This window comes from Microbacterium sp. Be9, from assembly GCF_011754135.1.
Taxonomy (GTDB): domain Bacteria; phylum Actinomycetota; class Actinomycetes; order Actinomycetales; family Microbacteriaceae; genus Microbacterium; species Microbacterium maritypicum_A.
The window spans coordinates 111,832-224,258 of the sequence record NZ_WNWT01000006.1 but is presented as its reverse complement, the minus strand read 5'-3'; the positions used below and the strand labels follow the sequence as shown (position 1 = coordinate 224,258).

At 68.1% G+C, this 112,427-nt stretch carries 110 protein-coding genes and 1 pseudogene (2 of these 111 only partly in view); 47 read left to right on the top strand and 64 right to left on the bottom strand.

The genetic code is table 11. From position 1 onward, the window contains the following. The 3 genes in view from GLO27_RS11955 to GLO27_RS11945 are tightly spaced (at most 30 nt apart) and all read right to left on the bottom strand, a layout consistent with a single transcriptional unit that may run on beyond the window. Window positions 1-712 carry the 5' portion of an amidohydrolase family protein gene (locus tag GLO27_RS11955; protein ID WP_021201493.1) on the bottom strand. The gene continues 152 nt to the left of window position 1, outside the view, so only the first 712 of its 864 coding nucleotides appear in the window; it begins with the start codon at window positions 710-712; its stop codon lies beyond the left edge, outside the window. Continuing rightward, complete coding sequence (locus tag GLO27_RS11950) at window positions 712-1,902, bottom strand: CaiB/BaiF CoA-transferase family protein (protein ID WP_167255059.1); 1,191 nt, start codon at window positions 1,900-1,902, stop codon at window positions 712-714. Before GLO27_RS11950 ends, GLO27_RS11955 begins: the two co-directional genes overlap by 1 nt. A 30-nt stretch (window positions 1,903-1,932) precedes the next feature. Beyond that, complete coding sequence (locus GLO27_RS11945; protein WP_208323779.1) at window positions 1,933-2,937, bottom strand: alcohol dehydrogenase catalytic domain-containing protein; 1,005 nt, start codon at window positions 2,935-2,937, stop codon at window positions 1,933-1,935. Between the two features lie 193 nt (window positions 2,938-3,130). Here GLO27_RS11945 and GLO27_RS11940 point away from each other — a divergent pair, with 193 nt between their 5' ends. Beyond that, window positions 3,131-4,207 carry an ABC transporter substrate-binding protein gene (locus GLO27_RS11940; protein ID WP_021201490.1) on the top strand — a complete coding sequence of 359 codons (1,077 nt, stop codon included), beginning with the start codon at window positions 3,131-3,133 and terminating at the stop codon, window positions 4,205-4,207. Between the two features lie 162 nt (window positions 4,208-4,369). On the opposite strand, the gene GLO27_RS11935 is transcribed toward GLO27_RS11940, so the two are convergent. The 8 genes from GLO27_RS11935 to GLO27_RS11900 form a co-directional block, all read right to left on the bottom strand. Next, window positions 4,370-4,618 (bottom strand): Txe/YoeB family addiction module toxin, encoded by a 249-nt coding sequence (locus GLO27_RS11935; RefSeq protein WP_021201489.1) that lies wholly within the window; start codon window positions 4,616-4,618, stop codon window positions 4,370-4,372. An 8-nt stretch (window positions 4,619-4,626) separates the two neighbouring features. Next, entirely contained in the window at window positions 4,627-4,878 is a 252-nt protein-coding gene (locus GLO27_RS11930) for a type II toxin-antitoxin system prevent-host-death family antitoxin (RefSeq protein WP_021201488.1), read from the bottom strand. Between the two features lie 135 nt (window positions 4,879-5,013). Beyond that, window positions 5,014-5,847, bottom strand: coding sequence for an ABC transporter permease subunit (locus GLO27_RS11925; RefSeq protein WP_167255055.1), 834 nt, complete (start codon window positions 5,845-5,847; stop codon window positions 5,014-5,016). Continuing rightward, window positions 5,844-6,677, bottom strand: coding sequence for an ABC transporter permease (locus GLO27_RS11920; protein WP_021201486.1), 834 nt, complete (start codon window positions 6,675-6,677; stop codon window positions 5,844-5,846). The genes GLO27_RS11925 and GLO27_RS11920 overlap by 4 nt, the downstream gene beginning before the upstream one ends. Further along, the gene (locus tag GLO27_RS11915) at window positions 6,674-7,501 is read right to left on the bottom strand and encodes an ABC transporter ATP-binding protein (RefSeq protein WP_021201485.1); all 828 of its coding nucleotides are present in this window, start codon (window positions 7,499-7,501) and stop codon (window positions 6,674-6,676) included. The genes GLO27_RS11920 and GLO27_RS11915 overlap by 4 nt, the downstream gene beginning before the upstream one ends. Window positions 7,502-7,541: 40 nt before the next feature. Further along, complete coding sequence (locus GLO27_RS11910; RefSeq protein ID WP_021201484.1) at window positions 7,542-8,516, bottom strand: LLM class flavin-dependent oxidoreductase; 975 nt, start codon at window positions 8,514-8,516, stop codon at window positions 7,542-7,544. Further along, window positions 8,513-9,925, bottom strand: coding sequence for a dihydroorotase family protein (locus tag GLO27_RS11905; RefSeq protein ID WP_029268024.1), 1,413 nt, complete (start codon window positions 9,923-9,925; stop codon window positions 8,513-8,515). Before GLO27_RS11905 ends, GLO27_RS11910 begins: the two co-directional genes overlap by 4 nt. Then, window positions 9,922-10,902, bottom strand: coding sequence for a CocE/NonD family hydrolase (locus GLO27_RS11900; RefSeq protein ID WP_167255053.1), 981 nt, complete (start codon window positions 10,900-10,902; stop codon window positions 9,922-9,924). The genes GLO27_RS11905 and GLO27_RS11900 overlap by 4 nt, the downstream gene beginning before the upstream one ends. A 230-nt stretch (window positions 10,903-11,132) precedes the next feature. Here GLO27_RS11900 and GLO27_RS11895 point away from each other — a divergent pair, with 230 nt between their 5' ends. From GLO27_RS11895 to GLO27_RS11885, 3 genes are all read left to right on the top strand, one after another. Further along, window positions 11,133-12,128: a putative F420-0 ABC transporter substrate-binding protein gene (locus GLO27_RS11895; protein WP_167255051.1), complete on the top strand. Its 996-nt coding sequence runs from the start codon at window positions 11,133-11,135 to the stop codon at window positions 12,126-12,128. An 80-nt stretch (window positions 12,129-12,208) separates the two neighbouring features. Continuing rightward, on the top strand, window positions 12,209-13,195 hold the full coding sequence (locus GLO27_RS11890) for a putative F420-0 ABC transporter permease subunit (protein ID WP_167256139.1): 987 nt from the start codon (window positions 12,209-12,211) through the stop codon (window positions 13,193-13,195). After that, on the top strand, window positions 13,192-14,001 hold the full coding sequence (locus tag GLO27_RS11885) for an ABC transporter ATP-binding protein (RefSeq protein WP_036271971.1): 810 nt from the start codon (window positions 13,192-13,194) through the stop codon (window positions 13,999-14,001). The genes GLO27_RS11890 and GLO27_RS11885 overlap by 4 nt, the downstream gene beginning before the upstream one ends. A gap of 20 nt (window positions 14,002-14,021) precedes the next feature. Here GLO27_RS11885 and GLO27_RS11880 read toward each other — a convergent pair whose 3' ends face one another. The 13 genes from GLO27_RS11880 to GLO27_RS11820 form a co-directional block, all read right to left on the bottom strand. Next, window positions 14,022-14,435, bottom strand: coding sequence for a hypothetical protein (locus GLO27_RS11880; protein ID WP_136025495.1), 414 nt, complete (start codon window positions 14,433-14,435; stop codon window positions 14,022-14,024). Between the two features lie 194 nt (window positions 14,436-14,629). Next, complete coding sequence (gene cofD, locus GLO27_RS11875) at window positions 14,630-15,658, bottom strand: 2-phospho-L-lactate transferase (protein ID WP_167255049.1); 1,029 nt, start codon at window positions 15,656-15,658, stop codon at window positions 14,630-14,632. Further along, a complete protein-coding gene (cofC, locus tag GLO27_RS11870; protein WP_136024774.1) occupies window positions 15,655-16,326 on the bottom strand; it encodes a 2-phospho-L-lactate guanylyltransferase in 672 nt (223 codons plus the stop codon). Before cofC ends, cofD begins: the two co-directional genes overlap by 4 nt. A gap of 10 nt (window positions 16,327-16,336) precedes the next feature. Continuing rightward, window positions 16,337-17,407 carry a glucose-6-phosphate dehydrogenase (coenzyme-F420) gene (gene fgd, locus GLO27_RS11865; protein WP_167255047.1) on the bottom strand — a complete coding sequence of 357 codons (1,071 nt, stop codon included), beginning with the start codon at window positions 17,405-17,407 and terminating at the stop codon, window positions 16,337-16,339. Next, window positions 17,404-18,234, bottom strand: coding sequence for a coenzyme F420-0:L-glutamate ligase (gene cofE, locus GLO27_RS11860; protein WP_021201474.1), 831 nt, complete (start codon window positions 18,232-18,234; stop codon window positions 17,404-17,406). The genes fgd and cofE overlap by 4 nt, the downstream gene beginning before the upstream one ends. Beyond that, window positions 18,231-19,223: a TIGR03557 family F420-dependent LLM class oxidoreductase gene (locus tag GLO27_RS11855; protein ID WP_021201473.1), complete on the bottom strand. Its 993-nt coding sequence runs from the start codon at window positions 19,221-19,223 to the stop codon at window positions 18,231-18,233. The genes cofE and GLO27_RS11855 overlap by 4 nt, the downstream gene beginning before the upstream one ends. 256 nt (window positions 19,224-19,479) lie before the next feature. Then, window positions 19,480-20,400 (bottom strand): DUF3800 domain-containing protein, encoded by a 921-nt coding sequence (locus GLO27_RS11850; RefSeq protein ID WP_167255045.1) that lies wholly within the window; start codon window positions 20,398-20,400, stop codon window positions 19,480-19,482. A gap of 349 nt (window positions 20,401-20,749) precedes the next feature. Next, window positions 20,750-22,570: an iron ABC transporter permease gene (locus GLO27_RS11845; protein WP_167255043.1), complete on the bottom strand. Its 1,821-nt coding sequence runs from the start codon at window positions 22,568-22,570 to the stop codon at window positions 20,750-20,752. A gap of 47 nt (window positions 22,571-22,617) precedes the next feature. Next, on the bottom strand, window positions 22,618-23,778 hold the full coding sequence (locus GLO27_RS11840; protein WP_167255041.1) for an ABC transporter substrate-binding protein: 1,161 nt from the start codon (window positions 23,776-23,778) through the stop codon (window positions 22,618-22,620). Window positions 23,779-23,835: 57 nt separating this feature from the next. Continuing rightward, window positions 23,836-24,960, bottom strand: a complete 1,125-nt coding sequence (locus GLO27_RS11835; protein WP_167255039.1) for an ABC transporter ATP-binding protein — start codon at window positions 24,958-24,960, stop codon at window positions 23,836-23,838. 71 nt (window positions 24,961-25,031) lie between these two features. Next, window positions 25,032-26,522, bottom strand: coding sequence for a DHA2 family efflux MFS transporter permease subunit (locus GLO27_RS11830; protein WP_029260762.1), 1,491 nt, complete (start codon window positions 26,520-26,522; stop codon window positions 25,032-25,034). Between the two features lie 97 nt (window positions 26,523-26,619). Then, the gene (locus GLO27_RS11825; RefSeq protein WP_051668226.1) at window positions 26,620-28,233 is read right to left on the bottom strand and encodes a hypothetical protein; all 1,614 of its coding nucleotides are present in this window, start codon (window positions 28,231-28,233) and stop codon (window positions 26,620-26,622) included. A 124-nt stretch (window positions 28,234-28,357) separates the two neighbouring features. Beyond that, on the bottom strand, window positions 28,358-29,326 hold the full coding sequence (locus GLO27_RS11820; RefSeq protein WP_021201466.1) for a LysR substrate-binding domain-containing protein: 969 nt from the start codon (window positions 29,324-29,326) through the stop codon (window positions 28,358-28,360). 83 nt (window positions 29,327-29,409) lie between these two features. Here GLO27_RS11820 and GLO27_RS11815 point away from each other — a divergent pair, with 83 nt between their 5' ends. Genes GLO27_RS11815 through kynU form a run of 9 tightly spaced genes read left to right on the top strand, consistent with a single transcriptional unit; the run spans window position 29,410 to window position 37,843 of the window. After that, window positions 29,410-30,918 (top strand): 2-hydroxymuconic semialdehyde dehydrogenase, encoded by a 1,509-nt coding sequence (locus tag GLO27_RS11815; RefSeq protein WP_243844830.1) that lies wholly within the window; start codon window positions 29,410-29,412, stop codon window positions 30,916-30,918. Then, window positions 30,915-31,751 carry a fumarylacetoacetate hydrolase family protein gene (locus tag GLO27_RS11810; RefSeq protein ID WP_292776987.1) on the top strand — a complete coding sequence of 279 codons (837 nt, stop codon included), beginning with the start codon at window positions 30,915-30,917 and terminating at the stop codon, window positions 31,749-31,751. Before GLO27_RS11815 ends, GLO27_RS11810 begins: the two co-directional genes overlap by 4 nt. After that, window positions 31,748-32,686 carry an acetaldehyde dehydrogenase (acetylating) gene (locus GLO27_RS11805; protein ID WP_167255035.1) on the top strand — a complete coding sequence of 313 codons (939 nt, stop codon included), beginning with the start codon at window positions 31,748-31,750 and terminating at the stop codon, window positions 32,684-32,686. Before GLO27_RS11810 ends, GLO27_RS11805 begins: the two co-directional genes overlap by 4 nt. Continuing rightward, on the top strand, window positions 32,683-33,717 hold the full coding sequence (gene dmpG / locus GLO27_RS11800; protein ID WP_167255033.1) for a 4-hydroxy-2-oxovalerate aldolase: 1,035 nt from the start codon (window positions 32,683-32,685) through the stop codon (window positions 33,715-33,717). Before GLO27_RS11805 ends, dmpG begins: the two co-directional genes overlap by 4 nt. Next, complete coding sequence (locus tag GLO27_RS11795) at window positions 33,714-34,517, top strand: fumarylacetoacetate hydrolase family protein (RefSeq protein ID WP_167255031.1); 804 nt, start codon at window positions 33,714-33,716, stop codon at window positions 34,515-34,517. Before dmpG ends, GLO27_RS11795 begins: the two co-directional genes overlap by 4 nt. Then, on the top strand, window positions 34,514-35,008 hold the full coding sequence (locus tag GLO27_RS11790; RefSeq protein ID WP_167255029.1) for a RidA family protein: 495 nt from the start codon (window positions 34,514-34,516) through the stop codon (window positions 35,006-35,008). The genes GLO27_RS11795 and GLO27_RS11790 overlap by 4 nt, the downstream gene beginning before the upstream one ends. After that, on the top strand, window positions 35,005-35,541 hold the full coding sequence (locus GLO27_RS11785) for a 3-hydroxyanthranilate 3,4-dioxygenase (RefSeq protein ID WP_021201459.1): 537 nt from the start codon (window positions 35,005-35,007) through the stop codon (window positions 35,539-35,541). The genes GLO27_RS11790 and GLO27_RS11785 overlap by 4 nt, the downstream gene beginning before the upstream one ends. A gap of 6 nt (window positions 35,542-35,547) precedes the next feature. Beyond that, on the top strand, window positions 35,548-36,540 hold the full coding sequence (locus GLO27_RS11780; RefSeq protein ID WP_021201458.1) for an amidohydrolase family protein: 993 nt from the start codon (window positions 35,548-35,550) through the stop codon (window positions 36,538-36,540). A gap of 28 nt (window positions 36,541-36,568) precedes the next feature. Next, complete coding sequence (gene kynU / locus GLO27_RS11775; RefSeq protein WP_021201457.1) at window positions 36,569-37,843, top strand: kynureninase; 1,275 nt, start codon at window positions 36,569-36,571, stop codon at window positions 37,841-37,843. Between the two features lie 157 nt (window positions 37,844-38,000). Here kynU and GLO27_RS11770 read toward each other — a convergent pair whose 3' ends face one another. Then, window positions 38,001-38,732, bottom strand: a complete 732-nt coding sequence (locus GLO27_RS11770) for a GntR family transcriptional regulator (RefSeq protein ID WP_167255027.1) — start codon at window positions 38,730-38,732, stop codon at window positions 38,001-38,003. Window positions 38,733-39,103: 371 nt separating this feature from the next. Between GLO27_RS11770 and GLO27_RS11765 the strand changes: the two genes are divergently transcribed. Beyond that, window positions 39,104-42,790: an efflux RND transporter permease subunit gene (locus tag GLO27_RS11765; protein ID WP_167255025.1), complete on the top strand. Its 3,687-nt coding sequence runs from the start codon at window positions 39,104-39,106 to the stop codon at window positions 42,788-42,790. A 141-nt stretch (window positions 42,791-42,931) separates the two neighbouring features. Here GLO27_RS11765 and GLO27_RS11760 read toward each other — a convergent pair whose 3' ends face one another. Beyond that, window positions 42,932-43,672 carry an alpha/beta hydrolase gene (locus tag GLO27_RS11760; RefSeq protein ID WP_167255023.1) on the bottom strand — a complete coding sequence of 247 codons (741 nt, stop codon included), beginning with the start codon at window positions 43,670-43,672 and terminating at the stop codon, window positions 42,932-42,934. A gap of 73 nt (window positions 43,673-43,745) precedes the next feature. Between GLO27_RS11760 and GLO27_RS11755 the strand changes: the two genes are divergently transcribed. Next, complete coding sequence (locus tag GLO27_RS11755; protein WP_021201453.1) at window positions 43,746-44,444, top strand: WYL domain-containing protein; 699 nt, start codon at window positions 43,746-43,748, stop codon at window positions 44,442-44,444. A 71-nt stretch (window positions 44,445-44,515) separates the two neighbouring features. On the opposite strand, the gene rplI is transcribed toward GLO27_RS11755, so the two are convergent. The 4 genes from rplI to rpsF are packed head-to-tail and all read right to left on the bottom strand — an operon-like array spanning window position 44,516 to window position 46,180. Next, window positions 44,516-44,968, bottom strand: coding sequence for a 50S ribosomal protein L9 (gene rplI / locus GLO27_RS11750; RefSeq protein ID WP_021201452.1), 453 nt, complete (start codon window positions 44,966-44,968; stop codon window positions 44,516-44,518). 11 nt (window positions 44,969-44,979) lie between these two features. Then, the gene (rpsR, locus tag GLO27_RS11745; protein ID WP_017829850.1) at window positions 44,980-45,234 is read right to left on the bottom strand and encodes a 30S ribosomal protein S18; all 255 of its coding nucleotides are present in this window, start codon (window positions 45,232-45,234) and stop codon (window positions 44,980-44,982) included. Between the two features lie 56 nt (window positions 45,235-45,290). Next, window positions 45,291-45,806, bottom strand: a complete 516-nt coding sequence (locus tag GLO27_RS11740; protein WP_021201451.1) for a single-stranded DNA-binding protein — start codon at window positions 45,804-45,806, stop codon at window positions 45,291-45,293. A gap of 5 nt (window positions 45,807-45,811) precedes the next feature. Next, entirely contained in the window at window positions 45,812-46,180 is a 369-nt protein-coding gene (rpsF, locus tag GLO27_RS11735) for a 30S ribosomal protein S6 (RefSeq protein WP_021201450.1), read from the bottom strand. Window positions 46,181-46,396: 216 nt separating this feature from the next. Between rpsF and GLO27_RS11730 the strand changes: the two genes are divergently transcribed. Further along, on the top strand, window positions 46,397-47,140 hold the full coding sequence (locus GLO27_RS11730) for a hypothetical protein (protein ID WP_167255021.1): 744 nt from the start codon (window positions 46,397-46,399) through the stop codon (window positions 47,138-47,140). A gap of 113 nt (window positions 47,141-47,253) precedes the next feature. On the opposite strand, the gene GLO27_RS11725 is transcribed toward GLO27_RS11730, so the two are convergent. The 5 genes from GLO27_RS11725 to GLO27_RS11705 are packed head-to-tail and all read right to left on the bottom strand — an operon-like array spanning window position 47,254 to window position 52,480. Next, window positions 47,254-48,093 carry an ABC transporter ATP-binding protein gene (locus GLO27_RS11725; RefSeq protein ID WP_029260778.1) on the bottom strand — a complete coding sequence of 280 codons (840 nt, stop codon included), beginning with the start codon at window positions 48,091-48,093 and terminating at the stop codon, window positions 47,254-47,256. After that, on the bottom strand, window positions 48,086-48,919 hold the full coding sequence (locus tag GLO27_RS11720; RefSeq protein ID WP_021201447.1) for an ABC transporter ATP-binding protein: 834 nt from the start codon (window positions 48,917-48,919) through the stop codon (window positions 48,086-48,088). The genes GLO27_RS11725 and GLO27_RS11720 overlap by 8 nt, the downstream gene beginning before the upstream one ends. Next, window positions 48,916-49,827, bottom strand: a complete 912-nt coding sequence (locus GLO27_RS11715) for an ABC transporter permease (RefSeq protein ID WP_021201446.1) — start codon at window positions 49,825-49,827, stop codon at window positions 48,916-48,918. Before GLO27_RS11715 ends, GLO27_RS11720 begins: the two co-directional genes overlap by 4 nt. After that, on the bottom strand, window positions 49,824-50,885 hold the full coding sequence (locus tag GLO27_RS11710; RefSeq protein ID WP_029260780.1) for an ABC transporter permease: 1,062 nt from the start codon (window positions 50,883-50,885) through the stop codon (window positions 49,824-49,826). Before GLO27_RS11710 ends, GLO27_RS11715 begins: the two co-directional genes overlap by 4 nt. A gap of 11 nt (window positions 50,886-50,896) precedes the next feature. Continuing rightward, complete coding sequence (locus GLO27_RS11705) at window positions 50,897-52,480, bottom strand: ABC transporter substrate-binding protein (protein WP_021201444.1); 1,584 nt, start codon at window positions 52,478-52,480, stop codon at window positions 50,897-50,899. 204 nt (window positions 52,481-52,684) lie between these two features. Between GLO27_RS11705 and GLO27_RS11700 the strand changes: the two genes are divergently transcribed. Beyond that, a complete protein-coding gene (locus GLO27_RS11700) occupies window positions 52,685-53,218 on the top strand; it encodes an Lrp/AsnC family transcriptional regulator (protein WP_021201443.1) in 534 nt (177 codons plus the stop codon). A gap of 24 nt (window positions 53,219-53,242) precedes the next feature. Here GLO27_RS11700 and GLO27_RS11695 read toward each other — a convergent pair whose 3' ends face one another. Next, on the bottom strand, window positions 53,243-53,599 hold the full coding sequence (locus tag GLO27_RS11695) for a hypothetical protein (RefSeq protein WP_231479929.1): 357 nt from the start codon (window positions 53,597-53,599) through the stop codon (window positions 53,243-53,245). A gap of 128 nt (window positions 53,600-53,727) precedes the next feature. Between GLO27_RS11695 and GLO27_RS11690 the strand changes: the two genes are divergently transcribed. Beyond that, window positions 53,728-56,079 carry an arylsulfatase gene (locus GLO27_RS11690; RefSeq protein WP_021201441.1) on the top strand — a complete coding sequence of 784 codons (2,352 nt, stop codon included), beginning with the start codon at window positions 53,728-53,730 and terminating at the stop codon, window positions 56,077-56,079. 49 nt (window positions 56,080-56,128) lie between these two features. Here GLO27_RS11690 and GLO27_RS11685 read toward each other — a convergent pair whose 3' ends face one another. The 3 genes from GLO27_RS11685 to GLO27_RS11675 form a co-directional block, all read right to left on the bottom strand. After that, window positions 56,129-56,782: a GNAT family protein gene (locus GLO27_RS11685; protein WP_292775963.1), complete on the bottom strand. Its 654-nt coding sequence runs from the start codon at window positions 56,780-56,782 to the stop codon at window positions 56,129-56,131. Next, on the bottom strand, window positions 56,779-57,792 hold the full coding sequence (locus tag GLO27_RS11680; RefSeq protein WP_167255019.1) for a hypothetical protein: 1,014 nt from the start codon (window positions 57,790-57,792) through the stop codon (window positions 56,779-56,781). Before GLO27_RS11680 ends, GLO27_RS11685 begins: the two co-directional genes overlap by 4 nt. 86 nt (window positions 57,793-57,878) lie before the next feature. Then, window positions 57,879-58,556, bottom strand: a complete 678-nt coding sequence (locus GLO27_RS11675) for a Pr6Pr family membrane protein (protein WP_167255017.1) — start codon at window positions 58,554-58,556, stop codon at window positions 57,879-57,881. A gap of 80 nt (window positions 58,557-58,636) precedes the next feature. Between GLO27_RS11675 and GLO27_RS11670 the strand changes: the two genes are divergently transcribed. After that, window positions 58,637-59,605, top strand: coding sequence for a hypothetical protein (locus GLO27_RS11670; protein WP_167255015.1), 969 nt, complete (start codon window positions 58,637-58,639; stop codon window positions 59,603-59,605). Further along, a complete protein-coding gene (locus GLO27_RS11665; protein ID WP_029260789.1) occupies window positions 59,602-60,702 on the top strand; it encodes a hypothetical protein in 1,101 nt (366 codons plus the stop codon). The genes GLO27_RS11670 and GLO27_RS11665 overlap by 4 nt, the downstream gene beginning before the upstream one ends. 326 nt (window positions 60,703-61,028) lie before the next feature. Here the strand turns inward: GLO27_RS11665 and GLO27_RS11660 are convergent, their stop codons facing one another. Further along, window positions 61,029-61,658: a TetR/AcrR family transcriptional regulator gene (locus tag GLO27_RS11660; protein WP_167255013.1), complete on the bottom strand. Its 630-nt coding sequence runs from the start codon at window positions 61,656-61,658 to the stop codon at window positions 61,029-61,031. Between the two features lie 76 nt (window positions 61,659-61,734). Here GLO27_RS11660 and GLO27_RS11655 point away from each other — a divergent pair, with 76 nt between their 5' ends. Both GLO27_RS11655 and GLO27_RS11650 read left to right on the top strand, forming a co-directional pair. After that, window positions 61,735-62,115, top strand: coding sequence for a DUF1761 domain-containing protein (locus GLO27_RS11655; protein WP_021201434.1), 381 nt, complete (start codon window positions 61,735-61,737; stop codon window positions 62,113-62,115). A 16-nt stretch (window positions 62,116-62,131) separates the two neighbouring features. Then, window positions 62,132-62,413 carry a DUF1905 domain-containing protein gene (locus GLO27_RS11650; protein ID WP_021201433.1) on the top strand — a complete coding sequence of 94 codons (282 nt, stop codon included), beginning with the start codon at window positions 62,132-62,134 and terminating at the stop codon, window positions 62,411-62,413. Between the two features lie 9 nt (window positions 62,414-62,422). On the opposite strand, the gene GLO27_RS11645 is transcribed toward GLO27_RS11650, so the two are convergent. Both GLO27_RS11645 and GLO27_RS11640 read right to left on the bottom strand, forming a co-directional pair. Then, window positions 62,423-63,169 carry a 3-hydroxybutyrate dehydrogenase gene (locus GLO27_RS11645; protein ID WP_029260791.1) on the bottom strand — a complete coding sequence of 249 codons (747 nt, stop codon included), beginning with the start codon at window positions 63,167-63,169 and terminating at the stop codon, window positions 62,423-62,425. An 18-nt stretch (window positions 63,170-63,187) separates the two neighbouring features. Then, a complete protein-coding gene (locus GLO27_RS11640) occupies window positions 63,188-64,549 on the bottom strand; it encodes an MFS transporter (protein WP_036271975.1) in 1,362 nt (453 codons plus the stop codon). 106 nt (window positions 64,550-64,655) lie between these two features. Here GLO27_RS11640 and GLO27_RS11635 point away from each other — a divergent pair, with 106 nt between their 5' ends. The 7 genes from GLO27_RS11635 to GLO27_RS11605 all read left to right on the top strand — a co-directional run bounded on the left by GLO27_RS11635 (window position 64,656) and on the right by GLO27_RS11605 (window position 71,276). Further along, a complete protein-coding gene (locus GLO27_RS11635) occupies window positions 64,656-65,567 on the top strand; it encodes a LysR family transcriptional regulator (protein ID WP_029260792.1) in 912 nt (303 codons plus the stop codon). A 70-nt stretch (window positions 65,568-65,637) separates the two neighbouring features. Next, entirely contained in the window at window positions 65,638-66,333 is a 696-nt protein-coding gene (locus GLO27_RS11630) for a DUF1684 domain-containing protein (protein ID WP_167255011.1), read from the top strand. A 28-nt stretch (window positions 66,334-66,361) separates the two neighbouring features. Then, a complete protein-coding gene (locus GLO27_RS11625) occupies window positions 66,362-67,858 on the top strand; it encodes an ABC transporter substrate-binding protein (RefSeq protein ID WP_167255009.1) in 1,497 nt (498 codons plus the stop codon). A 52-nt stretch (window positions 67,859-67,910) separates the two neighbouring features. Continuing rightward, window positions 67,911-68,873, top strand: a complete 963-nt coding sequence (locus GLO27_RS11620; RefSeq protein WP_167255007.1) for an ABC transporter permease — start codon at window positions 67,911-67,913, stop codon at window positions 68,871-68,873. After that, window positions 68,870-69,730: an ABC transporter permease gene (locus tag GLO27_RS11615; protein WP_167255005.1), complete on the top strand. Its 861-nt coding sequence runs from the start codon at window positions 68,870-68,872 to the stop codon at window positions 69,728-69,730. Before GLO27_RS11620 ends, GLO27_RS11615 begins: the two co-directional genes overlap by 4 nt. After that, complete coding sequence (locus tag GLO27_RS11610) at window positions 69,727-70,524, top strand: ABC transporter ATP-binding protein (protein ID WP_167255003.1); 798 nt, start codon at window positions 69,727-69,729, stop codon at window positions 70,522-70,524. Before GLO27_RS11615 ends, GLO27_RS11610 begins: the two co-directional genes overlap by 4 nt. Further along, window positions 70,521-71,276 (top strand): ABC transporter ATP-binding protein, encoded by a 756-nt coding sequence (locus GLO27_RS11605; RefSeq protein WP_167255001.1) that lies wholly within the window; start codon window positions 70,521-70,523, stop codon window positions 71,274-71,276. The genes GLO27_RS11610 and GLO27_RS11605 overlap by 4 nt, the downstream gene beginning before the upstream one ends. A 13-nt stretch (window positions 71,277-71,289) precedes the next feature. Here the strand turns inward: GLO27_RS11605 and GLO27_RS11600 are convergent, their stop codons facing one another. The 5 genes from GLO27_RS11600 to GLO27_RS11580 all read right to left on the bottom strand — a co-directional run bounded on the left by GLO27_RS11600 (window position 71,290) and on the right by GLO27_RS11580 (window position 75,890). Then, entirely contained in the window at window positions 71,290-71,754 is a 465-nt protein-coding gene (locus GLO27_RS11600) for an HIT domain-containing protein (protein WP_021201422.1), read from the bottom strand. Window positions 71,755-71,789: 35 nt separating this feature from the next. Then, window positions 71,790-72,191, bottom strand: coding sequence for a DUF779 domain-containing protein (locus GLO27_RS11595; RefSeq protein ID WP_021201421.1), 402 nt, complete (start codon window positions 72,189-72,191; stop codon window positions 71,790-71,792). 67 nt (window positions 72,192-72,258) lie between these two features. Then, window positions 72,259-73,809: an aldehyde dehydrogenase family protein gene (locus GLO27_RS11590; RefSeq protein WP_167254999.1), complete on the bottom strand. Its 1,551-nt coding sequence runs from the start codon at window positions 73,807-73,809 to the stop codon at window positions 72,259-72,261. A 109-nt stretch (window positions 73,810-73,918) separates the two neighbouring features. Beyond that, window positions 73,919-75,247: a GAF domain-containing protein gene (locus GLO27_RS11585; protein ID WP_021201419.1), complete on the bottom strand. Its 1,329-nt coding sequence runs from the start codon at window positions 75,245-75,247 to the stop codon at window positions 73,919-73,921. A 76-nt stretch (window positions 75,248-75,323) separates the two neighbouring features. Then, on the bottom strand, window positions 75,324-75,890 hold the full coding sequence (locus GLO27_RS11580; RefSeq protein WP_167254997.1) for a TetR/AcrR family transcriptional regulator: 567 nt from the start codon (window positions 75,888-75,890) through the stop codon (window positions 75,324-75,326). Window positions 75,891-75,960: 70 nt separating this feature from the next. On the opposite strand from GLO27_RS11580, the gene GLO27_RS11575 reads away from it, so the two are divergent. Genes GLO27_RS11575 through GLO27_RS11565 form a run of 3 tightly spaced genes read left to right on the top strand, consistent with a single transcriptional unit; the run spans window position 75,961 to window position 77,304 of the window. Then, window positions 75,961-76,530, top strand: coding sequence for a dihydrofolate reductase family protein (locus GLO27_RS11575; protein WP_167254995.1), 570 nt, complete (start codon window positions 75,961-75,963; stop codon window positions 76,528-76,530). 47 nt (window positions 76,531-76,577) lie between these two features. Continuing rightward, window positions 76,578-76,925, top strand: a complete 348-nt coding sequence (locus tag GLO27_RS11570; RefSeq protein ID WP_167254993.1) for a hypothetical protein — start codon at window positions 76,578-76,580, stop codon at window positions 76,923-76,925. Further along, window positions 76,912-77,304 carry a PIN domain-containing protein gene (locus tag GLO27_RS11565; RefSeq protein ID WP_167254991.1) on the top strand — a complete coding sequence of 131 codons (393 nt, stop codon included), beginning with the start codon at window positions 76,912-76,914 and terminating at the stop codon, window positions 77,302-77,304. Before GLO27_RS11570 ends, GLO27_RS11565 begins: the two co-directional genes overlap by 14 nt. Window positions 77,305-77,310: 6 nt before the next feature. On the opposite strand, the gene GLO27_RS11560 is transcribed toward GLO27_RS11565, so the two are convergent. Continuing rightward, window positions 77,311-78,738, bottom strand: a complete 1,428-nt coding sequence (locus GLO27_RS11560) for a CCA tRNA nucleotidyltransferase (RefSeq protein WP_167254989.1) — start codon at window positions 78,736-78,738, stop codon at window positions 77,311-77,313. A gap of 283 nt (window positions 78,739-79,021) precedes the next feature. Here GLO27_RS11560 and GLO27_RS11555 point away from each other — a divergent pair, with 283 nt between their 5' ends. From GLO27_RS11555 to GLO27_RS11505, 11 genes are all read left to right on the top strand, one after another. Continuing rightward, entirely contained in the window at window positions 79,022-81,568 is a 2,547-nt protein-coding gene (locus GLO27_RS11555; protein WP_021201413.1) for a metallophosphoesterase family protein, read from the top strand. Between the two features lie 138 nt (window positions 81,569-81,706). Beyond that, a complete protein-coding gene (locus GLO27_RS11550) occupies window positions 81,707-82,348 on the top strand; it encodes a hypothetical protein (RefSeq protein ID WP_167254987.1) in 642 nt (213 codons plus the stop codon). A gap of 98 nt (window positions 82,349-82,446) precedes the next feature. Next, window positions 82,447-83,472, top strand: a complete 1,026-nt coding sequence (locus GLO27_RS20270) for an Lrp/AsnC family transcriptional regulator (RefSeq protein WP_021201411.1) — start codon at window positions 82,447-82,449, stop codon at window positions 83,470-83,472. Window positions 83,473-83,587: 115 nt separating this feature from the next. Continuing rightward, window positions 83,588-85,078, top strand: coding sequence for an aldehyde dehydrogenase family protein (locus tag GLO27_RS11540; RefSeq protein WP_167254985.1), 1,491 nt, complete (start codon window positions 83,588-83,590; stop codon window positions 85,076-85,078). After that, window positions 85,075-85,833, top strand: coding sequence for a gamma-glutamyl-gamma-aminobutyrate hydrolase family protein (locus GLO27_RS11535; RefSeq protein WP_167254983.1), 759 nt, complete (start codon window positions 85,075-85,077; stop codon window positions 85,831-85,833). Before GLO27_RS11540 ends, GLO27_RS11535 begins: the two co-directional genes overlap by 4 nt. Continuing rightward, window positions 85,830-86,300: a DUF3830 family protein gene (locus tag GLO27_RS11530; RefSeq protein WP_017829890.1), complete on the top strand. Its 471-nt coding sequence runs from the start codon at window positions 85,830-85,832 to the stop codon at window positions 86,298-86,300. Before GLO27_RS11535 ends, GLO27_RS11530 begins: the two co-directional genes overlap by 4 nt. A 41-nt stretch (window positions 86,301-86,341) precedes the next feature. Then, window positions 86,342-87,421 carry an extracellular solute-binding protein gene (locus tag GLO27_RS11525; RefSeq protein ID WP_167254981.1) on the top strand — a complete coding sequence of 360 codons (1,080 nt, stop codon included), beginning with the start codon at window positions 86,342-86,344 and terminating at the stop codon, window positions 87,419-87,421. After that, complete coding sequence (locus GLO27_RS11520; RefSeq protein ID WP_021201407.1) at window positions 87,418-88,245, top strand: ABC transporter permease; 828 nt, start codon at window positions 87,418-87,420, stop codon at window positions 88,243-88,245. The genes GLO27_RS11525 and GLO27_RS11520 overlap by 4 nt, the downstream gene beginning before the upstream one ends. 2 nt (window positions 88,246-88,247) lie before the next feature. Next, window positions 88,248-89,048, top strand: a complete 801-nt coding sequence (locus tag GLO27_RS11515) for an ABC transporter permease (protein WP_029268117.1) — start codon at window positions 88,248-88,250, stop codon at window positions 89,046-89,048. Then, on the top strand, window positions 89,048-90,091 hold the full coding sequence (locus tag GLO27_RS11510) for an ABC transporter ATP-binding protein (RefSeq protein ID WP_167254979.1): 1,044 nt from the start codon (window positions 89,048-89,050) through the stop codon (window positions 90,089-90,091). Before GLO27_RS11515 ends, GLO27_RS11510 begins: the two co-directional genes overlap by 1 nt. Window positions 90,092-90,158: 67 nt before the next feature. Next, window positions 90,159-91,925, top strand: a complete 1,767-nt coding sequence (locus tag GLO27_RS11505) for an alkaline phosphatase family protein (RefSeq protein ID WP_167254977.1) — start codon at window positions 90,159-90,161, stop codon at window positions 91,923-91,925. 21 nt (window positions 91,926-91,946) lie between these two features. Here the strand turns inward: GLO27_RS11505 and GLO27_RS11500 are convergent, their stop codons facing one another. The 5 genes from GLO27_RS11500 to GLO27_RS11480 all read right to left on the bottom strand — a co-directional run bounded on the left by GLO27_RS11500 (window position 91,947) and on the right by GLO27_RS11480 (window position 97,733). Then, entirely contained in the window at window positions 91,947-93,890 is a 1,944-nt protein-coding gene (locus GLO27_RS11500; protein ID WP_167254975.1) for a carboxypeptidase regulatory-like domain-containing protein, read from the bottom strand. 50 nt (window positions 93,891-93,940) lie between these two features. Then, a complete protein-coding gene (locus tag GLO27_RS11495; RefSeq protein WP_021201402.1) occupies window positions 93,941-94,363 on the bottom strand; it encodes a GNAT family acetyltransferase in 423 nt (140 codons plus the stop codon). A gap of 36 nt (window positions 94,364-94,399) precedes the next feature. Beyond that, on the bottom strand, window positions 94,400-95,050 hold the full coding sequence (locus GLO27_RS11490; RefSeq protein ID WP_021201401.1) for a dihydrofolate reductase family protein: 651 nt from the start codon (window positions 95,048-95,050) through the stop codon (window positions 94,400-94,402). A gap of 99 nt (window positions 95,051-95,149) precedes the next feature. After that, window positions 95,150-96,205, bottom strand: a complete 1,056-nt coding sequence (locus GLO27_RS11485) for an LLM class flavin-dependent oxidoreductase (RefSeq protein WP_167254973.1) — start codon at window positions 96,203-96,205, stop codon at window positions 95,150-95,152. A 28-nt stretch (window positions 96,206-96,233) separates the two neighbouring features. Beyond that, entirely contained in the window at window positions 96,234-97,733 is a 1,500-nt protein-coding gene (locus GLO27_RS11480) for a methyltransferase (protein WP_167254971.1), read from the bottom strand. Between the two features lie 106 nt (window positions 97,734-97,839). Between GLO27_RS11480 and GLO27_RS11475 the strand changes: the two genes are divergently transcribed. The 4 genes from GLO27_RS11475 (at window position 97,840) to trxA (ending at window position 103,183) form a co-directional block, all read left to right on the top strand. Further along, the gene (locus GLO27_RS11475) at window positions 97,840-100,086 is read left to right on the top strand and encodes a DUF6049 family protein (protein WP_243844828.1); all 2,247 of its coding nucleotides are present in this window, start codon (window positions 97,840-97,842) and stop codon (window positions 100,084-100,086) included. After that, window positions 100,079-101,695: a murein biosynthesis integral membrane protein MurJ gene (murJ, locus tag GLO27_RS11470; protein ID WP_029259459.1), complete on the top strand. Its 1,617-nt coding sequence runs from the start codon at window positions 100,079-100,081 to the stop codon at window positions 101,693-101,695. Before GLO27_RS11475 ends, murJ begins: the two co-directional genes overlap by 8 nt. A 119-nt stretch (window positions 101,696-101,814) precedes the next feature. After that, a complete protein-coding gene (trxB, locus tag GLO27_RS11465) occupies window positions 101,815-102,795 on the top strand; it encodes a thioredoxin-disulfide reductase (protein WP_021201396.1) in 981 nt (326 codons plus the stop codon). Window positions 102,796-102,859: 64 nt separating this feature from the next. Beyond that, window positions 102,860-103,183 carry a thioredoxin gene (gene trxA / locus GLO27_RS11460; protein WP_021201395.1) on the top strand — a complete coding sequence of 108 codons (324 nt, stop codon included), beginning with the start codon at window positions 102,860-102,862 and terminating at the stop codon, window positions 103,181-103,183. An 87-nt stretch (window positions 103,184-103,270) separates the two neighbouring features. On the opposite strand, the gene GLO27_RS11455 is transcribed toward trxA, so the two are convergent. From GLO27_RS11455 to rpmH, 11 genes and pseudogenes are all read right to left on the bottom strand, one after another. Further along, entirely contained in the window at window positions 103,271-103,795 is a 525-nt protein-coding gene (locus GLO27_RS11455; protein WP_157749872.1) for a GrpB family protein, read from the bottom strand. 7 nt (window positions 103,796-103,802) lie between these two features. After that, on the bottom strand, window positions 103,803-104,138 hold the full coding sequence (locus tag GLO27_RS11450) for a hypothetical protein (protein WP_021201393.1): 336 nt from the start codon (window positions 104,136-104,138) through the stop codon (window positions 103,803-103,805). Window positions 104,139-104,147: 9 nt separating this feature from the next. Beyond that, entirely contained in the window at window positions 104,148-105,596 is a 1,449-nt protein-coding gene (locus GLO27_RS11445; RefSeq protein WP_208323776.1) for a sugar porter family MFS transporter, read from the bottom strand. A gap of 60 nt (window positions 105,597-105,656) precedes the next feature. Beyond that, window positions 105,657-106,628 (bottom strand): ParB/RepB/Spo0J family partition protein, encoded by a 972-nt coding sequence (locus tag GLO27_RS11440; RefSeq protein WP_021201391.1) that lies wholly within the window; start codon window positions 106,626-106,628, stop codon window positions 105,657-105,659. Next, window positions 106,628-107,503, bottom strand: coding sequence for a ParA family protein (locus GLO27_RS11435; RefSeq protein WP_231924898.1), 876 nt, complete (start codon window positions 107,501-107,503; stop codon window positions 106,628-106,630). The genes GLO27_RS11440 and GLO27_RS11435 overlap by 1 nt, the downstream gene beginning before the upstream one ends. Before the next feature lie 1,922 nt (window positions 107,504-109,425). Beyond that, a pseudogene (rsmG, locus tag GLO27_RS11430) lies at window positions 109,426-110,117 on the bottom strand (16S rRNA (guanine(527)-N(7))-methyltransferase RsmG). After that, the gene (locus GLO27_RS11425) at window positions 110,083-110,574 is read right to left on the bottom strand and encodes a R3H domain-containing nucleic acid-binding protein (RefSeq protein ID WP_021201388.1); all 492 of its coding nucleotides are present in this window, start codon (window positions 110,572-110,574) and stop codon (window positions 110,083-110,085) included. The pseudogene rsmG and the gene GLO27_RS11425 overlap by 35 nt, the downstream one beginning before the upstream one ends. Next, the gene (yidC, locus tag GLO27_RS11420; protein WP_167254969.1) at window positions 110,571-111,641 is read right to left on the bottom strand and encodes a membrane protein insertase YidC; all 1,071 of its coding nucleotides are present in this window, start codon (window positions 111,639-111,641) and stop codon (window positions 110,571-110,573) included. Before yidC ends, GLO27_RS11425 begins: the two co-directional genes overlap by 4 nt. 3 nt (window positions 111,642-111,644) lie before the next feature. Next, window positions 111,645-111,995 (bottom strand): membrane protein insertion efficiency factor YidD, encoded by a 351-nt coding sequence (gene yidD, locus GLO27_RS11415; RefSeq protein WP_029259463.1) that lies wholly within the window; start codon window positions 111,993-111,995, stop codon window positions 111,645-111,647. Next, the gene (rnpA, locus tag GLO27_RS11410) at window positions 111,992-112,348 is read right to left on the bottom strand and encodes a ribonuclease P protein component (protein WP_021201385.1); all 357 of its coding nucleotides are present in this window, start codon (window positions 112,346-112,348) and stop codon (window positions 111,992-111,994) included. Before rnpA ends, yidD begins: the two co-directional genes overlap by 4 nt. A 6-nt stretch (window positions 112,349-112,354) precedes the next feature. Next, window positions 112,355-112,427, bottom strand: the 3' portion of a protein-coding gene (gene rpmH, locus GLO27_RS11405; RefSeq protein ID WP_013584598.1) for a 50S ribosomal protein L34. The gene runs 65 nt beyond the window's last position; the window shows 73 of its 138 coding nt (coding positions 66-138); its start codon lies beyond the right edge, outside the window — the gene reads right to left on this strand; the stop codon is at window positions 112,355-112,357.

The following is a 112,427-nucleotide window of genomic DNA, read 5'->3' as shown; positions in this document are numbered from 1 at the left end:
CGGCGTAGCGGACCACCTCGGGCGGCAGGTACTTCGGCGCCCACCCCGACAGGTCGAGGTACACGTTCGACTTGTGCCACACCATCGCCAGGTTCTCGAGGTGCCACGGCCATGCCGGGTGCGCGCTGATGATGTTCAGCTCGGGGAACTCTGCGGCCACGTCGTCGATGTACGGCACAGGGCGGGCGTTCTCGAGCCGATATCCGCCGCCACCGGGAGTACCCGCACCGGCGCCGGGGAACCCGGAGTGGAACATCACCACGAGCCCGAGTTCAGCGCAGGTCTCCCAGATCGGGAAGAAGCGACGGTCGTTGGCGAGGAACTTCTGCCGCGACGGGTTGAGTTCGCCGACGCCCTTGATGCCGTACTCGGCGTGCATCCGACGGATCTCGGCGACCGCGGCCTCGCCCTTCCACGGGTCGATGCCGGCGAAGGCGAGGAACACATCGGGGTGATCCTGCTGCGCCTTGCCGAGGAGGTCGTTCGGTGCACCCTTGATTCCGCTCGTGGTCTCCGAGTCGGAGTTCACGATCACGGCCATCATCTTGCGGTCGCGGTACTGATCGGCCTGCTCGGCGAACGACACCACCGGCCGCTCGCGCCCGAAGTGCGCCGACATCTGGGAGTGCCGCTGGCCCATCGCCGCGATGAACTCCTCGGTCTGCGGGTGGGTGTGGACGTCGATCGCGACGAGGTCGTCGATACCGGACATCAGGCTGCCCCTTCCTTCGCTCGTGCGGGTTCGGATTCAGATTCGGTCCGCAGTCCCGTGATCTCCTCGGTGTCGGCGCCGAGCGCCGGCGCGTATCGCAGCTCGGGTCGACCGGACCGCTGGAACCGGATGCTGGGCACCGGGACGCGCAGCGCGCCATCAGGCCCCTCGATCTCCTCGACCAGACCCATGCTCGCGATCTGCGGATCGTCGAACAGGTCGCCCATCGTGTTCAGCGGACCGTGCGGGATGTCGTGCGCGGCGAGCCGGTCGAGCCAGTACTGCCGGGGTCGGGTGGCGGCGATCTCCTTGACCACCACGTCGAGCTCGTCATAGTTGCGCACGCGCGCTTCCCGGGTCGAGAAGCGCGGGTCGTCGGCGAGATCGGGCCGCTCGAGCACGTCGAGCAGTCCGGTCCAGAACTTCTCCGGCACCGACATATGGATCACGAAGGCCTTGTCGTCCGACCCCCGGCAGGCGTAGGCCTGCGCGCGGCGCGGACGCGAGTCGGGCGATGAGACCTGTCCGGTCTCGAGGAACGCCGAAGCGGACTCGGTGAGGAAGTCGAGCAGGGCACCCACCATCGTGACCTCGACATGCTCGCCCACCCCGCTGACGTCACGGGCATGCAGGGCCGCGAGCACGGCCTGTACGGCCGACATCCCCGACAGCAGATCGGAGAACGCAGGCCCCAGCGGACGGATCGTGGAGGCCGGGACCACCTGGCTGTACATTCCCCCGGTCGCCGAGATCACGGTGTCGTAGGCAGGGCGCTTCGCGGCCGGCCCGGTGGGGCCGAAACCGGTGATCGAGCACGTGATCACCCGCGGGTTGCGTTCGTGCAGCGCATCGGGGCCGAACCCGAGCCGCTCGGCGACACCGGGGCGGAAGTTGTCCAGCACGATGTCGGCATCGTCGACGAGGCCGAACAGCGCAGCGAGCCCCTCGGCGCTCTTGAGGTCGAGCACGACCCCGCGCTTGCCCCGGTTGTAGGCGGCGAACTGGGGACTCATGGTCGCCCGCCCCTCCCATCGGCGCATCGGGTCCCCCTCGGGCGACTCGACCTTGACGACGTCGGCGCCGAGGTCGGCGAGCAGCTTGGCCGCGAACGGACCCGAGATGTACTGGCCCAGCTCGACCACGCGGATCCCGGCCAGCGCACCCGCGCCGGGTGATGCGGAATTCGTCACTTCTGGTCTCCTCTTCGATACCGAGGGCGGTCAGCGCACATCGACGACGACCTTCCCGTCGCCCTTGCGGGGGAAATCGCGATACGCCGTGGCGATGTCGTCCAGCGCGTAGCGGCGGCCGACGAGCGAGGGCAGGGCCCCGGCGGCGGCGAGCGCGAGAGCCTCGGCCACATCGTCGTAGCGTGCGCTGGCCACACCCGACAGCCGCTTGCGACACAGGTAGAAGTCGCGGGCGTCGATGCGCAGGTCGCTGTCGACGGATGCCGCGCAGAACACGGCCCGACCTCCCCACCGCAACGCCGAGATCCCGACGCTCAGGGTCGGAGCGTGGCCGGAGACATCGAGCACGACGTCGAACCCCTCTCCCCCGTCGAGGGCCGCCGCCAGCGCGGGAGCTCCCGAAGCCTGGATGAGCTGCTCGTCTCCGAGCGGTGCGAGAGTACGGCGCGACGCGGCGACGACCTGGGCCCCGCGAGCGAGTGCGATGGCCACCGCCGCACGGCCGAGGGTGCCGCCCGCGCCGGTGACGAGCACCCTGTCGCCCGCGGCGAGCGCGACCGTGCGCACGGCGTTGATCACGATGGAGGCGCTGTGCACGACGGCGGTCGCCTGTGCCGCGTCGAGGCCGTGGCGGTCGATCGCGTTGCGGGAGGGGACGACGACGTACTCGGCCGCTCCCCCGTCGCGGTGCACGCCGACGACGGTCTGGTTCGGGCAATCGGCTTCGTCTCCGGCCTGGCAATGGGCGCACTGCCCGCAGGCGATGTTGGGTTTGACCACCACGGTCTGGCCGATCCGCTTCTGGTCGACACCCGCTCCGACGGCGATGATCTCGCCGGCCGGGTCGATCCCGAGGATGCGAGGCAGCTGCGCCCGTGCTCCTGGGCCGACACCGGCGATGACGTTGAGGTCGAGCTGATTCACCCCGACCGTCTCGACGCGCACGAGCACTTCGCCGTCGCCGGGTGCCGGGACATCCGCGACCGCGACGGTCAGCCCGTCCAGGTCATGACGGCTCAGCACGGCGGCACGCATCTTCACCTCTTCATCGCGGGAATCTGTTTGGGATACTGTATCCAATTTTCATCACGGTCGTCTAGACCCTGTTCGAGCACGATATCCCGCAAACCATGGACACCCGATTCCAAATTGGATACCGTATCCCAAAATCCGCGTGAGGCGCCCCACTCCACGGAGGAGTCGCACGCACTTGCCCGAATGGAGAGTCATGCGCACGACACGAAACAGACTCGGCATCGCCGCGGTCGGGGGCGCAGCAGCACTGACGCTGCTCGCCGCCTGCGCCTCGCCGACGCCGACACCGGAAGGACCCGTCGACCTCGGCGACGGCGAACCCGGAGCGGCGGAGGACACCAGCATCACGGTGGCCATCCCCTTCCCCGACATCACGATGTACTCGATGTTCGTCCTGGCGTCCGACCTCGGCTACTACGAAGACGAGGGCCTCACCGTCGAGGTCATCACCGCCGACAACGTCACGGCCGCCGTCGCCAGCGGCAGTGCCGACATCGGCGTCGAGTCGACCGGCACCGTGATCGACGCCATCCGCGGCGGTGTCGAGATCGATCTGGTCTCCGGCCACTACTGCCGGCAGAACTTCGACTTCGCGGTGCAGTCCGACGTGAAGAGCGTCGACGACCTCGACGGCACGTCGATCGTGCTGGCCGGCACTCCCGGCGACCCGGCCGAGTTCCAGCGCGCCCAGGTGTTGAAGGAGGAGGGCTGGGACGTCGCATCCGTCGACACTGAGGTCGTCTACCCGGGCCCCGGATCGGAGTCGTGGACGGAGTTCTTCGTCAACGACAAGATCAGCCTGCAGCCGTTCTACGCCGACGACAGGGCAGCACTCGAAGCTCACGGCGCGAACATCGTGGTCGAGTCGCTGCGCAACTGGGCGAACGACGTGCAGATCGCCGGCACGAAGTGGGCGCAGGAGAATCCGAATACCCTCGTCCGGTTCCTGCGGGCCACGCTCAAGGGCACCGACTTCATGACGGCGCCCGCGCCCGGCGAGTTCCCCGAGAACGCGGAGGAGGCGCTGGACATCTACGAGGCCAACGACTTCGACGTCGCGGAACTGCGTGATTCGGACAGCGTCTGGATCCTCGACGGACACCTCGCCTGCCCGAACCTGTACTTCGACGGCGAGGCGTGGGACACCACCATCGAGACGCAGAAGCTCGAGCCGCTGGAGTTCGACGACGAGCAGCTCGTCTACCTCCGCAAGGCGCAGGAGCTGCTGGGCCTCGACAACGAGGGACCGGCCACGCTGACCTACCCGTGAGTCGCTGACCCGCACGAAAGGCCCCACCGTTGCGCATGGCGGTGGGGCCTCTTTGTATGGCGGCTGGCGTGTTCGCTTAGGCCCCGCAACTCCCGCGGGATACAGAGCGATGCGACTTCACACCCAGCCGGCAGTCGACTAGACGGCCCTTCGGCCCGCGTCCTAGTAGTGGTCGCGAGCCTGGAGAATGACGATCTGCTCGTCGCTCACGTAGTAGACGAGGCGATTGGCCTGGTCGATGCGGCGGGACCACGCCCCGGAGAGCACGTGCTTCAGCGGCTCCGGTTTCCCGATGCCCTCGAAGGGATCACGGAGAACGTCGGCGATGAGCTGGTTGATCCGCCTCAGCGTCTTGCGATCCTGGCCCTGCCAGTACGTGTAGTCCTCCCACCCATGGGGGTCGAAGGCCAATCTCCGAGTCACTCGTCGATCAGGTCGTGCTGCTCGGCCTCACCGCGGCGCGCACGCTCGATCGCCGAGAGAAGTCGCTCTGCACCCACAGGGTTTCGCAGCAGGTACGCCGTCTCCGTGAGGGCGTCGTAGTCGTCCTTCGACATGATGACGGCGTTCCCACGTCGGGAGACGACCTCGACGGGCGCATGGTCATCGTTCACCTGCTGGATAAGGCCGAACAGGCTCTTGCGGGCCTCGGTAGCCGAGATCGCGGACATCCTCCACCTCCCTAGTGGTACAACAAAGCGTACCACTCGATCGCGAGTGAATGCCCGCCGAACGGACCCGACCCCCGTCGCGCATGAGACGGGGGTCGGGAGTCGAGGGGCGTCGGGAGTCTGCGTCGGTGCCGGTCAGCCGACGATCTTGCGCTCGTCGTACCAGGGCGCCAGCCGGCGCCGGAGGATCGAGATGAGCAGCAGCGTGAGGTTGGCGATGATGACCATCACCACGACCATCGCGATGGCCTCGTCCATCCGGAACTGGTACGCCGCGAACTCGAGCAGGTGACCGAGGCCGCCGGTGCCGCCGAGGAACTCGCCGAGCACCTCGCCCGTGAAGCCGAGGGCCGCACCGCGCTGGATGCCGGAGAGGCTGTAGGGCAGCGTGGCAGGGAAGATCACCTTCCAGCCGAGGCCGATCCCCTTCGCGCCGTACACCCTGGCCGCGTTGACGAGCGAAGGGTTCACGGTGACCGCGCCCTCCATCGTGTTCAGCAGAATCGGGAACACCGCCAGCAGGATCACGAGGGCGATCTTCGACTCGCTGCCGAGGCCCAGGCCGAGGATGAACAGCGGGGCGAGCGCGACCTTGGGCGTGGAGTACAGCACCCACAGGAACGGCGCGACCATGAAGCGCAGCACCGGCGACCAGCCGACCGCAAGCCCCACGACGACCCCGACGACGATCGCGATCGCGAGGCCGATCAGCAGGTTGGTGACACTGAACGCGAAAGCGCTCCAGAACTCGGGGTCGACCATGAGCTGGCCGAACGCCGCGGCCACCGCGGTCGGTGCGGGCAGGAAGGCCGCCGGTATCCAGTGAAACCAGCTGACCGCCGCCTCCCACAGGAGCAGCACTGCGGCGATCACCCCGATCAGGAGCAGGGTCCACTTTCCCTCGCCGGAGCGCACCACACGCCGCGGCCGCACGATGCGGACGGTTCCGGTTGCCGAGACGACGCTCATCGCGTGCCCTTCCTCGTCCACGGCGCGACCCCGCGTTCGATGGCCGTGACCACCTGGGTCATGCCCACGCTCCACAGCACGACGACGGCGATCGCGGCGAACGCCTGGTCGGTCTGATACGTGTTCGAGGCGCGGATGATGAGCGCGCCCATGCCGCTCGACGAGCCCGCGAGCTCGGCCACGACCATGCCGATCGTGGCGAGGACGACCGCTTGCCGCAGCCCCGCGAACAGGAACGGGATCGTCGACGGCAGGTACACCGAGCGATACAGCCGCATCCGCCCCGCCCCGTACACGCGGGCGGCGCGGATGATCGACGGGTTCGTGGTGCGCATGCCCGCGGCGACGTTGAGCAGGATCGGGAAGATCGCGCTGATCGTCACGAGGAAGATCACCGGACCGATGCCGAATCCGAACCACGCCTTCGCGAGCGGCTGATAGGCGATCGACGGCGTGGCGTAGATCGTCCACGCGATCGGACCGATCACGCGGTCGACGGGAAGCGATGTTCCCATCAGGAGCCCGACCGGGATGCCGACGACCACCGCGAGCGCGAAACCGGTCAGCCACGCCTGCACCGAGATGCCGGCGTTGGCGGCGAGCGATCCGTTCGCCACGATCTCGCCGAACCCCTGCGCGATGGCCAGAGGCGGCGGCAGGAAGACCGGACTGATCCAGCCGAACACCCCGACGACCAGCTGCCAGAGCACGAGGAGCATGACGACCTCGACCGCGATGACCGCCGCCTTGCCCCGGGCGCTCAGCCCCGCGAGCCAGGCGGCGAGGCCACCCCTGCCGAGGTTCGGCCCGGTGGCGAGCAGCGCGGTCATTTCGACACCGCCGCTGCCGTGGCCTCACCCTCCAGCGCCTCCCAGAGGTGGTCGCGGAGTTCGAGGAAGCGCGGATCGTGCTGCACCGACCGTTCCGAGCGCGGGCGCGGGATGCCGGTCGTGATGATCTCCTTGATCGCACCGGGGTGGCTCTTGAAGACGACGATGCGGTCACCGAGGAGGATGGCCTCCTCGATCGAGTGCGTGATGAAGAGGACGGTCTTGCCCGTCGCCTCGATGAGCTTCTCGATCTCGTCGCGCATCACCTCGCGGGTGAGGGCGTCGACGGCACCGAGCGGCTCGTCCATCAACAGGATGCGCGGTTCCGCGACGAACGCGCGGGCGAGCCCGACGCGCTGCTGCATGCCGCCGGAGAGCTCACGGGGGTACGACGACTCGAATCCCGCGAGCCCCACCATCTCGATGGCCTCCTGCACCTTCGCCCGCCAGTCGGCGGTGCGCAGGCCCTTCTGCATCTCGAGTCCGAACTTCACGTTGTCGAACACGGTGCGCCAGGGCAGCAGGGCGTAGTCCTGGAAGACAACGGCCCGGTCGGGACCAGGGCCGTCGACCTGCTTCCCATCGACGAGGACGGCCCCGGTGCTCGGCGCGACGAGGCCGGCGATGACGTTCATGAACGTCGTCTTTCCGCACCCCGACGGGCCGAGCACCGTGATGAACTCACCTTCGAACACGTCGAGGTCGACGTCTTCGATGGCTATCAGCTTCTTTCCCGTCCGCGCGACGTCATAGCTCACCGAGAGCCCGGTGACCGAGATCAGCGGATCCGCCGAGTCCCGTGCGGTGTCATTCACGTCAGTCATCGTCGACCTCTCGTCTCATCGCCGCGCGTCGGTGCGCGACTTATCGCAGCTTCGGAAGCACCTCGGTGCCGAGGAGTTCGATCTGCTCGAAGAACCGATCGAACTTGAAGCGGAAGTCGAACACCAGGTGCTCGGTGCCGACCTCCTCGAACCGCTTGATCTGCTCGACCGCCTCGTCGGGGCTGCCGACGATGAGCTGTCCTTCGAGGTCTTCGACGGTCTCGAAGCTGCCGGACGGCGGCTTCACCGCGAACTTGGCCTTGTTCGCCCAGGCGAGAAGGCCCGGGATGTTCACGTGCTTGAGCGCCTCTTCGCGGGTGTCCTCGATCGACGTGGGCGGGATGACGGCGATGGTCGGCATCGGGCGGCCGTTCTCGTCCGTCATCTCACGCATGGTCTTGATGCGCTTCTCCATGGTGAGCAGGCCCGTGCGTCCCGGCATCCACCCGTCGGCGAACTCCGCCGCGAGACGGGCCGAACGCGGGGTCGCGCCGCAGTACCAGAACGGGATGCGTCCTCCCACGGGCTTGGGCTCGATCGTGACGTTCTCGAATGTGAAGATGCCGTCGTCGTAGGTGACATCGTTCTCGGTGAAGACGCGGCGCAGGATCTCGGCGTTCGAGCGCACCATCTCGACGCGGTCGAGGTCGCCCCAGCCGATCGCGTCGAACTCGTGATCGAACGTTCCGGCGCCGAAGCCGAGGATCAGGCGCGGGCCGAGCAGCTGGGTCATCGTGCCTGCCATGAGAGCGGTGACGAGCGGGTGCCGGAACGGGATGAGCGATCCGGTGCCGAGCTCGATCTTGTCGGTGACGGCACCGATGGCAGTGAGAGTCGTCAGCGCGTCGTAGAACGTGCGGTTCGGCTTCTCCATCTCGCCGTGCGGCTCGAAGACCAGGTGATCGCGCACCCAGACGGAGTCGAATCCGAAGCTCTCCGCGAGCTTCGATCCCTCCAGGAGCTTCTCCTTGCTCGCCTCCTCGCCGAAGTGCGGCAGCAGCAGTCCGAATTTCATGTCAGTTCCTCTCCAGCGGCGAATGCCGCCCTGTCTTCCGCCGATGCGGCGAGCTTTCCGAAAGTGCGGTCGCCGACGACCTCGTCGCCGACATAGACGTCGACACCGCGCACGAGCGTGCGCTGGATGCGCGCGCTGATGGTGCGCCCGTCGTAGGGGGTCCAGCCGATCTTCGAGAGCACGCCGTCATTCGTGATCGTCCACTCGTCGGCGAGGTCGGCGATGACGATGTCGGCATCCGCCCCGATCGTGAGCGATCCCTTCACACCCTCCAGGCCGAACTTGGCGGCGGGGATGTGGGCGACCATGTCGATCGCGCGCTGCAGGTCGAGCTCGCCCTTGTTGACCGCGTCGAGCATGAGCTCGTAGTAGTACTGGATGCCGGGGGTGCCGGTGTGCGAACTCCACATCTGCGTCCACCCGACCTCCTTCTCCTCGCGCGTGTGCGGGGCGTGGTCGCTGGCGGCGATGTCGATCGTGCCGTCGCGCATGCCCTCCCAGACGGCCGCGCGGTTGTCGTCGGGCACCCAGTAGCTGAGCGCGTACGGGCCGAGGGTCTCGACGTCGTTCCAGGTCGACAGGAACGGCGCCCAGTGGTTGACCTCGCAGGTCACGTCGATGCCGTTCTGCTTGGCGCGCCGAACGGCCTCGATCGAGCGTCGGGTCTGGATGTGCGCGATGTGCACGGGACAGCCGGAGGCCTCGGCGAGACGCAGCACGACGTCGATGGCCGTGTCCCAGATCACACCCTCGCGCGCGGCGTAGGCGGAGGCGTAGCCCTCGGGGGTGTTCTCGCCGCGGGCGAGGTAGGCGCCCTCGATGTAATCCATGAGCGCCTGGTCGTGCGGGTGCACGATGAAGCGCTTGCCGGTCTGGGCGATGTGATCCATGATCTCGAGCAGGTGGCCGTGGTTGTGGATGCCGGTGCCGGAGGGGTGCGGGTAGTCGCGGCCCGTGTCGACGACCATGTAGATCTTGTACGCCCGGATGCCCATCTCGCTCATGCCGGCGATCTCATCGAACTTCGTCGGCGCGGGGTTGTGGTTCCAGTCGACGATCGACGACTCCTCGTACCGGTGGAACACGTCGGTCAACGTGGCGACGTCGGTGGTCGGCGGCTTGAGGTTGGGCATCCCGAACATCGTGGTGACGCCACCGGCCGCGGCCTGCAGGCTCGTCGTGTAGATGTCGTCCTTGTGCTCGTAGCCAGGCTCGCGGGTGTGCACGTGCACGTCGACCATGCCGGGAAGCACGAGCTTGCCCGCGGCGTCGATCGTGCGCGCGGCCGCGACGTCGGTACCGGCCGCGACCATGCCGGCGACCTTGCCGTCGGCGACGAGCAGGTCGGCCAGGACCGGCCCTGCGGGGGTGACGACGGTGCCGCCGGTGATCTTCAGATCCACGCTCATCGCGCGACCTCCTCTTTGCTGTCGGACTGTGTCTGCACGGTTTCGGTGGTGATGGATTCGCCGATCGCGGGCGACGGCGAAGACCGGTGGATGAGGTGCGCCGGGCGCACGTACCGGTCGAACCAGCCCACGATCACCGGGGTGGTCTGCTCCCAGTACGCGTCGTAGGCGGCGTAGTGGGTGGTGTGCCGCTGCATGATGAGCTGCTTCGGTCCGCGTGCCGCCTCGTAAAGCGCCTCGGCGTGGTCGGTCGGGGTGGTGGCGTCGCCTTCGACGCCGATCACGAGCAGCGGTGTGGTCAGGCGGCCGGCCGCGTCGATCGGCCGGTACGCGATGATGCCCTCGGCGCACGCGAGCGGCACGGCTGTCGGGATGCGGTCGTCGACGTCGGCCTTGATCTTCGTCGCCCGACGCTCGGCCGTGGGGATCATGATCTCCTCACGGGGGTGCACGATCCGCCCCTCCCCCGTGGCGACGCGCTGGCGGCGGTCCTCTTCGAGGGACTTCTGGAAGTCGAGCCACTCGTACTCGCTGCGCATGCGGTGCAGCCAGTCCTCGCCGTCGGCGACCGGCACCTGGCTGACCGCGGCCTTGATGCGCGGGTCGGCGTCGGCGAGGAGCACGGCGTTGCCGCCCCCGGTGCCGCCGGTGCCGAAGACCCCGATCGCGTCGGCGATCACGTCGTCGCGGGTGGTGAGGTAGGTCACGGCGTTCACCAGGTCCTGCAGCTGCCAGGCCGGCGAGAGGTATCCGCGGTCGCCTTCGGAGTCGCCGAAGCCGCGGTAGTCGATCACGAGCACGGCGAAGCCGGCATCGACCAGCGCCTCGTGGTAGCGCACGTAGAGCTTGGCGTCCTTCAGTCCGAGCCAACCGGGCCCCTGCACGATCGCGCGGTACGGTCCCTGATGATCGGGGGTGCGCCACACGGCGGAGATGCGCTGACCCTCGCTGAAGTACGAGACGGGTGTGGTCTGCATGGGTTCCTCTCGGCTGAACGCGGCGTCGCGATCGGCGATGTGCGCCGCTGCGGTGGGGCGTTTCCCATCCTTATCCCTTTTGGATCCAGAATCCAGTATTGATTTGGATCCAGTATCCGCGCTACCATGACCGCATCGCGTCGACCCGATTGGCCGATGCCGGTGGTCCCGACCTGGACTGCGAACGTGCTCTGTCTTGCGCCCTTCCCGTCCTCGTCTTCCGGAGAACCATGCCTGCCACCGCCCGCGCCCTCGGCGCCCTCCCCGCCCTCGCCCTGCTCGTCGCCGCCGGACTCAGCGGCTGCGCCGGCGCGCCGGCGTCATCGGCCGAAGCGCCCGACGCCGAAACCCCCAGCACCGAGCCGATCGTGCTCGACAACTGCGGCACCGAGGTCTCGCTCGGCGCCACGCCGCAGCGCATCCTCACCGTGAAGTCGTCGACTCTCGAACTCGCGCTGGCCCTCGGCGCCGGGGATCGGATCATCGGCTCCGCCTTCTCCGACGGCCCGCTGCCTGACGATCTCGCGGCGGATGCCGAGGACATCCCCGTCGTCTCCGACAAGGTGCCGTCGAAGGAGGCCGTGCTCGACCTCGAGCCCGACCTGGTGTTCGCCGGATGGGAGTCGAACTTCTCGGTCGACGGCGCCGGTGAGCGAGCCGACCTGCAGAATCTCGGCATCACCACCTACGTCGCCCCAGCGGCCTGTAAGGCTCCGGCCTACATGCCCGACCCGCTCACGTTCGACACGGTCTTCGATGGCTTCGCGGAGGCCGGCCAACTGCTCGGCGAGACGGAGGCGGCGAGCGCGCTGATCGCCGAGCAGCGCGCAGAGCTCGACGCGATCACCCCCGACGACCGTGGCCTCACGGCGCTCTGGTACTCGTCCGGCACCGACCAGCCCTTCGTGGGCGCCGGCATCGGCGCGCCGGAGATGATCATGTCGGCCGCCGGGCTCGAGAACGTCTTCGCCGACGTGCACGACACCTGGACGTCGAGCTCGTGGGAGCTGATCGCCGAGGCCGACCCCGACGTGATCGTGCTGGTGGACGCCGCCTGGAACACCGCCGCGTCGAAGATCGCGCTGCTCACCTCGAACCCGGTCACCGCACAGCTCGACGCGGTGCGGAACGAGCGGTACGTGCTGGTCGACTTCCCGGCGACCGAGGCGGGCATCCGCAACGTGAAGGCCGTGGAATCGATCGTGACGCAGCTCGGAGAGCAGTGAGCGTCACGGTTCCGCTGCGCACGGCGCTCCCTGTCACGGCGGCATCCGCCCCCCACCCCCGGGGACGTACCGTCTCGGCGATCACGGTGCTGCTGCTCGCCCTGGCGGGATCGGTGGTCGCCGCGGTCGCGATCGGGCCGGCCGACGTCGCCCCGGCCGAGCTCGCGGCGAGCGTGTGGTCGCACCTGACCGGCGCGGCCACAGGCCTCACCCCGCTCCGCGACGCGATCATCTGGGAGGGGCGAGTACCCCGCGTTCTCACGGCCGCGGCGGTCGGAGGCGGCCTGGCCCTGTGCGGTGCCGTGATGCAGGCCCTCACCCGCAACCCGCTCGCCGATCCCTACCTGCTCGGTCTGTCCTCCGGCGCCTCGACCGGCGCGGTGATCGTCATCGTGCTCGGTGCGGCGGTGGTACTGCCGTTCGCCGCGTTCGCGGGTGCGCTGCTCGCCCTGACACTCACGTTGGGCCTCGCGCGCGCGGCCGGTTCCGCAGGAGCCACCGCCGTGGTCCTCGCCGGTCTCGCCGTGTCGGCCGTGCTCGCGGCACTGACCAGCCTCGTGATCTTCTGGAGCGCGACGAACGACAGCTACCGTGAGATCCTCAGCTGGCTGCTCGGCTCGCTCGGAGGCGCCGACTGGGCGGATGCCACCCTCGCCGGGGTCGCCGTGGCGGTCTGCGCCGTCCCCCTGCTGGCTGCAGCCCGGCCACTGGACACCCTCGTACTGGGAGACACCGCGGCCGAGGCACTCGGCATCCCGGTGACGCGGCTGCGCGTGCTGCTCTTCGTGTGCACGGCGCTGCTGACCGGAGCGCTCGTGGCGGTGAGCGGGTCGATCGGCTTCGTCGGACTGATCCTGCCGCACGCGGTTCGGGCGGTCGTCGGCGCCCGGCATCGCGCGCTGCTGCCGGTCTCGTTCCTCGCGGGCGCCGTGTTCCTCATCTGGGCCGACACCATCGCCCGCACCGTGTTCGAGCCACGCGAGCTCCCGGTCGGGATCGTCACCGCTTTGATCGGCGGCCCCGTGTTCGCGCTGCTGATGCTGCGTATGCGGAAGAGCCGCGCATGACCGGAGTGCGTGAGGACGGCCTCGATGCCCGACGCATCCGATTCGCGCACGGGGGTCGGATCCTCTGCGACGACATGCACATCACCGCCCCCGGAGGTTCGGTGACCGCTCTCCTCGGACCCAACGGCTCGGGCAAGAGCACGCTGCTGCGGCTGATCGCCGGAACCCTGCGGGGCGAGGTCGAGACCCTCGCGCTCGACGGCGCATCGCTGCCGTCGATGCGGCGGCGGGAGCGCGCACAGCGCGTCGCCCTGGTCGAGCAGGAGTGGTCGACCGCCGAGGGGATGACCGGGCGCGACATCGTCGGGCTCGGACTGCTTCCCCACCGCGGGTGGCTGTCGTTCGAGGGGGCGCAGACGGATGCCGTCGCCACCGATGCGGCTCTCGTCCGCGCGGGGGCGCTCGAGTTCGCGGAGCGCGATGCCGCGACCCTGTCCGGCGGCGAACGCCAACGGGTGAACCTCGCGAGGGCCCTCGCTCAGCGACCGGCGCTGCTGTTGTGCGACGAGCCGACGAACCACCTCGACATCCGCGCGCAGCTGGACGCACTCGCCCTCCTCGCGTCCCTCGCGCGCGACGGCATGACCGTGCTGGCTGCTCTGCACGATCTCAATCACGCGGCGGCATTCGCCGATCGCGTCGTCGTGATCGCCGACGGTCACGTGCAGGCGGCGGGTTCCCCACAGGAGGTGCTGACGCGGGAGCTCATCGCGCGCGTCTGGCAGGTCGACGCCGAGGTGCTCCTCCGGCCGGGCAGCGATCGTCCGCTGATCGTGTTCGATGCGGCTCCCGCCCTCACGCGCTGACCGGTTCGGACGATCGGGATTCAGACGAGCTCGGCGGATGCGAACTGCGGAGCGAGGACGAACGAGCCCAAGCGGTGCGCGAGCGCTTCCGCCTCGGCCTCCAGCGCCACCTGCTCCTGGCAGTCGTCGAGCGCCACGGAGCCGGCACCCCCTCCCACCCCGACGAGCGCGCATACCTGCGCGGGCTTCCGCAGCTGGTCGAAGGTCATGGGCAGACTCTCGCATCGCGTGTGCCCGCACAGCAGGTGCGAGAGCTCGTGGATCACCACGTGCAGTCGGTACCACTGCGGATCGGAGCGGCGGACCGGAATCCTCGCACGGTCACCGTCGACGAGCAGGAACCGCGGAACGGCCCGCCACTCCTCCTCGTTCAACACGTCGACCTCGATGTCCAGCCCCAGCAGGGCGGACGCCCGTTCCGTGATGCACTGCATGCTCGCGCCGCACTCGACCTCCAACTCTTCGAAGAGCCGGTCCACTCGACTTCGACCACTCACGATTCCCTCACCCCTCGCACAGCCCGACCCCCTTTCGGCCGGACAACCCTCACAGTGGAGAGACGGCGGTGGGGGCCCGGTCATTACGCCGAAAGACTGGGAACTTTCGGCCAGTCTTTCGAGACCTGTGACTATGACGTTTGGTGCGCGTCGAGCTCAGCTGAGTGGAGAGCCTCGGCGGCGAGAGCCGTCGCAGTGTCGAGATCGCGCATCCACAGCGGATGCACCGGCGCGCGCAGTCCGGCCGCCTCGAGCCCGCCTGCGAGAGAAGCATCCTCCTCGGCGATGAGCCACGCATCCAACAGTCCGCCGGCTGCGCGTGCCCCGTAGTGGTGTCCGACCGCGTCGGCGGTGGCGGCGAGACCGATGGCGGCGAGACAGGCGTCGGCCATACCGCGCACGGGCTCACCGGCGATGATCGGCGACACCCCGACCACGGCTCCGGGGGCGGCACGTACGGCGTCGGAGATGCCGGGGACCGAGAGGATCGGCCCGAGCGAGACCACGGGATTCGACGGGGCGAACAGGATGACGTCCGCCGCAGCCAGCGCGTCGACCACTCCGGGTGCGGGCGCGGACTGCGCGATCCCCGGCGCATCGAACCGCTGCGCCGGGAGGGTCGCACGATGCCGGGTCCACCACTCCTGGAAGTGCATCCGACCCCGGGCGGTGAACACGTGGGTGTCGACTTCGGTATCGGTCATGGGCAGCAGTCGGATGCCGAGCGGCCATCGGGAGGCGAGGCGATCGACGACCTCGGTCACGGAGGCGCCGTCGCGGAGCCAGCCCGTGCGGGCGATGTGCGCACCGAGGTCGAGGTCACCCAACGTGAACCACGGCCAGCCGGCTCCCCATGCCTGCAACTCGGTGGCGACGCGCTCGCTCTCTCCCGCCCTCCCCCATCCGCGTGCGGTGTCGTTGACACCGGCGAGCGCGTAGATCATCGAGTCGACATCGGGCTGCAGCCGCAGGCCGCTGAGCCACAGGTCGTCGCCGGTGTTGACGATCACCGTGATCTCGGCTCGGGTTCCTCCCGCGGCATCCGGCCACCGTCGCCGTGCGGCCTCCCGCACACCGACCACGAACTTCGATCCGCCGACGCCACCGGCGAGGACGACGATGCGCGGGCCATCGGAGGTGTCGGCGACGCCGCCGGTCATGAGGCGAGCACCAGCGGTCGGTCGACCAGCGCCGCGGTGCGCGGGCCCAGTCCGGCACGGCGGGCGGCCCGCAGGTGCTCGGCATGATCGAGGTCACGTCGCAGACCGCTCAAGACGGGAAACCCGACCTCGACGAAGCCGGCCGCGCGATGTGCGGAGGCCGAGTCCACCCCGAAACACGGAGTGAGGTCGAAACCCGCCCGCGCCGTGGCGAGCACGGTGCCGGTGCCCTCGGCGTCCGGCACGAACGCCCGGGAGTGCGAAGAGGCGAACGCGAGCGCCCTGGCCAGCTCGTCGGGGCGCAGCGCCGGCAGGTCGCCGAGCATCACGGCACGAGGGCGCAGGTCGGGGGCCGCGCTCACGCCGAGCCCGATCGCCGCGGTCAGCCCTTCGCTGCGGTCGCGCACCAGTCGCACCCGCGGCAGCACACGCAGAGCGGTCGCCGTGACCTCGTCGCTCGTGACGACGATGACTTCGGCGACGCGCTCGCATGCGGTGGCCGCCTCGACCGTGTCGAGGGCGATCGCGCGGGCGAGGGGCTCGCGATCGACGCCGGGGATGCGCAACCGCGACTTGCCGATCTCGGCGCGCTTCACCGGGATCACCACGATCCACTCACGAGCGGGCACTCCCGGCAGCGGCACCCCGACTCCCGAACCGCGGATCATCTCCGTCGCCTCACCCGCGCAGTTCGGCAGCGGTCTCGCGCAGTACGGCGGTGTCGCGCAGTACGGCGGTGTCGCGCAGCCGGGGCGCGATGTCGCGCTCGAACAGTTGCAGGAACCGGCGCTGGTCGTGACCCGGCGCGTGGAAGACGAGGTGGTTGAAGCCCCAGTCGATGTACTGCTGGATCTCGGCGGCCACGGCATCCGGGTCGTTCCCGACGATCCAGCGCTTGGCGATGGTCTCGAGCGGCAGCGCATCGGCGGCCTTCTCCATCTCGACGGGGTCGGTGATGTCGTGCTTCTGCTCCTTCGAGAGCGACAGCGGCGACCAGAAGCGGGTGTTCTCCAACGCCGCCTCCCGGGTCTCCTCGTACGACAGCTTGATCTCGATCATCCGGTCGTAGTCGTCGAACGAGCGCTCGGACTGCTCGAGCCCCTCTCTCACGGCCGGGAGCAGCTGGTCGACGTAGAGCTCCTGGCCCTTGCCCGAGGTGCAGATGAAGCCGTCGCCCGCGCGCCCGGCGTAGCGCGCGACCATCGGTCCGCCCGCGGCGATGTAGATCGGGATGCCGCCCTCGGGACGGTCGTAGATCGAGGCGTCGTGCGTGGAGTAGTACTCGCCGTCGAAGTTCACCCGGTCGCCCGACCACAACGCCCGCATCAGACGCACGGATTCGCGCAGCCGCGCATAGCGCTCCTTGAACTCGGGCCACTCCTGCTCCCCGGCGCCGCGGAATCCGGTCGCGATCTCGTTCAGCGCCTCGCCAGAGCCGACGCCGAGGATGATGCGGTCCTGGTACAGGCAGCCCAGGCTCGCGAACGCCTGCGCGAGCACGGCAGGGTTGTAACGGAAGGTCGGGGTCAGCACCGAGGTGCCGATGCGGATGCTCGACGTGCGCTCGCCCACCGCCGCCATCCAGGTGAGCGAGAACGGAGCATGGCCGCCGGTGTGGCGCCAGGGCTGGAAGTGGTCGCTCGCGAACACGGACTGCATGCCGTGCGCCTCGGCCGCGACCGAGATCTCGACCAGCTCCCGGGGGTCGAACTGCTCCGCGCTGGCCTTGTATCCGAGAGTCAGTGTCATGTCGCATCCTTCGTGTCGGGTTCCTGCTGTGCGTGTAGGTGCTGTTCCTGGGTGCCGAGGTCTGCGAGCGCAGCGGCGTAACCGTCGCGGTATCCCTGGTCGAGTGCTTCGGCGGTGCCCAACCAGAAGAGGTCGCGCTCCGCGCCGCGCACGATGCTGGCGGCCCCGGGCAGGGTGAGGGGTCCGACAAGGTCGCCCCGCCCTCGCACCACGGCGACCGGGTTGCCGCTCGCCTTGCCCTTGACCAGATCTGCGGCCGCGGCGAGCTCGTCCGCGACACACGGGGTCGTGACGCTCAGGACCTTTCCCGCCTGGTCGGTCGTGCCACGGAGGTCGGCGATCATGTGCACGCCCCCGCCGCCGATCGCGACGTCGGTCTGCCCTTCGCGCCAGGGACGGCCGAGGGTGTCACTGAGGATCACGCCCACCTCCGCGCCCGTGGCCGCCCGCAGTCCCGCGGCGAGCGCACGCGCCGAACGGTCGGGGTCTTCGGGGAGCAGCAGCACCCAGCCGTCCGGGGTGTTGCTGGCATCGACGCCGGCGGCCGCGGCCACCATGCCGAGCCGGTTCTCGACGATGCGCATGGTGTGCCCGTCGAAGGTGCGAGAGGCGACGAGCCGCACGGTCTCGGCGGTGATGGCCTCTTCGCGGTCGGCGGCCTGTACGTAGCGGCCTTCGGCCTTGGAGACGATCTTCGAGGTGACGACGAGGATGTCGCCGTGGGCGAGTTCGACGCCGGTCGCGAGGATCAGGGCCACGAGGTCATCACCGGGGTGCACCTCGCCGATGCCGGCGAGGGCGAAGACGGTGATCGCGGGGGCGCTCATGCGTGCACCTTCGGCAGCACGTCGCGGCCGAAGACCTCGACGAACTCCCGCTGGTCGGGCCCGACGTTGTGCAGGTAGATGCGCGTGAAGCCGAGGTCGACGTAGCGCTGGATCTGCGCGCGGTGCACCTCGGGGTCAGCGGAGATGAGCATCGACGCCCGCATGTCGTCGGCCGTCACCCCGCGCACGAGTTGCTCGAAGTCGTACGGCGAGCGCACGTCGCCCCGGCGCATCCGGAGTCCGCCGATCGGCCACTCGGTCAGTGCGTTCGCGAGGGCCTGCTCGTCGGTCGGCGCCCACGAGAGCCGCAGCTGGAGCACCTTCGGGAGGGCCTCGGGGTCGTGCCCCGCCTCCCGTGCCCCGTCGGCGAATCGGGCGAGCAGCGGGGCGAGGCGCTCGACTTCGGCCGAGGTCGTGATCAGGCCGTCGGCGTTCCGGCCGGCGCGGCGAGCGGTGGCCGGGCCCGCCGTGGCCACGTAGACCGGTGGCGCAGTGGGCGGCATCGTCCAGAGCCGGGTCGATTCCATGCGGAAGTGCTCGCCACGGTGGCGGGTGTCGCGACCGGCGATCGAGGCGGTGAAGAGCTTGCGGATCAGGTCGACGGCCTCGAACATGCGGTCGATGCGCTCGGCGGGTTCGGGCCAGTATTCGCCGACGATGTGCTCGTTCAGCGCCTCCCCCGATCCGACGCCGAGCCAGGCCCGGTCGGGGTAGAGGGTCGCCAGCGTCGCTGCGGCCTGCGCGACCACGGCGGGATGCGTGCGGAAGCCGGGGGTCGTGACGCCGGGGCCGAGGTCGCCGGTGGTGTGCGCGCCGATCGCGCCGAGCATGGTCCACACATGGGCGGCGTTGCGGTGGCGGGGAAGCCAGGGCTGGAAGTGATCGGTGGCCATGATCCCGCGGAACCCGTGCGCCTCGGCGAGGACGCAGTTCTCGATCACGGCGGTCGGCTCGATCTGCTCGAGCATCGCGGCGTACCCGATGTGCATGCGGCCTCCTCACCCTTTCTTCTCCTGCTGTTCCTATTGAATGGATACTGGATCCAAAAGTCAAGAGATGGATGAGTCAGTTCCTGCCAGCATTGACTCAACGTGTAGCCGCATCAAGAAGCGAGCGAGCTCGTCCGCAGAGGTCACGGCCCGACGCTGAAGTTCCAGCTGATCACGGACCCCGGTCGTTTTTCCAGGCAGGAGGACACCTTGCGTGACCGCTGAACTCAGGCGGTCATGCCGACCCACGCCAGCGTCACGAGTCCTTCTTGGTTCCGCGTGCGCGTTCTGCAGCAGCTTTAAGGCGAGGCGCGATCGCAGGATCGAGCGTCGCACCGATTCTGTGGCCGTCGGTTACCGGGTACAGCGGACGGTTCGCTCGAACGATGTCGCTGTGGTTGAAGTCGCTGACACCTCGGTGCCACAGATGCAGCTTCGACTCGGTGGTAAATGCCCCGTGGACTGCCGGCAGCAGCTGTCCTTTAGATGTCACCCATCCGTATGGGGAGTCCTCAATCAGGTGGTAGTTGATGGCGCGGGAGACGCATGCTGCGACCCAGTCGGCAAACTGGATGTTCGAACTGAGAACACTGTCGACATGCATGGGAGGTTCGATGATGCGTCGCATCTCTTCGAACTCTGCTGCACGACCAAGGATGTGCCCGTACATATTGGGCAGACGTTCGGCACGAGTCTTCTCGTTGATCTGATCGATGACGACCATCACGTGCGTGTCGTTCCCATGCGCGTATCGGGCGATTCGATTCAGGGACTCTCGCATCGCCGCAGTCTCACGCTCTTGCGGGTCGAGGCGCGTTTGCCCGGGCGTGCCCAGAGGCTTCTCATCCGCGTAGTAGAACAGCCTGCCGCCCAGGTTGCGGAGCTGGTTCACGAGACCGTTGAATGCACGAATTTGGTAGGTGTATGCCACCGAGGAGTCCGGGCGAAAGATGTCCGCGCCCTTGCGCTCCCAACGCCCCGGGTGCTCTGCTTGCGAGATTTCAGCCTTGAAGAGGCTCCGCTTGACTTCGTTGAAGCGTTGGCCGAAAATCCGAGCCTTCTCGGCGGGGATGACCATGCCGGCGTACCCGAAGGCTGGGTTGGTGTTGAACCGAGGGTGGTCCCGCCCGACGAACGCACCGGTGTCGCCGATCTCATCAATGTAGGCCAGGAGCACATGGCCAGTATCCCAGCCCAACGCAGAAACCCACGCCTAGGCGTGGGTTTCTCGGATTGGCGCCCGGGGAACTATTTCATCCCTAGCTACCGAGATCCATAGTACTACTAGTGAACCTGACATTTACAGCACAGCTTCACGAAACACTACGTGGAGCACTTCGCGCGCTAGTACTTACGTTGCGCGCCGAGCGATCGCTCCTCCACCTGCGTGCCAAGGCGCGTTCGAAGGTCAGCCCCAACCACAGAACTCAGAAACTGTGGGAACTTTCGCGATCATCCGTGTTCGGCAACTCGTCTCCGTCGCGGCTCCCATCATCTGCAAGATCGATCTTCGCATCCGTCCGCCCTCACCGCCCCTTGTGACGCTGCACGGCCAGGGTCACCGTCGCGGAATCGGCCGGAGCGGGAGAGGCGGCGGCGAGGTCGGGGAGACCCGCGGAGACCGCCTTGCGTGTGCGACCGATCGCTCGGCGAGAGAGCGCCCACTGCAGGCCGTAGCCGATCGCGAACACCATCAGCGTGAAGATCAGCGCCATCGCGGCCCCCTGGTCCGGCGCATACAGCTGTGCGGACCGCGGGTTGATCATGGCGTAGATGTACATCGACAGCGGCCGCGACGACGGGGTCGCCAGGAACGCCGGGAGCGTGAACTCATTGGTGCCGAGGATGAACATCTGGATCCACACCGCCATCACGGTCGGCATCAGCAGCGGCGCGATGATGCGTCGGAATCCCTCGAACCGACTCGCTCCGCTGGTGAGCGCCGCCTCCTCCAGCTCCGGCCTGATCTGCAGCGTCGCGCTGTACGACGAGCGGTAGGCGATCGACACCCGGTAGGAGTACGCGATCACGAGCGCGAGCAGCGTGCCCGCGATCGGGATGTACGGGTTGATCACCATGAAGGTGAGGAACATCGCGAAGCCGGCGATGGTCGCGGGGATCGCGACCGATGAGGAGGCGAACAGGTCCATGGCCTTCACCCACCCGGTCTTCTTGCTGCGGGCGATGCCGTAGGCGAGCACCGTTGCGAAGACCACCGCGATCGTGGCGCTGCCGCCCGCGATGATGACCGTGCGTCCGAGCGACACCCAGAACTCGGGGTCGGCGAGCACCGTGCCGAAGGCGCCGAAGTCGGTGCTGCCGAGCATCGCGTCGATCGAGAACGCCACCGGATAGGGCGTGATCGCCGCCCACAGCAGAGCGAGCAGAGGGAGGATGCCGGTGAGCAGGATGAACACGGCGACCAGCAGCATGACCGGGATCTTCCACGGCCCCATCCGCATGGTCGACGGCCGGAAGCCCTTGCCCGACACCGAGGCTCTGCGCTCGGCGTTGCGTGTCGCCCGCAGATAGATCGCGAACGCGACGGTCGTGATCACGAGGAACACCAGCCCCCATGCGGCGGCCAGACCGTACTGCGGCAGTTCGCCCGCGTTGGAGCTGATGAGCGTCCAGAGCTTGAGGGCGAAGATGTCGCGTCCCGACTCCTGGCCGAACAGCAGCGGCACCTCGAGACTGCCGAGGCCGAGGATGAAGGTCAGCACCGTCACCCCGAGGAGCCCCGGCCACAGCATCGGCAGCGTCACTCGACGAAGCGTCTGCGGCCAGGAGGCCCCCGAGACCCGCGCCGACTCCTCCAGCGAGCCGTCCATGTTCGTCAGGATCGGCACGATCATCAGGTACGGGAACGTGACGTTCGTGAGCGCCTGGATGAAGATCATCGTCGGGAACGCATAGGGATCGATCGGCACGTCGCTCGCGAACGGCAGCAGCCGCAGCAGCTGGTTGAGCACACCCGACTCGGGCGACAGCATCAGCAGGTAGGCCTGGGCCTTCACGATCGGCGGAATGATGTACGGCACGATCACTAGCACCGAGATCAGACGGCGCCACGGGGCATCCGTGCGCACCGTGACCCAGGCGAGGCCGAACGCCATCAGGAGCGTGAGCAGCGTGGACCCGCCGACGAAGGCGCCGGTCGCGCCGAGCACGCCCCAGAAGTCTTCGCGCAGCTGCCACAGGGTGACGAAGTTCTCGACACCCCACTGGGCCGACGAGACGCCGAAGGGCAGGAACGGACCACGGAACGCGGTGATCACCTGGACGATCAGCGGCACCGCGAGAAGGATGAAGATAACCGCGCCCGAGACGATCATCGCGATCGTCATCGTGGTGGGACGCTTTCGCCCCGTGGTCCGTCCTGCCTTGAACATCGTTATCCGTTCAGCGCCTTGTCGGCGGCGTTGATCATGGCCTGCCAGTCGTCACGAGTGGCCTGCGTCTCGGTCTCGGCGCCGTTCTCGAGGCCGAGCAGCAGCGCGTCGGAGTTCGTCTTCATGAGCCCGGTGGACTCGGCGAAGGTCGCGGCGGGGAGACCGGCGAACGGCACCTGCGTGCTGGCGAAGCGCTCGTCCGTCATTCGGAGGCTGATCCAGTCGGGGTCGAATGCGTTCCACAGGGTCCACAGCGCGGCCCCCGGCTTGTTCTTGGCGTCGGAGTTGACGCCGGAGAACTGCGCCCAGACTCCCGCGTGCTCGAACGGTGAGACCTGCAGCGCCGGGTTCGGGTTGAACAGCGTCTGGTTGAGCGCGATCGGCACGTCACCGCTCGACAGCGGAGCGCCCTGGTCCTCCAGCAGCTTCAGGTTGCCCGACGACAGGAGCTCGTCGATCAGCGAGACCATCTTGTCCTCGCCCTCCGCCATGCCGTATCCGGCGAAGACCACCGCGTTGTATCCGGCGACCGACACCTTGTCCTTGTATTCGGGGGCGAGCAGCCCGTCGAGCGTCTCGGGCACCGCGGTCACCTTGTCGGTGTTGTACTGGATGAGCGTGCCGTTGATGCTGTCGGGCATGAGCTCGGGGGCGCCGATGGTCAGGAACTCCTTCGGAACGCCGAAGCTCTCCCAGTCGACCTTCTCCCAGAAGCCCTCGTCGTACATCGCGGCCATCGAGGTGATCGAGCCGGACACCACATCGGTGTTGCGCGAACCGGTCGCCTTCGCCGAGATGATCGCCGACGACAGGTTGTACGTCAGCCCCCTGGTCTCGACCTTGATGTCGGGGAAGCGCTTGTTGAACTGCTCGATCACGTCAGGCGACAGCTCGTACCAGTCCCAGATGACCAGGGTGCCGCCGTCAGCCTTCTTCGCCTCTTCGTAGAGGGCGTCGAGCTGCTTGTCGATCTCGGGCCAGTACTCGTCGTAGAAGTTCTCGCAGCGGGTGATCGCTCCGACTTCCACGGCGTCGCAGGTGGCCGACGCGGCGTCGCCCTCGAGCGCGCTGTCACCGCCGCCGGCATCGGTCGATGTGTTGCATCCGGTCAAGGCGAGCGCGAAGACCGCCGTGATGGCGACAGCTCCCAGTGTTCTCTTCATGATCTGAATGTCCTCTCTGACATCAGGTGTGTGATTGCGGGTGTGGTGCGGGGTGGATCAGGCGCCCAGCACGCGGCAGGCGTGCGAGACCAGTTCGAGGAAGACCCTGCCGCCCTCGGGGGGTGTCGCGAGTGGCGCTCCGCGTCCGACGATCGTGGCGACGGGCTCGCCATCGGTGAGCACCTCGGCCTCGTACTCGACGATCTCGCCGAGGAACTCCACCCGCACGATGCGCACGGGAAGGACGTTCGGGCGATCGATGTCGGTCTCATGCCAGCGCACGGTCTCGGGACGGAACGTCAGCGTGACCTCGTCGCCGATCGAGACCCCGTCGGGCACCGGCGTCTGCAGCCGGGTGCCGAGCGCCTCGACCACCGCCTCGCCGGTGCCGTCACGATCGATCACCACGGCGGGGATCATGTTCGCGCGACCGACGAAGTTCGCCACGAATCGGTCGGCCGGCTGGTCGTAGAGCTCGCGGGGTGACGCCTCCTGCACGATGCGTCCGCCGTTCATCACGGCCACCCGATCCGACATCGACAGCGCCTCGGATTGATCGTGCGTGACGTAGAGGGCACTGATGCCGAGGGTGCGCTGCAGGCTCCGCAGCTCGTTGCGCATGGTGTCGCGCAGCTTGGCGTCGAGGTTCGACAGCGGCTCGTCGAGCAGCAGCAGACGCGGTCGGTGGGCCAACGCACGAGCGAGGGCCAGACGCTGCTGCTGACCGCCTGAGAGCGCGGTGGCCGGGCGCTGCGCGAGATGATCGAGCTGCACGAGCTCCAGCGCCTCCATCGCCCGCTTGCGCGCCTCCTGCTTCGGAAGCTTCGAACCCGCGACCTGCAGCGGGAAGATCGCGTTGGCGAACACCGTCATGTGCGGCCAGATCGCGTAGTTCTGGAACACCATGCCGATGTCGCGCTTGTCGGGCGACACGTGCGCGGTGCCGGTCGACAGCACGTTGCCGTCGAGCGAGATGACGCCGCCGTTGCTCCGTTCGAGGCCGGCGACACAGCGCAGGGTGGTGGTCTTGCCGCATCCCGACGGGCCGAGGAGCGAGTAGAACGTCCCGGGCTCGATCGTGAACGTGACGTCCTTGACCACGGGGACGGCGGCGCCGTCGAGCTCATAGTCCTTCTTCAGGGCGTCGACGACCAGTCGACCGCCTCCGGAGCTGACCGTCATCGGAGTCCTCTCGTCCTTCGTGCTCGTGGTCGGATTCGTTCTGGATGTTGGATCCACTGCGATCGCCGCCATCATCGTCCCTCTCTCACGACAGAACCCGCCGTCTGCGGGGTGGCCGGGGCTCCCCAGGCTCGCGGCTTCTCGAAGAACACCACGACGACCGCGCACACCGCGAAGGCGATGGCCGAGAGCAGCAGCGACTGCGACATGGCCGCGGCCAGTCCGCTCCCGTCCTTCGCCGACAGCTCGCTCCCCGGGTGGATCGCCCCTGGCACGAAACCGGTGATGTGCGCGGCGAGCGTCACGTTCATCAGCACCGCCAGCAGCGCCGATCCGATCACGGACCCCATCTGCCTGGTGGTGGAGTAGACGCCGGATCCCGCTCCTGCTTGCGTGTGCGGGAGATTGCGGGTGGCCGTCGACGCGAGCGGACCGAACATCCCCGATACGCCGACGCCCAGCAGCGCCGAGGGCAGAAGCAGGAGCCAGAACGGGGCGTCGATCGTCATCGTCGCCGCATACCAGGCCATGGCCACCGCCGAGATGACGAAGGCGGCGAAGGTGACCCACCGCGGACCGATCCGGTCGCTCAGCTTGCCGACGAACGGCCCGAGCACCCCCGAGACGACCGCCATCGGTGCGAGCATGAGCGCTGCGAGCGTCGGGTCGAGCCCGCGGGCGACCTGGAAGTAGAAGGCGAGGGGGACGGGCATGGCCGTGATGCCGACACCGACGAGGAAGATCGTGGCGTTCGCGACCGAGAAGTTGCGGTCGCGGAAGAGGCTGAGGGGCATGAGGGGCTCTGCACGATTGACGCGCTGCCACACGACGAAGAGCACCAGGAGCACGACGCCTGTGACGATGACGCCCCACACGGTGACCGGACCGAACATCACCCCCCAGTCGTAGACCTCGCCCTCCTGGATGCCGAAGACCAGCAGGAACAGTCCGAGTCCGGACAGCGCGACCCCCACCACGTCGAAGCGGTGCGGGTGTCCTTCGAGATCGGGGACCAGACGCCAGGCGACGACGAAGGCGACGATCCCGACAGGCACGTTGACGAAGAAGATCCACTCCCAGCCGACGGTGTCGGTGAGCACGCCGCCGAGGATCGGGCCGACGAGCGTCGCGAGCCCTCCGACAGCGCCCCACGCCCCCATCGCCTGACCCCGACCGCGCGGCGGGAACACCCGCGCGATGATCGCCATGGTCTGCGGCGTCATCAGCGCGGCACCGAAGCCCTGCACGGCGCGAGCCGCGATGAGCATCTCGATGCTGCCCGCCAGACCGCACGCGAGCGAGGCGAGGGTGAACAGCACGAGCCCCACGAGATAGACCCGTTTGGGACCGAAGCGATCCCCGAGGCGACCGGTCACCAGCAGGGGGACGGCGTAGGCGAGCAGGTAGGCACTGGTGACCCAGATGACCGTGGTCAGGTCGGCGTCGAACGCCGCGAGGATGACCGGGTTGGCGATCGCCACGATCGTCGTGTCGACGAGGATCATGAAGAAGCCGATGCACAGCGCCCACAGGGCCGGCCACGGCCTAACTGTCTGAGTCATGGATCACTTTCGGGAGGGATCGTCAGGGGGCGGGAGCCGGTGTCCGTCCACTCAGCCCCTTATGTGGAGGACGGACACCGGAGTTTCCGGGAAGAGTTCAGCCTTCGGTGGCGGGGAGACCGACCACGGGTTCACCCAGCAGCGGGGTCGACACCGCGTAGATGCCGTGGTTGGCGAAGAGCCAGATCACGTTGCGATCCCACTCCACGAAGATGCCGTGCACGGGTGCGGCGAGGTCATCGTCGTCCTTGAGGCCGATCGGAGGGACGAAGTACGCGCCGACCTGGGGGTTCTCCGGGTCGCGCACGTCGAAGATCTGCAACCCCGCGGCGTAGAACGCGTAGGGGATGACGCCGCCGTGCGGCGTGCCCGTGTTGGTGAAGTACCCCGAGCGCTTGGGCCCGAACGACCCGCGGCGCTGCGCCCAGTCGGTGAACGCGGCGTCTGCCGGCGGCGTCGGGCGGGGCAGCGTGCGCACGACCCGCGGGTTCGTCGGGTCGCTCACGTCGATCTGATAGATCTCCTTGGCCGGCTCGTAGCAGTCGGTGTTCATCGGGTAGCCCGAGACGTAGACGTAGCCCGTCTCCTCCACCTGGGTGGTGTCGACGTTGTCGCCCTCGGTGCCGGCGACGCTGACCGGCAGGTGGCACCAGCCGACGTGGTGGATGTTCGCGGGATCGGACACGTCGAGCACGAAGAAGCCCTGACCACCCTGGGCGGCGTAGCCGTACTTCCATCCGGACTCGACCGAGCGCGGCAGGAAGATGCCCATGCGCGAGCCGAACCACGAGGTCTTGTTGTTCCAGCGCTCGTTGTCCGCGAGGTACTCGGAATCCGCCTCCTCCCCGGCACGCGACCCGGGCACCCACCAGTTCGAGAGCAGTTCGGGCTTCGCCGGGTCCGACACGTCGTAGGCCGCGTGTCCGGCGGTCCACAGCGTGGTCTTGTACGGCTGGTTGGTGAAGGTGTTGTCGGGCGCGGTCGCCACGAACAGGTACTTGTCGCCGTAGTAGACCGGAAGGTCGAGCACGCCGTTGCCCTCCTGGATCTCGTCCGGCCCGTGGTTCGGATCGGTCGAGACCTCGGTGAGGAGGGTCCAGTCGCGGGGGCTCGGGCCGTTCATCTCCCACGTGCGGAAGCCGCGCAGGCCCTCCCACTCCTTCAGCTGGCCCTCGACGGTGTCGTCGATCCACTTGTTGGCGACGCGCCCCTTGAGGAAGTACCGCGGAGTCTCGCTCGCCTGGATCGCGATGTGCTTTCCGAGCTTCTGGTTCCACTGCACCGTGGTGGCGCCGAACTGCGGGCGGGGGTCGTCCCAGCCCCACTGCTCCTCGTCGACGATCGTCAGGTCGCGAGGGTCGGTGATGTCGTAGAGCTTCCAGTGGTTGCCGCCGCCGTAGTGGAGCATGAGGCGACGGCCGTCCCAGTCGTAGATGCACTGCCACGAGTGACTGGTGTTCACCACGATCGGGTAGAACGCCTCGGCCTTGGCGTTGAGCGCATACGTCTCGGGGTCGCGGTAGTCGAGCTGGCCCGGCCAGTCGATGAAGACGTCGCGCGGGACGGACGGCGTGTGCGCCGGCGGCAGGAAGGTACCGTCGGGCTGCATGCCCCAGCTGGAGGGATCGGGATCGGCCGGTTCACCCTCGACGCGCTGGAAATCCTCCGGGCGGTACTTCTTCGCATCGGGCACGTAGGGAGAGCCGGCCATGTCGCCTCCATTGGCTGAATCGGGTGAGATCGTCACGACGTGGTGTCGTTCTCATCAGGTTCGTCCCGGTGAAGCGATGCTGTCCAATATCCATACGGGTCAGAGCTATGACCGTTCGGGCATATCAGCCGGCGAAGCGCGGCTCCGTCTCCGCGTAGTCCCGCTCGAGCTCCGCCAGGCGGGCGCCCTCTTCGCGCAGATGGGTCAGCAGCGCGGTGGCCGCCGGCGACGGCGCCCGATCCTTCGGCACCGTCACGCCGACCGAGCGGCGGATGGAGCTCAACGGCGTGGGCAGGATCCGCAGTTCACGGTCGTCGACGGCGATGAACATCGGCAGCGCCGCGATCACGTCGGTCGAGATCAGCAGGGTGCGCAGTGTCAGCATGGAGGTGCACTCGACGCGGTCGGGCGGCAACGGCAGCCCCTCGTGGAAGAAGACCGCTTCGAGCTCGGCCCGGAGCGCCGTCTGGGCCACGGGGAAGATCCAGGGATACGCGATCAGCTCGGCGAGGGAGTTCGCCTTGACACCGCCGAGCACCGGATGCCCGGCCCGTGCGACCAGACGGATCGGCTCCAGGTGCAGTCGCTCCTGCTCGAGCCGCACCGGCACCGTCGGCGAGAGCCGCCCGACGGTCAGGTCGAGGTCGCCCGCGAGCAGCAGCTGCTGCAGGGTGTCCGGGGTGCCCTCGCGCACCACCACGGTCAGCCGTGGATGCTCGGCCTTCAGCGCCGCGATGGCCCGCGGCAGCAGCAGGTTGGAACCTGCGAGGTGCGTGCCGACGGTCACCGTGCCGAGCTGCCCCGACTGCAGCAGCCGCACCTCCTCCCCCGCGGCGCGCAGCTCGGCGAGCACCGAGCGGGCGCGCTCGATGAACGAGTGCCCGTATTGCGTCGGCCGCACGCCGCGCGGCAACCGTTCGAACAGCGGCACACCCAGCACCTCTTCGACCTCGCGGAGACCGCGGGTGACGACCGGCTGGGTGATGTGCAGCGACTCGGCGGCGCGCACCAGGGTGCCTTCGTCGGCGATGGCGGTGACGAGGACGAGGTGGCGGATCTTGACCCGCCCGTCGAGCAGTCGATCGGTGACCATGATCCGGACTATAGCCGTACGGGCATGGCAGTGCATCAAGAGAGTATTTGTCGGCATCCCTCGAACGTTCCTAGCCTGAGCCCATGCCTTCCGAGACGATGACGCCTCCCCTCCGTGCCTCCGAGCAGGAGCGAGCGCCCCGTGCCATCCACAACATGATCGCCGGCGAGCGCGTGGAGGGCATCGCCACCTTCGCGAAGGTCAGCCCGGTCGACGGCTCGGTCATCGCCGAGGTGCACGAAGCCGGCACCGAGCAGGTCGACCGCGCCGTGGCCGCCGCGCGCGCCGCGTTCGACGGGCCCTGGGGACGGATGACGGTCGCGGAGCGCGCCCGTCTGCTGCGCGGTGTGGCCGACGCGATCGACCGCCGCGCCGATGAGCTCGTCGCGGCCGAGGTCGGCGACACCGGCAAGCCCGAGGCACTCGCTCGCGACCTCGACGTGGCCCGTGCCGCCGCGAACTTCCGCTCCTTCGCCGACACGGTCTCGACGGCAGGCCTCGACTCGTTCCTCACCGAGCTGCCCGACGGCCGGCGCGCCCTGAACTACGCCGTGCGCAAGCCGCTCGGGGTCGTCGCCGTGATCGTGCCGTGGAACCTGCCGCTGCTGCTGCTCACGTGGAAGCTCGCTCCCGCCCTCGCCACCGGCAACACCGTGGTGATCAAGCCCTCGGAGGAGACGCCGTCGTCGGCGACGCTGCTGGCCGAGATCCTCGCCGAGGCGGGGGTGCCCGCCGGGGTCGTGAACGTCGTGCACGGTTTCGGCGCCGATTCCGCGGGCGAGGCCCTCACCACGCATCCGGGCATCGACGGGGTCACGTTCACCGGCGAATCGTCCACCGGATCCGCGATCATGCGGGCGGTCGCGCCGCGGGTGCGCCCGGTCTCGTTCGAGCTCGGCGGCAAGAACGCCGCGCTCGTGTTCGCCGACGCCGACCTCGATGCCGCCGTCGCCGGGCTCGCCCGCTCCACGTACCTCAACACCGGCCAGGTGTGCCTGTGCACCGAGCGCATCTACGTGCAGCGCGCGGTCTTCGATGAGGTGGCCGCCGGCCTCGCCGAGCACGCCGCCCGTCTGCGTCTGGGCCGCCCGGAGGACCCGGCCACCACCACCGGTCCTCTCATCTCGCAGGCGCATCGCGAGAAGGTGCGCTCGTACTTCGACCTCGCCGTCGCGGAGGGGGCGACCGTGCTCGCGGGCGGTGGCATCCCCACCCTCGGCGACGAACTCGACGGCGGATCGTGGATCGAGCCGACCCTGTGGACGGGCCTCGACAACAGCCACCGCACCGTGCGCGAAGAGGTGTTCGGTCCCGTCGCCGCCCTCATCCCCTTCGACACCGAAGAGGAGGCGATCCGATTGGCGAACGACACCGACTACGGCCTCGCCGCGGTCACCTGGACCACCGACCTGACCCGCGGACACCGTGTGGCGCAGCAGATGCGCACGGGCATGTCGTGGGTCAACACCTGGTATCTGCGCGACCTGCGCAGCCCCTTCGGCGGCGTCGGGCTCTCGGGCATCGGCCGCGAGGGCGGGCACCACTCGCTCGAGTTCTACACCGAGCCGACGAACGTGTGCGTGCAGCTGTGACCGGCCTCTCCGATTCCGTGCGCCTGGCGGACGAACGGCTGCGACGCGCGGCCGAATCGGGGCACCCGTGCGCCCCGGTGCGCGACCTGCTCGGCGAGACGGATCAGGATGCCGCGTACGCCGTGCAGTCTCTCGGCATCGCCCGCCGCCTCGACGACGGTCGACGGGTCGTCGGCCGCAAGATCGGCCTCACCTCCCCCGCCGTGCAGACGCAGCTCGGCGTCGACAGCCCCGACTACGGGGTGCTGCTCGACGACATGATGTTCGCCGACCGCGAGCCGATCGACCTCACCCGCTTCCTGCAGCCGCGCGCCGAAGCCGAGGTCGCCTTCGTGCTCGGCAGCGACCTCGACTCCCCCACCACCCACGTCGCCGACGTGATCCGTGCCACGGAGTTCGTGCTGCCCGCGATCGAGGTCGTCGACTCCCGCGTGGCCGAGTGGGACATCCGCATCACCGACACCATCGCCGACAACGCCTCGAGCGGGGCGGTCGTGCTCGGCACCACGCCTCGGCGCCTCGACGGGTTCGATCTGACCGCGCTCAGCATGACGCTCGACCGTGAGGGCCGTCCGGTCTCGACCGGTTCGGGGGCCGCGTGCCTCGGCAGCCCGGTGATCGCGGTGGCCTGGCTCGCCCGCGAGGTCGCCCGCCGCGGGCAGCCGCTGCGCGCCGGCGAGGTCATCCTCTCCGGCGCCCTCGGCCCCATGGTCGACGCGACCGCCGGGGTGTATCGCGCCCGACTCGACGGTCTCGGCGAGGTCCGTGCCGACTTCTTCGGCACGGCATCCGAACGAGCGTCGGGCACATCAGCGGAAGGGGCTGCGGCATGACCGTCGGCATCGCCATCATCGGCTCGGGCAACATCGGCACCGACCTGCTCATCAAGGTGAAGCGGCTCTCGACCACGTTGCACGTGGTCGCGATGGCCGGCATCGACGAGCACTCCGACGGCCTCGCCCGTGCGCGACGGCTCGGTGTCGCCACGACCCACGCGGGCGTGGACGGACTGATCGCGATGCCCGAGTTCGCCGACGTCGAGCTCGTGTTCGACGCCACCTCGGCCGGCGCCCACGCCCGCAACGATGCCCTCGTGCGCAACGCCGGGCGCCTCATGGTCGATCTGACCCCCGCCGCGATCGGGCCGTACGTCGTGCCCGTCGTCAACCTCGACGCGCACCTCGGTGCGACCAACGTCAACATGGTCACGTGCGGCGGCCAGGCCACGGTACCGATGGTGGCCGCCGTGTCGCGCGTCGCCCCGGTGGCCTACGCCGAGATCGTCGCCTCGATCGCCTCGAAGTCGGCCGGTCCCGGCACCAGAGCGAACATCGACGAGTTCACCGAGACCACGGCCCGTGCGCTGGAGGTGATCGGCGGCGCCGACCACGGCAAGGCCATCATCGTGCTCAACCCCGCCGACCCGCCGCTCATCATGAGGGACACGGTGTTCTGCCTGGTCGAGGGCGACCCTGAAGCCTTGGATCGGGATGCCGTCAGCGCCTCGGTCGCCGACATGGTCGCCGCCGTGCAGGCCTACGTCGGGGGTTACCGTCTCAAGCAGCAGGTGCAGTTCGACGCGGTCGACGAGGCCTACGTGCCCGCGCTCGATCGACCGTTCCGCGGGACGCGCGTGACCGTCCTGCTGGAAGTCGCCGGCGCCGGCCACTATCTTCCGGAGTACGCGGGCAATCTCGACATCATGACCTCGGCCGCCCTGCGCACGGCCGAACGACTCGTCGCCGAACGGACAGGGGTTCCCGCATGACCACCTCATCTCCCCGCGTCTACGTGCAGGACGTCACCCTCCGCGACGGCATGCACGCGATCGGCCACGGCTACACGACCGACCAGGTGCGCGGCATCGCCCGTGCTCTCGAAGCGGCGGGCGTTGATGCCATCGAGGTCGCGCACGGCGACGGCCTCGGCGGTTCGAGCGTGGCTTACGGACAGGGAGCGCACACCGACTGGCAGTGGATCGAGGCGGCGGCCGAGGTGCTCGACCGCGCCGTCCTGACCACCCTGATCCTTCCCGGCATCGGCACGATCGACGACCTCGCCCGGGCCCGCGACCTCGGCGTCGCGAGCGTGCGGGTCGCGACGCACTGCACCGAGGCCGACGTCGCCATCCAGCACATCACCTGGGCGCGCGAGCACGACATGGACGTCTCAGGCTTCCTGATGATGAGCCACCTCAACGACCCGCGCGGTCTCGCGGAGCAGGCGAAGATCATGGAAGCGGCTGGCGCGCACTGCGTGTACGTCACCGACTCGGGCGGGCGCCTCACGATGCGCGACGTCGCCGACCGCGTCGACGCCTACCGCGAGGTGCTCGACCCCGGCACGCAGATCGGCATCCACGCACACGAGAACCTCTCGCTGAGCGTGGCCAACAGCGTCACGGCCGTCGAGCACGGCGTGTACCGGGTCGACGCCTCGCTCGCAGGGCAGGGTGCCGGAGCGGGCAACTGTCCGATCGAGGCGTTCATCGCGGTGGCCGACCTGCTCGGCTGGGAGCACGGCTGCGACCTGTTCGCCTTGCAGGATGCGGCGGAGGAGCTGGTGCGTCCGCTGCAGCGCCGCCCCGTCCGCGTCGACCGCGAAACCCTCACGCTCGGCTACGCCGGGGTGTACTCGAGCTTCCTGCTGCACGCCGAGCGCGCGGCCGAGAAGCACGGCCTCGACGCCCGCGACATCCTCGTGGAGCTGGGCCGCCGCCGCATGGTGGGCGGCCAGGAGGACATGATCGTCGACGTCGCGCTCGACCTTGTCGCCACCCGTTCGGGGGTGACCGCATGACCGCGGACGCGGTGTTCGCCGCCGCGCTCGACACCGCGCAGCGCACCGCGACCGCGATCAGCCAGCTCTCCGCATCCGCAGAGGTCGATCTCGACACCGCGTACGCCACGCAGCATGCACTGATCGCCCGTCGGATCGCCCGCGGCGAGCGCCTCACGGGCCTCAAGCTCGGGTTCACGAGCCAGGCGAAGGCGCAGCAGATGGGCGTGCATGACGTCATCGTCGGCAGCCTCACCGATGCGATGCGCCTCGACGACGGAGCGGCGTTCGACCGGCGATCCGCCATCCACCCGCGCATCGAGCCCGAGGTCGCGTATCTGCTGGGCGCCGACATCGACGGCTCCGACACCGACCGCCCGTTGAGCGAGGTCGTCGCGGCGGTGGCTCCCGCACTGGAGATCATCGACTCCCGGTACCGGGACTTCCGTTTCAGCCTCGCCGATGTCGTCGCCGACAACACGTCGGCCGCCGCGTACGTGATCGGCCCCTGGACCCCGTTCGTCCAAGCCGGTGCCCTCGACAACAGGGCCGTGCGGCTCGAGGTCGACGGCAGGATCAGCGCCACAGGCTCCACCGCGGCCATCCTCGGCGACCCCGGCCGTGCCGTCGCCGCGGCCGCGCGCCTCGCCTCCCGCCACGGCTTCACGCTGCGCGCCGGCATGGTCCTCCTCGCCGGTGCCGCGACCGCCGCCGTCCCGCTGCCCGACCAGGGCACGGTCGAGGCGACGATCACCGGCCTCGGACGCGTCTCCATCCACACCCGCGACGGATCCGACAGCCTCGAGAAGGGATCACGATGACAACATCACGCGGCATCCTCGTCGAGGGCAAGGCGACGCCCCGAGGTCGCTTCCCGCATGCCAAGGTCTCCGGCGACCTGGTCTTCGTCTCGGGCACGTCCAGCCGACGCCCCGACAACTCCATCGCCGGAGCGGAGGTCGACGAGTTCGGCGCGACCCGGCTCGATGTCGCGGTGCAGACCCGCGCGGTCATCGAGAACATCCGCGAGGTGCTGGCCGCCGCCGGCTGCACCCTCGACGACCTGGTGCAGGCGACGAGCTTCCTGGTCGACATGAACGACTTCGCTCCCTACAACGCGGTCTGGGCCGAGTACTTCGACGAGCAGGGACCCGCCCGCACGACGGTCGCCGTGCATGCCCTGCCGCATCCGCACCTGCGCATCGAGATCCAGGCGATCGCGCGCCGCCCCGACACAACGATCGAACACAACACCGCTGACCACAACACCGCTGACCACACCACCGCTGCCACTCTCGAGGAGGAGAAATGAGCACCACCACACCCGTCATCCCACCCGTGATCGATTTCCCGGCCTGGATCAAGGAGAACGAGCATCTCCTGAAGCCGCCGGTCAACAACAAGGCCGCCTGGACGCCCCTGGGCGACTTCATCGTGCAGGTCGTCGGCGGCCCGAACCAGCGCACCGACTTCCACTTCGACCCGTACGAGGAGTGGTTCTACCAGTACCGCGGCAACATGCACGTGAACATCCAGACCCCCGACGGCCTGCAGCGCATCGACATCCGCGAGGGCGAGATGTGGCTGCTCCCCGGTAACGTCTTCCACTCCCCGCAGCGCCCCGAAGAGGGCTCCATCGGGATCGTGATCGAGCGCATCCGCGAAGAGGGCACGCTCGAGAAGTTCGCCTGGTTCTGCCCGAACTGCAATGCCAAGGTGCACGAGGTCGAGCTGCAGGTGCGCGACATCGTCGAGGACCTGCCGCCGGTGTTCCGCGACTTCTACGAGAGCGAAGAGGGGCGCACCTGCCCCGAGTGCGGCGCCGTCCACCCCGGCAAGGGCTGAAGCCCCTTGGGCACGATCGACGTCCACACGCACTTCGTGCCGAGTTCCTGGCCCGACCTGTCGACACAGGTCGGGCCGGGTGTCTGGCCGACCCTGCGGGTGGATTCCGAGCGCGAGGCGATGATCATGCTCGGCGAGACCGAGTTCCGCCGCGTCGGCGACGACTGCTGGGATGCGTCGGTGCGCGTGGCCGACATGGACGCCGATGGCGTCGAGATGCAGGTCGTCTCTCCCACGCCGCTGTTCTTCTCGTACGACAAGTCGGGTGACGAGGCCGTCAAGGTCGCGCGCATCTTCAACGACCTCGCTCTGGAGATCTGCGCTCCGGCCCCCGGCCGGCTGATCCCGTTCGCACAGGTACCCCTGCAGGATCCGGATGCCGCGTGCGCGGAGGCCGACCGCGCGATCGCCTCGGGCCACGCCGGTGTCGAGATCGGCAACCACGTGGGCGACCGCGACCTCGACGACGAGGGCACGGTGACCTTCCTGCAGCACTGCGCCGACAGCGGCATCCCGGTCTTCGTGCATCCGTGGGACATGCCGGGCTCCCCTCGTCTCGACCGCTGGATGGCCCGGTGGCTCACCGGCATGCCCGCAGAGACGCACCTGTCGATCATCGCGATGATCCTGGGCGGGGTCTTCGATCGCGTCCCGCCCACCCTCCGCCTGGCGTTCGCGCACGGCGGTGGTTCGTTCGCCTTCTGGCTGGGCCGGTTCGAGAACGCCTGGCGGCAACGCCCCGACCTCATCGGCGTCAGCGAGCGGCCGCCCTCGGCCTACCTGGACCGTTTCAGCGTCGACAGCGTCGTGTTCGACCCCGTGGCCCTGCGCGTGCTGGTCGAGACCCTCGGCGCCTCCCAGGTGATGGTGGGCAGCGACTACCCCTACCCCCTGGGCGAGCGACCCGTCGGCGGCGTCATCGACCGGGCCGACTTCCTCGACGAGGCGCAGAAGAGCGCCATCCGCCGCGACAACGCCCTGCGATTCCTCGGGCGCTGACCCGCATGATCTCGAACGGACCCGCCGCATGAGCACCACCTCCACCCGCCCCGCCATCGACCGCGCGACCTGCACGGCCCTCGACGATGCCGATCCGCTCGCCTCGATGCGCGAGCGCTTCGTGCTGCCCGACGGTGTGATCTACCTCGACGGCAACTCGCTCGGAGCGCTGCCCCGCCACACCGCGGCGCACCTGCAGCGCGTGATCACCGAGGAGTGGGGCACCGGCCTCATCCGCAGCTGGAACGATGCCGGGTGGTTCGCCAAGCCGCGCACGATCGGGGACCGCATCGCGCCGCTCGTCGGAGCGGATGCCGGAGAGGTCGTGCTCGGCGACTCCACGTCGGCGAGCCTGTTCCAAGCCGTGGTCGCTGCGGTCAGACTCCGACCGGGACGACGCGTGATCGTCGCAGAGCGGGGCAACTTCCCCACCGACCTCTACATGCTCGAAGCGGTGCAGGAGCTGCTCGGCAGCGGAACGCCCCTGGAGCGCCGACTGATCTCCGACGACGGCCCCACGTTCGACGACGTGCTCGACGATCACGTCGCCGTCGTCGTGCTCACCCAGGTCGACTACCGCACGGGACGCATGCACGACATCGCCGAGGTCACGCGCAAGGTCCACGCCGCCGGCGCCCTCGTGGTCTGGGATCTGTGCCACAGCGTCGGTGCCGTGCCGATCGACCTGAACGCCGCCGACGCCGACTTCGCGGTCGGCTGCACCTACAAGTACCTCAACGGCGGCCCCGGTTCGCCCTCGTTCATCTGGGCGGCCGCTCGGCATCACGATGCTGCCCGCCCCGCCCTCACCGGCTGGCACGGCCACGCGCGGCCGTTCGACTTCACCGTGGACTACACCCCGGCCCCGGGCATCGAGCGGTTCCGCGTCGGCACCCCGCAGCTGCTCTCGGTGGCCGGACTCGAGGCGAGCCTCGACATCTGGGACGACGTCGACCTGGAGCTCCTCCGCGAGAAGAGTCTGCGGCTGACCGAGCTCTTCATGTCGCTCGTCGACACCCGCCTCACACCGCGCTGGGGCATCGAGCCGGTGACCCCCCGTGAGTCCGCCCGCCGTGGCAGCCAGGTCTCCCTCCGACACGAAGACGGCTATGCGGTGATGCAGGCGCTGATCGAGCGCGGAGTGATCGGCGACTTCCGCGCCCCCGACCTCATCCGCTTCGGGTTCACACCGCTCTACACCTCCTACACCGACGTGTGGGATGCGATCGACGCGCTGGAAGACGTGCTGCACAGCGAGATCTGGCGTGAACCTCGCTTCGCACGTCGCGGCACCGTCACCTGAGAGCACCGTCACCTGAGAGCACCGTCACCTGAGGACACGGTCACCTCAGGTGACGGTCACCTAGGTCACACACCTGCATGACTCCTGCCCGGATGGATGAACGGACTGGTGTGCCGCGTCATGCATCCGTGTAGGAGTCATGCATTCGCCCCAGGCGTCAGGCTCCGTCGCCGGCAGCCTCGGTCGCCGCCGCGTCGAGCAGTGCGATGACGCCGTCGCGCACGTGGTCCAGGTGCGATTCGAGCACCCGGAGCGCCGCGTCCGCATCTCCAGCTGCCACGACGTCGATCAGCTCACCGTGGGAGTGGTCATGTGCGCCGGGAGAGACCAGACGCCAGCCGAGCACGTAGCGTCCGAGCTTGAGCCGCAGCTGCTCGATCATCTCCCACATCACCGGCCGGGCCTCGGCGTCGTAGAGCGTCGCGTAGAACTCGGTGCGGGCCTCGACGAACTCGCCGCCCTCCGAGATGTCGTCCGCCGTCTTCGCGAGCTCCCGCAGCCGGCTGACCCGCTCCGGGGTGATCTCCTCCATCGCCAGGCGCAGTGCGTCCTTCTCGAGCAGCGTGCGCAGGTGGTAGACCTCGGTCGCCTCCTGCACCGAGAGTGCCCGCACCATCGCGCCGCGGCGGGCATGGAAGACCACGAGGCCGTCGGCCTCCAACTGGATCAGGGCGGAGCGGATCGGCAGTCGCGAGATGCCGATGGACTCGGCCAGGGTCTCCTGCCGCAGCTTCATCCCCGGAGGCAGGGTGCCGTCGAGGATCGCATCGCGGATGATGTCGTAGGCCATCGCTCCGACGGACCGGTATCCGGCTCCATGTCGCTGCGCGAGCTTCTGCAGAGCCTCGGCCCGTTCCTTGGGCGACGCGGCGTTCCCTGATTGCACCATGGGAGCGAGAGTATCGGATCATCCCGGCCAACTCTGCATTCTGGATCCAAAATCACCTCGCGTCGCGGGACCACTGCCGCGCCTCGGCGTGCGCACGCCGGGGCGCCCGGGACGCATGTCGGGCCGGGCACGCCGAGTCCACCCGCGGGGGGACGAGGATCACCCCGCGGGAGGATGCCCCGGCACCCTCGACCCGGCAGGCTCGAACTGTCGATCGTGTCGCCGAAGCTCAGTCGCCTCTCGTCGCGCTGAGCCGGAGCCACAGGATCCCGCTCAAGTGACGAGGGTCGGGTGACCACAGGCGGCTTCCGCGTCGCGCGCGTGCTTCTCGGCCTGCCGCAGCGACCCAGCCGAAAGCACCTCATCGCTCCATGTCGTTCCTCACACGCAGCAGTCTCAAGAACCGCCTGATCCTCTCTCTCGCGACGCTCGCCGTCGTCGTCCTCGGCCTGATATCGATGGGTTCCCTCAAGCAGGAGCTGATGCCCTCGCTGCAGGCTCCGATGGCGTTCATCTCCGCACAGTCGCAGGGCCTGGCACCCGAGGAGATGGCGAGCAGCGTGACCGAGCCGCTCGAACAGGCGGTGCGAGCGGTTCCCGGCGTGACGAGCGTGACCTCGACGACATCGAGCGGCAACGCGCAGGTGCTCGTCGAGTGGACCTTCGGCGAAGACGACGAGGAGACGCTGCGCACCATCCGCAGCGCGGCCGAGTCGCTGAAGCCGAGCTTCCCTTCGGACACGGAGGTCAGCGTCGCGTCCGGCGGTGCGGGCGACCTGCCGGCCATGGCACTGAGCGCCGGCACCAGCGGCGACCAGGAGGCGTTCGGCGATGCGCTCCAGCAGACCGTCGTCCCGGCGCTGAAGGGCGTGCCGGGTGTGCGCGACGTCACACTCGCCGGCCAGGAGACGCAGCGCATCACGATCGACCTCCGCCCTGCCGACGTCACCCGCCTGAAGGTCGAGCCCTCGACGCTCGGACCGATCCTCGAAGCGCATGGCGCCGCCCTCCCGGCTGGACAGGCGGATTCCGCCGAAGGCCCCCTCTCGATCACGGTGGGGTCGCGTCTCGCGACGCCGGAAGACATCCAGGCGCTCCCGGTGCCCACGAGCGAGGGGGCCGTCACGGTCGCGGAGTTCGCCGACGTCACGGTCGAGACCGTGCCGGCGGAGACCATCTCGCGCGTCAACGGCAAGCCGTCGCTCACGCTGCAGGTGATGCCGGCACAGGGTGCCAACGTCGTCGACATCTCCCACGGCGTGAACGCCGAGCTCGACCGGCTCGCGCCGATCCTCGACGCCGAGTTCGTCACGATCTTCGACCAGGCCCCCTACATCGAGCAGTCGATCCACGACCTCTCCGTCGAGGGCGGGCTCGGTCTGCTCTTCGCGGTGCTCGTGATCCTCGCGTTCCTGCGCTCGTGGCGCTCGACGGTCATCGCGGCCGTGTCGATCCCGCTGTCGCTGCTGATCACCCTGGTGGGCCTGTGGTGGAGCGGCAACACCCTCAACATCCTCACCCTCGGCGCCCTCACCATCGCCATCGGACGTGTCGTCGACGACTCCATCGTGGTGATCGAGAACATCTCCAGACGCCGTGGTGACGGCCCGCTCACGATCGACGGCATCGTCGCCTCTGTGCGTCAGGTCGCCGGGGCCATCACCGCCTCGACACTCACCACGGTGGCGGTCTTCCTGCCGATCGCATTCGTCTCGGGCATCGCCGGCCAGCTGTTCCGACCGTTCGCGGTGACCGTCTCGATCGCGCTTCTCGCCTCGCTCGTCGTCTCGCTCACGATCGTGCCGGTGCTCGCATCCTGGTTCCTCAACAAGGCTCCGAAGCAGCGCGCCGCCGACGCAGACACGGCTCAGCCTGCGGCCGAGGGCATGACGACCGACGCAGCTCCTGCCGCCGCAGCCACCGCGGTGGCGGCAGAGGTCGCGGCTCCTGCCGCGGCGACCGTCTCGCCGTCGCCGTCTGCGGAGAGCGACGTCCCGTCCGAGCTCGACGAGATCCACACCGCCCCCGACCGGCTGCAGCGCACGTTCATGCCGGCGTTGAACGCGACCCGTCGTCACCCCGTGATCACCCTCGTCGCCTCCGCGCTGCTGCTCGTCGCCACGCTGGGGATGACACCGTTCATCCAGACCGACTTCCTCGGTTCCTCCGGCCAGGCCACCCTGCAGGTCGTCCAGACGCCCCCGAAGGAAGCCACCGCCGACCTGGTCGCCGCGGCCGAGCCGGTGGAGAAGACTCTCGGGAAGGTTCCGGGCATCGCCGACATCACCACCTCGATCCCGGTCCCCACTCCCGGCACCCCGGCGTCGATCACGTACGACCTCCGTCTGAAGGACGGCTCCGACGTCGCCGAGGTCGAATCGGAGGTGCAGAAGGCGCTCGACGGGCTTCCCGACAGCGGTGAGATCGACCTCGCGTCGCAGGACGCCTCGCTGGCAGGTGCCGGTGACGGCATCGACCTGCAGATCCAGGGCAACGATCCGGCAGCATTGCGCGCGGCGAGCGACCTGCTCGAGAAGCAGCTCGCCGACGCCGACGGCGTGCGCTCCGTGAAGAGCGAGCTCGCAGGCGAGCAGCCGGTGCTGCGGGTGAAGGTCGACGAACCGTTGGCCGCGCGCCTCGGCTTCGACCGCGCCACGATCGCGAAGGCCGTGCAGGAGGCACTCTCCGGCACCACGGTCGGCACGCTCATGTACGAGGGCCGTGAGCGCGACATCGTCGTGCGCACCCCTGGTGCGGCGCGCACCGCCGACAAGATCGGTGAGATCATGCTCCCGGTCACGCCCCAGCAGACCGCCGAGGCGCAGAAGGCGGCAGCGGATGCGCTCCAGGCCAAGGCGGAGGCGAAGGCCGCAGAGGCGAAGACCAAGGCCGAGAACGAACTGAACTCGCAGATCAACACCGCCACGAAGCAGCGCGCCGAGCTCGCCGGCCAGATCGGGGCCCTGAATAGGCAGCTCGCCGAGCTTTCGGCGGCACCGATCGTGCCCGAAGACCCGCTGAGCCCGGATGAGGAGGCCGTGCTCAAAGCGCAGGCCGAACGCGCCGAGCAGCTCGCGGCGCTGCAGGGTGCGATCGAGGGGGCCCAGTCCGGCGTCGCGGCGGCGGACGAGCAGATCAAGGCCCTGCGCCAGAGCCGCAGCGACGCCGCGGCCCAGCAGGCCGAGGCCGATGCCGCCGAGGCCGAGCAGAAGGCGGCCGCCGAGGTCACCGGCACGGCGATCCCGCTCGCCGCGATCGCGACCGTCGAGGAAGAGCTCACGGCGCCGACCATCACGCGCGCCGAGGGCGAGCGTCAGGTCACGCTGACCGTGACCCCGGAGAAGGGCGGGCTCGCGGCTGCCGGTCGGGCGATCGACAAGGCGATCGCCGACACCGATCTGCCGGCGGGAGTCACCTTCCTGCAGGGCGGCGCGTCCGCACAACAGGATGAGGCCTTCAGCCAGCTCGGACTGGCGATGCTGGCCGCCATCGTTCTCGTGCTGCTGGTGATGGTGGCGACCTTCCGCAACTTCCGCGGACCCCTCGTGCTGCTCATCTCGATCCCGTTCGCAGCGACCGGCGCGATCCTCGGCCTGCTCCTCACCGGAACCCCGATGGGTCTTCCCGCCCTGATCGGACTCCTGATGCTCATCGGCATCGTGGTGACGAACGCCATCGTGCTCATGGATCTCGTGAACCGCCTTCGTGGGGCGGGAGCGAGTCTCGACGAGGCGGTGGAGCATGGAACCCGCCTGCGCCTGCGACCGATCCTGATGACGGCGGCCGCGACCGTGTTCGCGCTCGTCCCGATGTCTCTCGGGCTGACCGGCGGCGGAGTGTTCATCTCGAAGCCGCTGGCGATCGTCGTGATCGGCGGCCTGGTGTCGTCGACGCTGCTGACTCTGGTTCTGGTCCCGGTTCTCTACACGCTCGTGGAGCGCAGTCGGGAACGCCGGATCGCCAAGCGCGCCGCGCGACGAGCCCGGCGCGAGGAGCGTCGTGCCGCTTCGGCCGAGACGTCGACGGACATCTTCGAGGTCACGTCCGAGAAGCCGTAGCCCCGAGGCACGGCGACGTGCGGCACATGTCGGGAGAATCGGGCGGATCCCCTGCGGACCCACCCGATTCTCCCGACTTCCGCGCTTTCTCCAGGCATCCGTGCCGGGGTACGGGATCGGGGCGCTGGCTCAGGGGTGGGTTCAGCGGCCGCGCGACGCGGCCGCCTGGATCAGCTCGGCGAGGTCACCGGGACGGCTCCACATCGGCCAGTGCCCCGTGGGCAGGTCGACGACGTCGAGGTTGTCGAGCATCGCGACCTCGGCGAACATGGGATGACCGGTGCGCGCGAGTTCGAGCAGCTGTGCACTCGGAATCGAGCAGCAGATCAGGGTGGTCGGGATCGCGCGTCGCTCGTCGTTCGTGAGCTCGACGGGCTGACGCAGCACGGGCCCGGGCTCGGGAACGGCCCGCTCGCGAAAACGCTCGAGCACCTCTGCACTCAGGCCTTCGAGGCTCGCCTGCTGTCCCAGCACCTCGAAGGGCGGAAGCGGAAGTTCCTCCACGTCGTCCGGAAGGTCGGGCGCGAACACGCTCCCGGCGGCCACCGGGCCGGAGTCGACCCACACCACGCGTGCGATCAGGGCGGGGTGTCGGTCGAGCACGAGGCTCACGGGGGCGTTCGCCCCGCTGTGCGCGACGATGATCGCGGGCTGCTGCTCCGAGACGCCGAGCTGGCCGACCTCGTCGAGAATCGCGTCGGCCTGGTCATCGAGCGTCTTCGCCGCCCGCGCGGGGTCGGTCGCGTCGAGACCCGGCAGCGTCATCGCGACGGCGCGAGACCTGTCGGCGCCGAGGCTTTCGAGGACCTCGTCCCACGCCCAGGCACCCAGCCAATGGCCCGCGATGAGAAGGATGGTCGGAGTGCTCGTCGTGTGTGTCATACCCCCATGCTGCTCCGCACTGTGGACAGGTGTGTGTCACTATTCATGTCATGAATTCCCCACGGATCGAACGATGAAGCGCGCAGAGCGTCTGCATGCCCTCTCCGAGATGCTGCGCCGCAGCGGGTCGCGGGGGACGTCGGCCGAACGCCTGGCCCGCGAGTTCGAGGTGTCCGTGCGCACGGTCAAGCGCGACCTGGCGGCCCTCGAGCGCGGTGGAGCACCGCTGTGGTCGCGCCCGGGCCCGGGCGGCGGCTACGGATTGGCGGCAGGTGCATCCCTGCCACCCGTCAGCCTCTCCCCCGCGCAGGCCGTGGCGCTGCTGGCGGCCGTGTCCGCCGCATCCGATGCTCCGTACGCCGACTTGGCCGCAGCCGCCGTGCGGAAGATCCTCGACGTGCTCGATCCCCGCACCCGTGCGCGAGCCGACGAACTCGCCCACCGCGTCTGGGTCGACGCGTCACCCATCCCCTCACGCGCGATCAGATCGGCACTGGAGGAGGGCATGGCGGAGCAGCGGGTGGTACGCATCCGCTACACCGCAGGAGACGGGAGCACCACCACCCGTGATGTCGAACCCGTGCTGTTCGCCTCCACGAACGGCCAGTGGTATCTGGTCGGATGGTGCCGACTGCGCGACGCCATGCGGTGGTTCACCGTGTCGCGTGTCGAGAGGGCCAGCGTGACCGCGACGGCGTGCAGCGGCCACACCGTCGATGAGGTCGGCGAACCCCCGGCGAACGCCCGACCGGTGCACGGTCGGAGCGGGTGAGGCGGCGCCGATCACCCTCGGAATGCAGAACGCCCCCTGTCCCGAAGGACAGGGGGCGTTCTCGACGTGCCTTACTTGGCGGCGACGACCTGCAGCGTGATCACTGCGGTGACGTCGTCGTGCAGACGCACGGTCGCCTCGTGCTCACCGGTCACCTTGATGGGCGACGGGATGTGCACCTTGCGCTTGTCGATCGAGCCCAGGCCGGCGGCTGCGACAGCATCCGCGACGTGGTCGGTCTTGACGGAGCCGAAGAGACGACCCTCCTTGCCGGCCTTGACCGTGAGGCGCACCTTCGTGCCCTCGAGAGCGTTCTTCAGTGCGACAGCGTCATCACGATCGTGGATCGCGCGTGCCTGACGCGCGGCCTGGATCGATGCGACCTGCTTTTCGCCACCGCGGGTCCACGCCGTAGCGAAGCCCTGCGGGATGAGGAAGTTGCGGGCGTACCCGTTCTTGACCTCGACCACGTCACCGGCGCTACCGAGCCCGGCGACCTCGTTCGTGAGAATCAGCTTTGCCATCTCGATACCCCTTACCGGCCGGCGCCAGCGTAGGGCAGGAGCGCCATTTCGCGCGCGTTCTTGATCGCCGTGGCGATCAGACGCTGCTCCTGCACCGAGACACCGGTGATACGACGGGCACGGATCTTGCCGCGCTCCGAGACGAACTTGCGAAGGGTGGCGACATCCTTGTAATCGATGACACCGACCCGGATGGACTTCGCGGGAGCGGTGGGCTTGCCACCCTTCCGCGGCTTGCGGCGGTCGCCGCTCGACTTTCCAGCCATAGTTTTTCCTTAGTGATGAGCGGATGCCGGCCGTGCAGGCCGGATCCAGAAGTTGTTCAGAACGGGGTGTCGTCGCCGAAGCTGCCGGGAGTGCTCCAGGCATCCGCGCTGGTCGACGAACCGGGCGTGGACCACGGCTCCTCCGACACCTGCTGCTGCGCGGGACGGGACTGTCCACCGCCACCGGCACCGCCGGCACCGCCGGTCGAGGCCGCACGGGTGACCTGCGCGGTCGCGTACCGGAGCGAGGGGCCGATCTCGTCGACCTCCAGCTCGATCGCGGTGCGCTGGTTGCCCTCGCGGTCCTGGTAGGAGCGCTGACGCAGACGGCCCTGCGCGATGACGCGCATGCCCTTCGTCAACGAACCCGCCACGTGCTCGGCGAACTCGCGCCAGACGGATGCACGGAGGAACAGCGCATCGCCGTCCTTCCACTCATTCGCGGCACGGTCGAAGTTCCGAGGCGTCGATGCGATGGTGAAGTTCGCCACCGGCAGCCCGTTCTGCGTGTAGCGCAGCTCGGGGTCGGCCGTGAGGTTTCCCACCACGGTGATGACGGTTTCGCCGGCCATGAGACTTAGGCCTTCGCAGCCTTGGCGGCCTTGCGGGCAGCCTTCTCTTCGGAGCGCTTGGCCTCGGAGGCGATCATCGCCTGAGCCTCTTCAGCGCGGAGCACCTTGGTGCGCATGATCTGCTCGTTCAGCTTCAGCTGACGGTCGAGCTCCTGCGTGGCGGCGCTGGTCGCGGTGAAGTTGACGACGGCGTAGATGCCCTCGGTCTTCTTCTGGATCTCGTATGCGAGACGGCGCTTTCCCCAGATGTCGACGTTCTCGATAGAGCCACCATCGTTGGTGATGACCTTCAGGAACTTGTCGAGCGTCGGGGCGACCTGGCGCTCGTCGATCTCGGGGGTCAGAATGACCATGAGTTCGTACTGGTGCGTCACTTACCCACCTCCTTCGGACTAGAACGGCTCTCGGGACTTTCCCGGGAGCAGGAGGGTGTGTGCACGTGCCCGCCTCTGGAATCCCGAATGGACGCCGCAAGGCAGACAACCTCGACAGTCTAGCGGAATCACGCGTCCGCCGCGAATGACGCCCGACACCACGACTGCGGCTCGCGAGAACCTCTGCGACGTTTGGCATGCTGGGACGAGTGCCCGATGACGGTCATCGGGCATCTCGACCTGAGGGGGGACGCGATGCGCGTCAACAAATGGGGGGTCGGCGTCATTCTCGCCGCCGCCGTGCTGCTCACGGGATGTGCAGGGGGCGGATCGGACACGACAGCCGAGAAGAAGCCCGACTCCGGGGCATCGCAGGAGGCGGAAGCGCCGAAGACGGACTGCCCCGAGCTGAAGGAGGGCGCGACCGTCGACGGCTCCACGCTGGCGGAGTGCGTGACGGCGGCGATGACCGACACCGCCGGATTCTCGGCGACGATGACGACTGTGGGCATGGAGTCGACCACCCGCTACAACCCGGCCGACAAGGCCGTCGAGACCAGCACCAGCTTCGGCTCGGTCATCGTGATCGGCGACGACGCCTGGGTGAAATCCACCACCGGCGAGTGGCAGGTCGCCGACGAGAACTCGACCGACCAGGAGATCAGCACGCTCAGCACCGCCGCGAAGGCCGTCGACGCCTCCGACCCGATGGGCGTGGCCGACACGCTCTCCGGCGAATACACGGTCACCGGCACGGGCTCGCGCCTGGGCCAGGACGTGTACCTGCTCAGCGGCACGACCGAGTCGCAGGGGTCGACCGTCACGATGCTCTTCGAGGTCACGAGCGACTACGTGGTGCTCGCGGCCAACGCCTCCACTGAGGTCGAGGGCCAGAAGATCGAGAGCGTTCAGGAAGTCACCGAGTGGGACGTGAAGCAGGACATCGTCGCACCGCTCTGACGCCGGTGACCCGTGCGGGCCGGGGCTGCAGCCTCGGCCCGCACGGTCCTCTCACGGCCGGCGGGCGCTCGGAGCACACGCGCGAGCGGAGCACGAGTGAGCGCGGAGAGTTCTCAGTACATGACGGGCGGGATCTCCGCCCACACCGTGCGGTCGTCGACCGACGGGGCGGCGGGGATGCGACCCGCGCCGTCGGGCTCGGGGATCGCCGCGAGCAGCGCCTGCGTATAGGGATGCCGCGGTGCGGTCCAGAGCTGATCGGTCGGACCCGACTCGAGCACGCGTCCGCCGAACATCACGAACGTGCGGTCGGCGATGCGGCGGACCACGGCGAGGTCGTGCGAGATGAACAGCATGCCCGCTCCCGACTCCGCCACCAGGTCACGCATCAGGCCGGCGACGCTCGTCTGCGTGGACGCATCGAGCGCTGAGATCGGCTCATCCGCCACCAGGAGCGAGGGACGAGCGGCCAAGGCCCTGGCGATCGCGATGCGCTGTTTCTGCCCGCCCGAGAACTGATGCGGGAAGCGTGTGCTCACGGTGGTCGGCAGACCGACGCGCTCGAGCCACTCGTCCACGGTCGATCCTTCGGCGCCACGGGCGCGGGCGGTGGCGATGCCGTCGGCGATCTGGTCGCCGACCCGGCGCCGCGGATTCAGCGAGGTCGCCGGATCCTGGAACACCATCTGGATGCCGGTGAGGGCGATCGAGCGACGGCGGATGCCGAGCGGCGACACCGGAGCATCGCGGAACAGCACGGTCCCTGCGGCGGTCTTCTCGATGCCGACGACGGCACGGGCGAGACTGGACTTGCCGCTGCCGGACTCGCCCACCAGGGCCACGGTCTCCCCGGCGGCGACGCTGATCGACACGCCGTTCACGGCGATCACCGGCGGGTTGCCCGGGTAGCGCACGACCACGTCCTGCGCATCGAGGACCGAGACCTCACTCATCTGCGGCCTGCCCTTCCGGTGCCTCGTCGATGCGCGACCCCGGCAGGGCCGCGAGCAGCATGCGCGTGTACTCGTGCTGGGGATCGCGGAACAGCGTCTCGCGATCGGCGAGCTCCACGATCCGGCCGTCCTTCATGACGGCGACCCGGTCGGCGATCGCGCTCATCACGCCCAGGTCGTGCGTCACGAGCAGCACGGCCAGGTTGCGTTCGACCGCCAGGTCGCGCAGCAGCTTCAGGATGCCGGCCTGCACCGTGACGTCGAGAGCCGTGGTGGGCTCGTCCGCCAGCAGCACCTCGGGGTCGCAGGCCAGGGCGCATGCGATCGCGATGCGCTGACGCTGGCCGCCGGAGAACTGGTGCGGATAGCGCTTCAGTGCCTCGGCGGGGTTCGGCACCTGCACGGTCTCGAGCAGCTCGACCGCCCGCGCCCGTGCGGCGGCGCCCTTGAGTCCGAGGTGCACGCGCATGTGGTCGGTGAGCTGGCGTCCGACCGGCAGCTGCGGGTGCAGAGAGGCCGACGGATCCTGGAAGACCATGGCGATCCGCTTGCCGCGCACCCGGTTGAGGGCGCGACGGCGCAGTCCCACCAGCTCTTCGCCGCCGAGCAGGATCGACCCGCCGGTCCGCGCCTGCCGCGGGAGCAGCCCCAGCACGGCGAGCGAGGTGAGCGTCTTGCCCGAGCCCGATTCCCCGGCGAGACCGTGGATGCGACCGGCCTCGAGCTCGAGCGAGACACCCTTCACGAGCGGGCGTCCGATGTCGATCGTCAGGTCGCGGATGCTGAGCGTCGATGTCTGCTGCACGGCAGCGCTCTGCGCGCTCATGCGGCCACCCCCGTCGCGGAAGCCTTGTGATCGGCGGCCTTCTCGTGCGTGATCTCGGCCGTGGGGTCGAGCACGTCGCGCATCGCGTCTCCGAGGAAGTTGAACGCCAGCACCACGGTCAGGATCGCGAGCCCGGGGAAGACCCCGAGCCACCAGGCGTCGAAGTTCTGCATCGCGCCCGAGATCATCGAACCCCACTCCGCGGTCGGCGGCTGCGCGCCGAGACCGAGGAAGGAGAGGCCGGAGAGGAGCAGGATCGCCGCACCGATGTCGAGCGTCGCGAGCACCAGGACGGGGCCGGCGATGTTCGGGAGGATGTCGACGAACAGCGTGCGTGCCGGCGAGTGCCCGAGCAGGCGGCCCGCGATCACGTAGTTCTGACCCCGGAGCCCCAGCACGATGCTGCGCGTGACGCGGGAGTACTGCGGCCACGACACCACGATGGCGGCGATCACCGCGTTGAACAGCGACGGTCCGAGCGAGGCGGCGACCACCATGGCGAGGATCACGGTCGGGAAGGCCATGAACAGGTCGGTGATGCGCATCAGCGTCTCGTCGACCCAGCCACCGAAGTATCCGGCGAGCGCACCGATGAGCGTGCCGATGATCATGGCGGCGATCACGAGCATGAGTGCCAGCGGAAGACTCACGGTGGCTCCGGTCATCAGACGCGAGAAGATGTCGCGTCCGTTGCCGTCGGTGCCCAGGAACGTGTCGATGCCCGGCGGCTGCAGACGCGGCAGCACCTGCGCGTTCGGCGGATACGGGACCCACCACTGCGCCGTGAAGGCCACGATGATCCACGCTCCGGCGATCACGGTGCCGATGATGCCCAGCGGCGTGCGCCAGGCACGGGGCCAGCGGAAGCGGAAGCGCCCGGCGGGGGACGCGGCGGCGATGCGGCTCATGCGATCCTCACTCTCGGGTCGAGCACGCCGTAGAGGATGTCGACGATGAAGTTGATGAGGAGGTAGATGATGCCGACCACGAGGCCGACGCCCATGATGCCGGGCAGGTCGAGGTTCGCGGCCGAGTTGTAGGCGTAGGTGCCGAGGCCCGGCCAGGCGAACACCGACTCGACGAGCACCGTGCCCGACAGCAGTGCCCCGAACGCCACGCCCACCACCGTGAGGATCGGCAGCGAGGCGCCACGCAGCACGTAGTCGAGGATCACGCGCATGGCCGGGAGGCCCTTGGCGCGTGCGGCGCGCACATAGTCGCTGCCGAGCACCTCGAGCACCGAGGTGCGGATGAAGCGGGTCAGCAGGCCGATGGTCACGAGCGAGAGCACCATGACGGGAAGAGCCAGGTGCGCGAGGGCGTCGAAGAAGCCGACGGCGTCTCCGTTCAGGAGATAGTCGACCGTGTAGAGCCCGGTCACGCGCGGCGGCGGGGTGATCGACGGCGAGATGCGACCGGAGCCCGGTGCGATGCGCAGCTCGAGGAAGAAGACGTAGAAGCTCACGAGCGCCAGCCAGAAGGTCGGCACGCTGAGGCCCACCAGCGTCACGACCCGGATGACCTGGTCGGTGACGAGTCCACGGCGGTAGGCGGCGAGCGTGCCGAGCACGATGCTGACCGCCAGGCTGACGATGATCGCCCCGATCGCGATCTCGATGGTCGCCGGCACCGCGGTGGCGAGGTCGCTGGTGACCGGGCGTCCGGTCACCAGCGACGTGCCGAGGTCCCCGCGCAGCAGGTTCCCCATATAGATGAAGTACTGCACGAACAGCGGCTGGTCGAGACCATGCTCCTTGATGAACGCATCACGCGTCGCGGGGTTCTGCGACGCACCCTCACCGAGCGCGGCCGAGACCGGGTCTCCCGGCACCAGGTTGGTGAGCGCGAACGTGACGATCGTCACGCCCACCAACAGGAGCAGGGAGGTGCCGGCCCGCCGCAGCAGGTATCCGATCAGAGGCGACCGGCGCCGTTGCGCCTGCCTCTGCACCGCCACTGTCGTCATGGGATGTCCGTTCAGCCGGCCGGCGTGATCTCGGCGATGTCCATCTCCCAGACGGAGTTGTACACCGCACCCTTCACGCTGTCCGCGGAGGAGATGTTGCGACCGGGCACGATCAGCGGGACGAACGGACCCTCGGCCTGCATCGCCTCGGCGAAGTCGGTGAAGGCGGCGGTGCGCTGGTCGGGGTCGGTCGCGGCCGCGGCACCGGCCGCGATACCGGCGATCTCCGGGTTGGCCTCGGCGGCCCAGCCGGCGCGGAGGCCGACCTTCAGGCCCGGGGCGAAGGGCAGGAAGTTCGCGGAGTCCGCGTAGTCCGGACCCCAGAACCACAGACCGAAGCCCTCGGTGCCGTTGACGTAGGCGTCGAGCTCGGTCGCGAAGGGCGCGGGGGCGAGGTCGACCGTGATGCCGGCGTCTTCGAGCTGTGCCTGCACGCGCTCGGCGAGCGGGGTGAACTCCACGCCGCCGACCGGGTAGTCGTTCGGGAACTGCAGCTTCAGGGTCTGGCCCGTGTAGCCGGCCTCTGCGAGCGCGGCCTTCGCCTTGTCGAGGTCCTGCTCCACGCCGCTGTCGAGAGCACCCTCGAATCCGGGAGGGATGACGCCGGTCGCCTGCACGGAGCCGGCGCCGGCCAGCTCCAGCAGCGCGTCGTAGTCGAGCGCGTAGCGGATCGCCTCGGCGATCTTCACGTTCGCCAGGTCACCGGCGACGGCCGAGGACTGGTTCAGCAGCAGGAAGATCGTCTGGCCGGACGGAACGGAGTCGACCGTGATGTCGTCGCCGAGGCCGGCGACCTGGTCGCCGTTCAGGTCCATCGCGACCATCGAGTCGCCGCCCTTGAGGTTGGCGAGCTGGGTGGCGCTCTCCGAGACGTTGCGGACGACCACGCGCGTGTAGTCGGAGGCCTCGTCACCGTTGTACTCGTCGTTCTTGGTCAGCACGACCTGCGAGCTGAGGTCGAGGGTGTCGAGCACGAAGGGACCGGAGCCGGCGGATGCGCCGTCGAGGAACTTCTGTGCCGAGTCGGTGCCGTCGATCGCACCGCCGTTCTCGATCACGACGTCGGAGTTGACGATGCCGAGTGCCGGGTTCGCGAGGATCGCGGGCAGCTGCAGCAGCGGGGTCTCGGACGTGAACTGGATCGTCTTGTCGTCGACCTCGGTGATCGTGAGGCCGCCGAGGAGGAAGTTCGGCTTGGCGTCTTCCATGCCCTGGATGCGCTGCAGCGAGAACACGACGTCCTTCGCCTCGATCGGCGATCCGTCGGAGAAGACGCGGTCGCCCTCGAGCGTGAAGGTGAACTCGGTCGCCTCGTCGTTCTGCTCCCAGGATGCCAGGCCCGGCACCGGGGTCGAGACGTCGGAGCCCTCGAAGTCGACGAGGGTCTCGTACAGGGCCTTCGCGATCATGTTGCCGGTCGGGTCGTAGGTGTGACCCGGGTCGGTGGTCTCGATCGAGAACGCGGTGTCGATGACGAGGGAGTCGGAGCCGGACTGTCCGCCGCCCGTCGCCGAGTTCCCTCCCGAGCAACCTGCGAGCGCGAGGAGCGCGACGGCTCCGAGCGCGATGACCGGCGTGATACGGCGTGACGACATGAGGGCCTCCAGAGGCGAGGAGTACATTCGGGTGAGTCGCCACCGATGTGGACGACCGTGGATCAGATTCGCATCATATGCGACGATGTGTCCAGCAAGAGCGGGTCACCTCGACACGCTCTGTCCAGAACCTCGGATGTGAGGAACAATATGTCCAGCAAGAATGCGGAAGATCCGAAGCATTCTGGACGAAGTGCTGCCCCTTTGGACGAGACGGCGTACAGAATCCTCGAAGTCCTGCGTGATAACGGTCGTGTCTCGATCGCGGCACTCGCCGACAAGGTCGGGATCTCCCGCGCGAATGCGTACACGCGGGTCGAGTCGCTCGTGCACGACGGGGTCATCACGGGCTTCAGCGCCCGCGTCGATCAGGCGAAGGCGGGGCTCTCCATCGGCGCGCTCGTGTTCGTCACGGTGATGCCGCAGGCCTGGGCGTCGTTCCGCGAACGCGTGCTGGAGATGCCCGACGTCGAGTGGTGCGCCATCACCACCGGCGAGCACGACGCCATGCTGCTCATCCGCGCCGTCGACGTCAGCGGCGTGCACGAGTTCTCCACCGGCGTGATCGCCCAGCTGCCCGAGGTGCGCACGGTCGTGAGCGTCGTCGTGCTCGACGAGGTGATCCGCCGCCCCTACCTGCTGCCGGCGGACCTGCCGAAGCGCGACACCGAGATCCCGCTCGGGATGACGCGGTGGACGCCGGCCTCTCCCGGTCGCGACGCCCTCCCGCCGCGCTGAGGCGCCGTCACTCAGGCGCAGGCCTCAGGCGGAGATCTCCTCGCACACACTGAGCTGCGGGAGTCCGTGCATCTCGTAGTGCTCCACGAGACGGATGCCGCCGTCGTCGGTCAGCTCCAGCTCGCTCTCACCATCGCCGGTGACGACCGTGCCGTCGGCCTTGAGCACGTGCACGAACGACACCCAGATCGTGTCACCCGTGCGGGTGCCGACGAACTTGCCGAAGGTGACCGTGTCGCCCTCGTACCCGCCCCAGATGGCGCCGTCACGTTCGAAGTACTCGAAGATGCTCGGGGATTCCGGGTCAACCGCAGAGGTCGTGGACGACACCATCCGGAATCGGCGGCCGTCGAGGGAGGGAAGGGTTGCAGTCGCAGTCACACCCTTGATTATGCCCGCCGAAACTCACCCGCAAAGTCACCCGTCGCGGGTGGTGACAGCCTGGACCCGCCTGCTTAGGCTGAGCGCGAAGCGGGCTGCTCTGCTCGCCGAGAGCCGTAGGAGTCAGTATGTCCGAACCCCAGCGTTCCAGTCTTCCGATCCCTGATCTGGCCTACACGGGCACGGTCACCTACGACGCGACCGACCCGGACACGTCCTTCCCGCCGATCACGCCCGTGCGCCCGCCGAAAGATGCCCCGAACGTCCTCGTGGTGCTCATCGACGACGTCGGCTTCGGCGCGTCCAGTGCCTTCGGCGGTCCGATCCACACCCCGAACTTCGAGCGTGTGGCCGCCGCAGGGCTCAAGTACACCCGCTTCCACACCACGGCCCTGTGCTCGCCGACCCGTGCCGCTCTGCTCAGCGGACGCAATCACCACACCGTCGGCATGGGCGGCATCACCGAGATCGCGACATCCGCCCCCGGCTACAACTCCCTGCGCCCCAACAGCTGCGCGCCGCTGGCCGAGACCCTCAAGCTCAACGGCTACAACACCGCCCAGTTCGGCAAGTGCCACGAGGTGCCGGTGTGGCAGGCGAGCGCGATCGGACCGTTCGACGGCTGGCCCACCCCGGGCAACGGCTTCGAGTACTTCTACGGCTTCATCGGCGGCGAGACCAACCAGTGGTACCCGGCGATCTACGAGAACACCACGCCCGTCGAGCCGTGGGGCACACCCGAGCAGGGCTATCACTTCATGGGCGACATGACCGACAAGGCGATCGGCTGGACGCGCGAGCAGAAGATGCTGGCCCCCGATGTGCCGTCGTTCACCTACTTCGCCCCGGGCGCGACGCACGCCCCGCACCATGTGCCCGCCGAGTGGGCGGACAAGTACAAGGGGCAGTTCGATCAGGGATGGGACGAGATCCGCAAGGAGACCTTCGCCCGTCAGCTCGAGCTCGGTGTCATCCCGGCCGACGCCGTGCTCACCGACCGCAGCCCCGGCATCCCCGCATGGGACGAGATGAGCGACCTGATCAAGCCCGCCCTGGCCCGACAGATGGAGGTGTACGCCGGCTTCCTCGCCTACGCCGACCATCACGTCGGTCGCCTGCTCGACGCCTATGAAGAGCTCGGCATCCTCGACGACACGCTCGTCTACGTGATCATCGGCGACAACGGCGCGAGCGCCGAGGGGTCGATGCACGGCACGACCAACGAGGGCTTCACGATCAACCACATGAACGATGTCGAGACCGAGCAGTATGTGGCCGACCACATCGACGACATCGGCACCCCGAGCTCGTACAACCACTACGCGGTGGGCTGGGCCCACGCCATGGACACCCCGTATCAGTGGACCAAGCAGGTCGCCAGCCACTGGGGCGGCACCCGCAACGGCACGATCGTCAGCTGGCCGAACGGAGGCGTGGAGAAGGGGGGCATCCGCAACCAGTTCTCGCACGTGATCGATGTCGCCCCGACGGTGCTCGAAGCCGCGGGCATCCCCGAACCGACGAGCGTGAACGGTGTGACGCAGCGCCCCTACGAGGGGACCCCGATGAACTACACATTCGCGGACGCGGAGGCCGAGGAGCGCCACATCACGCAGTACTTCGAGATGGTCGGCAACCGCGCGATCTATCACAAGGGGTGGACGGCGGTCGCGAAGCACAAGGATCCGTGGCTCGGATCGGACCACGGACTCGACGACGACCGATGGGAGCTCTACAACGTCGACGAGGACTGGACCCAGTCCCACGACCTCGCCGACCAGGAACCGGAGCGGCTCGCCCACCTGCAGCAGCTCTTCCTCATCCAGGCAGCGCGCTTCAACGTGCTTCCCCTCGACATCCGCACTGCCGAGCGGTTCAACCCCGACCTCGCCGGTCGTCCGGTGCTCTCGATGAGCGACACCCAGAAGTTCTACCCGGGCATGAAGCGCCTCAGCGAGAACACCACCATCAACATCAAGAACAAGTCGTGGACCGTGACCGCCCGCGTCGCGGTGCCCGAATCCGGAGTCGACGGCGTGCTCATCGCGCAGGGCGGCGCCTACGGCGGGTGGTCGTTCTACACGAAGGACGGCCGCCTCGCGTTCGCCTACAACCTGCTCGGCATCGACGTCGACATCATCCGCTCCGACGATCCGATCCCTGCCGGTGAGCAGGAGCTGCGGGCGCACTTCGCCTATGACGGCGGCGGACTCGCCAAGGGCGGCACCGTCACCCTCTACGCGGGCGACGACAAGATCGGCGAAGGGCGCGTGCACAAGACGATCCCGTTCCAGTTCACTTTCGACGAGACCGTGGATGTCGGCTGCGACCTGGCCTCGCCGGTCTCGCCCGACTACCCGGCAGCAGGCAACGGCTTCACCGGCACGCTCGAGTGGGTGCGCATCGATCTCGGAGACGACGACCACTCCCATCTGATCGACGACTCGCACAAGCTCGCCGTCGCGATGCTCAAGCAGTAGCGGGAGGGCTTCGGGGCGGCGTGCGATCAGTGATCGCACGCCGCCCCGGTCATCTCCGCCCACTATCTCCGACCGCTATCTCCGCCCGTGGCGTCCGCCCACGGCGTTCGCGCCATTCGTCGCCGAGGAGGGCGTAGACGAGCAGGGTCGTCCACTCGTCCTTGAACCACTCGCTCTCCACGAACCGCGCTTCGCGTCGGAAGCCGAGCCTTTCGGCGACGCGTGCGGATGACGTGTTGCGCTCATCGAGCCGCGCGACGATGCGATGCAGGCCCAGGCCGTCGAAACCGAGGGCGAGGAGCGCATCGATCGCCTCGGTCGCGTAGCCCCGGCCTGTGGCCCGCGGGTCGAAGATGTATCCGACCTCGCCGGATCGGTCGTTCTCGCTGCGCCAGAACAGCACCACGTCGCCGACCAGGGCTCCGGACGCACACTCCTCGACGGCGAGGGAGACAGCGTCGCCCTCCTTCGTGAACCGCGTGTTCGACCAGGTGGTGGCGATGCGCCGTTCGACGTCGGCCAGCTCCAGCGGTGGATACGGCACGTATCGCACGGCATCCGGATCCGACTTGTACACGTGCATCGCGACGGCATCGGCGGTGGCGATCGGGCGCAGGAGCAGTCGCTCCGTGCGGATCGGGTACTCGGGGGCGAACCTCGCCGGCTCCTGCACCGGCACCGACCCCTGCTCCGGCGCCGTCACTCGAGATCCAGGGAGAGCAGGCCGGGCAGATGCGCCGTCCTGGCACGTACCGCCAGGAGGAGATCGCCGTAGTCCGGCGTGATGCCCACGAGCGAGGAAGCGAGCAGGTGCGTCGTGGCCTTGCCGCCGGCGCGTTCGAGGCGGAGGCGCTTGACCGGGTACGCGGGCGGAGTCAGCCAGATGCGGGTGAGCTGCGAGTAGGGGGTGTCGACGCCGTCGATGCGGATGCCCTGACCGTCGACGGAGACGTGGGCGGGAATCGACCGCACCAGGCGTCGTCGCTGCACGGCCCCGATCCCGAACCCGATGGCGGCGAGCGCCGCGAACGGGGCGAGCAGGATGAGGGCCGAGAGCTCGCTCTCGACGAAACCGGGCACCGCCACGAGCAGCCCGACAGCGATAGCGATGACGAGCAGCCCGACAGCGGCGATGGTGATCCGCGTCGCCAGGCGCCGCTCGCCCCCGCCGTCGATCGCGAACTGCGTCGGCAGCTGGGCCCCGGCGCGCGCGGCGGCGACGGGATCGTCGAACACCGGCTGCGCGATCGGATTGAGCGTCGCCATCAGCTCGTTGAACATCGGCCTCGAATAGCCGGGGAGCTCGATCGTGATCTCCCGGTCGCCGCTGTGAACGATCAACGCACGCGTGGTGCCGCTGGGCAGTCCGTTCGTGCGGTGCTCGGTGATCTTCGCGCGGAAGGCGGTCGTCGCCCGTGCGAACGTCTCACGACTGCCCGCCTTGCCGATCTCGACCTCATGGGGGCGCACCACGATCCGGATGTTGCGGAACCAGAAGAAGCCGGTGAACACGGCGATGGTCAGCGCGATCGCGACCACGAGCACCACGACGCCGCGGGTCGAGATCTTCATGGTGGCGGGCAGGAACCTCGGGAGAAGGAAGAGCGTCGCCGCAGAGAGCACCACCGAGAGCATGATCGCCCCGACGGCCGAGCGGAGCGGGTGCCTGCGGAAGACCCTCTCGCCGGACACCGCTTCGGCCTGATTCAGCATTCGGACTCTCCCCCAACCACCATCGGCTCGCGTGACGCGGTTCCTACCGTAGTGCCCGGCCCGGGACAGCACAGCACCGGGTCGGATCAGGTGCGGTCGATGCGACGACCGGCGCTCCACACGCCGCGGAATCGGCTGGCGGACCAGACCAGGACTCCGGCGAGCAGAACGGCGGCGAGCAGGACGACGATGTGGAGCAGCAGCGACAGCGGGCCCCGCTCCGGGAGCAGGAAACCGTACGGAACCCACCCGTCCGTCACGCCACGCAGGAGCACCACGATCAGCCACATCACGGGGTACGGCAACAGCAACCACAGCAGGCGCCACGGCAGGCGCGGGTGATCGCCGACCAGCAGCCAGTCGAGCACGACGACCACGGGGAAGACGACGTGCAGGACGACGCTCACCCAGGGCGGCGCCGAGCCGGTGCCCGGGACGAGCACGTTGTAGATCACGCCGACGACGATCAGGTACGCGGTCACGAGGCCGCGCAGCAGGGTGAGCCAGGACGGAGACCGTCGGCCGCTCACACCGAGGAATCCGGTGCTGATCAGGACGCCCGCCGCGATCAGACTGGTCTGATTCGTGAAGTACCCGAAGTAGTCGAGCGGATTCACGTCTCCGACGGCGATGCGCAGGGCATAGGCGTACACGAGGATCCCGACGACCGCGATGCCGATCAGAATGCGGGCGAGCTCCCACGCGAGAGCGGGCCGCGGCGCGGCTGAGGACCGCGGTGCGACGCTCCCTCTCCCGGTCTCCACGCCGTCAGCCTAGAGCCGCTCTCTGCACGCCCGGTGTCCGCCGACACTGCGCGCCGCGATGTGCCGGGTAGCGTGGGGGCATGGAGTGGATGTCCGATCCCTCGGCGGGAGCGTGGCTGCGCGAGCGGCTCGACGCAGACTACGAGACCATGCACGGGGTGGTGCCCCGTGGTTTCCCTGCGTACGCACGCATCTTCCATCCGGCGATCGCCCGGTCGCTGCCCGGCCGGACGATCCCGACGGCTGACGAGCTGGTGCGCATGCCAGAGCCCGAGCAGCGCGCGCTCATGGCCGAGTTCGTCGACGAGCCCGTCTCCTGGGCGCAGACCGCCGCGGCGTTCGGCACGGTCCTGCATCCGCTCGCGCAATGGCAGCGGATCGTGCGCACCCCGCCCGACGGCGACTGGCGCACGCGGATCGCCCCGGACGGTCGCGAGTTCACCGCCCCGATGGAGGGTGAGCTCGATCCGACCCTTCTGGCGACCATCGCCGCTCACCTCGTGGACCACACGCGGACTCCGGATTCCGGTTTCGCCGCACTCTGGGAGGGGCGAGGGGGGCTGCTGGGCTTCTTCGGTGTCACGCCTTCCCGCTCCTTCCTGACCTTCACCGACGATCCGAACCATCAGGCGATGCTCGAGCGCAGCGCGCACGACCCGTTCAACAACGTCTTCCGTCGGCCCACCTGGCAAGAGGGCATCCTCTCGCGGGAGATCTCGGAGGGGCCTCGGCTCGATCTGCCGGGGCGCGACCACGTGCTGTTCTCCGCTCCGCCGCGCGCATTCGCCGACCCGGAGTGGGTGCTGCACGTGCCGTGGCGCGATGTCCCCGCCGAGGAGCACGGATTCCCGCCGTCGGCCCAGAGCCCGAGCATCCTCTGGCCCGAGGATCGTGCCTGGGTGATGGTGAGCGAGGTCGACTACGACTCGACGATCGTGGCCGGCTCGTCTGCCCTGATCGAGGCGCTCTGCGCGGACGAGCAGCTGGAGGCGCTCCCTCTTCCGGAGGGGGCCGCCCTCACGTGGGACGCCGATGCGGTGAACCGGTGACCTCCCCGCAGCCGCCCTTCGACGCGCGCCCGCTCACCGATGCGGTGGATCCCGCTGCGGTGCGCGCCTTCGCCGCGGAACTCCGTTCGCGACCGACGGGCGGCGTGACGGCGTCCACGGTCATCGGCATCGTCGCGGCAGCGATCTTCGCGGTCGTGATGCTCCCGCTCCTCGTCGGCGTCACCCTGAGTCTGGCGTCCTTCGGCGACTCGCCCGCCGCCGCGGCGATCCCCCTCGTGCTGATCGTACTCCTCCTCGCCGCGGTGGGAGTGATGATCTGGTTGGGGGTGCGCAACGCGCAGGCCCGGCGATATCGACTGCACAGCTTCGCCCAGGCGAACGGAATGACCTACGAGCCGAAGGTCGCCGACCCACCCCTGCCCGGGATGATCTTCCATCTCGGCCGCGCACGGCAGTCCACCGATCTGATCCGCGGCACCCGCCCGCGCTTCGTCGAGTTCGGCAACTACCAGTACACGGTGCAGTCGGGAAAGAACTCCACGACCTACCGGTGGGGATACGTGGCCGTGAAGCTCGACGTGCCGCTGCCGAACATCGTGCTCGACGCCACGGGCAACAACGGCTTCGGCTCGAACCTGCCGGCATCGTTCCAGCGAAGCCAGCGCCTGTCCCTCGAGGGCGACTTCGATCGGCACTTCACGCTCTACTGCCCTGAGGGGTACGAACGCGATGCCCTCTATCTCTTCACGCCAGACATCATGGCGAGGTTCATCGACAACGCCGCCGAGCTCGACGTGGAGATCGTCGACGACTGGCTGTTCCTCTACACGCAACGGAAGGTCTCGACCCTCGATCCCGCCACCTGGGCCTGGCTCTTCGGCACCGTCGGAGCCCTGCTGACGAAGTTCGATCAATGGACGCGGTGGCGCGATGAGCGGCTCGTGGCCGAGACCGGATCGCTCGCCTCGGCTCCGGCGCCGACTCCCTCATTGCCGTTCGCTCCCCCGGCCGGGCTGCTCACCCCGCCTCCCGGCGTCGCGCCGCAGGGCCGACGGCTCAAGCGCGGCGGCACCTGGGTGCCGGTCGTCATCGTGATCGCGGTCATCGGCTTCTGGATCGTCAGCCGACTGTACTGAACCCATTCCACGGAGCCGACCGAACGGAGGCCGACGGAACCGAGCCGACGGAACAGAGGCCGACGGAACCGAGCCGACGGAACGAGCCGGGCTGAGCCGACGGGCGGAGAGAGGCGGAGGGCCGAGTGTGGGGGTGGGTGCCGGCTGGGGACCGAGCTCCCACCCCATCCCCCCTCGGGATCGAAAAGAGATCCACTCTCCCTCCGCATGACGGCTGAGCCGCCCCGCCCACGGTCAGCTGGGGACTGACGCTGCTGGGCGTATGGCCAAATGGTATACCGGGCGAGGTTGCAACCCGTTGCATCCATTCGGGCGAATGCGCTTGCTTACCCGCGGTCCTCGCGAGGGAGGTAGCCCGCCAAGAACAGATCGACGGCTCTGGCCACCGGTGGCTCACCTGTCTCCACACTCAAGAGGCCGGCGTTCAAAGGTGCGCCCACGACCAGCCAAGTGAACTCGCTCGCGAGTGCGTCGGCGTCGTCGACGGTCAGACCGTGCGCGTCGGAGAGATCGATCATCGCGTCTGCGAGATTGCGGATGTTCGCGTCCCAGCTCTGCGCCAGGTAGTCCCTCGCGACCTCCGGATGCGCGGCCGCTTCGGCGATGACCAGTCGACGCATCGCCACCACCGGCGCGCTCAGCATCCCGGCTCGCATCGTCTCGCCGAGTGCGACGAGCCCCTCCCTCAGGTCGGGATGCGCCCTCACCGCTTCGAGAGCCGGTCTCATGGCATCACGGCCGGCGAGCGCCCAATGCCGGACGACGGCGGCATACAGCGCCGACTTCGACGCATGCTCCCGATAGAGGGACGCCTTCGAGATGCGGGCGCGCTTGGCGACCTCGTCCATCGATGCCCCCGCGTATCCGAACTCGAGGAAGACATCACGGGCGGTATCGAGCAGCGCTTCGCCCGTGCGACCGGCCGGACGTCCAGGCGTTCGAGTCATCGCGGTCATGTCGTTCAGTTTAGTACTTGACAGTTTCTCGTGTCGGGCCTGCTTTGAGTACCAACAAGTACTAAAGGAGGCCGACATGATCGTTCCGGCAATCGTCCTCGCCACGGTGGCATCGTTCATCGCGAGCGCTCTGCTCTACGCCGTGCCCCCGGTCTCGGCGCTCATCTCTCGGACGAGCACTCCTCGACCCGGCCTCCCCGCCGCCGCACAGATGGCATCGGTGGTCCTGCGCAGCCTCATCGTCTCCTGCCTCGTGGCCGGGCTGATGATCGCAGCCGGCTGGCACGGCGCCGGTTCCGGGTCGCTCCTCGGACTGGCGCTGTGCACACTCCCTCTCGTCCTGCTCATGGGCGGCGTCGTACACGAGAACACCGCGCTGCCGGCAGCGGGTGTGCACCTGCTCGACTGGATCCTCAAGCTCGTCATCATCGGAGCGATCGTCGGATCGTTCGTCTGACCGAAAGGAGAGGCACATGAGCAGCCCCCTCGACATCACATTCACGGCCACCCTCGGAAAGGTTCGCGAAGGCGACACCTGGACCTGCGTGCAGCTGGACGACTCCGCGACCATCTTCGGCACACGAGGACTCGTCAAGGTCGCGGGCACCATCGACGGCGAGCCCTTCCGCGGCGCCTTCATGGCGCTCGGCGACGGCACCCACAAGCTCCCGGTCGCCGCCCCCATCCGCACGCGCATCGGAAAGGGCGACGGCGACGAGGTGACCGTGCATCTCACCGAGCGCCTCAACGGCTGAAGCACGCCCTCAGCGGGCCGACCAGCCGCCGTCGATCGTGTAGCTGGCCCCGGTGACCATCCCCGCGGAGTCACCGGCGAGCCACAGCGCGAGCGAGGCGACCTCGCTCGGCTCGACGAGCCTCTTGATGGCGGACTCGGTGAGCATCACGGTCGCGAGGACCTCTTCCTCGGGGATCCCGTGCACGCGGGCCTGATCGGCGATCTGCTTCTCGACGAGGGGCGTGCGCACGTAGCCCGGGTCGATGCAGTTGCTCGTCACACCTCGGGGCCCGCCCTCCAGTGCCGTCACCTTCGACAGCCCCTCCAAGCCGTGCTTCGCTGCGACGTACGCCGCTTTGTAGGCGGAGGCGCGCAAGCCGTGCACGCTCGACACGTTGATCACCCGCCCGAAGCCCCGGTCGTACATTCCGGGGAGGGCGGCCCGGATGAGCAGGAACGGCGCCTCGAGCATGAGCCGCAGGATGAAGGAGAACCGCTCCGGCGCGAAGTCCTCGATCGGGCTCACGTGCTGCACTCCCGCATTGTTGACGAGGATGTCGACGTCGATGCGGGCATCGGCCAGCGCCCCGAGGTCGGAGAGGTCAACGTGCCACGCCTCTCCGCCGATCTCCGCCGCGAGCGCCTCCGCGGACGCACGGTCGACATCGGCGACCGTGACCCGGGCGCCCGCCGAAGCGAGCTCACGGGCGCAGGCCGCCCCGATGCCGCTCGCCCCACCCGTGACGAGCGCCCTGCGTCCGTGCAGATCGGTCATGTCGTACTCCTTCGCATATCAGGCCGCGGCCGCACGGGCGGCATCGGCGTCATCGATGGCCTGCAGCGAGATGCCCTTCGTCTCGCGCAACGACACCACGGCGATGGCGGTCACGACGCAGGCGATGACGATGTAGATCGCGATCGGCAACCAGGATCCGAAGTCGCGCAGCCACTGGATCGCGAGGATCGGGGCGAGCGAGCCGGCGAGGATCGCGGTGACCTGGGAGCCGAGGGAGACGCCCGAGTACCGCATCCGCGTGGGGAACAGTTCCGCCATCACCGCCGGCTGCGGGGCGTACATGAAGGCGTGGAAGCAGAGCCCGATGGTCACGGCCAGCACGATGAGGACCGGGTTGAGGGTGTCGAACATCGGGAAGGCGAAGAACGCCCAGGTCGCGCTGAGGATCGCGCCGGTGAGGTAGACGGGCTTACGCCCCCACCGGTCGGCGAGACGCCCCAGCTGCGGGATGATCGCGAAGTGCACGACGTGCGCGATGAGCAACGCGAGCAGCAACTGACTCGTGTCGTATTCGTGCACCGTCTTCAGGTAGACGATCGTGAAGCTGACGACGATGTAGTAGACGATGTTCTCGGCGAAGCGGATGCCCATCGCCTGCAGGATGCCCTTCGGATAGCGGCGCAGCACCTCGACGACACCGTACGACGTGGCCTTCTCCGCCTCGACCTGCGCCTTGGCCTCGAGGAAGATCGGCGCCTCTTCGACGTGACGACGGATGTAGAAGCCGACCAGCACGATCACCGCCGACAGCCAGAAGGCGATGCGCCAGCCCCATTCGAGGAAGGCGGCCGAGCTCATCACCCATGAGCTCACGAGCAGCACGAGGGTGGCGAGCAGGTTCCCCACGGGCACGGCGGCCTGGGGCCAGCTCGACCAGAACGAACGCGAGCGGTCGGGGCTCTGCTCGGCGACCAGCAGCACGGCGCCGCCCCACTCCCCGCCCACGGCGAAGCCCTGGAGGAAGCGCAGCGCCACCAGCAGGGCGGGCGCCCAGTAGCCGATGCTCTGGAACCCGGGGAGGCACCCCATCAGGAACGTCGCTGCGCCGACGATGATGATCGTCGCCTGCAGGGTGGGCTTGCGGCCGAACCGGTCGCCGATCTGCCCGAAGACGATGCCGCCGAGCGGACGCGCGATGAAGCCGATCGCGTAGGTGACGAAGGCCGCGATGATCCCGTCGAGGGGAGAACCGGTCGCGGGGAAGAAGTAGGTGCCGAACACCAGGCTGGCCGCGGTGGCGTAGAGGAAGAACTCGTACCACTCCACGACCGTGCCGGCCATGGAGGCCGCGACGACCCGCTTCAGCTTCGAGTTCGGGGCGGAGGGGGCGGTGGGGGCCGCGCTCACTGAGGATGTCATGTCTGTCTCCTTCGGGTGTCGCCGGTGACACCCGCGTCCCAGTGTCGAGCACGGCGGTCTCTGCAACAACGCCCAGTGCTGCACATCGACTGTGCATAATTGCAGAATGGATGCTGTCAAGCGGCCTCGCGCCGACGACCTTCTCGTGCTCCTCGCGGTCGCGCGCACCGGACGCTACACGAGTGCCGCCGCGCATCTGGGACTCGATCACACGACCGTCGCCCGCCGTATCGCCGCCCTCGAGGACGTGCTCGGCGGGCGCGTGGTCGCACAGTCGGCGACGGGGTGGGAGTTGACCGACCTCGGCCGGTCCGCCGCAGAGACGGGAGGCCGGATCGAAGCGGCGCTGTCGCAGCTCGACGGCGGCACCGAACCGCCGGATCCGATCTCCGGCGTCGTCCGCATGTCGGCGACAGACGGATTCAGCGCCTACATCGCGGCCCCCGCGGTCGCCGCGCTGCGCAGGGACCATCCGCGACTCACGGTCGAGATCGTCGCGGCGACCCGGCGCGCCGCCGAGCATCGCGCCGGTCTCGATCTCGAGGTCGTGGTGGGGGTGCCGCAGACGCGTCGTGCGCACGCCGTGAAGCTCGGCACCTACACGCTGGGAATGTACGCGTCCCGCGACTACCTCGATCGGGTCGGAACGCCGAGCACCGCTGCCGAGTTGGAGCAGCACCAGCTGGTGTACTTCGTCGATTCGATGCTGCAGGTCGATGCCCTCGACCTGCCTCGCCGACTCGTGCCGCGCATGCAGGACGGCCTGACCTCCACAAACGTCTTCGTGCATGTCGAGGCCACGCGAGCAGGCGCCGGCATCGGCCTCCTCCCCTGTTTCGCGGCAGACCGCCACCACGACCTCGTGCGGCTGCTGCCCTCGGTGTTCGCCGAGAAGCTCCCCTACTACCTGGTCGCTCGTCCCGAGTCGCTGCGCCTACCCGCCGTCTCCGCTCTGGCCGCAGCTCTGCGCGCGCAGACGCGCGCGTCGAGGGCGATGCTCGACGGCGCGAGCGACTGAGCACCGCCTGTGTGACCCCGGGTGACGAACCCGACCCCGCCCCCTTCTGCATGCAAGAGAATTGAAAGCGATGTCTGAACGCGAAGAACACACCCACTGGCAGGCCGAGCGCCGCGCCGCCGTCACGTCGCCGACCGGCAACCTCGCCCTGATCGAGACCCGCTGGACCGGTGAGCGCCCCGATGTCGATGCCGAACAGCGCGCCGCGGCCGGCACAGTGACCGTGACGCCGATCGAGCGCACGAACATCGAGACGGGTCAGGCGGAGCACGGGCTGCGCGTCTGGGATGCCGACGCCCCCGCCATCCGCGCCTTCGACCGCATCGACACCTACGATTACGACCCGGCGTGGGTGCTCGAGGGACACTTCACCCCGGTCTCCGGTGATCGACGCGTGTCGTTCGAGCACATCCGCGACAACGGCGGCACGCGCGACCTGGTCGTCCCCGGCGACATCCGCCTCGAGCTCGACGGCCACGAGTACACCCTCGCCGCGTTCGACGACGGCGGCACGCTGCTGCTCGTGTTCGGCGACGAGACGAACGGCTCGGAGACCTACGGATCCGGTCGCTTCCTGTTCGTGCAGCTGCGCGACGACGAGGGCTCCGTCGTCCTCGACTTCAACCGCGCCTTCGTGCCGCCGTGCGGATTCAGCGCCCAGTACAACTGCCCGCTGCCGCCGGCATCCAACCGCTTCCCCCTGCCTATCCGAGCAGGCGAGAAGAACGTCGTGTTCCGCGACGGCTTCGACATCTACGCGGCGTGACGCCGCACTCGCTCACCCTGGAGTACTCATGAGAAGAACCCGCATCCTCGGCGCGCTCGGCGCCGTCGCCACGCTCGCCCTCGTGGCCGGCTGCGCGTCGGGCACGAGCAACGACGCCACCGCGAGCGAAGACGCCACGATCCTCATCGGGTCGCTGTACGAGCCCACCAACCTCAGCAACACGCAGGGCGGCGGCCAGGGTGTGACCGAGGCGCTGACCGGCAACGTCTACGAGGGCCTGTACCGGCTCACGGACGACGGCGAGGTCGAACCGCTCCTCGCCGAAGACGCCGAGGTGTCCGACGACGGCCTGACCTACACGATCACGCTGCGCGACGACGTGACCTTCCACTCGGGCGACCCGCTCACCTCCGCCGACGTGAAGTCGAGCATCGAGGCCGTCACCGCCGAAGACTCCGTGTCCGCCCGCAAGTCGAGCTTCAAGACCATCGCCGACATCGCCACCCCCGATGACAAGACGGTCGTGTTCACGCTGTCGGAGCGCTCGATCTCGTTCCTGTACAACCTCAGCTACGTCTGGATCGTGAACGACGAGGCCGGCGACATCACGTCGTCCGAAGACGGCACCGGCCCGTACACGCTGGACGAGTGGAAGAAGGGCTCGACCCTCACCCTCCAGCGCTGGGACGACTACTGGGGCGAGCCTGCCAAGAACGGCGAGGTCGTCTACACGTACTTCACCGACGCGACGGCGGAGAACAACGCACTCCTCACGGGTGAGATCGACGTCATCACCAGTGTGCAGAACCCCGACTCGCTCACGCAGTTCGACTCCGACGACTACGTCGTGAGCGAGGGCACCTCGACCACGAAGGAGCTGCTCGCCTTCAACGACCGCGTCGCCCCCTTCGACAACACGCTCGTGCGCAAGGCGGTCTATTCCGCGATCGACACGAAGAAGCTCCTCGAGTCGATCTGGGGCGACTACGGCACGCTGATCGGGTCGATGGTGCCGCCGACCGACCCCTGGTACGAGGACCTCACCTCCGTGAATCCCTACGACGTCGAGCTCTCGAAGGATCTGCTCGCGCAGGCCGGCTACGCCGACGGCTTCACGTTCACGCTCGACACCCCGAGCTACGACCCGCACCCCGCCGTGGCGGAGTTCCTGCAGTCGCAGCTCGCCCAGGTCGGCATCACGGTCGAGATCAACACGATCAGCGCCGACGAGTGGTACACGAAGGTGTTCAAGGAGCAGGACTTCGAGGCCACTCTGCAGGAGCACGTGAACGACCGCGACGTGGTCTGGTACGGCAACCCCGACTTCTACTGGGGCTACAACGACACCGACGTGCAGCAGTGGGTCGCCCAGGCCGAGCAGGCCGCAACGACCGACGAGCAGACGGCCCTGCTGAAGCAGGTCAACGAGAAGATCGCCGCGGATGCCGCGAGCGTATGGTTGTACCTGTACCCGCAGATCGTGGTCGCCTCCAGCGATCTCAGCGGGTACCCGGTCAACGGCCTGAACTCGCAGTTCTTCGCCTACGACATCGTCAAGTCCTGACGTTCGTGGGGGATGCCGCGCGTCGGCATCCCCCACGTCATCCTGAGAAGCCATGCTCGCCTACCTCCTGCGCCGCCTCGCGTTCCTCGCGGTATCGCTCGTCGTCGCGATGCTCGCGATCTTCGTTCTGCTGCGCCTGCTTCCCGGCGACCCGGCCAACGCCCTGCTCTCGGTGAACGCCACCCCGGAGCAGATCGATGCCGCGCGCGCTCAGGTCGGCTCCGACCAGCCGCTGCTGCAGCAGTTCACGACGTGGGCGAGCCAGGTGCTCCGCTTCGATCTGGGTGAATCGTTCCTGAGCTCGCGCCCTGTCGGGCCCGACATCGCCGACCGTCTCGCCGTGACGCTTCCGCTCACCCTCATCGCCTTCACGATCGCGCTGCTCGTCTCCCTCGTCATCGGCATCACCGCCGCCGTGAAATCCGACCGCTGGTACGGCATCGCCCTCTCGGGCTTCGCGCAGCTCGGTGTCGCGGTCCCCGTGTTCTGGGTCGGCGTGGTGCTCGTCTGGGTGTTCGCGCTCGGCCTCGGTGCTCTGCCGTCCGGCGGATTCCCCCGCAAGGACTGGGAAGATCCGACGGATGCACTGCGCTCGCTCGCGCTGCCCATCCTCACCATCGTGATCGTCATGAGCGCCTCCCTGAGCCGATACGTGCGCTCGGCGACGCTCGACGTGCTCGGCAGCGACTATCTGCGCACCGCCCGCGCCGGTGGTTCCGGCATGGGTGAGGCTCTGCTCCGGCATGGGGTGCGCAACGGCGCGGTGCCCGTCGTCGCGGTGCTCGGCATCGAACTGTCGACGACGCTTCTCGGCGCGGTGGTCGTCGAGAGCGTCTTCACGCTTCCGGGCCTCGGCAGCCTGCTGCTGTCGGCCATCGAACAGCATGACTTCCAGGTCATCCAGGGCGTCCTCGTCGTCAGCACTCTCTTCGTGCTGCTGGTCGGGTTCGCCGCCGACATCGTGCAGCGACTGATCGATCCGCGCCTGCGCACGAGCGTCTCGGGGAACCGATGAGCCGCGTCGCCGAACAGCTGATCACCGCGTCCGTGCCCGTTCGCCGGCGGCCGAAGGCGACCCTGCTGATCGGGATCGTCCTCACCGGCATCATCGTGCTGATCGCCCTGGTCGCCCTGTTCTGGCTCCCCTATCCGCTGGCCGACACCAGCGGCGGGCGTCTCGAGGGGCCCAGCGCCCTGCACCTGCTCGGCACCGACCGACTCGGACGCGACCTGTTCTCGCAGCTGATGTGGGGCGCACGTATCGCCCTCATCGTCGGCACCTGCGCCGTCGCGATCGCGGCGATCCTCGGCACCGTCGTCGGGCTTCTCGCCTCATTCGCGCGCCCCTGGGTCGACGACACCCTCTCCGCCGGACTGGATGTCGTGATCGCGTTCCCCGTCCTCCTGCTCGCGATGCTGGTCGTCGCCGTACAGGGAGCGTCGCTGTGGTCGGCGGTGCTCGCGATCGGACTCGCGATGTCGGCGGTCGTCGCCCGTCTCACGCGCATCCTCGCGCGTCGCGTGCTGCAGGAGCAGTACATCACCGCCGCGCGCACGAGCGGCACCGGCGTGCTCGGCATCGTGTTCCAGCATGTGCTGCCGAACATCGCACCCACGCTCGCCGTGAGCCTGGCGCTGCAGTTCGGCGCAGCCGTGCTGGCCGAGGCGAGCCTGTCGTACCTCGGGTTGGGGGCACCGCCGCCCAACGCCTCCTGGGGACGGATGCTGCAGGAGGCGCAGGGCACCGTGCTCACCGCCCCCGTCGGCGCCATCGCTCCCGGTGTCGCGATCATCGCGCTCGTGCTCGGCGTGAACTTCCTCGCCGACGGTCTGCGTGACCTGGCCGACCCGACCCGCAGGAGGAGCCGATGAGCATCCTCGACGTCTCCGGCCTCACGGTCCGCTCCGGCGCGGGCACCCTCGTGCGCGATGTCGCCTTCTCCCTCGCGCCCGGTGAGCGCCTGGGCCTGATCGGTGAGTCCGGCTCGGGCAAATCACTGACCTCCCTGGCCGTGACCGGGCTGCTGCCGGATGCCCTCAGCGCGTCGGGCTCGGTGCTGCTCGACGGCCACCAGGTGATCGACGCCCGAGACGCCGACCTCCGCCCGCTGCGCGGACCCGTCGCGCAGATCGTGTTCCAGGAGCCCCTCACCGCGCTCGACCCGCTGATGAAGGTCGGCCGCCAGATCGCCGAACCGCTGCGCCGCCATCTCGGGCTGCGCGGGGCGGAGCTGCGTTCTGCGGTAGCGGCTGCCCTCGACGAGGTCGCGTTGTCCGACGCCCGCATCGCACGCGCCTACCCGCATGAGCTCTCGGGTGGCCAGCGTCAGCGGGTGGCGATCGCCGTCGCCCTCGCGGCTCGCCCGCAACTGCTCATCGCCGACGAACCGACGACTGCACTGGACGTGACCGTGCAGGACGGGGTGCTCGCGCTGATGGAACGCCTGGTCGACGAACGAGGCATGGCGCTGCTGTTCATCAGCCACGATCTGGCCGTCGTCTCGCGCATGGTCGATCGCATCGTCGTGCTGCGCGACGGACTCATGGTCGAAGCAGGCACGGTCGCGCAGGTGCTGCAGGAGCCCGCCGAGCCGTACACGAGGATGCTGGTCGACAGCGCCCGTGCACTCGACGCCTTCCTCGACGCCGGGGAGGTCGGCGCATGAGCCTGCTCGAACTGCGTGGTGCCGGCTTCGCCTACGGGTCCCGCCGCGTGCTCGACGACGTGTCGCTGCGCATCGACGAAGGCGACTCCCTCGGCCTGGTCGGCGAATCGGGTGCGGGCAAGTCGACGATCCTGCGACTGCTGCTCGGACTCGCCGCCCCGCGCGATGGACAGGTGCTGTTCGAGGATGCCCCGCTCGCACTGCGCGACCGGGCGCAGATGCGTCGCTTCCGCGCGAGCGTGCAGCCGGTGTTCCAGGACCCGTACTCGTCTCTCGACCCGCGCCAACGCATCGACCGGATCATCGGCGAACCGCTCCGTTCGCTGGGTCTGGCAACCGGCGCCGATGCCCAACGCCGCATCGCCGAGGCGCTCGACTCCGTCGGGCTTCCCGCCGACACCGCGCGCCGCTATCCGCACGAGTTCTCCGGTGGGCAGCGCCAGCGCATCGCGATCGCGCGCGCCGTGGTCTCACGCCCCCGGGTGCTGCTCGCCGACGAACCCGTCAGCGCCCTCGACGTGACGACGCGCGTGCAGGTGCTCGAGCTGCTCGACCGGCTGCGCCGCGAGAACGGCCTGTCGCTCGTGATGGTGTCGCACGACCTGACCGCGATCGCCTCGGCCTGTGATCGCACGCTCGTGCTGCAGAACGGCCGCGTGGTCGAGCAGGGGGCCACCCCGGCCGTGCTGCACAAACCGCAGGACCCGTACACGCGGGCTCTGGTCGATGCCGTGCCGCGGCTGCCGCGCTGAGCACCGGGCGGGGTCAGGCGAAGTCCCGCCACGTCTCGCGAAGAGCGGCGACGGAACCATCCAATTCGGACGCCGACAGGTACACAGGCCCCTCCGCGATATCCACATTCCGAAGCGGGTCATCGTCTCGATGCTGCGGGAACACATGGCAGTGCAGGTGCGGTGCGCGATGCCCCATCACGAGGTAGTCGATCTTTCGGGGCGTGAACGCCGCGCCGACCGCCTTCCCCGCGCGCTGCACGTCGTGCCAGAAAGCATTGAGCTGGAGCGCATCGAGCCGATCGAGGTCGGTGACGTGTTCACGAAGAATCACCACGGAATAACCGGCGTGAGCTTGATTTCGCACGAGACGAAAGTACGTGGCCTCGGTGGAACCCACCAGGATGCTGTGTTCGTTCTCCTCCAGGTGAGCGTCGCCGCACATGCCACACCGCGCGGGATCGATGAGCTCCGACCACTGCTCGTCCGTCCACCACATCGGCTCATCGTAACCAGAAGCCTCCGTCGCGCCGTTCACACCGCTCGCGTCGACAAGCCGAAGTACTCCAGCTCCGCATCGTTCAGCATCCGGGACCGGATCAGGAATCGCATCCCGGTCGGGCCTTCGACCGAGAAACCCGCACCGCGCCCCGGCACCACGTCGATGGTCAGGTGCGTGTACTTCCAGTACTCGAACTGCGACTCCGACATGAACACCTCCACCGTCTGCGGCAGCCCGACGTCGAGGGCACCGAGCAGCACGTCGCCCGGCCCCGTGATGAACATCCCGATCGGATAGCACATGGGTGAAGAGCCGTCGCAGCAGCCGCCGGACTGGTGGAACATGAGCGGCCCGTGCTGTGCGGTCAGCTCACGCACGAGTGCGGCCGCCGCCTCCGTCACGTCCACGCGCTGATAGGTGCCGATGCTGACCATGACTGCCGCCTTCCGGGGAGGGAGCCGGGCGGACGCTGAGGGAGCAGCGCCCGCCCGGGGATCGAGCTCAGAAGAAGCCCATCGGCCCTTCCGCGTACGAGACGAGGAGGTTCTTCGTCTGCTGGTAGTGGTCGAGCATCATCTTGTGGTTCTCGCGCCCGACGCCCGACTGCTTGTACCCGCCGAACGCCGCATGCGCCGGGTACTGGTGATACGTGTTCGTCCAGACGCGTCCGGCCTCGATCGCTCGTCCTGCACGATAAGCCGTGTCCCCGCTGCGGCTCCACACGCCGGCACCCAGTCCGTAGAGGGTGTCGTTCGCGATCGAGATCGCGTCGTCGAAGCCGTCGAACGAGGTGACCGACAGCACCGGCCCGAAGATCTCCTCCTGGAAGATGCGCATGTCATTGGTGCCCTCGAACACGGTCGGTGCGACGTAGAAGCCCTCGCTCAGATCGCCGCCGAGATCGACCCTCTCGCCACCGGTGAGCAGTCGCGCACCGCCCTGCTTGCCGATGTCGATGTAGCTGAGGATCTTCTCGAGCTGATCGTTCGACGACTGCGCGCCGATCATCGTCGCCGGATCCAACGGATTGCCCTGCACGACCTTCGCGACCCGTTCCAGCCCGTCGGCGAGGAAGCCGTCGTAGATCGACCGCTGGATGAGTGCGCGCGAGGGGCAGGTGCAGACCTCGCCCTGATTCAGCGCGAACATCGTGAAGCCCTCGAGCGCCTTGTCGTAGAACGGATCGCTGGTCGAACGCGCGACGTCTTCGAAGAACACGTTGGGGCTCTTGCCTCCGAGTTCCAGCGTGACCGGGATCAGGTTCTGCGAGGCGTACTGCATGATGAGGCGACCGGTCGTGGTCTCGCCCGTGAAGGCGACCTTGCGGATGCGCTTGTGCTGCGCGAGCGGAGCGCCCGCCTCGATACCGAACCCGTTCACGATGTTCACGACGCCGGCCGGCAGCAGGTCGCCGATGATCTCGAACAGGAGCAGCAGGGATGCCGGTGTCTGCTCGGCGGGCTTGATCACGACGCAGTTGCCCGCGGCGAGCGCGGGCGCCAGCTTCCAGACCGCCATCAGGATCGGGAAGTTCCAGGGGATGATCTGACCGACCACACCCAGCGGTTCATGGAAGTGGTACGCGACGGTGTTCTCGTCGAGCTGGCTGATGCCGCCTTCCTGCGCCCGCAGGACGCCGGCGAAGTAGCGGAAGTGGTCGACGGCGAGCGGGATGTCGGCGGCGAGGGTCTCGCGCACCGGCTTGCCGTTCTCCCAGGTCTCGGCGACCGCGATCTCCTCGAGGTGCTGTTCGATCCGGTCGGCGATCTTGTTGAGGATCACGGATCGCTCGGCAGGACTGGTCTTGCCCCAGGTCGCGAACGCCTGCCACGCGACCTCGACGGCCCGGTCGATGTCTTCGCTCGTGCCGCGACCGACCTCGGTGAAGACCTTGCCGTTCACGGGGCTGACGTTCTCGAAATACTGGCCCTTCACGGGCTCGACGAACTCGCCGCCGATGTAGTGGCCGTAGCGCGGCCGGTAGTTCGCGATGGCGCCCGGCTGGCCCGGGGCCGCGTAGGCGAGGGACACGTCTTCTTCGACGATGCTCATGGGGTCTCCTTCGACGGGGCCGCGCGTCGGTGCAGCGGCTCTTCTCCGAAGGTAGGTCGCCCGGGGTTGCGCCCCGATGCGCAACGTTGCGCCCGGTTGCAGGCCGCGGTCAGGCCTCGAGGCGCTCGATCCTCGCGACGAGCCCTGCGCGCTTCGGCGACCGGGCGGGGAGCATCTCCAGCGCGAGACGGAGTGCCTCGGCATCTCCCTGCCCCTCGGGGATCTCTGCGTAGGAGAGCAGCACGTCGAGACTCGCCTCGGACAGCATCGCTTCGCGGAGCGCTCCCCTCACCGACTCCCGGAACTCCTCGACGCCGGGCGAGGTCGACTCGGGGAGCACCGGACCCCGATAGGCGGTGAGCGCCACCCGGTGCGCGCCGCGATCGAGCAGTGACAGCACGTCATGTGCGTCGGTATCGAGGGCGACGGGAAGGCGGTACGGGCGCGACTCGGGCACCAGATCGGGGGCCGTGCGCTCGAGCACCTTGCGCAGGCGAACCATTTCCGGGCGGAGCGTGTCGGGCGAGACGCCCGGGCCGTAGACGAGCTCGCAGAGGCGCTCGGCCGAGAGACCCTGGCGGTGCACGGCCAGCATCAGCAGGATCGCCGCGTGGCGTGCGCTGAGCTCGATCATGGACTCGTCGTGTGCGGACTCGGTCTCCAGGCGGGCCCGATCCCGGCCGAGCACATGCAGCGTCGCGCGCGCGGTCGCCGGCATGCGTCCCTTCGTCACGCTGGTTCGCGGCCGGGACTCCTCGCTCCGTCGGCGCAGACGAGCCACCATCAACTCCGACTCGACCGCGCGGGCCGTCGCATCGACCAGCAGTCGCGCCTGCAGCGAGACCACCTCGGGGCCTCCGGTGATGTCGATGACTCCGAGCACACGCTGCGTCTCGGGGTCGCGGACGGGTGCAGCCGTGCATGACCACGGATGCACGAGGCGGTTGTAGTGCTCCGCTCCGCGGATCTGCACTGACTGGCCGAGGGCGAGCGCGGTTCCGGGGGCGCTCGTGCCGACGGCATCCTCCGACCAGTTCGCACCGGCGACGAAGCCCATGCCGTCGGTGAGCGAGCGCAGCTGATCATCCCCCTCGATCCAGAGCAGGCGTCCGGCCTGGTCGCCGACGGCGATGATCACTCCGGTGTCCTCCGCCTCGCCGGGCAGCAGCAGCGCACGGATCATGTCCATCACCGAGGCGAGAGGGTGGGCGAGGCGGTAGGCCTCGAGCTCGTCGCTGACCAGTTCGAGCGGAGGAGCACCTTCGGGTCCGACCCGACCGCGCCACGACCTCTCCCACGACTCGCGGACGAGGGGGCGCACCTCTTGCAGGCGCCGGTCGTCGAGATTGCCGGCGAGCAGCTCTTCGTGCGCACGCTCGATGAGCAGTCGCGATGTCGGGGGGAGGGACTCGCGGGATACCTGCCACGGCGCAGACACAGCGGTCTCCGATCGTCGAGAGCGTGCGTTGCCTCAGTGTACGAGCAGCGCGGCCCCGAGGGAACACCTCACCGCGTCAACGGAGGAGGCCGGCGACCAGGTCGTCGATCACCTCGTCCGTCGAGGTGTCCGGATCGATCGGAGTGGTGAGCCGGTCGAGCAGCAGTCCGTCGATCGCGTAGTGGAAAAGCGCGATCTCGCGGCGTCCGCCCGGGAGCCCTGCCGCGGTGTTGAAGGCGATGTCGCCGTCGAAGCCGGCACGTTGCCAGGCGCCCAGCACCGCGGCGACCTCGGGGCGTCGGCCGCCTTCGAGTCGCAGCTCGAACAGGGCGAGCGTCACGTCTCGATCCTCGGTCAGCCTTCGCACGATGTCGCGGATGTAGTCGGCGAACAGCGCGGGGCCGGGTGGCACGTTCGCGCGGCGCTCGAGATCCTCGGTCGTAGGAGCGAGTCGCTCTCCGATTCGCTCGACGAGTCCCTCGATCAGGGCGTTCCGACTGCGGAAGTAGTTCGATGTGGTGCCGGTCGGAACCCGCGCGGCGACGTCGACCGCGCGGTGCGTGAGACCTCTCGACCCTTCCCGTGCGAGCACCGTGAGTCCCGCATCCGCGATCGCCCGCCGCCGGGAGTCGTTCTTGACCATGGGAAGAAGACTAGCGCAATCACTACGCCTGTTGTACTGTAACTGCGACAAATGTAGTGATTGGAGCATCATGCGAGAACTCGTGTACTACGCCGCCGTCACCCTCGACGGCTACATCGCCGGCCCGAACGGCGAGTTCGACGCGTTCCTCGTCGAGGGCGACCACATGGACGGCATCAATCGGCGCTTCGCCGACACCCTCCCGACCGCCGCGGCCGCAGCGCTCGGGATCGCACAGAACCGCGACGTCTTCGACACGGTGCTGATGGGATGGAACACCTACGCCGTCGGCGGGGTCTCCAGCCCCTACCGTCACCTGCGACAGATCGTCTTCAGTCGTTCGAAGACGGCCGAGGGCGAGAGCCTCGTCGTCACGGCCGAGGATCCGATCGACGTCGTGCGGCGACTGAAACAGGAAGATGGCGCCGCCATCTGGCTCTGCGGCGGGGGCGCCCTGGCGGCGACACTCGCCGACGAGATCGACCGACTCGTCCTCAAACGACAGCCCTTGCTGTTCGGCTCGGGCATTCCCCTGTTCGGTGAGCGCCCGTATCGCCCCGAGAGGTTCGATGCCGTGCAGACGGTCGCCTACGACAGTGGCGTGGTGTTCACCGAGCTGGAGCGTCGGCGCGAGAGGTGATGCGAGAGAGATCTTCCTGCTAGCATTCTGCTGTCAGGAGGCGGGATATGGCGACCGTGACCATCCGGAATCTCAGCGACGATGTCGTCGACGCGCTGAAGGAGCGTGCCCGACAGAACTCCCGCTCGATGGAGGCCGAGGTGCGCGACGTGCTCACGCGATTGGCGAAGAACAGCGCGAGCGGGCTCGAAGCCGACCTGGCGCAGCGGATGGCCCGTCCGCGCCGATGGTCGGTCCCATCAAGCGAGATCATGGCGAGGGTGGATGCGAACCCGTCGACCCCGGAACATGACAGGATGCGTCGGGCATGGGCGGCGGAGCTGGAGGTGGACAGGCAGAATCCCTTCTTCCTCGAACCGCTCCGGGACCCGTGGGAGAGTCGTGATTCTTCTTGACACGAACGTGCTGATCCAGCTCGACAGCGTGCAGTTGCCCCCGGACGACGTGGCTCTGAGCGCCATCGTCTACGCCGAACTTCAGCTCGGAGTCGAGCGTGCGACGGATCCGGTTCTTCGCCGCAGCCGCCGCAACGAACTGATGCGCCTCTCCTCACTCCTCGAAGCCGACTGGCTCCCGTTCGATCGGGCAGCCGCGGAGGGATACGCCCGCCTTGCGTCGGGGGTGATCCTGACCCGTCCCGCACATGCCCGGAGCAAGGACCTCATGTTGGCCGGGCACGCCCACGCACTCGGCGCCGCCCTCCTCACCTTCAACCCGAAGGACTTCGAGCTCGTGTCCGGCGACGTCGAGATCATCGTCCCCGAACTGCGCTGAGACAGGTCAGCCGCGCGCGGCCCACCACTCCCGAAGCCGCTGCTCGGCGACATCGGGGCCGAGCACGCCCTCGTCCAGGCGCAGGTCGAGGAGGAACCGGTACGCCTCGCCGACCTCGCGTCCGGGGCTGATGCCGAGCACCTGCTGGATGCGGTTGCCGTCGAGCTCCGGACGGATCGCGTCGAGCTCCTCCTGCTCGCGGAGTGCGGCGATGCGCGACTCGATGTCGTCGTAGGCGCTCGCGAGACGACCGGCCTTGCGCTTGTTCCGCGTGGTCACGTCGGCGCGGGTGAGGATGTGCAGGCGCTCCAGCAGATCGCCGGCATCGCGCACGTAGCGACGCACGGCCGCATCCGTCCAGGCGCCCTCGGCGTAGCCGAAGAAGCGCAGGTGCAGCTCGATGAGCGTGGCGACGGCGTTCGTGGTCTCGGTGTCGAAGCGCAGCGCCTGCAGCCGCTTGCGCGCCATGCGCGCCCCGACCACATCGTGGTGGTGGAACGTGACCACTCCCCCGGCCTCGAGCTTGCGGGTGCGCGGCTTGCCGATGTCGTGCAGGAGTGCCGCGATGCGCAGCGGCACGTCGGGCGCGGCGCCGGGGTGCCGGGAGTGCTCGAGCTCGATCGCCTGGGCGAGCACGGTGAGCGAGTGCTCGTAGACGTCCTTGTGGTGGTGGTGCTCGTCGACCTCGAGGCGCAGTTCGGTGACCTCGGGCAGGAACTCGTCGATCAGCCCGGTGTCGACCAGCACGCGGATCCCGCGCACCGGGTCTTCGGTCTGCATGAGGCGCACGAGCTCGGACTGGATGCGCTCCGGACTCACGATCTTCAGCGTCTCGCGGAGCTCGGCGATCGCCTCGGCCGTGGCCTCTTCGACGCGGAAGCCGAGCTGGGCGCTGAAGCGCGCGGCGCGCAGCATGCGCAAGGGGTCGTCGCCGAATGAGATCCGGGGGTCCGCCGGGGTGCGCAGAACACCCGCGATCAGATCTTCCACGCCACCGGTCGGGTCGATGAGCTTGACCGACGGCACCTGCAGGGCCATGGAGTTGACGGTGAAGTCGCGGCGCACGAGGTCGCCGTCGATCGTGTCGCCGAACTCCACCGTGGGCTTGCGGGTCACACCGTCGTAGCTGTCGGCGCGATACGTCGTGATCTCGACCTGTTCGCGCTGCACGCGCGCGCCGATCGTGCCGAACGCCCGGCCGATGTCCCACTGGGCGGTCGAGATCGGCGTGACGATGGTCAGGATCTCGTCGGGCGAGGCATTGGTCGTGAAGTCGAGGTCATGGGTCGCGCGTCCGAGCAGCGCATCGCGCACCGGACCACCGACGACGGCCAGATCGAAGCCGGCCTCCTCGAACGCCGTCGCGAGGGTGCGGACGACCGGATTCTCGGCGAGCGCACCGAGACGGGCGAGGCCGTCAGCCATATTGAGCATGGGTTCCAGCGTACCGGGGTGAGCCGTTCGTGCCGGGGCCGTCTGCTGCCCCTGCCTCTTCTCCGAGCCCTTCTGCGAAAACCCAGACCGTCCGCCCGCGCGCCGGCGCGCCACCCCTCGACACGCCGGTCCCCGCGACGTCGGTCTCCGTTTCGGCCGAAGGAGCGTCGGTCGCGGAGTTCACCCACCCTTCCCTTCGGGGTCAGACGCCGGTCATCCGTCTTCGATGGGGTGGAGGGGCCTCGTGCGGCTGAGCACGGAAACCCCACCTCGAAGGACTGACATGACCTCCCCCACCCCTGCGGTGCGGTGGCGGCGTCGCGGACTGACGTCCGTCGCGCTCCTCGCCCTGCTCGGCGGCGCCGTCGTCGCCCCCGCGGCTCTCGCCGCACCCGACCCCGAGGTGCCGACGGGATCGCTGATCACCGGCGACACCTCCTGGCACTACCTCGACGACGGCTCCGACCCGTCTCCCGCACCGGCGGCGCTCCGTGACTGGACGCTGCCCGCCTATGACGACAGTGCATGGAAGACCGCTGCCGGCTCGTTCGGCGCGAAGGGCGGGAAGCTCGCACCGGTCGGTCCGCAGACGCCGAAGACCCTTCTGAACCACTACCTCGACGGCACGGCGGCCCCCACCGTCCCGACCTACTTCTTCCGCACGACCTTCGAGCTCGAAGCGGGCGTCGCCGAGCAGGTCGCGGCCCTCCAGAGCACTATCACGTACGACGACGCGATCATCGTCTGGATCAACGGCGAAGAGGTCGCCCGCTACGTCGACGGCCGCATCACCGACACCACCAACGTCGAGTACGCGGGAGACGGCAACGGCGACCCGCTCACCAGCACGTTCAGCGCCGAAGGCGACCTGCTGCACGACGGCACCAACACGATCGCCGTCTCGCTGTTCCAGGACCGGGAGACCAGCTCCGACATCTTCTTCGACATGTCGTCGCTGACCCTGGTCAAGGCATCCGCCCCCGGCACCCCGGTCGTCGCCCCGCCGACCCGCGTCATCCTCACCCCGACCGAGCAGCCTGCCGTCTCGCAGTCGTTCTCCTGGCTCGCCGGCGACTCCTCGCACACGGTCGGACAGGTCGAGATCGCGCCCTCGGCGGGCGGCGAGACCCGCACCGTCGACGCATATGACGCGGGTGTCGTGAACGGCAACCCGAACAAGCACTTCTCGGCCACCGTGACCGGCCTCACCGCCGCCACCGAGTACCGCTATCGCGTCGGCCTCCCGGGCAGCTGGAGCGACTGGTTCACCTTCCGCACCGCGGATCCGTCCGCGACCGACTTCCAGTTCATCTACTACGGCGACGCGCAGATCGGCCTCGACACCACGTGGCCGAGCGTCGTGAAGCAGGCGGAAGCCGCCGCGCCCCGGTCGATCGGCTCGGTGCACGCGGGTGACCTCATCAACACGTCGAGCAACGAGAACGAGTGGGTCAACTGGTTCAAGGGCATGAAGGACTCGGCCGTCCGCACCAACGTGATGGCCGCCCCTGGCAACCACGAATACTCGGGCGACAAGCTGCTCACGGCGTGGAAGGCCGCGTTCGAATACCCGCGCAACAACCCGTCGACGAGCTCGATCGGCGAGCTGGCCGACCTCGCCAAGGGCGACTCCGCCGTGGCGCAGCAGTACCGCGCGTTCTTCGACCACTGGAGCTCGTTCGCCGCCGAGACCGCGTACTACACCGACTACCAGGGCGTGCGTTTCATCACGCTGAACGCCACCCGCGACACGACCTTCCTCACCCCGGCCGGACTCCCGTCCTGCACGGGCACGGAGTGCCCGTCGTCCCAGATCGGCACGCTGTGGACCCGCTTCCAGGGCGCCTGGCTCGACCTGCTGCTGCAGAACAGCCCGTCGAAGTGGAACGTCGTCACGTTCCACCAGCCGGTGTTCTCGGCATCCGAGGGTCGCGACGAGCCGGTGTTGCGCGCCGAGTGGCTCCCGGTCTTCCAGCGCAACGACATCGACCTGGTGCTCATGGGCCACGACCACACCTACGCTCGCGGCTACGTGAACACCGATGCCACCGAGACCACCGGCCTCACCACCGGCCCGGTCTACGTCGTGTCGAACTCGGGCGCGAAGCACTACGACCTCGAGATCCCCGAGAAGAACGTCTGGACCAACAACGGCGCCACCCAGGTGCTGCGTGGCCAGGGTGTCACCACGTACCAGGTCATCGACGTGTCGAAGAATCAGCTGGTCTACCGTTCGTACCTCGCCGAGAAGCAGCCGGGCGCGACCACCGACCTCCCCGTCGGCGCCGTCTACGACACGTTCACCGTGACGAAGTCGAATGCCGGGGAGAAGTGGGTCACCGAGGCCGGCGTCACGCCTCCGGTCACGCCGGAGCCCGAAGTTCCGGCCAAGGTCGAGCTCGGCGCGGCATCCGTGAAGGCCGGCGGCACGGTCACGGTATCGGGCAGCGGCTTCGCGGAGGGCGCGCAGCTGCGACTCGAGCTGCGGTCCGACCCGGTGCAGCTGGGCACCGCCACCGCCGGTGCGGACGGATCCTTCCAGCGCACGGTCACGATCCCGGCGAACACCCCGGCCGGCGGGCACACGCTCGCGGTGATCCTGCCCGACGGCACCGAAGTCACCGCGGCCCTCACCGTCGCAGCGGCAGCCGGTGGCGGAGCGGTGGCACCGGGCAACGGCGGCTCGACAGGCGGCGACCTCGCCACCACAGGTGCCGACAGCGCGCCGTACATCGTCGCAGCCGTCGTGCTCCTCGCCGCCGGCCTCGGCCTGTTCGCGATGCGCCGTCGTCGCCGTCACGCCGCGGTGGAGACGACCGAGGCGGAGTAGTCCGCACGAGAGGGTGCCGTGCCGTCTTCGGACAGGCCGGCACCCTCTTTCCCTGCACAGATATCCCATCGATAACGATGCGGATTCCGCTGCTCACGGGGAGCCATCCCCTCCTCCACACACCCCTACGCTGTGGACATGCGCCCTCACTCTCGCCTCATCCTCGCTTCGGCCACAGCCGCACTCCTGGGCCTCTCGCTCACCGCCTGCGCCCCGGCGAGCACAGACGGCTCGGTGACGCCGTCATCGTCATCGTCGCCGGTCGCCTCTCCGTCCCCCACGCCTGCGGACCGGGTCGTCGAGATCTCGGTCGACGGCCTCTCGGTCGACGACGGCGCCGTGATCGCGTACGACGACCCTGACGGCGCTGTCGCCGCCCTCACCGACGCCTTCGGATCGGCTCCGACGGAAGGAACCGTCGAGGGCCCCTACGGCGCCGTGTACTCCGGATACGACTGGCAGGGCACGGAGGCGACGGTCCGCGAGACCCGTATCGACCTGGTCGTGTCGGCGGATGCCCCCGGTGTGATATTCCGCACCCCGGAGGGCATCGGCATCGGTTCCACGCGCGCCGAGGCGATGGCCGCAGGAGCGGTGGACGGCTGGGATGAAGACGGCGACGGCGTCGCCGACTACCTGAGCATCGACGTGCGAGAGGTTCCCGGCACATCGTCCCTCGTGAATCCCGGAGAAGTCGGCGTGGAGTACATCGACCTCAAGATCACCGGCGATGTCGTGACCCGCCTCAGCACCGGAGGCAACGACTTCAGCGACATCTGAAGCGAATCCGGACGCTGTCGACGAGACTTCCCATCGCCTGACGGAACCGCCGACTGAGATAGCCTTCACCCGAGTCCGTCCCCGGTGAAGGAGAGCAAGTGTCCGCGAATGATGTGATCGCCGACGAGACCGATCGGATCGTCGCCGCGGCCCTGCAGGTGAACGGCCGCGCGTCGTGGGGCGAGATCGCTCGCGTGGTCGATCTGCCCGAGCGCACGGTCGCCCGTCGAGGCCAACGGCTGCTGGATCGAGGACTGGTCCGCGTCTCCACCTACGTCGACCCGGCCCGCGTCCTACACGCCCGCGCGGTGCTGTTCCGCATCACGACCGAGCCCCATGCCCTGTGGCACGTGGCACGCACGCTCGCGCGGCGGGCGGACGCGTCCTCGGTCTCGGTGCTCGAGGGCAGCAGCGACATCGCCGGAATGCTGCTCCCCCACGATGACGCCTCCATCCGCGAGCTGCTCTTCACCGACTTCCCCGAGCTCGACGGCATTGACTCGATCAATGTCACGACAGTGCTGAAGTTCTTCCGCTCGGGGCACGACTGGCGCGCGGGAGTGCTCACCGACGAGCAGGCGCGCATGCTCGACGAGTCGTCCGGATCCGAGGTCGACCCCGCCGATTCTCTGAGCACGGACGAAGAGGCGCTCATCCGGCTGCTGCTGAAGGACGGACGGATGCCGGTCGCTCAGCTTGCCCGATCGCTGGGACTGAACGTCACGACCACCCGGCGCCGGATGGAGTCCCTGAGCCGTCGCGGTCTGATGCATCCGCGGACCGAGGTCGTGCCGAGTCTGTTCGGGTTGGGACTGGAGGCGCTCGTCTGGCTCCGGGTGCCGATGGCGCGCCTCGAGAGAGTGGGAACCGCCCTGGCGGCAGCGCCCGAGGTGAAGTTCATCGCCGCGACCACCGGCACCTCGCAACTGCTCGCCAACGTGCTCGTGAAAGACGCCGACGAGTTCTACGAGTTCCTCACCGGGCCGGCCGTGGCGGGCCACGAAGGCCTCGAGGTCGTGGAGTCGCTGGTCGTCATCACGCCGGTGCTGCGTGGGTCGCTGATCGTGGATGAGGCACCCGAAGCACTGGCGAACGACATGCCCACCGGCGCCATCCGCCTATAGTCTGATTCTGTTACTGACATGTAACGAAATGGCGAGATCGTTCTTCAAGGCTTGACCTAGTGGCGAAATGGGGCAAGTATCCTCTCCAGGGCCATCACCCCTGGAGAGGACGACCGTGTTCACGGCAACGGGAGACAACTGGGCGGATCGCGCGGCGACGCTGCCCCTGCGCACGCGCTTGTTCATCGACGGTGCGTGGGAGGAGGGCTCGGCCGAGCCACTGACGCCGGTGAGCCCGCGCGACGGACGGACGCTCCCGCCGATCAGCGCAGCCTCGGTGGGCGATGTGGACCGTGCTGTGCGCTCGGCGCGCGCGGCATTCGACTCCGGGATCTGGTCGCGGATCGCTCCCCGCGAGCGTGGACAGCTGCTGATCGCGTTCGCCCAGAGGATCCACGACAACGCCGAAGAGCTCGCCCTCACCATCTCGCTCGAGATGGGCAAGCCCCTGCGCGAGGCGCTGCAGACCGAGCTCCGCGCCGTCGTGAACTGCTTCCGCTGGTACGGCGAGGCTGCGGACAAGGTCCTCGACGAGATGCCGGTCACCGCCCCGGGCAGCCTCGCGCTCGTCACCCGCGAACCGGCGGGAGTGGTCGCGGCCGTCGTGCCCTGGAACTTCCCCCTGACCATGACCGCCTGGAAGCTCGCCCCCGCTCTCGCGGTCGGCAACAGCGTGGTGCTCAAGCCCGCCGAGCACACCACCTTCTCGGCGCTCCGTCTGGCCGAGCTCGCACACGAGGCCGGGATCCCCTCCGGCGTCCTGAACGTCACACCCGGCACCGGCCAGGTCGCCGGCCGTGCTCTCGGCGAGCACCATGACGTCGACGTCGTCACCTTCACGGGCTCGCCCGAGGTCGGCCGCAAGTTCCTCGGCTATTCGGCGGCGTCGAACGGCAAGCGCGTCTGGCCCGAGCTCGGTGGCAAGACCGCGAGCCTGGTGCTGCCGGATGCCGACCTCGAGCGCGCGGTGCGGGCCACCGCCGACGGCTGCTTCTACAACCAGGGCCAGATGTGCACGGCCTCGTCGCGTCTGCTGGTTCCCCGCGCCCAGCGGGACCGTGCCCTCGAGATCGCCGCCGACGTCGCACGCACGACCCTTCCCGCCGACCCCTTCGAGGTCACGACCTCGATGGGCGCGATCGTCAGCGAGAGGCAGCTCGCGGGCATCGCCGGCTTCGTCGAGCGCGCCCAGGCGGAAGGCGGCGAACTCGCGGCCGGCAGCCCCGAGCGGTTCCACGCCGTCGATGGTGGCAGCTACTTCGCCCCGGTCGTGCTCGGCGTCACTCCCCAGCACGAGGTCGCGCAGCGCGAGGTGTTCGGCCCCGTGCTCTCGGTCATCGCCTACGACGACGTCGAAGACGCCCTCGAGATAGCGAACGGCACCGAGTTCGGACTCGCCGCCGCGCTCTGGAGCACCGACCTCAACGCCGTGCACACCCTGTCTCGGCGCCTGCGCGCCGGCGTCGTGTGGGTCAACTGCTTCGAAGAGGGCGACATGACGATCCCGTTCGGCGGCGTCAAGGGATCCGGATTCGGTCGCGACAAGAGCCTGCACGCGCTCGAGAAGTTCACCGATCTGAAGACCACCTGGATCGAGCTCTCATGACGCGCCCGTTCATCGGCATCACCACCTGGCGCCGGTTCATCGACACCGATCTCGGGGCCGGCCGCGCGGCGCACACCCTGGGAACGGAGTACGCCGCCCCCATCGAAGCGGCCGGCGGTGCCGTCGTTCTCCTCCCTCCGACGGCGAGCGTGGACGAGGTGCTCGACCGCCTCGACGGGCTGGTGCTCTCCGGCGGCGAAGACGTGCACCCCTCGCGCTATGGTGCCGAACCGCAGGAGGGGAAGAACTACGACCCCTCGCGCGACGGCTTCGAGATCGAACTCGCCCTCGGGGCACGCCGGCGCGGTATCCCCGTACTCGCGATCTGTCGCGGACTGCAGGTGAGCAACATCGCCTTCGGCGGGTCCCTCGTGATCGATATCCCGACCACGGAACACCACCAGCCGGTGCGCGCCGCCGACCAGCAGCTCGCCGCCCGGCATCCGATCGTCCTCGCGGACGGGAGCCGGCTCGCCGCCCTCTACGGCACGCGGGAGCGGATCGTGAACACCATCCATCACCAGTCGATCGACATTCCCGCCCCCGGTGTCCACTCCGTCGCCTGGGCGCCGGACGGGATCGTCGAAGCCGTCGAGTCCGACGACGACTGGCCCTTCTGGGCAGTGCAGTGGCACCCCGAGAAGATGATCGACCCCGATGAGGCCGCAGAGGAGATGCCGCTGTTCACGGCGTTCGTCTCGGCCGCCCGCGAACGAGCAGCGGAACACCCCGCTGCGGAGAAAGGAACACGATGACCAAGCAGGTCTTCCTCGAGTACGAGAACGGCGTCCGCGCCGTCGCCACCCTGTTCGAGGACCTCGCCCCTCGCACGTGCGAGGCCATGTGGGGTGCGCTGGAGAAGCCGGTCACCATGCAGGCGATGCACGCGATGTATGCCGGACCGGAGGTCATGGTCGGGCTCCCCGAAGAGGCTCAGAACTTCGACCCCGAGAAGGTGCCGTTCGAGAACCAGCAGGTCGTGCCCGCACCGGGTGATCTGCAGTGGTACTGGCAGCGACCCATGCAGATGGGTGGGCTGCCGTTCGAGTGGTACGAGATCGGCGTCTTCTACGATCGTGGTGCCCGTACTCTCGGCCCGCTCGGATGGACACCCGTCAACATCTGGGGCGGCATCACCGAAGGACTCGCGGAGTTCGCCAAGGAGAGCGCGGCGATCCGCATCGACGGAGCCAAGCAGCTCACCATCGGACGCCTGGTCTAAGGCGTCTACTCAGTGCTGGACCCATCCCGAAGGAGCAGTGCATGAATACCCGAAGAATCCTCACCACCGGAGCGCTCGTCGCCACCGGAGCCCTCGTCCTCGCCGGCTGTGCTGCCGGTGACGACAGCGCATCGTCCGGCGACAAGGAGTTCGCCGGCGAGACCATCGTCGTCACGTCGTTCGGCGGCGACTGGGAGAAGGCCTTCATCGAGGCCGTCGTCGATCCCTTCGAGGAGGAGACCGGGGCGAAGGTCGAGCTGATCACGCTGTACAGCGCCGACGCCCTCGCGCAGGTCACCGCCCAGAAGGCGAGCCCGCAGATCGACGTCGTGCATTTCTCCGGAGGGCAGGAGTTCACCGCGGCCGCAGACGGTCTCATCGCGCCGATCGCCGCCGACGAACTCTCCGAGACCGGCGACCTGATCGACCTGGCCACGGCCGGACTCGAACGGGGCGAAGGCCCAGTCATCCAGCTCGCGCCGATCGGGCTCGTGTACAACACCGAGGCGGATGCGCCGGCACCCACCTCGTGGTTGGATCTGTTCGACGAGGCCTACGCAGGGCACGTCGCCCTCACGGACTTCTCGAACACGTACGGCGTGCTCTCGATGCTCCGGGTCGCCGACGCGCTCGGTGGTGGCATCGACGACCCGTCGCAGGCGATCAGCGATCTCGGGGCCCTGGCTTCCTCGGGCGACGCGATCGTCGTCCCGACCTCGCCCGATCTGCAGACCGCCTTCGCCCAGCGCGACACGTGGCTCGCACCGTACGCGATGGACTACGCCGGCACGCTGCAGGACGCCGGCCTTCCGGTAGAGTTCATCGTCCCGGAAGAAGGCGTCACCGCCTCCCTCATCACGGCGAACGTGGTCGAGGGCCGGGACAACCCCGACCTCGCGAAGCTCTTCATCGATTTCGAACTGCGCCCCGAAGCACAGGCCGTCTTCGCGGAGAACATGCGGTACTCGCCGGTCAACACCAAGACCGAGCTCTCCGACGAGGCTGCGGACGCGGTGCTGACGGGTGACGAGCTCGAGACGGTCGTCGTCTACGCTCCGGACGATGTCGCGGCTTCGCGACCGGCCTGGACCGATGAGTGGAATGCGCTGATCACCAAATGAGTGTGCGAACCCGTAGGGAGCCCTGGCTCCTGCTCCTGCCGGCGATCGTGCTGCTCGCGCTCGCCTTCATCACCCCGGTGGCTGGCATGCTCCTCATGAGCGTGCAATCGTCGGCAGGCGGGTTCACCCTCGACAACTTCACCCGGTTGTTCACGAGTGAGTATCACCTCCAGGCGGCGCTGCGCTCGCTCCGCCTGGGGGTGATCCAGACGGTGATCACCCTGCTCATCGCCATCCCGCTGTCCTACGTGATGGCGCGCGCCGGATCCAAGGTGCGCTCGTTCCTGCTGATCGTCGTGATCCTCCCGCTCATGACGAGCGTCGTCGTCCGCACGTTCGGGTGGGTGGTCCTGATGGGACCGTCAGGGCTCCTCATGAAGATCCCCGGTGCCGAGTTCCTCGTGAGCGGCACCCAAGGCTTCCTCGGAACCGAGACCGGTGTCGTGATCGCGATGGTGCAGGTTCTCCTCCCGTTCGCGGTGCTGAGCATCCTCGGCGTGATCTCGGGCATCCGGCCGCAACTGGAGGAGGCCGCACGTACCCTCGGCGCCGGATTCTGGCGCACACTGTGGCACGTCGTCCTCCCCCTCGCGATCCCCGGCATCGTCGCCGGAGCCTCGCTCGTCTTCGTCCTGTCGGTGAGCTCGTTCATCACCCCGCGCTTCATCGGCGGCGCGCAGATCCCGGTGTTCGCGCAGACGATCTACATCGATGCGACCACCAACCTCGACTGGTCGTTCGCGGCCGCGCAGGCCGTGCTGCTGTTCGCCGGGGTCATGCTCGTGCTCGCAGCGACGTCCCGACTCGGGAAGCAGAAGGTGTGACCATGGTCCGTTCCGTTCCGATCCTCGGCAGGGTCCTCGCCATCGTCCTCGGCGTCGTGGTGACGCTCTACATGCTCGTGCCGCTCATGGTCGTCGCCGGAGCCTCGATCGGCGAGAACCGCTTCCTGACCTTTCCCGGTCAGGGCTTCACGTTCGAGTGGTACGTCGAGGCGCTCACCTCCGACACGTATCTCGAGCCGTTTCGGCTGAGTCTGCTGGTCGGCATCACGGTCGCGATCGTCGCCGCAGCCATCGGCACCGCAGCCGCTCTCGCCCTCACCCGCTTCAAGGTCCCCGGCGGTGCCGCCATCCAGGGGCTGCTGATGTCGCCGCTGACGATCCCCACGATCATCCTCGCCATCGGCGCACTGTCCATCTCCTCACTCACGATCGGGTCGCCGAATGTGGGTGTCCTGATCGCGATCCACGTCGTGATCGCGATCCCCTATGTCATGCGCACCGTCACAGGTGTCATGACCAGGGCCGACCACTTCACGGAAGAGGCGGCACGCACCCTGGGCGCCAGCACCTGGAACCGCTACCGCCTGGTGGTGCTCCCCATCGCCCGCCCCGGCATCGCCGCCGGCGCGTTCTTCGCCTTCAACATCTCGTTCGACGATGCGGTCATCGCCCTCTTCCTGCGTACTCCGCAGCTCGAGACCCTGCCCATCGCCATCTACGGCCAGCTGGAGTTCAGCACGTCGCCCACCGTGGCCGCCGTCTCGACTCTCATGGTCCTGCTCACCGTCGTCCTCATGATCGTGCTCGAACGCATCATCGGCCTGGGAAGGTTGTTCGTCTGATGACAACACTCACCATCACTGCTCTCACCAAGGACTTCAAAGGGACGAAGGTGCTCAAGGGCATCGACATCTCGATGCGTTCGGGGGAGTTCGTCTCCTTGCTCGGGCCCTCGGGGTGCGGCAAGACCACGCTCCTGCGCTGCATCGCGGGCCTCGAGTCGCCCAGCGGCGGCACGATCGAGATCGCAGGCCAGGATGTGACCGGGCTCCCGCCCGAGAAGCGCCACCTCGGCATGATGTTCCAGAGCTATGCGCTGTTCCCGCACATGAGCGTCGTCGAGAACGTGCGCTTCGGTCTGCGCATGTCGGGCGAGAAGACCAAGGCCGAGCAGAAGGAACTCGCCGTCCGTGCGCTCGAGCGCGTGCAGATGGGCCACCTGGCCGATCGGATGCCGGCGCAGCTGTCGGGCGGACAACAGCAGCGCGTCGCCCTGGCCCGTGCCATCGCGTTCGAGCCGCGCGTACTGCTGCTCGACGAGCCGCTGTCGAACCTCGACGCCCGCCTACGGGAGGACATGCAGGTCGAGCTGAAGGAACTGCACCGCACGCTCGGCCTGACCACCGTGTTCGTCACCCACGACCAGGAGGAGGCGATGAGCCTCTCGGACCGCATCGTCCTCATGAACGCGGGTGTGATCGAGCAGGAGGGCGCACCGGCCGAGCTCTACGGAGCACCGCGCACTCCCTTCGCCGCCGACTTCATCGGTGCCGCGAACCTGCTGCCTGCGACCCGTTCCGGCGCCGTGGCGACATTGGATGGCACCACGATCCAGGTGCCGATGACCGGCGCGGGCCCCGATGGCGCCGGCGAGGTGGTGCTCCGCCAGGAGGATCTGCGGCTCTCCCCGACGATCGGAGGCGACGCTCCGGTACGTGTCGAGGTCGTCACCCATGTCTACCGAGGCGCCGACGTCGTCTACATCGTCGAGCTCGCGGGAAAGCGGATGCGCGTCGTGCGTCCGCGGCACGAGGCGCCGATCCCCGAGGGTGCGGCCGGTCTCGGCTGGCGAGAGGGTGCCGTGCTCTGGATCGCCGCGGCCTGACGAACAGATCCGCTCCTCGTCGGAGGGCGCCCTCCGACGAGGAGCGGCACCGTCGTAGGATCGCGGCATGGCCGACGAAGATTCCCCCTCCCCCGACGCCCCCCGCGATGCCTCCCGCCGAGGCTTCTTCAAGGTGGGCGGCGCCGCCCTCGCCGGCGCGGTGGTCGGCGGTGTCGGCGGCGCGGCCATCGGAGCCTCCATCGCCGGTAACGGTCGCGACGGTTTCGCGGCGGATCCCGATCCGTTCGCCGCCCTCACGCCGCGCAGCGAACCCGGTTTCGATCACCTCGTCGTCGTGATGGGCGAGAACCGCTCCTTCGACAACCTGCTCGGGTACCTGTACTCGAAGGAGAACCTCCCGGCGGGCGAGACGTTCGAGGGTCTGGAATTCGGCTCCTACAGCAACACCGCCTCCGACGGCACGGTCGTCGACGCGCACGTGTACGAGGGCGACACCGACCGGATCATGAGTCTTCCCGACCCGGACCCGGGCGAGGAGTACCCGCACGTCAACACGCAGATCTTCGGCACGGTCAATCCTCCGACGAACGCCGACCTCTTCGTCGACGAGATGACCGCGCCCTTCAACGCCCCGACGCGCGGCGAGAAGGCCACGATGTCGGGTTTCCTCGAGGACTACATCATCAACTTCCGACGCCTGCGCAAGGGTGTGGATCCCCGGCCCGACGAAGCCGCGCACATCATGGGCTCGTTCTCTCCCGAGATGCTGCCGGTGCTGTCGACGCTCGCCTCGGAATTCGCGGTGTTCGACCACTGGTACGCCGGAGTGCCCTCGCAGACCTTCTGCAACCGTTCGTTCTTCCATGCCTCCACGTCTCACGGTTTCGTGACCAACCAGGCCGGAGGCGGCTACCGGAAGTGGTTGGATGCGCCGGCAGCGCCCACGGTGTTCAACCGGCTCGAAGACAAGAAGGTGAGCTGGAAGATCTACATCGACAAGCTCCAGCTCGTCTCGTTCACCGGCATGCTGCATGCGGCGGTGCTGGAGAAGTACTGGCGCACCGATCATTTCGGAACGATGGAGGACTTCTACGCCGAGGCGAAGGACGGCAGGCTCCCCGCATACGCCTTCATCGAGCCGCGGATGGTTTACGACCACAACGACTTCCACCCTCCTTTCGGTTCCCCCCGCGAGAGCGAGGTCGACGGTGAGGCCGTGTTCGACAGTGCGATCTCTGACGTGCGTGCCGGAGACCGCCTCATCCACGACATCTACGAGGCGGTGCGCACGAGCGCTTCCGCGAAGGGCTCCAACGCCGTCAACACCCTGCTGCTCATCACCTTCGACGAGCACGGCGGGTGCTACGACCACGTGCCGCCACCCGCCGTGACGAAGCCGACGCCCGAGACCGGCCCGGGTGAGATGGGCTTCACCTTCGATCGGCTCGGGTGCCGGGTGCCGGCCATCGCCGTCTCGGCCTATACCAAGCGCGGCAGCATCATCCATGACGAGATGCATCACGGATCCGTGACCGCGACCCTCTCTCGCCTGCACGGCCTGACGCCCCTCAACGACCGGGATGAGTCGGCGAACACGCTCCTGAACGTCGTCAACCTCGACAAGCCGCGGCATCCGTCCGACTGGCCGGTGACCACCCCGGCCTACACGCCGCCCAACCCGGAGGACACGGCACCACAGCCCGGAGAGAAGGATCAGCTGAAGCCTCTCACGCCGCCCGCACGCGGTCTGCTCGGCCTACTCCTCGCGCGATACGGCAAGCCCGGTGAGCAGGAGCCGGAGACCTTCGCCGACGCGTACAAGCTGCTGCACGAGCACGGCGAGGAGCTGTTCGGTCCGCCGAGCGGCAGTTGACCGCGACTCGCGGCCACCGGGCTACTGCCGCCCTGAGCGCCGGCGGGAGACGATCAGGAGAGTCGCGCCGAGGATGATCACGACCGCACCGCCCGCCGCCCAGGCGAGCGTCTCGGGTCCGAGTCCGGTTGCAGGCAGTCGTCCGCTGCCGCTGCTGTTCCCGTTTCCGGTCGAAGGACCGGGCGACGGCGATGGTGGGCCGACGACCGCCGCGAGAGTGAAGTCCTGCCCCTCGATGGACTCGCCGGCAGCGGAGATCACGACGGTGCGGGTCGCCGCGCCGACCACACTGCTGCCGTTCGGCGTGCGCACGCTCAGCTCGTAGGTTCCAGGAGCGAGGCTGCCGAGACCGTAGGTGCCGTCGGCGCCAGTCGTGTACTGCTGGGGACCCCCGGGTCCATTCACGTCGATCACCACACCCCCGATGGGAGTGCCGCCGTCGGTGCGCACCGTGCCGTCGATGGCCCCCAACCGCGCCAGGTCGAAGTCCACACCCGTGACGTCCGTTCCCGCGACTGGTGCGGTGCGGCTGACAGGAGATGTGGCGATATACCCCTCGGGCGTCGTCATCGTCACCGTGTAGCTGCCGGCGGGCAGGCGCGGGAACGCATATCCGCCGTCCGCTCCGGTCACGGCCGTGAGCGTGTCCCCACCCTGCAGCACAGCGGTGACCGTGACGCCGGGCACCCCGCTTCCATTCCACCGTACGGCGCCGCTCAGACTCGGATCCGCCTTGATGACGAAGTCGGCGAGGGTGATCAGATCCTCGTTGTCTGCGGGAACCACGAACCCCGGCGGGGCGCTGACGACGGTGTATCCGGTCGGACGGGCGATGCTCGCTTCCTGCGGCCCGTCCAGGACCATGTCGAACAGATACCGTCCATCAGCGTCGGTCATCATGGTCTGTCCGCCGATCGTGACCGCGATACCCGCCATCGGGTTGCCGTCCACGTCGACAACCAGACCGGTGACGGGCGAGGGGATGATGTCTCGCACCGTGAAGTCGACCCCCTCGGCGTTGCCGCCGCTGAGGTTGACCGGGGTCGTGGTCTGTCCGACCGCGATCTTGTCCTCGGGTGGCGTCACGCTCACGCGGTATCCGTCGGTGGCGATGAAACCGGGGAACGAATAGGTGCCGTCCGATGCAGTGGTCGTCCTGTCGACGATCGAGCCGTTGCCGTCTGTCAGCGTCAGGGCGACACCGCCCAGAGGACCGGTGACCGCGTCTGTGACGGTGCCTCGGATGTCGTTCGCTGCCGAGACGAACCAGGTCTGGTAGACGGGAAGACCGGCCCGGCGGGTGAAGATGAAGCTGAGGGAGCGGATGGGGGTCGAGGGCTCGAACCAGGCCGCGGAGCCGTTGGTGTCGGCGGCCGCGGGGTTTCCGGTCAGGGTGAGGGTCGTGGCATCCCACGCCGGGACGTCGTCCGCCGCACCGTTGCACGCCGGCTTTCCGGCGACACCCGGGGCGCAGTAGTTGAAGCGGTCTCGGAGGCCGAGCTCGGCGGCACTCAGCACGTGCCCGTCGGGCGCGACGGCGTGGATGCGCACGCTGTCGGAGTCGATGTCGCCGAGCGCGAAGGCCCATCCCGAGGTCGGAGTGGGTGCGGCGAATGAGTAGGTCGTCGTCGAGGGACTCATCGCGTTGTCGGCTTTGGGCCGCAGATTCAGGTACGGCTGGTCCCTGCTCGATCCGTACTTCGCCCCGATGGGTGTGCCCTCGGACAGCCAGATCGACGTCCCGGAGATGACCCCGACCTGCCCGGCGCGAGAGTCGCTGGTCATGGTGGCGGTGAGCGCAGGATCGGGCGCCACCTGCACCGTCGTCGTGTAGGCACCGCTCGTGCCGGCGAGCGGGCCCCACGTAGCCCACGACGTCACCGCCGCCGCGGCAGGAAGGGCGCCGACGAGCACGGCGATGAGGACGATCGATCCGGCGATGATCCCGTTGCGGCGAAAACGCATGGCGTCAGCGTACTGATATACCGGATCGCTGAGAAGTGGATTCCTCCCGACTACACGTCGGCGATGAGCCTCTTGCCCAGGTCGACCGTGTCGTCGATCTCGTAGCCGAGGCGTCGGTAGAACTCGACGACCTGGGCGTTCCCCGACCGCACCTGCAGGTTCACCTTGGGGCAGCCCAGCTCGCGCAGACCGGCCTCGACGTGGGCGACGAGTGCCCTGCCCACCCCGAGCCCTCGTGCATCGAGATGCGTGGCGAGATAGTTCATCCACCCGCGATGTCCGTCGTAGCCGGCCATGACCGAACCGAGGATCCGCCCTGTCTCGTCCTCCGCCACCACGAAGAGATGCGGCTGCACAGTCGCCTTGCGGGCGATGTCCTGAAGCGGGTCGTTCCACGGTCTCGTGAGACCTGCGGTCTCCCACAGGGCCACGACGGCATCGGTGTCTTCGGGCTGGAACGGTCGGATGCGCACCGGTCCAGCTTTCCAGATCGACCCCGCCTGCCCGGGTCAGCCCTCGCGGGAGAACGTGATGTGCGTGACACCGGACTCGGCGACCTCCGAGGTCACGCGGTAGCCCGACTCGAACCCGCGCAGGTCGTCCCACAGGCGGATCCCGCTGCCGATCAGGATCGGCGTGATCCCCACATGCAGGTCGTCGACGAGTCCGGCGCGAAGATACTCGCGCACGGTCGTCGCCCCGCCTCCGACGCGCACGTCGCGTCCATCCGCAGCGGCGACCGCCTTCCGGAGCGCCTCCTCGGGCTCGGCAGACAGGAAGTGGAAGCTCGTGCCGTTGGCGAACTCGATTGACGGACGCGGAGTGTGCGTGAGCACGAACACCGGAGCCTGGAACGGCGGCTCCTCTCCCCACCACCCGCGCCAGTCGGGGTCGTCCGGGTTCGCGTGGAGCCCGAACATCCCGGCCCCCATGATCTCGGCGCCGATGTTCTCGAAGTAGTGCGAGGCGTACTTCTCGTCCACGCCGGTGGTGCCCGCCCCGCTGGTGTCATGGAAGACGCGTTCGTGGAACGTGCGGGTTGCCGTATATGCCGCCGTCAACCGCCCCCAGTCCTCGCCGAACGGGTTCTCGGGAGTCTGATCCGTCGTCGTGGCGAAGCCGTCGAGCGAGATGTTGAGATCGACGCGAACACGGGTCATGACTGCCTCCGGAACTGCACGGGGTGACGACGCGTCCATCGACGCGCCGTCACCCAGCGTCAGCGTTCAGCGACGCCTTGTCAAGGACGAGGGTAGTGTTCAGACGGCGTCGCCCTGAACGGGCCCTTCCGTGTTCGGCTTCCATCCGAGTGCAGGTGCCACATGCTTCGCGAACGACTCCAACACGTGCAGGTTGTACTCCGGCCCGAGCTGGTTCGGGATCGTCAGCATCAGGGTGTCAGCGGCCATCACCGCCTCGTCCTGCTTCAGCTGTTCGATCAGCACGTCGGGCTCCGCCGCATAGGTCTTGCCGAACGTGGAACGGAACCCGTCGATGATGCCGATCTGGTCGGCGTTCTCCTCGCTCCGAAGGCCGAAGTAGGCCCGGTCCATGTCGGACACCAGCGGGAACACGCTGCGACTGACCGAGACGCGCGGGGTGCCGGTGTGACCGGCCTCCTTGTACGCCGAGCGGAAGAGGTCGATCTGCTCACGCTGCAACTCGTGGAACGGCTGCCCTGTGGCCTCGGTGACGAGCGTCGAGCTCATCATGTTCAGGCCCTTGCGACCCGTCTCGATCGCGGTGGGACGCGAACCCGATCCCCACCAGATGTGATCGCGAAGCGTCGGCGACTGCGGCTCGATCGCGAGGTAGCGTCCGGCGCCCACCATGCGGGGATCACCGGGGGCGATTCCCTCGCCGTCGATCGCGCGCAGGAACAGGTCGAACTTCTCCCGGGCGATGACGCTCCCGCGCTCGGTGTCCTCCTCATCGACGTAGCCGAAGGTCTCATAGCCGCGCAGAGCCGTCTCGGGTGAACCGCGGCTCACCCCGAGCGCGATGCGTCCGTCGGAGATCAGATCCAGCGCAGCCGCTTCTTCCGCGAACTGGAACGGGTTCTCGTAGCGCATGTCGATCACCCCGGTGCCGACCTCGATGCGCTTCGTGCGCGCGACCATGGCCGTCAACAGCGGCATCGGCGAAGCCGCCTGACGCGCCCAATGGTGCACACGCACGTATGCGCCGTTCACACCGATCTCGTCTGCGCCCTCGGCGATCGCGATGGTCTGCTTCAGCATGTCCCCCGCGGTGCGGGTCGCTGAGCCGGGCACATCCGCATAGTGCCCGAAGGAGAGGAATCCGAAAGCCTTCATGATCTATTCCAACGCATGGAAACGCCGTCTATTCCCCCGGTACCAGGATGCCGTCGAGCACGAGTGACCGGATGCGGGGCTCGATCTCGGCCCACAGATCCGGGAGCGGAACCTCGAAGAGGTCGGCCAGCGCCGAGACGATCTGCACCACGGTGAGCTCGCCGTCGCACGCGCCCACGAACCCGGCGAGCGCGGGATCCACGTTCACCGTCCGGGCGAAGCCGCCGCCCTGTCGCAGCTCGATGACGCTCGGGTCGTCGTTGCCCGGAAGCAGGTGCCGGGCCTCGGTGACATCGGGTGCCGTCACCAGCGTTGCAGGAAGCCCGTCGGCGAGGGCGTCGTGCGCGGCCAGCCCGGTACCGAGAGCGGCACCGACGTTGGAGACCGGCTGGGCGATGCGCTCCGTACGGCGAAGCGGAGGCGTCGATCCTCGCCGCATCAGTACGTACCCGAATCCGACCGACGTCACGCCTCGCGCGGCGAAGTCGTCGAGCCAGGCGGTCAGCAGCGGGGTGAATGCAGGGTCGCGGGGTGTGGTGCCGCCGTCACGGATCCACAACTCCGCGTAGCCGAGCGGCGACAGCTCCTCGCGTTCGATCACCCAGAGGTCGATGTCGCTCGGCATCCACGCGTCGAGACGTGCGAGGCCCGTGATCCCGGCCCGCGACTCCCAATTGCCGAGCAGCTGGGCGATGCCGTGCTGCGTCAGATACGCGGGTGCGCTCCGCACGAACTGCTCGACGAGCGCGTCTCCCACCAGTCCGCCGTCGCGGTATTCGTACGCCGGGACGCCGTCCATCCTGGGGGTGATGACGAACGGCGGGTTGGAGACGATCAGGTCGAAGGCCTCGCCCGCGACGGGCTCGAACATGCTGCCGTGTCGGAACTCGATGTTGGCCACGCCGTTGAGGCGGGCGTTGAGTTCCGCGAAGGCCAGGGCGCGCTCCGAGATGTCGGTCGCGATCACGGTGCCGGCCCGACGGGCGACGAGGAGCGCCTGGATCCCGCACCCGGTCCCCAGATCGAGCGCGCGATCGACCTGGATGGGAACGATGGTCTCGGCGAGAGTGCGCGACGCCCCGCCGACCCCGAGCACGTGGTCGAGAGGAAGAGGGCCGTCGAGCGCGACCTCATCGAGGTCGCTGGCGATCCACCACTCCCCGACGCCGTCGGCGTCTACGAACGACTGTGGACGCAGCAGGACGGTCGGGGTCACGGTATCGGCATCGGCTTTCGCGAGTGCGAGCGCCACGAGCCCGTCCACTCCGAGCTGCGGTAATGCGGTGGCGACCGCCACCCGCGGCTGCGGCATGCCGAGCACCAGGAGGCGCCCCAGGGTCGCCAGCACGCCCCCGTCACCGGCGATCGCGCGCAGGATAGGCTCTCTCATCCCGCGGGCGAGGGCATCGTCGGCCTCCTCGCCCCACAGTCGGCGAAGGGGCGCGGAACGCAGGTCGGCGGCGTCGAGATCAGAAGCGAGTGCGGCGACGAGAAGCGGGTCGGTGTGGGGTGCGGGGGTGTCGGACACGGCCGTCACTCTACGCGTCTTCAGGGTTCTCCTTCCCCAGGCCTCCTAGAATCAGGGGGTCAGTACTCACGATCAGCCCTTTTCCGGGCGTTCGAGGAAGACCTTCATGACCGCGATCACCCCCGAGCACGGCTTCCGTGCGCGCCTGCGAAGGCTCGCAGGCGGGACCGCTGTACTCGCGATCGCTTTGGGCGCCTACACGGTCGCCCTCCCGAGCACCGCCATCGCCGCCGGCGGATCCTCCTCAGACGACGAGCAGAGCATCGGGTTCCACGTCTCCGCAGGTCTGCGGGGGCTCGTCGCCCCCGGTTCCGCGACCACGGCGATGATTACGCTGCAGAACGACACGGATTCGAAGCTCTCCGGCGGTCAGGTGCAGGTGGAGCTCAGCAAGACTCCCCTGACGGATGAGGCGTCGGTCACGAGCTGGCTCGACGAGGGTGAGGCTCCTGGCGACTTCGCGACGATCGGTTCCGAGACGACGGCGCCACTCGAGGCCGACACGTCGGCCACGGCGACGGTCTTCGTGCCCGCCGACACCCTCTCCGATCTCACCCCTGGTGTGTACCCGCTGCGCGCAGAGCTCACCGGCGCGAAGACGGCGAGCGCCACCGACGATCGTGCGACAGCCGTCGCGGCCGCCGCCACGAGCGTGCTGGTCGTGGCGGACTCCCAGACGACGCAGGTCGGTGTCCTGGTCCCGGTCACCGCGACGCCGGAGGGTGAGGCGCTGCTCAGTTCCGACGAACTCGCCGCGCTCACCGCGCCGGACGGTGCTCTCACCGCTCAGCTCGACGGTGTCGCGGGAACCACCGCGGTGCTCGCGATCGACCCGTCGATCCTCACGGCCATCCGCGTGCTCGGCTCCTCAGCGCCGCGGTCGGCTCAGGACTGGCTCACCCGTCTCGAAGCTCTGCCCAACGCACGGTTCGCACTGCAGTTCGGTGATGCGGATGCCACCGCTCAGGCACAGGCGGGGCTACCCGCACTCCTGCAGCCGACGACGCTGGCTCCGTTCCTCGATCCCGCGAACTTCCCGCAGGCACCTGCCAGCGTCTCCTCGACGGACGGACCGCGCGCGACGCCGGGCCCGTCCCCCAGCCCGACCAACACGCCGCAGCTTCCTGACGACCAGGAGCTCACGGCCGTCGAGGGTGCCCTTCCTCGAATCCTGTGGCCGGACGACGACCTCGGACCCGACGACCTCTCCTCGTTCACGCGCTACCTCGGCGAGGGCACGACCACGGTCGTCTCCTCGGCAGCGCTCGGCGGACAGAGTGCGGCGCACGCCACGCTCGGCGGAAACGACCTCCTGGTCACAGACACGGGTCTGTCCGAGTCCTTGTCCGAGGTCGCGGCCGAAGCGGACCCGCTCGATCGCCAGCGCCTCCTCGCCGAGGCCGCTGCTCTGCTCCTGCTCGCCGAGGATCGCGTCGCCGGTGCCCCCCTGCTCGTCGGACTCGACCGCGACGAGAATCGCGACGCCGACGCGTTGCGCGACGCGATCTCGGCCGCCGATTCGATCGGATTCGAGCTGTCCGCGCTCCGCGCGACACCGCCGGTCCCGGCCGCCCTCACCTCCCAGGCCGATCCCGCTCGCGCCATCGCGGTCAACGAGCTCCTCGCCGATGAGGGCACTCTCACCGCCTTCTCCTCGATCCTCACCGACCCCCAGGTGCTGCTGAGCCCCGAGCGCATCAGGATCCTCCGCACGCTGGCCGTCGGATCGTCGGCGAAGTCCTTCGCCGACGGTGTCGAGAAGCACCGGAAGCGCACCACGGAGACGCTCGCGGCCGTGAGCATCCCGCCGTCCAGCACCATCCAGCTGCTCACGGCCAACGCCGACCTGCCGATCGCCGTGCGCAACGACCTTCCGTGGCCGGTGACGGTGCAGCTGTTCGTCTCGCCGACCGACCCGCGCCTCGAAGTCACCCCGATGACCGAGACCGTCGTCGAGGCGAACTCGACGAAGCGCGTCAAGGTCCCGGTGTCGGCACGCGTCGGCAGCGGTGAGGTCGACCTGCGGCTCAGCCTCTACAGCCCCACCGGCGTGCAGATCCAGGGTCAGCAGGAGATCCGAGTCGCCGTTCGCGCCGAGTGGGAGACCATCGGTCTGGTCATCTTCGGAGGTCTCGCCGTCCTCCTGATCACCCTCGGTGTGATCCGGACGGTCCGCCGCAAGCGCCACGAGGCTGCTGAGGAGGCCGAGGCGGAGGCCGAGCTCGAGAAACTCGACGAGGTGGCCGCGGAGGCGGAGGTGTCCACGGAAGACGAGGTGGTCGTGGAAGCCGAATCCGATGCTCCTGCACCGACGACTGGAGACAAGACCGGCGACGGGAGACAGATTGAGTAGTCTCGGCCGCGCGAGCGCCATCATCGGCGCCGGCACCCTCGTCTCTCGACTGACCGGCCTGCTCCGCAGCATCGTGCTCGTCGGCGTCCTCGGCTCGGTCGCATCGCAAGCAGCAGACGCGTTCACCTATGCGAACCAGTTGCCGAACAGCGTCTTCTCCCTCATCTCGGTCGGAATCCTCACCGCCGTCATCGTCCCGCAGATCGTGAAGGCGACAGCGGATGCCGACGGCGGCAACGCGTTCATCTCGAAGCTCTTCACCCTCGGCACCGTGGTGCTCGTGGTGGTGACGGGGATCGCGACCGCCGCGGCGCCCTGGCTCGTCCACCTGGTCGCCGGCAAGGCGAACGAGGCCACTCTCGCGCTCGCGACGGCACTCGCATACTGGTGTCTTCCCCAGATCCTCCTCTACGGCCTCTACGCGATGCTCGGCGAGGCTCTCAACGCGCGGAAGATCTTCGGTCCGTTCACCTGGGCGCCCGTCGTCAACAACATCGTGTCGATCGCCGGTTTCCTCGCGCTCGGTGCCCTGTTCGGGCCGGTGTCCACGAAGGCCGCCGACTGGACGCCGCAGATGATCACGCTGCTGGGTGGCACGGCCACTCTCGGCATCGCACTCCAGGCCGTCGTCCTGCTTCTCTTCTGGCGCCGCACGGGTCTCGCATTGAAACCCGACTTCCGCTGGCGGGGTGTCGGACTCGGGAATGTCGGACGGCTGGCGGGCTGGACCTTCCTCATGGCGTTCGCGAGTCTCTCCGCCGGAGTCCTCCAGGGCTACATCGTCAGCGAGGTCGCCGGTTTCGGTGCTTCCGCCACCGTGACGGCGAATGCCTGGCTCATCTTCATGCTCCCGTACTCGGTGATCGTGCTCTCGATCGGCACTCCCTACTTCACGCAGATCAGCGGTCACGCCGCCGCCGGCCGCGACGATGAAGTCCGTGCCGACATCGCGCAGAGCATCCGCACACTGCTCTTCTTCATCGTCGCGGCAACGGCAGCCGTCGCGGCCGCAGCCATCCCTGCTTCTCGGGTGTTCACCGCCTCCGCCGACGACGCCCAGGCAGCCGCCCTGGTGCTGCTCGCCTATCTCGTCGGGCTCATCCCGCTCACGGTCCTGTTCATCGTGCAGCGCACGTTCTACGCGTACGACGACACGCGCACCCCGTTCTGGTTCACGATCTTCCAGTGCGTGCTCATCGTGGTGACGGCGCTCATCGCGTTGGGCATGCGCGAAGCGGGAATCATCCCCCTCACGTCCCTCGCCGCGGCGGTCGCGCTCGGTCAGTCCATCGCGAGCATCCTGCAGACGATCGTCGCCACGTGGCTGCTGCATCGCAAGATCGGCGGCCTGCAGATCCGTTCCTGGATGTCCGCCATCGTTCGCTTCGCGATCGCCGGCGTCCCCGCGGGTCTCGCTGGCTGGGGAGCGTTCGCCCTGCTGGGAGGAACCGCAGGCTGGACGATGGATGACAAGATCCAGGGCGCCCTCGGCACTGCGATCATCGGGCTCGTCGTGGTGATCGTCTACATCGCGATTCTCGCTCTCCTGCGTGCCCCTGAGCTCAAGGCCGGCAGCGCCCTCATCCGTCGCTTCCTGCCCGGTCGCTGATCCCACCCCAAAGGCTTCTCCCAGCGCAGCGGCGCAGACTGTGCGGGGAATGCCTCGCGGCTACCATGGGTTGAAGCATTCGAAGGTCATTCGACTGCAGTTTCTAAGACGGAGAGCACATGCGTCAGGTCATCATCATCGGCTCCGGCCCCGCCGGATTCACGGCTGCCATCTACGCGGCCAGGGCGAACCTCAAGCCGCTGCTCATCGCGAGCTCCGTCGAGGTCGGCGGCGAGCTGATGAACACCACCGAGGTCGAGAACTACCCGGGCTTCCCCGAAGGCATCCAGGGCCCCGAACTCATGGCCAAGTTCCAGGAGCAGGCGGAGAAGTTCGGCACCGAGGTCGTCTACGACGACGTCACCGAGCTGCAGCTCGACGGTCCCGTCAAGAAGGTCATCCTCGGCAGCGGTGCGGAGCACGAGACGCAGTCCCTGATCTACGCGACCGGTTCCGCCTACCGCAAGCTCGGCATCGAAGGTGAAGAGCGCCTCTCGGGCTACGGCGTCTCCTGGTGTGCCACGTGCGACGGGTTCTTCTTCCGCGAGAAGACGATCGCGGTCGTCGGAGGCGGCGATTCCGCGATGGAAGAGGCCACGTTCCTCACCCGTTTCGCCGACAAGGTCTACGTCATCCACCGCAAGGACACCCTGCGAGCGTCGAAGATCATGCAGGAGCGCGCCTTCGCGAACGAGAAGATCGAGTTCGTCTGGAACAGTGAGGTCGCCGAGGTGCTCGGTGGTGACTCCGTGACCGGCGTGCAGCTGCGCTCGACCGTTGACGGCACCCTCAGCGACCTCCCGCTCGACGGACTCTTCATCGCCATCGGCAACGACCCGCGCACGCACCTCGTGCACGACAAGCTCGAGCTGACGTCGGAAGGCACCATCTGGGTCGACGGCCGTTCGTCGAAGACCTCGGTTCCCGGAGTCTTCGCTGCCGGCGACGTCATCGACCCCACCTATCGTCAGGCCATCACGGCTGCCGGCACGGGGACGGTCGCCGCTCTCGACGCGGAGCACTTCCTCGCAGACTTCGAAGACGCCTCCGTCGAGGTCCCGGCAGCCGAGGCCGCTGAGATCCTCACCGCCTCGGCATAGCCCGGGAACACTTTCCCCTCGTCGGCTGTTGTAGCAGACGAACCTCGAATCAAGGAGAACTCTGATGAGTGCAAAGGCTACGAGCCAGGCGACCTGGGAGCAGGACGTTCTGCAGGCCGACGGTCCGGTGCTGGTGGACTTCTGGGCTGAGTGGTGCGGTCCGTGTCGTATGGTCGCGCCGGTTCTGGACGAGATCCAGGCCGACAACCCCGACAAGATCACCATCCTCAAGCTCAACGTCGACGAGAACCCCGAGCTGGCGATGAAGTACCAGATCACGTCGATCCCGGCGATGAAGGTCTTCCACGGTGGTGAGGTCAAGACGACCATCATCGGCGCCAAGCCCAAGTTCGCGCTCGAGAAGGACCTCGCCGCATTCATCGGCTGATCCTCTGACAAGAAGGGGCCGTACCTCCCGGGGAGGTACGGCCCTTCGTCGTCTCCGCGTCGCGTCGCGGAGGCGACGCCGTTCGTCTCAGTGCTTGTCGTGCACCGAGACGGACGGCAGTCCGCGCGCGGCGCGAGCCCGATCGAGGATGTTCTGGATCACGGCCGTCTTCCCGTCGTTGTACGAGCCCTCTCCCCGAAGGGCGGTGCCCACGGCGGCATGCTTCGCACGTGCGTAGAGCTCGACGTCGTCCGGATGCTGCAACAGCCAGTCCCGAAGTATCCGCTGGTTCACATCAGCCCACTCGTCCGCGCCGAAGAAGTGGGCAATTCGCGTGCGGACGCCGTCCTGCTCGAAGATCATCACCCGGTGGCTGCGCACTCCGCTCCCGAGCCTCCACCCCACGGCTTCGAGACCGGCTCGGTGCCGCCCGAAGTCATCCTCGTCTGCGATTCGCACGGCGAGGTCGATGATCGGTTTGGCATCCATGCCCGGGATGGCGGTGGATCCGATGTGCTCGACGAGCCAGTGCGGATTCCCGCACTCCCTCAGCTCCACCGCGATGTTCTCGAAGACCGCTGCCCAGCTCGGATCGTGGGGAACGAGAACCACGCCCACCTCAGGAGGCGTCGGCGACGGTCGGATCCCAGCGGCGGTGCCGCTGCTTCTCGTCCAGCAGGCCCCAGACAGCCGATGTCAGCTCCGGGTACTCCAGGGCGATCTGCCGGAGCACGCGATAGTGTCGGGCCGCATTGGGACGCACACCGTCGTTCGCATTGATGTTGTCCGCGCGCAACAGGTAGACGACGAGCTCATCGACGCTGGGGAGCTCCTCCATGAACTCCCAGGGGTCCTCTCCCCCGAGAAGGCGCTCCTGGATGAGGACCGCGAGTTCGTCCGCCGCTTCGGCACGCAGCACTTCCAGGCTGGCGCGACGCTGTACGGACTCGGTCATACTTCCAGCCTACGTCGGCTGCGGGCACCTCCGGCGCTCCACCTTCATGTTCTCGGTCATGTCTTCGAGCTCCCTGCCCTTGGTCTCCGGCACCTTGAAGAACACGAAGAAGAACGACAGGAGCGCGAAGAACGCGTAGAACCCGTAGGCGAACGTGAGGCCGATCTCAGCGAACGCCGGGAACGTCGTGGAGATGAAGAAGTTCGCGACCCACTGCGCTGCAGCCGCGACGGCGAGAGCACCGGCTCTGATCGAGTTCGGGAAGATCTCGCCCAGCAGGACCCACACCAGCGGACCCCAGCTCGCGCCGAAGAACACGACGAAACCGTTCGCGCAGATCAGGGCGATGGTGGCCCACGGGTCGGGAAGCGTCGCCGTCCCCTGCGCGTCCAGCGTGCCGAACGAGAATGCCACCGCCATGAGGCCCAGCGTCACGGTCATCCCGACGGAACCCACCAGCAGCATGATCCGGCGACCGATCTTGTCCACCAGCAGAATCGCCACGATCGTGACGACGATGTTCGTGACCGAGGTGATGACGGAGGTGAGCAGAGCGCTGGATTCGTCGAAGCCCACCGACTGCCAGAGGGTCGTCGAGTAGTAGAAGATCACGTTGATGCCGACGAACTGCTGGAACACCGACAGCAGGATGCCGATCCAGACGATCGGCTTCAGGCCGAGACGGTTGCCGCGCAGGTCACGCAGCGACTCCGAGCGCTCCGTGTCGATGGTTCCGGTGATCTCGTCGATCTTCCCCTGCACATCGACGGTCCCGGTGACGGTCTCGAGAACGTCGGCAGCTCTCTTCAGCTCACCCTTGCGCACCAGATATCGCGGAGATTCCGGCAGCCGAAGCGACATGAGCCCGTAGACCAGGGCAGGGATCGCGGCCACCATGAACATCCAGCGCCACGCGGTGAGACCCCACAGCGGCTGGTCCGCGGCACCGGCGATACCGGCGAGCAGTGCGTCGGAGAGCAGTGCCGCGAAGATACCGGTGACGATGGCGAGCTGCTGCAGGGAGCCGAGGCGCCCGCGGATGGCGGCCGGCGATACCTCGGCGATGTAGGCCGGTGCGATCACCGAGGCAGCACCGACGCCGAGGCCCCCGATGACTCGCCAGATGATGAGATCGACGACGCTGAAGGCGAGACCGGAACCGATGGCGGAGATGAAGAACATCGCGGCGGCGACGACCATGACCGGGATGCGGCCGTATTTGTTGGAGACCGGACCCGCGAACCAGGCACCGACGGCGCAGCCGATGAGGGCCGAAGACACGGCGAAGCCCTTCAGGGCAGTCCCGAGATCGAACCCCGAGACGTCGCCCGCCAGCGCGTCGACGGCACCGTTGATCACGGCGGTGTCGAATCCGAAGAGGAAACCACCCAACGCGGCCGCGATACTGACGGCGATCACGCGGCGCTTGATGGCTGCTGGACCGGCTGTTCTCGACATGACATCCCCCTCGTCGTCACGATGACGCGAGTCTAGGCTAGCGCTGCTCCTGTCGGGAGATCACTTCGACGAGCCGTAGCCGCCCTCTCCCAGTTCTTCGAGAATGCGGTTGAGATCCTGGATCGAAGCGAAGTCGATCGTGACCTGGCCTTTTCGTGCACCTAGAGCGATCTTCACCCGGGTGTTCAACCGGTCACCGAGCTTGCCGGCGACCTCATCGAGGTACGCACGTCGTGCACCGGGAGTCGGCTTCACGGACTTGCCGGCGCTGGGCTGCGACTTGGCCGCTTCCTCCGTGGCGCGCACCGACAGGTCTTCGTTCACGACCTTGTCCGCGAGGCGCTGCATGGACTCGGGATTGTCGAGGCTGAGGATCGCGCGTGCGTGGCCCGCGGTCAGGACTCCCGCCGCCACCCGCTGCTGCACCGGCACCGGCAGTTTCAGCAGACGGATCGTGTTGCTGATCTGCGGACGAGAGCGTCCGATACGAGTGGCCAGCTCTTCCTGGGTGATACCGAAGTCTTCGAGCAGCTGCTGATAGGCCGAGGCCTCTTCCAGCGGGTTCAGCTCGGAGCGGTGAAGGTTCTCGAGTAGCGCGTCCCGCAGGAGGTCTTCGTCGGCGGTGTCGCGGACGATCGCGGGGATGACGTCGAGACCTGCCTCGCGAGCGGCACGAGTGCGCCGCTCGCCCATGATGAGCTCGTACTGTCCCTCGGTGTTCTTGCGAACCACGACGGGCTGCAGCACACCGAACTCACGCACGCTGTGCACCAGTTCTGCCAGATCTTCGGGGTTGAAGTGTGTTCGAGGCTGGCGGGGGTTGGCGACGATCGTGTTCGGGTCGACCTGGATCAGGTGGATGCCGGGGACGATCTCGAGATCGGGTGCGTCGGCTTCCACCTCCGGCGCGGTCTCCGCGTTCGCCTGTCGCAGGCTCGCACCAGGGAAGAACACGTCGACGGGACGTTCCGACTGATCAGCTGTGGGGATAAGGGCGCCGATACCCCGACCCAGCCCAGTGCGCTTCGCCATCATTTCTCCTTGCTCTGCGTCGCTGTGCGCGACGCGATTTCAACAGCGGCCTCACGGTACGCGATCGCGCCGGCGGACTGACCGTCGTAAGCGATCACGGTCTGACCGAAGCTGGGGGCCTCCGATACCCGGACGGAACGCGGGATGACCGTCTCGAGTACCTGCTCCGGGAAGTGCGTACGCACCTCTTCGGCGACCTGCTGCGCCAGGCGCGTACGACCATCGAACATCGTGAGCAGGATCGTGGAGAGGTGAAGGACCGGATTCAGGTGCTTCTGGATCATCTGAATGCTCCCGAGCAGTTGACTCAATCCCTCGAGGGCGTAGTACTCGCACTGGATCGGGATGAAGACCTCGGTGGCGGCCGTGAAGGCGTTGATCGTGAGCAGCCCCAGCGAAGGGGGGCAGTCGATGATGACGAAATCCATAGGGTGGTCGGCCAGGTACGCCTCGAGCGCGCGACGCAGGCGATGCTCTCGGGCGACCTGTGCAACGAGTTCGATCTCTGCACCCGCGAGATGGATGGTGCTCGGCGCACAGAAGAGGTTCGAATCCTCGGGGCTCTCCTGCACGATGTCCGCCAGTGGGAGCTCATCGATCAGTACGTCGTAGACGCTGGGAATCTCAGCGCTGTGCGGCACACCCAAGGCCGTGGACGCATTGCCTTGGGGGTCGAGGTCGATGACCAGAACCTTCGCCCCCATTCCCGCCAGGGCGGAGGCGATGTTCACGGCGGTAGTGGTCTTACCCACACCGCCCTTCTGATTCGACACCGTCAGCACACGGGTTTCCCCGGTGAACTCCACGGTGGTGGCCTCGAGTGCGCGCCGGCGCGCGGAGAGGTCAGCGAGTTCCCGCGCGAGCGGCGTATCCATCCCGAACGATCCGTTCGATGACGTCTTCTCGGACTGTTTCACGTGAAACATCCACTCCTTTCGGGGCCGCGTTCCACTCTAATCGCTGGGACTGACCTTCGATGACGGAGCGTACGCCGTGGGCCCTTCGAGGGTACGTTGCGGGCGGAAAGGGATCCGAGATCTCAGGAGGTCTGAGGGCCCCTTTGGCGGTCGAGGCCGTTGTTTCACGTGAAACGGGGGTCGTTCGCGAGGCGCGTGCACCCTGGGAGCCGCTTCCTCCCCGGCAGAACGACAGCGGGGCACAGCCTGGGTATGTCAGTTTCGGGGCGCCATGGACTTTCGTGCCGAGCCGCGTCTCCTGAAATGTGTTCCCAAGCCCGTGCACCCCAACCGAAGCGCACTCCCTGAACTACATTCCCTTGACCGCACCCCTAGCCGCAATACCTGAGCCGCACTCTCCTAGCCGCGCTGACCGAGCTATGCGCCTGAACCGAAGGTTTACAGGGCCTGGCGCAGAGCGGCGTTCTTCCTCACATCAACTCGTCCGTACTGCGCTCACGGAGAAAGCCGCTTGCGCCGGGGCGCGGGACTCACGCACACCGCGCGAGCCCCACTGCTGCCGATCAGCCTCGTAAGGACGTACCTCGATATGACTGCCCGCGGCGCAACCACGGTACCTCGAACCGTTTCACGTGAAACATGAGTGAAGAAGGGCTGCACGGACGAGATCGGACACTAATACCAGCGCAGTGATTCCTGGAGGAAGTGCATCCACACCTGACCATGCGTTGGGGGGACAACCACGCGAATCCCCGCACCTCGGAGCGGGAAGCGGCGACCAGATCGCGCTTCCCCGCGAAGACCACTCTCCACAGGAAGTCCCAGTCTTGCGGCGAGTCGCAGATCTACAGGGAGCCCCCCTTCACAAGAGAGGCCGCAATCCGTAACACCGGCGCTCGGTGGCCAAAAGGTCAGGCGCACATAGGTGAAACGCAGAGAGATGAGACGCACATGGAAGACGTTGACCCTTGGAGGGGTACGTCTCGCAAGCAAAAGACAGTGGCCACCTCCCTCCCCCACCCCACTATCCGCGCCTCTCCAGATCAATGTCGCTCGCGCGGTTCTGGTGGGAGAACGGACTCTACGCGGGATAGCGGACGAATAGGCGGTCATGTTTCACGTGAAACACCCTTCCAAAGCCATCGAGAACCGTGACCGTGGCAGATGGGCATCCACGAAGGTGGGGTCGACATAGTGCTCGCTCCGTCAAGGGGGACTCGGTGGAGCTTGAGCCGTCGATCTCGCGCCTGGACGCGACGTCAGCGTTTCACGTGAAACCAGGCAGCAAGCGTGTTCGGCATCACCCGGTCCCCGCCGGCAGCAAGCCTGCGCACCATGCTTCTTGGTGCGCATCTGCCACGCCCACGCCCACAAGCCACACCCACAAGCCATCACGCTGACAGCCCGTGACAACTCCAGCGACGACAATCCGCGATGGCTATTCCCCACAACGTCGTCATTGCGCCCAGTCGAGCACCCAGAGACACAGGACCACTACGAGAGGCTGCGCCACGAGGTGCGTCTATCCACCGTGTTTCACGTGAAACATCTCCTCTAGTCTGCTCGACGAAGAAGTGCGCCGCGTAATGGGCGGCACTTCAGCGATCTCCGCGTCGAGCGGCGCCCAAGCCCCGCTTTCCCCCAGACAGACATAGCGAGGACGGAGCACCGGCATGCTTGGCCCGCTCCCACCAGGATCCTCCGTCGGGAGCCCGACCGCATCCCCGGGTCGTCCGGCCTCTACGGAAAACAGGCGCCCGACAGTTCATCACGTCCAAAGCCGACACTCCGGCGCGAGGCAAACGGGCCCCGACAGCACTACACAGAAAAGCGGGGCGTTTCACGTGAAACACCCCGCCTATCTGTGGAACTGGACGGCCCTAGCGAACGCGCGCGCGAACCACCCGGGTGGTTTCGGGGAGGATACCCTCCCCCAAGACCTCGACCCTCACATCCGTCAGACGGAACTTCTTGATCTGCTTCTGGGCCGCCTCGATCTCATTCGGCGCGTTCATTCCCTTGAGGAGAGCGAGTTCGCCGCCATCTCGAACCAGCGGAGCAGTCAACGGAACCAGGGTGCGCAGTGCGCTGACGGCGCGAGCAGTCACGACATCAAAGCCTTCCGCAGGACGTACATCCTCCGCACGCGATCGAAGAACGGTCACGTTCGAGAGCTCCAGTCCATCGACCTGCTCGTTGAGCCAGGTGACGCGTCGCTCCATCGGTTCAACAAGAGTCCATTGCACGTCCGGGCGCGCGATCGCGAGCACCAGGCCAGGAAGTCCGGCACCAGAGCCGATATCAGCGACGGAACCGTGAAAGAGGGGAGCAGCGATCACGCTGTTGAGGATGTGACGCGTCCATAGCCGTGGGAGCTCGAGTGGACCGATGAGGCCCCGCTCTTCCCCCTCGCGAGCGAGAGCAGAGGTGAACGAACGTGCCACATCGATGCGGTCTCCGAAGAGATCGGAAGCGACCGAGGGTTCCTGCTCAAGCTCACTCATACCTGCCCCCGGAACGATGTTTCACGTGAAACATCAACGACGGCGAAGAACCGTGTGGCGGTCGGCACCCTCACCGTAGGACTCGGAGACCAGACCCCGTTCGGCAGCGATGTCATGCACGAGCTTGCGCTCGTAACTCGACATCGAAGGCAGGGACGCCTGGGACGAGCCCTCGTCGAGCTTCGCGGCGGCGGCATCGACCAACGTCTCCAACTGACGGCGACGGGTGTCGCGGGAGCCGGCGATGTCGAGGATCAGTCGAGAGAACGACCCGGTCTTGCTCTGCACCGCGAGACGCGTCAGTTCCTGCAGCGCCTGCACCGTATCAGGGGCGGAGAGCAACGCCAATGCATCTCCCTCGGCCTCGACCGAGACATAAGCGCGGCCCTGACGAACGTCGAGATTCAAGTCGCCATCGATGTCCGCGATATCGAGGAGTTCCTCGAGATAGTCCGCAGCGACGTCGCCTTCGTTCTCGAGCTGAGCCACGGTGGGCTCGGTGCTGTCGGTCATGGTCTCGCTCATGAACCGCTCCCCTTCTTCTTCGCGCGCTTCTTGCCGACCGGCTGCTGACGCTTCGGTGCTTCCGCCTTGGCCTTCTCGGCCTCTTCGAGCAGACGCTGCTGCTCCGCCTCATAAGCGGCCATCGGGACGACCTTGCCCGAGGAATCGATGGCCTTACCCTTGCGGGCGAGGCGCTCCTCGCGAGCCTTGGCGGCTTCTGAACCGGGTGTCGGCATCTCGCGGATGACGAGGAACTGCTGGCCCATGGTCCAGAGGTTCGAGATGAACCAGTACACGACGACGCCCAGCGGGAAGAAGACACCGGAGAAGATGAAGCCCAGCGGCAGCACGTAGAGCATGATCTTCTGCATCTGGTACGCCTGGCCGGTCTTGGCCTCGGGCGACAGGTTCTTCGAGATGATCTGCAGCTGTGTGAAGAACTGCGAAGCGATCATGAGGACGACGAGCGTGACCAGGATGACGATCGCCGTGGTGTTCTTCGCATCGATCGCATTGCCGAGGTTCTCGTGCAGCGAGGCGACGCCGAACAGCGTGGCGTCGTAGAACTCCTTCGTCAGCTCCGGGCTCAGGAGCCCGACGCCACCACCACCTGCCTTCGCATGCTTGCTCACATCGCTCAGCACGCTGTACAGCGAGAAGAAGATCGGCATCTGCACCAGCAGAGGCAGACAGCTCGACATCGGTGTCGTGCCGTGCTTCTTGTACAGCGCCATGGTCTCGCGGCTCATGGCCTCGCGAGAGAGCTGATCCTTCTTGCCGCGGTACTTCTCCTGAACTTTTCGCAGTTCAGGAGCAATTTCCATCATCTTTCGCTGACTCTTGATCTGCTTCACGAAAAGCGGGATCAGAGCGGCACGGACCACGACGACGAGTCCGACGATCGACAGCACCCAGGTGATGCCGGATGCCGCAGGAAGCCCGACGGCGGTGAACAGCCAGTGCCAGGCGACGAGGATGAGCTCGACGACCCACTTGAGCGGCCACAGGATGGTGCCGATCAGATCGAACCCACCTGCCGCGGGTTCGGGGCTGGGAGTCGCACTGGCGAGCAGAAGGTCAAGACCCACCGATCAGTCCTTTCGGGAAGGGACGACGAAACCGTGTGCAGTCAGGTCGTAACGGAAGTGGTCGTGCGGACGGACATCATCGACGCCGCCGGTAGTCCAGGGGTTGCAGCGGAGGATGCGCCATGCCGAGAGCGCTGCTCCCTTCACTGCACCGTGCTGCTGCACCGCACCTACAGCGTAGGCGGAACAGCTGGGATAGTACGCACAGACATCTCCGTACATCGGGGAGATGACCTTGCGATACGCGGTGAGGAATCCCAGCACGAGATTGCGCGGGATCACCGGGATGCTGCGGATCAGGTCCTGCGCGTGCAACTGCGCGGTCCCGACAGACGAGGCTGGAAGCGCGGTCATGCCGACACCGCGGCAGGAGCCGGCGTCAGTCTGCCCAAGCAGCGTTCGACATCGGCTCGAAGCTCCGCGAAGGAGGCCGTGGCAGACGCAGGAAGGGCACGGATGACGACATCCGTGCCCTCGGGAACACCCGGGAGCGCCTCCGCGCACACGGCTTTGAGCCGACGACGCACGGTGTTGCGCACCACAGCGGTGCCTACCTGCTTGCTGATGATGAATCCGAACCTTGCGGCTCTGCTCTCGCCCGTCGTCAGCATCGAGGTGATGACGCGCGCCCCGCCACAACGGGAACCGCGACGAACGACCAGACGATAGTCGCTCCCGCGGGTCAGCCGATACGGGCGGGCGAGCACAGCGGACTACGCAGAGAGCTCGGTGCGGCCCTTCGCGCGGCGTGCAGCGAGGATGCCGCGGCCTGCACGCGTACGCATG

What these genes read in the sequence shown, in the direction of transcription:
- GLO27_RS11795 (WP_167255031.1), top strand. Translation starts at nt 33,714, where the DNA reads ATGACCGCGGACGCGGTGTTCGCCGCCGCGCTCGACACCGCGCAGCGC.
- GLO27_RS11640 (WP_036271975.1), bottom strand. Translation starts at nt 64,549, where the DNA reads ATGACATCCTCAGTGAGCGCGGCCCCCACCGCCCCCTCCGCCCCGAAC.
- GLO27_RS11655 (WP_021201434.1), top strand. Translation starts at nt 61,735, where the DNA reads ATGATCGTTCCGGCAATCGTCCTCGCCACGGTGGCATCGTTCATCGCG.
- GLO27_RS11920 (WP_021201486.1), bottom strand. Translation starts at nt 6,677, where the DNA reads ATGACCGCGCTGCTCGCCACCGGGCCGAACCTCGGCAGGGGTGGCCTC.
- cofD (WP_167255049.1), bottom strand. Translation starts at nt 15,658, where the DNA reads ATGACCGGCGGCGTCGCCGACACCTCCGATGGCCCGCGCATCGTCGTC.
- rpsR (WP_017829850.1), bottom strand. Translation starts at nt 45,234, where the DNA reads ATGGCTGGAAAGTCGAGCGGCGACCGCCGCAAGCCGCGGAAGGGTGGC.
- GLO27_RS11755 (WP_021201453.1), top strand. Translation starts at nt 43,746, where the DNA reads ATGAAGCGCGCAGAGCGTCTGCATGCCCTCTCCGAGATGCTGCGCCGC.
- cofC (WP_136024774.1), bottom strand. Translation starts at nt 16,326, where the DNA reads ATGATCCGCGGTTCGGGAGTCGGGGTGCCGCTGCCGGGAGTGCCCGCT.
- GLO27_RS11620 (WP_167255007.1), top strand. Translation starts at nt 67,911, where the DNA reads ATGCTCGCCTACCTCCTGCGCCGCCTCGCGTTCCTCGCGGTATCGCTC.
- GLO27_RS11560 (WP_167254989.1), bottom strand. Translation starts at nt 78,738, where the DNA reads ATGCTCAATATGGCTGACGGCCTCGCCCGTCTCGGTGCGCTCGCCGAG.
- GLO27_RS11945 (WP_208323779.1), bottom strand. Translation starts at nt 2,937, where the DNA reads ATGCGTGCCGCCGTGCTGAGCCGTCATGACCTGGACGGGCTGACCGTC.
- GLO27_RS11790 (WP_167255029.1), top strand. Translation starts at nt 34,514, where the DNA reads ATGACAACATCACGCGGCATCCTCGTCGAGGGCAAGGCGACGCCCCGA.
- GLO27_RS11770 (WP_167255027.1), bottom strand. Translation starts at nt 38,732, where the DNA reads ATGGTGCAATCAGGGAACGCCGCGTCGCCCAAGGAACGGGCCGAGGCT.
- GLO27_RS11625 (WP_167255009.1), top strand. Translation starts at nt 66,362, where the DNA reads ATGAGAAGAACCCGCATCCTCGGCGCGCTCGGCGCCGTCGCCACGCTC.
- GLO27_RS11530 (WP_017829890.1), top strand. Translation starts at nt 85,830, where the DNA reads ATGACCAAGCAGGTCTTCCTCGAGTACGAGAACGGCGTCCGCGCCGTC.
- GLO27_RS11900 (WP_167255053.1), bottom strand. Translation starts at nt 10,902, where the DNA reads ATGCAGACCACACCCGTCTCGTACTTCAGCGAGGGTCAGCGCATCTCC.
- fgd (WP_167255047.1), bottom strand. Translation starts at nt 17,407, where the DNA reads ATGACACTGACTCTCGGATACAAGGCCAGCGCGGAGCAGTTCGACCCC.
- trxB (WP_021201396.1), top strand. Translation starts at nt 101,815, where the DNA reads ATGCGTCAGGTCATCATCATCGGCTCCGGCCCCGCCGGATTCACGGCT.
- GLO27_RS11690 (WP_021201441.1), top strand. Translation starts at nt 53,728, where the DNA reads ATGTCCGAACCCCAGCGTTCCAGTCTTCCGATCCCTGATCTGGCCTAC.
- GLO27_RS11730 (WP_167255021.1), top strand. Translation starts at nt 46,397, where the DNA reads ATGACGGTCATCGGGCATCTCGACCTGAGGGGGGACGCGATGCGCGTC.
- GLO27_RS11765 (WP_167255025.1), top strand. Translation starts at nt 39,104, where the DNA reads ATGTCGTTCCTCACACGCAGCAGTCTCAAGAACCGCCTGATCCTCTCT.
- GLO27_RS11650 (WP_021201433.1), top strand. Translation starts at nt 62,132, where the DNA reads ATGAGCAGCCCCCTCGACATCACATTCACGGCCACCCTCGGAAAGGTT.
- GLO27_RS11445 (WP_208323776.1), bottom strand. Translation starts at nt 105,596, where the DNA reads ATGTCGAGAACAGCCGGTCCAGCAGCCATCAAGCGCCGCGTGATCGCC.
- GLO27_RS11725 (WP_029260778.1), bottom strand. Translation starts at nt 48,093, where the DNA reads ATGAGTGAGGTCTCGGTCCTCGATGCGCAGGACGTGGTCGTGCGCTAC.
- GLO27_RS11740 (WP_021201451.1), bottom strand. Translation starts at nt 45,806, where the DNA reads ATGGCCGGCGAAACCGTCATCACCGTGGTGGGAAACCTCACGGCCGAC.
- GLO27_RS11660 (WP_167255013.1), bottom strand. Translation starts at nt 61,658, where the DNA reads ATGACCGCGATGACTCGAACGCCTGGACGTCCGGCCGGTCGCACGGGC.
- GLO27_RS11925 (WP_167255055.1), bottom strand. Translation starts at nt 5,847, where the DNA reads ATGAGCGTCGTCTCGGCAACCGGAACCGTCCGCATCGTGCGGCCGCGG.
- GLO27_RS11805 (WP_167255035.1), top strand. Translation starts at nt 31,748, where the DNA reads ATGACCGTCGGCATCGCCATCATCGGCTCGGGCAACATCGGCACCGAC.
- GLO27_RS11645 (WP_029260791.1), bottom strand. Translation starts at nt 63,169, where the DNA reads ATGACCGATCTGCACGGACGCAGGGCGCTCGTCACGGGTGGGGCGAGC.
- dmpG (WP_167255033.1), top strand. Translation starts at nt 32,683, where the DNA reads ATGACCACCTCATCTCCCCGCGTCTACGTGCAGGACGTCACCCTCCGC.
- GLO27_RS11930 (WP_021201488.1), bottom strand. Translation starts at nt 4,878, where the DNA reads ATGTCCGCGATCTCGGCTACCGAGGCCCGCAAGAGCCTGTTCGGCCTT.
- GLO27_RS11440 (WP_021201391.1), bottom strand. Translation starts at nt 106,628, where the DNA reads ATGGCGAAGCGCACTGGGCTGGGTCGGGGTATCGGCGCCCTTATCCCC.
- GLO27_RS11595 (WP_021201421.1), bottom strand. Translation starts at nt 72,191, where the DNA reads ATGGTCAGCATCGGCACCTATCAGCGCGTGGACGTGACGGAGGCGGCG.
- GLO27_RS11760 (WP_167255023.1), bottom strand. Translation starts at nt 43,672, where the DNA reads ATGACACACACGACGAGCACTCCGACCATCCTTCTCATCGCGGGCCAT.
- GLO27_RS11535 (WP_167254983.1), top strand. Translation starts at nt 85,075, where the DNA reads ATGACGCGCCCGTTCATCGGCATCACCACCTGGCGCCGGTTCATCGAC.
- GLO27_RS11520 (WP_021201407.1), top strand. Translation starts at nt 87,418, where the DNA reads ATGAGTGTGCGAACCCGTAGGGAGCCCTGGCTCCTGCTCCTGCCGGCG.
- GLO27_RS11705 (WP_021201444.1), bottom strand. Translation starts at nt 52,480, where the DNA reads ATGTCGTCACGCCGTATCACGCCGGTCATCGCGCTCGGAGCCGTCGCG.
- GLO27_RS11490 (WP_021201401.1), bottom strand. Translation starts at nt 95,050, where the DNA reads ATGACCCGTGTTCGCGTCGATCTCAACATCTCGCTCGACGGCTTCGCC.
- GLO27_RS11715 (WP_021201446.1), bottom strand. Translation starts at nt 49,827, where the DNA reads ATGAGCCGCATCGCCGCCGCGTCCCCCGCCGGGCGCTTCCGCTTCCGC.
- GLO27_RS11605 (WP_167255001.1), top strand. Translation starts at nt 70,521, where the DNA reads ATGAGCCTGCTCGAACTGCGTGGTGCCGGCTTCGCCTACGGGTCCCGC.
- GLO27_RS11915 (WP_021201485.1), bottom strand. Translation starts at nt 7,501, where the DNA reads ATGACTGACGTGAATGACACCGCACGGGACTCGGCGGATCCGCTGATC.
- GLO27_RS11845 (WP_167255043.1), bottom strand. Translation starts at nt 22,570, where the DNA reads ATGACGATCGCGATGATCGTCTCGGGCGCGGTTATCTTCATCCTTCTC.
- GLO27_RS11815 (WP_243844830.1), top strand. Translation starts at nt 29,410, where the DNA reads ATGCCTTCCGAGACGATGACGCCTCCCCTCCGTGCCTCCGAGCAGGAG.
- GLO27_RS11550 (WP_167254987.1), top strand. Translation starts at nt 81,707, where the DNA reads ATGCGCCCTCACTCTCGCCTCATCCTCGCTTCGGCCACAGCCGCACTC.
- GLO27_RS11830 (WP_029260762.1), bottom strand. Translation starts at nt 26,522, where the DNA reads ATGACTCAGACAGTTAGGCCGTGGCCGGCCCTGTGGGCGCTGTGCATC.
- GLO27_RS11940 (WP_021201490.1), top strand. Translation starts at nt 3,131, where the DNA reads ATGCGCACGACACGAAACAGACTCGGCATCGCCGCGGTCGGGGGCGCA.
- GLO27_RS11630 (WP_167255011.1), top strand. Translation starts at nt 65,638, where the DNA reads ATGTCTGAACGCGAAGAACACACCCACTGGCAGGCCGAGCGCCGCGCC.
- rplI (WP_021201452.1), bottom strand. Translation starts at nt 44,968, where the DNA reads ATGGCAAAGCTGATTCTCACGAACGAGGTCGCCGGGCTCGGTAGCGCC.
- GLO27_RS11525 (WP_167254981.1), top strand. Translation starts at nt 86,342, where the DNA reads ATGAATACCCGAAGAATCCTCACCACCGGAGCGCTCGTCGCCACCGGA.
- GLO27_RS11425 (WP_021201388.1), bottom strand. Translation starts at nt 110,574, where the DNA reads ATGAGCGAGACCATGACCGACAGCACCGAGCCCACCGTGGCTCAGCTC.
- GLO27_RS11500 (WP_167254975.1), bottom strand. Translation starts at nt 93,890, where the DNA reads ATGCGTTTTCGCCGCAACGGGATCATCGCCGGATCGATCGTCCTCATC.
- GLO27_RS11855 (WP_021201473.1), bottom strand. Translation starts at nt 19,223, where the DNA reads ATGCACATCGGGTACGCCGCGATGCTCGAGCAGATCGAGCCGACCGCC.
- GLO27_RS11670 (WP_167255015.1), top strand. Translation starts at nt 58,637, where the DNA reads ATGGAGTGGATGTCCGATCCCTCGGCGGGAGCGTGGCTGCGCGAGCGG.
- GLO27_RS11435 (WP_231924898.1), bottom strand. Translation starts at nt 107,503, where the DNA reads ATGGATACGCCGCTCGCGCGGGAACTCGCTGACCTCTCCGCGCGCCGG.
- GLO27_RS11510 (WP_167254979.1), top strand. Translation starts at nt 89,048, where the DNA reads ATGACAACACTCACCATCACTGCTCTCACCAAGGACTTCAAAGGGACG.
- GLO27_RS11710 (WP_029260780.1), bottom strand. Translation starts at nt 50,885, where the DNA reads ATGACGACAGTGGCGGTGCAGAGGCAGGCGCAACGGCGCCGGTCGCCT.
- GLO27_RS11905 (WP_029268024.1), bottom strand. Translation starts at nt 9,925, where the DNA reads ATGAGCGTGGATCTGAAGATCACCGGCGGCACCGTCGTCACCCCCGCA.
- GLO27_RS11575 (WP_167254995.1), top strand. Translation starts at nt 75,961, where the DNA reads ATGCGAGAACTCGTGTACTACGCCGCCGTCACCCTCGACGGCTACATC.
- GLO27_RS11555 (WP_021201413.1), top strand. Translation starts at nt 79,022, where the DNA reads ATGACCTCCCCCACCCCTGCGGTGCGGTGGCGGCGTCGCGGACTGACG.
- GLO27_RS11895 (WP_167255051.1), top strand. Translation starts at nt 11,133, where the DNA reads ATGCCTGCCACCGCCCGCGCCCTCGGCGCCCTCCCCGCCCTCGCCCTG.
- GLO27_RS11450 (WP_021201393.1), bottom strand. Translation starts at nt 104,138, where the DNA reads ATGACCGAGTCCGTACAGCGTCGCGCCAGCCTGGAAGTGCTGCGTGCC.
- GLO27_RS11515 (WP_029268117.1), top strand. Translation starts at nt 88,248, where the DNA reads ATGGTCCGTTCCGTTCCGATCCTCGGCAGGGTCCTCGCCATCGTCCTC.
- GLO27_RS11820 (WP_021201466.1), bottom strand. Translation starts at nt 29,326, where the DNA reads ATGGTCACCGATCGACTGCTCGACGGGCGGGTCAAGATCCGCCACCTC.
- kynU (WP_021201457.1), top strand. Translation starts at nt 36,569, where the DNA reads ATGAGCACCACCTCCACCCGCCCCGCCATCGACCGCGCGACCTGCACG.
- GLO27_RS11825 (WP_051668226.1), bottom strand. Translation starts at nt 28,233, where the DNA reads ATGGCCGGCTCTCCCTACGTGCCCGATGCGAAGAAGTACCGCCCGGAG.
- GLO27_RS11475 (WP_243844828.1), top strand. Translation starts at nt 97,840, where the DNA reads ATGACCGCGATCACCCCCGAGCACGGCTTCCGTGCGCGCCTGCGAAGG.
- GLO27_RS11580 (WP_167254997.1), bottom strand. Translation starts at nt 75,890, where the DNA reads ATGGTCAAGAACGACTCCCGGCGGCGGGCGATCGCGGATGCGGGACTC.
- GLO27_RS11615 (WP_167255005.1), top strand. Translation starts at nt 68,870, where the DNA reads ATGAGCCGCGTCGCCGAACAGCTGATCACCGCGTCCGTGCCCGTTCGC.
- yidD (WP_029259463.1), bottom strand. Translation starts at nt 111,995, where the DNA reads ATGACCGCGCTTCCAGCCTCGTCTGTCGGGACCGCGCAGTTGCACGCG.
- GLO27_RS11880 (WP_136025495.1), bottom strand. Translation starts at nt 14,435, where the DNA reads ATGCAGTGCATCACGGAACGGGCGTCCGCCCTGCTGGGGCTGGACATC.
- GLO27_RS11610 (WP_167255003.1), top strand. Translation starts at nt 69,727, where the DNA reads ATGAGCATCCTCGACGTCTCCGGCCTCACGGTCCGCTCCGGCGCGGGC.
- GLO27_RS11590 (WP_167254999.1), bottom strand. Translation starts at nt 73,809, where the DNA reads ATGAGCATCGTCGAAGAAGACGTGTCCCTCGCCTACGCGGCCCCGGGC.
- cofE (WP_021201474.1), bottom strand. Translation starts at nt 18,234, where the DNA reads ATGAGCGCCCCCGCGATCACCGTCTTCGCCCTCGCCGGCATCGGCGAG.
- GLO27_RS11910 (WP_021201484.1), bottom strand. Translation starts at nt 8,516, where the DNA reads ATGAAATTCGGACTGCTGCTGCCGCACTTCGGCGAGGAGGCGAGCAAG.
- GLO27_RS11720 (WP_021201447.1), bottom strand. Translation starts at nt 48,919, where the DNA reads ATGAGCGCGCAGAGCGCTGCCGTGCAGCAGACATCGACGCTCAGCATC.
- GLO27_RS11785 (WP_021201459.1), top strand. Translation starts at nt 35,005, where the DNA reads ATGAGCACCACCACACCCGTCATCCCACCCGTGATCGATTTCCCGGCC.
- GLO27_RS11635 (WP_029260792.1), top strand. Translation starts at nt 64,656, where the DNA reads ATGGATGCTGTCAAGCGGCCTCGCGCCGACGACCTTCTCGTGCTCCTC.
- GLO27_RS11680 (WP_167255019.1), bottom strand. Translation starts at nt 57,792, where the DNA reads ATGCTGAATCAGGCCGAAGCGGTGTCCGGCGAGAGGGTCTTCCGCAGG.
- GLO27_RS11485 (WP_167254973.1), bottom strand. Translation starts at nt 96,205, where the DNA reads ATGAAGGCTTTCGGATTCCTCTCCTTCGGGCACTATGCGGATGTGCCC.
- GLO27_RS11505 (WP_167254977.1), top strand. Translation starts at nt 90,159, where the DNA reads ATGGCCGACGAAGATTCCCCCTCCCCCGACGCCCCCCGCGATGCCTCC.
- GLO27_RS11885 (WP_036271971.1), top strand. Translation starts at nt 13,192, where the DNA reads ATGACCGGAGTGCGTGAGGACGGCCTCGATGCCCGACGCATCCGATTC.
- GLO27_RS11835 (WP_167255039.1), bottom strand. Translation starts at nt 24,960, where the DNA reads ATGACGGTCAGCTCCGGAGGCGGTCGACTGGTCGTCGACGCCCTGAAG.
- GLO27_RS11570 (WP_167254993.1), top strand. Translation starts at nt 76,578, where the DNA reads ATGGCGACCGTGACCATCCGGAATCTCAGCGACGATGTCGTCGACGCG.
- trxA (WP_021201395.1), top strand. Translation starts at nt 102,860, where the DNA reads ATGAGTGCAAAGGCTACGAGCCAGGCGACCTGGGAGCAGGACGTTCTG.
- GLO27_RS11600 (WP_021201422.1), bottom strand. Translation starts at nt 71,754, where the DNA reads ATGTGGTGGACGGACGAGCAGTGGTCGGAGCTCATCGATCCCGCGCGG.
- GLO27_RS11840 (WP_167255041.1), bottom strand. Translation starts at nt 23,778, where the DNA reads ATGAAGAGAACACTGGGAGCTGTCGCCATCACGGCGGTCTTCGCGCTC.